General features: G+C 48.6%; 113 protein-coding genes, 1 tRNA gene and 1 other annotated feature (1 of these 115 only partly in view). Of the genes, 85 read left to right on the forward strand and 29 right to left on the reverse strand.

Translation table 11 applies throughout. The annotated features are described in order from the left end of the window. From KNO91_RS00625 to KNO91_RS00635, 3 genes are all read left to right on the forward strand, one after another. Window positions 1-2,313, forward strand: partial view of a 2-oxoglutarate dehydrogenase E1 component gene (locus KNO91_RS00625; protein ID WP_214815592.1) — the 3' portion only. Its footprint begins 540 nt before the window's first position; only the last 2,313 of its 2,853 coding nucleotides appear in the window; its start codon lies off the left edge, out of view; it ends in the stop codon at window positions 2,311-2,313. A gap of 18 nt (window positions 2,314-2,331) precedes the next feature. Next, window positions 2,332-3,606 carry a 2-oxoglutarate dehydrogenase complex dihydrolipoyllysine-residue succinyltransferase gene (gene odhB, locus KNO91_RS00630; protein WP_214815595.1) on the forward strand — a complete coding sequence of 425 codons (1,275 nt, stop codon included), beginning with the start codon at window positions 2,332-2,334 and terminating at the stop codon, window positions 3,604-3,606. Between the two features lie 144 nt (window positions 3,607-3,750). Beyond that, on the forward strand, window positions 3,751-4,428 hold the full coding sequence (locus KNO91_RS00635) for a DUF6241 domain-containing protein (RefSeq protein ID WP_214794447.1): 678 nt from the start codon (window positions 3,751-3,753) through the stop codon (window positions 4,426-4,428). A gap of 49 nt (window positions 4,429-4,477) precedes the next feature. On the opposite strand, the gene KNO91_RS15425 is transcribed toward KNO91_RS00635, so the two are convergent. Further along, entirely contained in the window at window positions 4,478-6,070 is a 1,593-nt protein-coding gene (locus KNO91_RS15425; protein ID WP_214815598.1) for a diguanylate cyclase domain-containing protein, read from the reverse strand. A 121-nt stretch (window positions 6,071-6,191) separates the two neighbouring features. Between KNO91_RS15425 and KNO91_RS00645 the strand changes: the two genes are divergently transcribed. From KNO91_RS00645 to KNO91_RS00660, 4 genes are all read left to right on the forward strand, one after another. Beyond that, complete coding sequence (locus KNO91_RS00645; protein WP_214789579.1) at window positions 6,192-6,848, forward strand: DsbA family protein; 657 nt, start codon at window positions 6,192-6,194, stop codon at window positions 6,846-6,848. Between the two features lies 1 nt (window position 6,849). Then, window positions 6,850-7,263, forward strand: a complete 414-nt coding sequence (locus KNO91_RS00650) for a disulfide oxidoreductase (RefSeq protein ID WP_214794443.1) — start codon at window positions 6,850-6,852, stop codon at window positions 7,261-7,263. Continuing rightward, window positions 7,247-7,855: an SCO family protein gene (locus tag KNO91_RS00655; RefSeq protein WP_371816622.1), complete on the forward strand. Its 609-nt coding sequence runs from the start codon at window positions 7,247-7,249 to the stop codon at window positions 7,853-7,855. The genes KNO91_RS00650 and KNO91_RS00655 overlap by 17 nt, the downstream gene beginning before the upstream one ends. Before the next feature lie 103 nt (window positions 7,856-7,958). Next, window positions 7,959-8,552 carry a Crp/Fnr family transcriptional regulator gene (locus KNO91_RS00660; RefSeq protein ID WP_214815602.1) on the forward strand — a complete coding sequence of 198 codons (594 nt, stop codon included), beginning with the start codon at window positions 7,959-7,961 and terminating at the stop codon, window positions 8,550-8,552. On the opposite strand, the gene KNO91_RS00665 is transcribed toward KNO91_RS00660, so the two are convergent. Continuing rightward, window positions 8,512-9,234 carry a DUF4386 domain-containing protein gene (locus KNO91_RS00665; protein ID WP_214815605.1) on the reverse strand — a complete coding sequence of 241 codons (723 nt, stop codon included), beginning with the start codon at window positions 9,232-9,234 and terminating at the stop codon, window positions 8,512-8,514. The genes KNO91_RS00660 and KNO91_RS00665 overlap by 41 nt on opposite strands. 182 nt (window positions 9,235-9,416) lie before the next feature. Here KNO91_RS00665 and KNO91_RS00670 point away from each other — a divergent pair, with 182 nt between their 5' ends. Further along, window positions 9,417-10,511 carry an MBL fold metallo-hydrolase gene (locus tag KNO91_RS00670; protein ID WP_214789571.1) on the forward strand — a complete coding sequence of 365 codons (1,095 nt, stop codon included), beginning with the start codon at window positions 9,417-9,419 and terminating at the stop codon, window positions 10,509-10,511. Window positions 10,512-10,534: 23 nt separating this feature from the next. On the opposite strand, the gene KNO91_RS00675 is transcribed toward KNO91_RS00670, so the two are convergent. The 3 genes from KNO91_RS00675 to trhA form a co-directional block, all read right to left on the reverse strand. Further along, window positions 10,535-11,752 (reverse strand): MFS transporter, encoded by a 1,218-nt coding sequence (locus tag KNO91_RS00675; RefSeq protein ID WP_214815608.1) that lies wholly within the window; start codon window positions 11,750-11,752, stop codon window positions 10,535-10,537. A 97-nt stretch (window positions 11,753-11,849) separates the two neighbouring features. Then, window positions 11,850-12,545, reverse strand: a complete 696-nt coding sequence (locus tag KNO91_RS00680) for a DsbA family oxidoreductase (RefSeq protein WP_214789567.1) — start codon at window positions 12,543-12,545, stop codon at window positions 11,850-11,852. 87 nt (window positions 12,546-12,632) lie between these two features. Beyond that, a complete protein-coding gene (gene trhA, locus KNO91_RS00685; protein ID WP_214789565.1) occupies window positions 12,633-13,277 on the reverse strand; it encodes a PAQR family membrane homeostasis protein TrhA in 645 nt (214 codons plus the stop codon). 126 nt (window positions 13,278-13,403) lie between these two features. Between trhA and KNO91_RS00690 the strand changes: the two genes are divergently transcribed. After that, entirely contained in the window at window positions 13,404-13,922 is a 519-nt protein-coding gene (locus KNO91_RS00690; RefSeq protein WP_214816068.1) for a DUF1836 domain-containing protein, read from the forward strand. A gap of 43 nt (window positions 13,923-13,965) precedes the next feature. On the opposite strand, the gene KNO91_RS00695 is transcribed toward KNO91_RS00690, so the two are convergent. From KNO91_RS00695 to KNO91_RS00705, 3 genes are all read right to left on the reverse strand, one after another. Continuing rightward, entirely contained in the window at window positions 13,966-14,580 is a 615-nt protein-coding gene (locus KNO91_RS00695) for a PH domain-containing protein (RefSeq protein ID WP_214789561.1), read from the reverse strand. A gap of 12 nt (window positions 14,581-14,592) precedes the next feature. Beyond that, window positions 14,593-15,426, reverse strand: a complete 834-nt coding sequence (locus tag KNO91_RS00700; RefSeq protein WP_214815611.1) for an aldo/keto reductase — start codon at window positions 15,424-15,426, stop codon at window positions 14,593-14,595. Window positions 15,427-15,488: 62 nt separating this feature from the next. Beyond that, window positions 15,489-16,394, reverse strand: coding sequence for an MBL fold metallo-hydrolase (locus KNO91_RS00705; RefSeq protein WP_251126496.1), 906 nt, complete (start codon window positions 16,392-16,394; stop codon window positions 15,489-15,491). A 377-nt stretch (window positions 16,395-16,771) separates the two neighbouring features. On the opposite strand from KNO91_RS00705, the gene abc-f reads away from it, so the two are divergent. The 3 genes from abc-f to KNO91_RS00720 all read left to right on the forward strand — a co-directional run bounded on the left by abc-f (window position 16,772) and on the right by KNO91_RS00720 (window position 20,244). Beyond that, the gene (gene abc-f / locus KNO91_RS00710; RefSeq protein ID WP_251126497.1) at window positions 16,772-18,460 is read left to right on the forward strand and encodes a ribosomal protection-like ABC-F family protein; all 1,689 of its coding nucleotides are present in this window, start codon (window positions 16,772-16,774) and stop codon (window positions 18,458-18,460) included. A gap of 11 nt (window positions 18,461-18,471) precedes the next feature. After that, window positions 18,472-19,230: a hypothetical protein gene (locus KNO91_RS00715; protein WP_214794430.1), complete on the forward strand. Its 759-nt coding sequence runs from the start codon at window positions 18,472-18,474 to the stop codon at window positions 19,228-19,230. Window positions 19,231-19,341: 111 nt separating this feature from the next. Continuing rightward, window positions 19,342-20,244, forward strand: a complete 903-nt coding sequence (locus tag KNO91_RS00720) for a cation diffusion facilitator family transporter (protein ID WP_214815620.1) — start codon at window positions 19,342-19,344, stop codon at window positions 20,242-20,244. A gap of 28 nt (window positions 20,245-20,272) precedes the next feature. Here the strand turns inward: KNO91_RS00720 and KNO91_RS00725 are convergent, their stop codons facing one another. Continuing rightward, complete coding sequence (locus tag KNO91_RS00725; RefSeq protein ID WP_214815623.1) at window positions 20,273-21,115, reverse strand: metallophosphoesterase; 843 nt, start codon at window positions 21,113-21,115, stop codon at window positions 20,273-20,275. Between the two features lie 93 nt (window positions 21,116-21,208). Beyond that, on the reverse strand, window positions 21,209-21,622 hold the full coding sequence (locus tag KNO91_RS00730) for an organic hydroperoxide resistance protein (RefSeq protein WP_074032719.1): 414 nt from the start codon (window positions 21,620-21,622) through the stop codon (window positions 21,209-21,211). Window positions 21,623-21,739: 117 nt separating this feature from the next. Between KNO91_RS00730 and KNO91_RS00735 the strand changes: the two genes are divergently transcribed. Next, entirely contained in the window at window positions 21,740-22,192 is a 453-nt protein-coding gene (locus tag KNO91_RS00735; RefSeq protein WP_214815626.1) for a MarR family winged helix-turn-helix transcriptional regulator, read from the forward strand. A 13-nt stretch (window positions 22,193-22,205) separates the two neighbouring features. Further along, window positions 22,206-23,120, forward strand: a complete 915-nt coding sequence (locus tag KNO91_RS00740; protein ID WP_214815628.1) for a CAP domain-containing protein — start codon at window positions 22,206-22,208, stop codon at window positions 23,118-23,120. Between the two features lie 35 nt (window positions 23,121-23,155). Here KNO91_RS00740 and KNO91_RS00745 read toward each other — a convergent pair whose 3' ends face one another. Continuing rightward, window positions 23,156-23,629 carry a glutathione peroxidase gene (locus tag KNO91_RS00745; RefSeq protein WP_214695149.1) on the reverse strand — a complete coding sequence of 158 codons (474 nt, stop codon included), beginning with the start codon at window positions 23,627-23,629 and terminating at the stop codon, window positions 23,156-23,158. Between the two features lie 161 nt (window positions 23,630-23,790). Here KNO91_RS00745 and KNO91_RS00750 point away from each other — a divergent pair, with 161 nt between their 5' ends. Beyond that, on the forward strand, window positions 23,791-24,309 hold the full coding sequence (locus KNO91_RS00750) for a VanZ family protein (protein WP_214789541.1): 519 nt from the start codon (window positions 23,791-23,793) through the stop codon (window positions 24,307-24,309). Window positions 24,310-24,603: 294 nt separating this feature from the next. Further along, window positions 24,604-25,905, forward strand: coding sequence for a murein hydrolase activator EnvC family protein (locus KNO91_RS00755; RefSeq protein WP_214794417.1), 1,302 nt, complete (start codon window positions 24,604-24,606; stop codon window positions 25,903-25,905). A gap of 34 nt (window positions 25,906-25,939) precedes the next feature. Here the strand turns inward: KNO91_RS00755 and KNO91_RS00760 are convergent, their stop codons facing one another. The 3 genes from KNO91_RS00760 to KNO91_RS00770 form a co-directional block, all read right to left on the reverse strand. Continuing rightward, a complete protein-coding gene (locus KNO91_RS00760) occupies window positions 25,940-26,110 on the reverse strand; it encodes a hypothetical protein (protein WP_214815631.1) in 171 nt (56 codons plus the stop codon). Window positions 26,111-26,153: 43 nt separating this feature from the next. After that, entirely contained in the window at window positions 26,154-26,999 is an 846-nt protein-coding gene (locus KNO91_RS00765; protein WP_214815635.1) for a GNAT family N-acetyltransferase, read from the reverse strand. A gap of 70 nt (window positions 27,000-27,069) precedes the next feature. Beyond that, complete coding sequence (locus KNO91_RS00770) at window positions 27,070-28,278, reverse strand: dicarboxylate/amino acid:cation symporter (protein WP_251126498.1); 1,209 nt, start codon at window positions 28,276-28,278, stop codon at window positions 27,070-27,072. Window positions 28,279-28,495: 217 nt separating this feature from the next. Between KNO91_RS00770 and zapA the strand changes: the two genes are divergently transcribed. The 14 genes from zapA (at window position 28,496) to KNO91_RS00845 (ending at window position 47,224) form a co-directional block, all read left to right on the forward strand. After that, complete coding sequence (gene zapA / locus KNO91_RS00775; protein ID WP_015881047.1) at window positions 28,496-28,717, forward strand: cell division protein ZapA; 222 nt, start codon at window positions 28,496-28,498, stop codon at window positions 28,715-28,717. 8 nt (window positions 28,718-28,725) lie between these two features. After that, window positions 28,726-29,262, forward strand: a complete 537-nt coding sequence (locus tag KNO91_RS00780; RefSeq protein WP_074032727.1) for a CvpA family protein — start codon at window positions 28,726-28,728, stop codon at window positions 29,260-29,262. A 67-nt stretch (window positions 29,263-29,329) separates the two neighbouring features. Further along, entirely contained in the window at window positions 29,330-31,024 is a 1,695-nt protein-coding gene (polX, locus tag KNO91_RS00785) for a DNA polymerase/3'-5' exonuclease PolX (protein WP_214794410.1), read from the forward strand. Window positions 31,025-31,039: 15 nt separating this feature from the next. After that, on the forward strand, window positions 31,040-33,394 hold the full coding sequence (locus tag KNO91_RS00790; RefSeq protein ID WP_214815638.1) for an endonuclease MutS2: 2,355 nt from the start codon (window positions 31,040-31,042) through the stop codon (window positions 33,392-33,394). Between the two features lie 13 nt (window positions 33,395-33,407). Next, window positions 33,408-33,818, forward strand: a complete 411-nt coding sequence (locus KNO91_RS00795) for a DUF350 domain-containing protein (protein ID WP_214789527.1) — start codon at window positions 33,408-33,410, stop codon at window positions 33,816-33,818. Window positions 33,819-34,528: 710 nt separating this feature from the next. Then, entirely contained in the window at window positions 34,529-35,989 is a 1,461-nt protein-coding gene (locus tag KNO91_RS00805) for a type I restriction-modification system subunit M (RefSeq protein WP_214815641.1), read from the forward strand. After that, window positions 35,982-37,133: a restriction endonuclease subunit S gene (locus tag KNO91_RS00810; protein WP_214815644.1), complete on the forward strand. Its 1,152-nt coding sequence runs from the start codon at window positions 35,982-35,984 to the stop codon at window positions 37,131-37,133. Before KNO91_RS00805 ends, KNO91_RS00810 begins: the two co-directional genes overlap by 8 nt. Before the next feature lie 43 nt (window positions 37,134-37,176). Further along, window positions 37,177-40,527, forward strand: a complete 3,351-nt coding sequence (locus KNO91_RS00815) for a DEAD/DEAH box helicase family protein (protein WP_214815647.1) — start codon at window positions 37,177-37,179, stop codon at window positions 40,525-40,527. A gap of 308 nt (window positions 40,528-40,835) precedes the next feature. Further along, window positions 40,836-41,765 (forward strand): hypothetical protein, encoded by a 930-nt coding sequence (locus KNO91_RS00820; protein ID WP_214815650.1) that lies wholly within the window; start codon window positions 40,836-40,838, stop codon window positions 41,763-41,765. 16 nt (window positions 41,766-41,781) lie between these two features. Next, window positions 41,782-42,387, forward strand: coding sequence for a hypothetical protein (locus KNO91_RS00825; protein WP_214815652.1), 606 nt, complete (start codon window positions 41,782-41,784; stop codon window positions 42,385-42,387). A gap of 212 nt (window positions 42,388-42,599) precedes the next feature. Then, window positions 42,600-42,929, forward strand: a complete 330-nt coding sequence (locus tag KNO91_RS00830; RefSeq protein WP_214815655.1) for a nucleoside triphosphate pyrophosphohydrolase — start codon at window positions 42,600-42,602, stop codon at window positions 42,927-42,929. Further along, a complete protein-coding gene (locus KNO91_RS00835; protein ID WP_214815658.1) occupies window positions 42,922-45,279 on the forward strand; it encodes a DEAD/DEAH box helicase family protein in 2,358 nt (785 codons plus the stop codon). The genes KNO91_RS00830 and KNO91_RS00835 overlap by 8 nt, the downstream gene beginning before the upstream one ends. Before the next feature lie 20 nt (window positions 45,280-45,299). Next, window positions 45,300-45,557, forward strand: a complete 258-nt coding sequence (locus tag KNO91_RS00840; RefSeq protein WP_214815661.1) for a hypothetical protein — start codon at window positions 45,300-45,302, stop codon at window positions 45,555-45,557. A 128-nt stretch (window positions 45,558-45,685) separates the two neighbouring features. Next, the gene (locus KNO91_RS00845) at window positions 45,686-47,224 is read left to right on the forward strand and encodes a hypothetical protein (RefSeq protein WP_214747869.1); all 1,539 of its coding nucleotides are present in this window, start codon (window positions 45,686-45,688) and stop codon (window positions 47,222-47,224) included. Window positions 47,225-47,328: 104 nt separating this feature from the next. Here KNO91_RS00845 and KNO91_RS00850 read toward each other — a convergent pair whose 3' ends face one another. The 5 genes from KNO91_RS00850 to KNO91_RS00870 all read right to left on the reverse strand — a co-directional run bounded on the left by KNO91_RS00850 (window position 47,329) and on the right by KNO91_RS00870 (window position 49,947). Then, window positions 47,329-47,688: a DUF1304 domain-containing protein gene (locus KNO91_RS00850; protein ID WP_214815664.1), complete on the reverse strand. Its 360-nt coding sequence runs from the start codon at window positions 47,686-47,688 to the stop codon at window positions 47,329-47,331. 1 nt (window position 47,689) lies between these two features. Further along, a complete protein-coding gene (locus tag KNO91_RS00855) occupies window positions 47,690-47,974 on the reverse strand; it encodes a putative quinol monooxygenase (protein ID WP_026826548.1) in 285 nt (94 codons plus the stop codon). A gap of 27 nt (window positions 47,975-48,001) precedes the next feature. Beyond that, window positions 48,002-48,640: a nitroreductase family protein gene (locus KNO91_RS00860; RefSeq protein WP_214794389.1), complete on the reverse strand. Its 639-nt coding sequence runs from the start codon at window positions 48,638-48,640 to the stop codon at window positions 48,002-48,004. 23 nt (window positions 48,641-48,663) lie between these two features. Beyond that, complete coding sequence (locus KNO91_RS00865; RefSeq protein WP_214737641.1) at window positions 48,664-49,074, reverse strand: MarR family winged helix-turn-helix transcriptional regulator; 411 nt, start codon at window positions 49,072-49,074, stop codon at window positions 48,664-48,666. Between the two features lie 105 nt (window positions 49,075-49,179). Beyond that, window positions 49,180-49,947, reverse strand: coding sequence for a hypothetical protein (locus tag KNO91_RS00870; protein WP_214815667.1), 768 nt, complete (start codon window positions 49,945-49,947; stop codon window positions 49,180-49,182). Window positions 49,948-50,127: 180 nt separating this feature from the next. On the opposite strand from KNO91_RS00870, the gene KNO91_RS00875 reads away from it, so the two are divergent. The 16 genes from KNO91_RS00875 (at window position 50,128) to mnhG (ending at window position 63,841) form a co-directional block, all read left to right on the forward strand. Then, complete coding sequence (locus tag KNO91_RS00875) at window positions 50,128-50,517, forward strand: GntR family transcriptional regulator (RefSeq protein ID WP_074032742.1); 390 nt, start codon at window positions 50,128-50,130, stop codon at window positions 50,515-50,517. Further along, window positions 50,504-51,385 (forward strand): ABC transporter ATP-binding protein, encoded by an 882-nt coding sequence (locus KNO91_RS00880; RefSeq protein WP_214794383.1) that lies wholly within the window; start codon window positions 50,504-50,506, stop codon window positions 51,383-51,385. Before KNO91_RS00875 ends, KNO91_RS00880 begins: the two co-directional genes overlap by 14 nt. Next, a complete protein-coding gene (locus KNO91_RS00885) occupies window positions 51,375-52,499 on the forward strand; it encodes an ABC transporter permease subunit (RefSeq protein ID WP_214794381.1) in 1,125 nt (374 codons plus the stop codon). Before KNO91_RS00880 ends, KNO91_RS00885 begins: the two co-directional genes overlap by 11 nt. Before the next feature lie 12 nt (window positions 52,500-52,511). Continuing rightward, a complete protein-coding gene (locus tag KNO91_RS00890) occupies window positions 52,512-52,976 on the forward strand; it encodes a DUF4825 domain-containing protein (protein ID WP_214815670.1) in 465 nt (154 codons plus the stop codon). A gap of 136 nt (window positions 52,977-53,112) precedes the next feature. Continuing rightward, window positions 53,113-54,786, forward strand: coding sequence for an AMP-binding protein (locus KNO91_RS00895; protein ID WP_214695230.1), 1,674 nt, complete (start codon window positions 53,113-53,115; stop codon window positions 54,784-54,786). A 79-nt stretch (window positions 54,787-54,865) separates the two neighbouring features. Continuing rightward, entirely contained in the window at window positions 54,866-55,444 is a 579-nt protein-coding gene (locus KNO91_RS00900; protein ID WP_214789444.1) for a fatty acid metabolism transcriptional regulator FadR, read from the forward strand. 79 nt (window positions 55,445-55,523) lie between these two features. Next, entirely contained in the window at window positions 55,524-56,297 is a 774-nt protein-coding gene (locus KNO91_RS00905) for an electron transfer flavoprotein subunit beta/FixA family protein (RefSeq protein WP_214789442.1), read from the forward strand. A 14-nt stretch (window positions 56,298-56,311) separates the two neighbouring features. Beyond that, complete coding sequence (locus KNO91_RS00910) at window positions 56,312-57,277, forward strand: electron transfer flavoprotein subunit alpha/FixB family protein (protein ID WP_214695236.1); 966 nt, start codon at window positions 56,312-56,314, stop codon at window positions 57,275-57,277. A 107-nt stretch (window positions 57,278-57,384) separates the two neighbouring features. Then, window positions 57,385-57,699: a thioredoxin gene (gene trxA / locus KNO91_RS00915; RefSeq protein ID WP_015881090.1), complete on the forward strand. Its 315-nt coding sequence runs from the start codon at window positions 57,385-57,387 to the stop codon at window positions 57,697-57,699. Between the two features lie 347 nt (window positions 57,700-58,046). Further along, window positions 58,047-60,488: a Na+/H+ antiporter subunit A gene (locus KNO91_RS00920; protein ID WP_214815673.1), complete on the forward strand. Its 2,442-nt coding sequence runs from the start codon at window positions 58,047-58,049 to the stop codon at window positions 60,486-60,488. After that, the gene (locus tag KNO91_RS00925; protein WP_214789438.1) at window positions 60,460-60,897 is read left to right on the forward strand and encodes a Na(+)/H(+) antiporter subunit B; all 438 of its coding nucleotides are present in this window, start codon (window positions 60,460-60,462) and stop codon (window positions 60,895-60,897) included. Before KNO91_RS00920 ends, KNO91_RS00925 begins: the two co-directional genes overlap by 29 nt. Continuing rightward, window positions 60,897-61,238: a Na(+)/H(+) antiporter subunit C gene (locus KNO91_RS00930; protein ID WP_015881093.1), complete on the forward strand. Its 342-nt coding sequence runs from the start codon at window positions 60,897-60,899 to the stop codon at window positions 61,236-61,238. Before KNO91_RS00925 ends, KNO91_RS00930 begins: the two co-directional genes overlap by 1 nt. Further along, window positions 61,231-62,715: a Na+/H+ antiporter subunit D gene (locus tag KNO91_RS00935; protein WP_214815676.1), complete on the forward strand. Its 1,485-nt coding sequence runs from the start codon at window positions 61,231-61,233 to the stop codon at window positions 62,713-62,715. Before KNO91_RS00930 ends, KNO91_RS00935 begins: the two co-directional genes overlap by 8 nt. 7 nt (window positions 62,716-62,722) lie before the next feature. Continuing rightward, a complete protein-coding gene (locus KNO91_RS00940) occupies window positions 62,723-63,208 on the forward strand; it encodes a Na+/H+ antiporter subunit E (RefSeq protein ID WP_214815678.1) in 486 nt (161 codons plus the stop codon). Next, the gene (locus KNO91_RS00945) at window positions 63,208-63,504 is read left to right on the forward strand and encodes a Na(+)/H(+) antiporter subunit F1 (RefSeq protein ID WP_026826530.1); all 297 of its coding nucleotides are present in this window, start codon (window positions 63,208-63,210) and stop codon (window positions 63,502-63,504) included. Before KNO91_RS00940 ends, KNO91_RS00945 begins: the two co-directional genes overlap by 1 nt. Beyond that, window positions 63,482-63,841 (forward strand): monovalent cation/H(+) antiporter subunit G, encoded by a 360-nt coding sequence (gene mnhG, locus KNO91_RS00950; protein ID WP_214794371.1) that lies wholly within the window; start codon window positions 63,482-63,484, stop codon window positions 63,839-63,841. The genes KNO91_RS00945 and mnhG overlap by 23 nt, the downstream gene beginning before the upstream one ends. A 42-nt stretch (window positions 63,842-63,883) precedes the next feature. Here mnhG and KNO91_RS00955 read toward each other — a convergent pair whose 3' ends face one another. Continuing rightward, a complete protein-coding gene (locus tag KNO91_RS00955; RefSeq protein WP_214794369.1) occupies window positions 63,884-65,197 on the reverse strand; it encodes a dihydrolipoyl dehydrogenase family protein in 1,314 nt (437 codons plus the stop codon). Window positions 65,198-65,267: 70 nt separating this feature from the next. On the opposite strand from KNO91_RS00955, the gene uvrC reads away from it, so the two are divergent. Then, window positions 65,268-67,058 carry an excinuclease ABC subunit UvrC gene (uvrC, locus tag KNO91_RS00960; protein ID WP_214815681.1) on the forward strand — a complete coding sequence of 597 codons (1,791 nt, stop codon included), beginning with the start codon at window positions 65,268-65,270 and terminating at the stop codon, window positions 67,056-67,058. Window positions 67,059-67,261: 203 nt separating this feature from the next. Here uvrC and KNO91_RS00965 read toward each other — a convergent pair whose 3' ends face one another. Continuing rightward, on the reverse strand, window positions 67,262-67,654 hold the full coding sequence (locus KNO91_RS00965) for a YslB family protein (RefSeq protein WP_251126499.1): 393 nt from the start codon (window positions 67,652-67,654) through the stop codon (window positions 67,262-67,264). A 222-nt stretch (window positions 67,655-67,876) separates the two neighbouring features. On the opposite strand from KNO91_RS00965, the gene KNO91_RS00970 reads away from it, so the two are divergent. The 24 genes from KNO91_RS00970 to KNO91_RS01085 all read left to right on the forward strand — a co-directional run bounded on the left by KNO91_RS00970 (window position 67,877) and on the right by KNO91_RS01085 (window position 92,767). Beyond that, complete coding sequence (locus KNO91_RS00970) at window positions 67,877-68,494, forward strand: succinate dehydrogenase cytochrome b558 subunit (RefSeq protein ID WP_015881102.1); 618 nt, start codon at window positions 67,877-67,879, stop codon at window positions 68,492-68,494. A gap of 16 nt (window positions 68,495-68,510) precedes the next feature. Continuing rightward, entirely contained in the window at window positions 68,511-70,268 is a 1,758-nt protein-coding gene (sdhA, locus tag KNO91_RS00975) for a succinate dehydrogenase flavoprotein subunit (protein WP_214789421.1), read from the forward strand. A gap of 8 nt (window positions 70,269-70,276) precedes the next feature. Then, complete coding sequence (gene sdhB / locus KNO91_RS00980; protein ID WP_193343274.1) at window positions 70,277-71,065, forward strand: succinate dehydrogenase iron-sulfur subunit; 789 nt, start codon at window positions 70,277-70,279, stop codon at window positions 71,063-71,065. An 8-nt stretch (window positions 71,066-71,073) separates the two neighbouring features. Then, on the forward strand, window positions 71,074-71,514 hold the full coding sequence (locus KNO91_RS00985; RefSeq protein WP_214789418.1) for an acyl-CoA thioesterase: 441 nt from the start codon (window positions 71,074-71,076) through the stop codon (window positions 71,512-71,514). A 74-nt stretch (window positions 71,515-71,588) separates the two neighbouring features. After that, on the forward strand, window positions 71,589-71,852 hold the full coding sequence (locus KNO91_RS00990) for a phosphocarrier protein HPr (RefSeq protein ID WP_015881106.1): 264 nt from the start codon (window positions 71,589-71,591) through the stop codon (window positions 71,850-71,852). Window positions 71,853-71,965: 113 nt separating this feature from the next. Next, window positions 71,966-72,769, forward strand: coding sequence for a glutamate racemase (gene racE, locus KNO91_RS00995; protein ID WP_214815684.1), 804 nt, complete (start codon window positions 71,966-71,968; stop codon window positions 72,767-72,769). Next, a complete protein-coding gene (gene rph / locus KNO91_RS01000) occupies window positions 72,762-73,511 on the forward strand; it encodes a ribonuclease PH (protein ID WP_214789413.1) in 750 nt (249 codons plus the stop codon). The genes racE and rph overlap by 8 nt, the downstream gene beginning before the upstream one ends. After that, a complete protein-coding gene (locus KNO91_RS01005; RefSeq protein WP_214794363.1) occupies window positions 73,508-74,098 on the forward strand; it encodes an XTP/dITP diphosphatase in 591 nt (196 codons plus the stop codon). The genes rph and KNO91_RS01005 overlap by 4 nt, the downstream gene beginning before the upstream one ends. 5 nt (window positions 74,099-74,103) lie before the next feature. Further along, entirely contained in the window at window positions 74,104-74,616 is a 513-nt protein-coding gene (locus KNO91_RS01010) for a metallophosphoesterase family protein (protein WP_214815687.1), read from the forward strand. 60 nt (window positions 74,617-74,676) lie between these two features. Beyond that, window positions 74,677-74,750, forward strand: a tRNA-Arg gene (locus KNO91_RS01015). Window positions 74,751-74,874: 124 nt separating this feature from the next. Beyond that, the gene (locus KNO91_RS01020) at window positions 74,875-75,786 is read left to right on the forward strand and encodes a hypothetical protein (protein WP_214815690.1); all 912 of its coding nucleotides are present in this window, start codon (window positions 74,875-74,877) and stop codon (window positions 75,784-75,786) included. Between the two features lie 89 nt (window positions 75,787-75,875). Further along, window positions 75,876-77,168, forward strand: coding sequence for a trigger factor (tig, locus tag KNO91_RS01025; RefSeq protein ID WP_214695268.1), 1,293 nt, complete (start codon window positions 75,876-75,878; stop codon window positions 77,166-77,168). 211 nt (window positions 77,169-77,379) lie between these two features. Continuing rightward, entirely contained in the window at window positions 77,380-78,648 is a 1,269-nt protein-coding gene (clpX, locus tag KNO91_RS01030; protein ID WP_015881113.1) for an ATP-dependent protease ATP-binding subunit ClpX, read from the forward strand. A 73-nt stretch (window positions 78,649-78,721) separates the two neighbouring features. After that, the gene (lon, locus tag KNO91_RS01035) at window positions 78,722-81,022 is read left to right on the forward strand and encodes an endopeptidase La (RefSeq protein ID WP_214789405.1); all 2,301 of its coding nucleotides are present in this window, start codon (window positions 78,722-78,724) and stop codon (window positions 81,020-81,022) included. After that, entirely contained in the window at window positions 81,023-81,616 is a 594-nt protein-coding gene (gene yihA, locus KNO91_RS01040) for a ribosome biogenesis GTP-binding protein YihA/YsxC (protein WP_074032795.1), read from the forward strand. 110 nt (window positions 81,617-81,726) lie between these two features. After that, a complete protein-coding gene (locus KNO91_RS01045; RefSeq protein ID WP_214794357.1) occupies window positions 81,727-82,896 on the forward strand; it encodes an AI-2E family transporter in 1,170 nt (389 codons plus the stop codon). A gap of 184 nt (window positions 82,897-83,080) precedes the next feature. Then, window positions 83,081-84,427, forward strand: a complete 1,347-nt coding sequence (gene hemA, locus KNO91_RS01050; RefSeq protein WP_214815693.1) for a glutamyl-tRNA reductase — start codon at window positions 83,081-83,083, stop codon at window positions 84,425-84,427. Window positions 84,428-84,480: 53 nt separating this feature from the next. Beyond that, complete coding sequence (gene hemC / locus KNO91_RS01055) at window positions 84,481-85,398, forward strand: hydroxymethylbilane synthase (protein ID WP_214815696.1); 918 nt, start codon at window positions 84,481-84,483, stop codon at window positions 85,396-85,398. Next, window positions 85,391-86,056, forward strand: a complete 666-nt coding sequence (locus KNO91_RS01060; protein WP_251126500.1) for a uroporphyrinogen-III synthase — start codon at window positions 85,391-85,393, stop codon at window positions 86,054-86,056. The genes hemC and KNO91_RS01060 overlap by 8 nt, the downstream gene beginning before the upstream one ends. After that, window positions 86,053-87,033 carry a porphobilinogen synthase gene (hemB, locus tag KNO91_RS01065; RefSeq protein WP_015881120.1) on the forward strand — a complete coding sequence of 327 codons (981 nt, stop codon included), beginning with the start codon at window positions 86,053-86,055 and terminating at the stop codon, window positions 87,031-87,033. The genes KNO91_RS01060 and hemB overlap by 4 nt, the downstream gene beginning before the upstream one ends. Then, window positions 87,030-88,334: a glutamate-1-semialdehyde 2,1-aminomutase gene (gene hemL / locus KNO91_RS01070; protein ID WP_214815699.1), complete on the forward strand. Its 1,305-nt coding sequence runs from the start codon at window positions 87,030-87,032 to the stop codon at window positions 88,332-88,334. The genes hemB and hemL overlap by 4 nt, the downstream gene beginning before the upstream one ends. A gap of 47 nt (window positions 88,335-88,381) precedes the next feature. Next, window positions 88,382-88,604, forward strand: a binding site (T-box leader). A gap of 57 nt (window positions 88,605-88,661) precedes the next feature. Continuing rightward, window positions 88,662-91,313: a valine--tRNA ligase gene (locus KNO91_RS01075; protein WP_214815702.1), complete on the forward strand. Its 2,652-nt coding sequence runs from the start codon at window positions 88,662-88,664 to the stop codon at window positions 91,311-91,313. A gap of 103 nt (window positions 91,314-91,416) precedes the next feature. Beyond that, window positions 91,417-91,866: a GNAT family N-acetyltransferase gene (locus KNO91_RS01080; RefSeq protein WP_214815705.1), complete on the forward strand. Its 450-nt coding sequence runs from the start codon at window positions 91,417-91,419 to the stop codon at window positions 91,864-91,866. Window positions 91,867-92,011: 145 nt separating this feature from the next. Beyond that, window positions 92,012-92,767: a hypothetical protein gene (locus tag KNO91_RS01085; RefSeq protein ID WP_214815707.1), complete on the forward strand. Its 756-nt coding sequence runs from the start codon at window positions 92,012-92,014 to the stop codon at window positions 92,765-92,767. Window positions 92,768-92,783: 16 nt separating this feature from the next. Here KNO91_RS01085 and KNO91_RS01090 read toward each other — a convergent pair whose 3' ends face one another. The 4 genes from KNO91_RS01090 to KNO91_RS01105 form a co-directional block, all read right to left on the reverse strand. Beyond that, entirely contained in the window at window positions 92,784-92,960 is a 177-nt protein-coding gene (locus KNO91_RS01090; RefSeq protein ID WP_214815710.1) for a hypothetical protein, read from the reverse strand. Beyond that, window positions 92,957-93,151, reverse strand: coding sequence for a hypothetical protein (locus KNO91_RS01095; RefSeq protein ID WP_214815713.1), 195 nt, complete (start codon window positions 93,149-93,151; stop codon window positions 92,957-92,959). The genes KNO91_RS01090 and KNO91_RS01095 overlap by 4 nt, the downstream gene beginning before the upstream one ends. Further along, on the reverse strand, window positions 93,148-93,324 hold the full coding sequence (locus tag KNO91_RS01100; RefSeq protein ID WP_158024788.1) for a hypothetical protein: 177 nt from the start codon (window positions 93,322-93,324) through the stop codon (window positions 93,148-93,150). The genes KNO91_RS01095 and KNO91_RS01100 overlap by 4 nt, the downstream gene beginning before the upstream one ends. An 89-nt stretch (window positions 93,325-93,413) precedes the next feature. Continuing rightward, complete coding sequence (locus KNO91_RS01105) at window positions 93,414-94,850, reverse strand: protein adenylyltransferase SelO (protein WP_214815717.1); 1,437 nt, start codon at window positions 94,848-94,850, stop codon at window positions 93,414-93,416. A gap of 109 nt (window positions 94,851-94,959) precedes the next feature. Here KNO91_RS01105 and KNO91_RS01110 point away from each other — a divergent pair, with 109 nt between their 5' ends. The 3 genes from KNO91_RS01110 to KNO91_RS01120 all read left to right on the forward strand — a co-directional run bounded on the left by KNO91_RS01110 (window position 94,960) and on the right by KNO91_RS01120 (window position 100,656). Further along, window positions 94,960-96,162 (forward strand): bifunctional folylpolyglutamate synthase/dihydrofolate synthase, encoded by a 1,203-nt coding sequence (locus tag KNO91_RS01110; protein WP_214815720.1) that lies wholly within the window; start codon window positions 94,960-94,962, stop codon window positions 96,160-96,162. Window positions 96,163-96,254: 92 nt separating this feature from the next. Further along, complete coding sequence (locus tag KNO91_RS01115) at window positions 96,255-99,989, forward strand: DUF5057 domain-containing protein (RefSeq protein ID WP_251126501.1); 3,735 nt, start codon at window positions 96,255-96,257, stop codon at window positions 99,987-99,989. Window positions 99,990-99,993: 4 nt separating this feature from the next. Continuing rightward, window positions 99,994-100,656, forward strand: a complete 663-nt coding sequence (locus tag KNO91_RS01120; protein ID WP_214815723.1) for a hypothetical protein — start codon at window positions 99,994-99,996, stop codon at window positions 100,654-100,656. Between the two features lie 46 nt (window positions 100,657-100,702). Here KNO91_RS01120 and KNO91_RS01125 read toward each other — a convergent pair whose 3' ends face one another. Genes KNO91_RS01125 through KNO91_RS01135 form a run of 3 tightly spaced genes read right to left on the reverse strand, consistent with a single transcriptional unit; the run spans window position 100,703 to window position 103,336 of the window. Then, window positions 100,703-102,352 carry a hypothetical protein gene (locus KNO91_RS01125; protein WP_214815726.1) on the reverse strand — a complete coding sequence of 550 codons (1,650 nt, stop codon included), beginning with the start codon at window positions 102,350-102,352 and terminating at the stop codon, window positions 100,703-100,705. Between the two features lie 17 nt (window positions 102,353-102,369). Next, on the reverse strand, window positions 102,370-102,933 hold the full coding sequence (locus KNO91_RS01130; RefSeq protein ID WP_214815729.1) for a prepilin-type N-terminal cleavage/methylation domain-containing protein: 564 nt from the start codon (window positions 102,931-102,933) through the stop codon (window positions 102,370-102,372). After that, complete coding sequence (locus KNO91_RS01135; protein WP_214760535.1) at window positions 102,881-103,336, reverse strand: prepilin-type N-terminal cleavage/methylation domain-containing protein; 456 nt, start codon at window positions 103,334-103,336, stop codon at window positions 102,881-102,883. Before KNO91_RS01135 ends, KNO91_RS01130 begins: the two co-directional genes overlap by 53 nt. Window positions 103,337-103,494: 158 nt before the next feature. Between KNO91_RS01135 and KNO91_RS01140 the strand changes: the two genes are divergently transcribed. The 11 genes from KNO91_RS01140 to radC all read left to right on the forward strand — a co-directional run bounded on the left by KNO91_RS01140 (window position 103,495) and on the right by radC (window position 114,030). Further along, a complete protein-coding gene (locus tag KNO91_RS01140; RefSeq protein WP_214815732.1) occupies window positions 103,495-104,706 on the forward strand; it encodes a G5 domain-containing protein in 1,212 nt (403 codons plus the stop codon). Then, entirely contained in the window at window positions 104,703-104,987 is a 285-nt protein-coding gene (locus tag KNO91_RS01145) for a hypothetical protein (RefSeq protein ID WP_214794330.1), read from the forward strand. Before KNO91_RS01140 ends, KNO91_RS01145 begins: the two co-directional genes overlap by 4 nt. A 1-nt stretch (window position 104,988) precedes the next feature. After that, window positions 104,989-106,659 carry a GspE/PulE family protein gene (locus KNO91_RS01150; protein ID WP_214794328.1) on the forward strand — a complete coding sequence of 557 codons (1,671 nt, stop codon included), beginning with the start codon at window positions 104,989-104,991 and terminating at the stop codon, window positions 106,657-106,659. Beyond that, complete coding sequence (locus KNO91_RS01155) at window positions 106,652-107,689, forward strand: type IV pilus twitching motility protein PilT (protein WP_214794326.1); 1,038 nt, start codon at window positions 106,652-106,654, stop codon at window positions 107,687-107,689. Before KNO91_RS01150 ends, KNO91_RS01155 begins: the two co-directional genes overlap by 8 nt. 6 nt (window positions 107,690-107,695) lie before the next feature. Further along, window positions 107,696-108,913, forward strand: coding sequence for a type II secretion system F family protein (locus KNO91_RS01160; RefSeq protein WP_214815735.1), 1,218 nt, complete (start codon window positions 107,696-107,698; stop codon window positions 108,911-108,913). Window positions 108,914-109,055: 142 nt separating this feature from the next. Continuing rightward, entirely contained in the window at window positions 109,056-109,532 is a 477-nt protein-coding gene (locus tag KNO91_RS01165) for a prepilin-type N-terminal cleavage/methylation domain-containing protein (protein ID WP_214815738.1), read from the forward strand. 84 nt (window positions 109,533-109,616) lie between these two features. Then, on the forward strand, window positions 109,617-110,369 hold the full coding sequence (locus KNO91_RS01170; protein WP_214815741.1) for a prepilin peptidase: 753 nt from the start codon (window positions 109,617-109,619) through the stop codon (window positions 110,367-110,369). Window positions 110,370-110,382: 13 nt separating this feature from the next. Continuing rightward, window positions 110,383-111,948: a pilus assembly protein PilM gene (gene pilM, locus KNO91_RS01175; RefSeq protein WP_214815743.1), complete on the forward strand. Its 1,566-nt coding sequence runs from the start codon at window positions 110,383-110,385 to the stop codon at window positions 111,946-111,948. Beyond that, complete coding sequence (locus KNO91_RS01180) at window positions 111,945-112,652, forward strand: hypothetical protein (protein ID WP_214815746.1); 708 nt, start codon at window positions 111,945-111,947, stop codon at window positions 112,650-112,652. Before pilM ends, KNO91_RS01180 begins: the two co-directional genes overlap by 4 nt. Before the next feature lie 140 nt (window positions 112,653-112,792). Continuing rightward, the gene (locus KNO91_RS01185) at window positions 112,793-113,377 is read left to right on the forward strand and encodes a Maf family protein (protein ID WP_214815749.1); all 585 of its coding nucleotides are present in this window, start codon (window positions 112,793-112,795) and stop codon (window positions 113,375-113,377) included. Window positions 113,378-113,400: 23 nt separating this feature from the next. Continuing rightward, window positions 113,401-114,030: a RadC family protein gene (radC, locus tag KNO91_RS01190; protein ID WP_074037954.1), complete on the forward strand. Its 630-nt coding sequence runs from the start codon at window positions 113,401-113,403 to the stop codon at window positions 114,028-114,030. Window positions 114,031-114,272: 242 nt separating this feature from the next. Here radC and KNO91_RS01195 read toward each other — a convergent pair whose 3' ends face one another. Beyond that, window positions 114,273-115,058 carry an oligosaccharide repeat unit polymerase gene (locus KNO91_RS01195; RefSeq protein ID WP_214815752.1) on the reverse strand — a complete coding sequence of 262 codons (786 nt, stop codon included), beginning with the start codon at window positions 115,056-115,058 and terminating at the stop codon, window positions 114,273-114,275. Window positions 115,059-115,343 lie beyond the last annotated feature (285 nt).

Genomic DNA, 115,343 nt, shown 5'->3' on the forward strand with positions numbered 1-115,343 from the left:
GAAAAAATCGAATTGTTCAAACGTCTGGCTGAGACAGAACTGTTTGAATCATTCCTTCATAAGACATACGTCGGACAGAAACGCTTCTCCATCGAAGGATTGGATGCGATGGTGCCGTTACTCGACGCGATGGTCGGCGGACTCATCTCGAGCGGGTCTGAACACATCAACATCGGGATGGCGCACCGGGGACGTCTGAACGTACTCGCTCACGTACTCGGCAAGCCGTACGAGATGATCTTTGCGGAGTTCCAGCACGCACCGAACAAAGAATTGATTCCGTCTGAAGGATCAATTGGGATCAACTTCGGTTGGTCAGGCGACGTGAAATATCACCTCGGTCTTGACCGAAAAGTGCTCGAGCAACAAAAAGAAGTACGTCTCAACTTGGCGAACAACCCGAGTCACCTTGAATTCGTTGGATCTGTCGTCGAAGGGTACACACGTGCTGCACAAGATGACCGTTCTGAGAAAGGATCGGCTGTTCAACACGATGATTTGGCAGCCTCGATCTTGATTCACGGGGATGCGGCCTTCCCAGGACAAGGAATTGTCGCGGAGACGCTCAACATGACGAATTTGACGGGTTACCGTACAGGTGGGACAGTTCATGTCATCGCCAACAACACGATCGGTTTCACGACGGACCCGAACGATTCACGCTCGACACGTTACGCGAGTGATATCGCCAAAGGATATGAAATCCCGGTCTTACACGTGAATGCGGATGACCCAGAAGCATGTGTCGCCGTCGCGAAGCTGATCAGTGAATATCGTGCCAAGTTCCATAAAGACATCTTGGTCGATTTGATTGGGTATCGTCGTTACGGTCATAACGAAATGGACGAACCGATGAACACGAACCCGGTTCTTTATAAAGCGATCAAAGGACATCAGTCTGTCCGTCACGTATATGCCGAGCAACTTGAGGCAGAAGGCGTCATGACAAAAGACGAAAAAGCACAAATCGAACAGAAAATCGAAGAGGCACTTAAAGCAGCGCGTGACCTCGTTCCTTCTGAAGAAGAGGATGCTGACATCGTCTTACCGGACGCGGTCCATAAAGGATTCCCGAAAGTCGATACGAGCGTGAAACTCGAACTCCTCACGCAATTGAATGAAGAGTTATTGGACTGGCCAGAAGGCTTCGGAGTCTTCCATAAGCTTCAAAAAGTACTCGACCGTCGCCGTGACGCCTTCGGTGAAGGTGGGAAAATCGATTGGGGTCATGCGGAAACGCTCGCCTTCGCTTCGATTCTTTCAGACGGTACGCCGGTTCGCTTGAGCGGTCAAGATTCGGAGCGCGGAACGTTCGCCCAACGGAACATCATGTTGAACGATGTCGAGTCAGGGAAGAAGTTCTCGCCACTCCATCAGCTGTCGACGGCGAAAGCTTCGTTCTCTGTCTACAACAGCCCGCTTTCTGAAGGATCGGTACTCGGATTTGAGTACGGCTATAATGTGTTCGCCCAAGACACGCTCGTCTTATGGGAAGCGCAATACGGTGACTTTGCGAACTCTGCGCAGGTCATGTTCGACCAGTTCATCTCGGCAGGTCGCGCGAAATGGGGTCAAAAATCAGGGCTTGTCATGCTCTTGCCACACGGTTATGAAGGACAAGGTCCGGAGCACTCGAGTGCACGGATGGAGCGTTACTTGACGCTTGCCGGGGAGAAAAACTGGACAGTCGCAAACCTTTCGTCTGCGGCACAATACTTCCATATCCTCCGTCGCCAAGCCGAGATGCTCGGCAAAGAAGAGATTCGTCCGATGATCATCATGACACCGAAGAGTCTGCTTCGTCATCCGCTCGCGACGTCACCAATCGAGGCGTTCACGGAAGAGAGTTTCAAACCAATCGTTGAACAGCCAGGTCTCGGTGAACAGGCGGAGAAAGTCGAACGTCTCGTCTTCTGCACAGGGAAGATGGCGATCGACCTCGCGGAAGCGGTCGGCAAGTCAGAAGAGTCACTCGACTTCTTGCACATCATCCGAGTCGAAGAGATTTATCCGTTCCCGGTACGCGAGATTCGTGACGTCATTAGCCGTTATCCGAATGCACGTGAAATCGTCTGGGTACAAGAAGAACCGAAAAACATGGGGGCTTGGACGTACATCGAGCCTCGTCTTGAAGCAGTCACAACGAACCGACTCGACGTTCGTTACATCGGTCGTCGTCGTCGCTCGAGCCCGGCTGAAGGAAATCCGACAGCCCATAAACAAGAACAAGCACGCATCATCCGTGAAGCACTTTCTCGTGACGTCGTCTCGAGCGGTGCAGGCACGAGCACATACCAAAAAGATCGTAAATAAGTTAAGGGGGAACTCATTGTGGTCGAAATTAAAGTACCTGAATTAGCAGAATCCATTACGGAAGGAACGGTCGCGACGTGGCTCAAACAGCCAGGCGACCAAGTTGAAAAAGGGGAAGCCATCGTTGAACTCGAGACGGATAAAGTCAATATCGAAGTCCCAGCTGGCGAAGCGGGTGTGTTAGAAGAACAACTTGCCGGAGAAGGGGATACGGTTCAAGTTGGTGACGTCATCGCACGTCTCGGTTCAGGTTCTGGTGGCGGAACGGCTGTCGCGACGAAGACGAAGACAGAAAACGCGACAGAAACGAAAACAGAAGCGCCGACTGAGAAGAAAACGGAGTCTGTTGAAGAAGGTAAGAAAGTGGAGAAACGTGAAGAGCACGTCGCGAGCCCTGGTAAAGGTCCAATCGCAACACCTGCTGCACGCAAGCTCGCTCGTGAGAAAGGCATCGATCTCTCAGCTGTTCAAACGAATGATCCGATAGGACGCATCAACGTCCATGACGTGTCAAAACATGAAGACAAACCAGCTGTAAAAGAACAAAAACCAGCTGCCGCAGCACCTGCACCACAACCGGCTGCGAGTGGGAAAGAAGAAGAGCGCATCAAGATGACACGTCGTCGTCAAACGATTGCGAACCGTCTCGTAGAAGTACAACAGACGGCAGCGATGCTCACGACGTTCAACGAAATCGATATGTCGGCGGTCATGGCTCTCCGTAAACGTCGCCAAGAGAAGTTCGTGAAAGACAACGATGTCAAACTTGGTTTCATGTCATTCTTCACGAAAGCAGCGGTAGCCGCTCTCAAGCGCATGCCTTACTTGAACGCTGAAATCCAAGGCAATGAAATCGTCTTGAAGAAATATTACGATATCGGGATTGCCGTATCGGCGCCAGACGGTCTCGTCGTGCCGGTCGTCCGTGAAGCGGATCGCAAAAACTTCGGTGAAATCGAGAAAGACATCCTTCACCTTGCGGACAAAGCGCGTAACAACAAGCTTGGTTTGAGCGACCTCACAGGAGGTACGTTCACGATCACAAACGGTGGCGTATTCGGTTCACTCCTTTCGACACCAATCTTGAATGGACCACAAGTCGCGATCCTCGGGATGCACTCAATTCAACTCCGCCCAGTCGCGATCGACGCAGACACGATGGAAAACCGTCCGATGATGTATGTTGCCCTCTCGTATGACCACCGAATCGTAGATGGTCGTGAGGCTGTCACATTCCTGAAGCACATCAAAGACATGATTGAAGATCCGGAACAATTGTTGTTCGAAGCATAAGATGAAAACGAAGTACTCGCTCTTAAATCAGGGGCGGGTACTTTTTTGTATGAGGTCAACCCAAAAAACCTTTTATTGGAATTTTTGTCAGGGCATATATGTTATCCTTGATAGAGCGAATCAAGAAAAGGGTGTGAATCGTAAATGAAATGGAAAAAATGGCTTCCTTGGATAGGACTTGTCTTCGTTGTAGTGATCATGGCTACATATGCGCTCTATCAATATTGGATGGGACCGAATCAAAATGAGCTCGACCGAGACAATTTGACGAAAGAAGAGTATACCCGTGCACTTGAATTGATCGACATCATCAAAGAAGAAGACCCGCTCGGGCGACGTCAAAATGTGACGCGCCGCATCAACCCGCAGGAGACGACGGGCCTTGTCTTTGACGATGCGAAAAAATTGAACAAAGGGAATCTCGTCGATGCGATGCATTTGATGACACACCAAAAGATTTTGGCGACGGAAAAAGCGGGTGCCATCCCGATGACGCACGACAATTTGAAAGAGATACGAGACTATTTGGAGTTGCTACGCGAAAAAAATAAAATCAAAATGGAAGACTACCTTCAACTCGGCCAAATCATCGAACGATGGGAACAAGCCATCTTTGATGAGATTGACAAAGAGCAAGACGTTCTTCTAGAGGAAATGTACGCCGTCATCGGTTTCTCGAGCGGACTCGCGACGCGAGCGGAAGAAGAGTTGTTCATTTTGAATAACTTTGGAGAGGAATACGTGTATACGATGGACTTAGAGCCGATGCCAGAAGAGGAAGAGGAGCAACAAGAAGACAAAACATCTGAAACCGAAGAGTAAATCAAAAAGGAGTTCAAGTTGAACTCCTTTTTGTAATGGGCGCCCACAATCATTGGAACGACTCATGAAATGAAAGGCGCTGCTTCCCTTTCGCTTTTGACCGATACAAGGCATCGTCTGCTTGTTCGATGGCGACGTGGGGAGGTTCAGGGGGCGACCAAATCGATGCACCGATGCTTGCCCCGACCTTTACCGAGGCGAGATCGAGCATCACGGGTTGTGAAATGATATCGATGACTGACGTACCGATTTTATGAATTTCTTCCATCGAACAATCACGTCTCGGGAACATGAGGAAAAATTCGTCGCCGCTCAATCGGACCGGATACACGTCATCGATTTTGAGTGCTCGTAGCCGCTGTGCGATTTCAACTAACAACTCATCCCCGATCGCATGACCGTATGTATCGTTTACCGCCTTGAACCCATCGAGGTCGATATAAAAGAAAACGTATGGCTCTTTTGAAGTGTGCAATTGATTCAACTGTTCACGTAAGGCGACACGGTTTGAAAGACCGGTCAGCGCGTCACGATTCGCTAGTAGCTCGAAATGCACACGTTCCGATTCAGACTCGGTGAGAGAAGTGACGAGCGATTCTAGCGCGAATGCGAGCGACTCGATTTCTTCGATTCCAGATTGGTGTGGGAATTTGTCTACTTTTCCTTGCTCCATGAGCGAAGCCGTTTCAGTAATTCGTTTCAACGGTCTCGTCACGATGGAAGCGAGTAGCCAACCGAGTACGGCCGTCACAAGCGATGCGAATAAGCCGATCCACAAAATTCTCGTCTCTAGCGTCTCGACTGGTGCGAACGCGACCGCTGCCGGTTGACGGACGACGACACGCCAACCGAGTCCGGGGTATTCGTCATAACCTTCCCCGATTGACATGCCCGTCAAATATTCCTGTCCATCTTGCCATTCTTTCACGGAGGCCCCTTCCGTAAACGACACGGGTAGTGGTTTTCCGACCATATCGTCCGGACCGAGGAGCACCACGTTGTCTCGCTCACTGACAACGAACAGGTCCGTATCGTCGACTTGTTCATGGAGCGTCCGATTGAAATGTCCGAGCACCTCTTTTCCCCATGCCCAGCTCAAATGAGTGGCAAGCACTCCTTGAAACGTCCCGTCTTGGAATAGCGGGACACTGATATCGACGAATTGAAGCGCTTCCCCCGTCGGATTCGGCAATAATTCAGCTAAAAGGACCGCCTCGTGGACGTCTCCGATAAATGGTTTTTCTTTTGCTTCAAGAAAGACCGGACGTTCGGCGATGGACGCCTCTTCTAGTATACCGTTCGTGGAAGCGACGACGGTTCCTTCCGCATCGGTGACACCCATCCATGAAAATGCCGGGATGTTCGATTGGACTTGATCGAGCAGTCGTCGTGTCGCGTCTGGGTCTTCTAAATCGAGCCCCTGCAAGAGTTGAACCTCTTGATAGCGTGACCACATATAAAAGTCGAGTTTATCCGCCAATTGATGTGACGTCGTCGAAAGGCGTTCCCCAATTTCTTGTTCGAGCGAGTCAGATGCTCGGTGACTGATGAGGGATGTGAGTGCGATCGTCAGTAAAAAGACGAGCGTGGCAATGCTGAGCGCCAAAATGAGTCCGAGGCGCATCGTAAAAGACTTGATCATGCGAAAAAAACCTCCTAAAGCTTGAATTAAAGAGAATTATGAAAAACGAGTCGATATCATGATAGGAGGAAGAGCTTCCGCTATAATGAAAGACGAGTCAAAATAGATAGAGGTGAAGAGAATGAAAAAGAATCAATTATTGGTCATCTTGACCATCGTCGCTGTGGCATTGATTGCTTTGGTGTTCGTCTTGCTCAATCAAGATGAGACGCCAGTTGCCGACAGAGGCGATCACGTGTCAATCGAGGGACAGCCGACGCTTGGAGACCCGGACGCGAAAGTCTCGGTTGTCGAGTTCGGAGATTATAAATGTCCATCGTGTAAACAGTGGGGTGAAACGATCTACCCGCAACTAAAAGCGGACTATCTCGACAAGGAAGACGTCAGTTTCAGTTATATTAACGTCTTGTTCCACGGACAGGAATCGATTTTAGCTTCACTCGCGTCTGAGTCGGTATACGAGCAAGATCCTGAATCGTTCTGGAAGTTCCATAAAGCGCTCTACGACGCGCAGCCGGCTTCACAACAACACGACAACGCATGGGTGACGGTCGAGAAGTTGAAAGAAATCGCGGGCGAGACGACATCGGTCGACTTGGCAAAACTCGAACAAGACCTCGGTGAAAATTCGACCGTACTTGAGAAAGTGAGCACGGACGACGGTCTTGTAAAAGAGAACGGTGTTCAATTCACACCATCGATCATGATTAACGGTGTGATGCTCGAGGACCCGTTCGATTACGAACAAATTCAGCAGTTGATTGAGCAGGATTTATAAGATGAAGTCATTTTTCGAAAAATATGGACTGTATCTCGCTTGGCTTGTCGCATTGACGGCGACGCTTGGGAGTCTCTATTTCAGTGAGATTCGCGAGTTTGTGCCATGTGAGCTATGCTGGATTCAACGTATCTTTATGTATCCGCTGACGATCCTCTTGGGAATCGCTGTCTTCACGGACGATCGGGCGGTGCGGAAATATGTGTTACCGCTTACTATCATAGGCGGTATTGTTTCACTTTACCATTACTTGGTACAAAAAGTGCCTGGATTTGCAGAAATTCAGCCTTGTGCACAAGGTGTTCCGTGTAGCGGTCAATATATCAACTGGTTCGGATTCATCACGATTCCGTTTCTCGCATTGACGGCTTTCACGCTCATCACGATCCTCATGTGGAATGTCAAAAAGCGATAAGGAGTTGGAACGTGTGAAGAAATGGTGGATTGGTAGTTTGATGACGATGCTCATCGTCCTAGCAGGATGTGGACAAGAGATTGAGGACCCGCTCAACTGGGAAATCGAATCGTTCGAATACATGAACCAAGAAGAAGAAATGGTCAGCCTCGACGATTTAAAAGGGAAAGTGTGGATGGCGGACTTCGTCTTTACAAGCTGTGAGACAGTCTGCCCGCCGATGACGTACAATATGACGAAGCTGAATGAAGCGCTCGAGGAAGAGGGTGTCGAAGACGTGCAGTTCGTCTCGTTCAGTGTCGACCCGACCGTGGACACTCCGGAGAAGATGAAAGCATTCATGAGTGACTATGACCTTGCGAAAGCGGACTGGCAGTTCTTGTCGGGTTACTCGCAAGATGAAATTCAGACATTCGCCCAAGAGAACTTCAAAGCACTCGTCCGAAAGCCTGACGAAGGCACACAAGTCGATCATGGCACGTATTTCTATCTAGTCGATCAGGAAGGGAAAATCATCAAAGCATATCCTGGGTTCCAAAATGTCCCGACTGAAGATATCATCAACGACATTAAGATCTTGCAAAAGTCTTAAACTGAAGGCCTGTTCCACCAAAGCGGTGGGCAGGTCTTTTTGAATGATGAAACCTGGTATACTTGAGGGACTAGATTGGTTTCCCTGAAAAGGAGTGAACGGGATGAAAGACGTCTTGATTCAATACATGAAACGTTTTACGGATTTGAGTGATGACGAGTGTGCACGATTGACGGCCGATGTGCCGATTGCCACATTTCCGAAAGGGACGATTTTATTGCATCAAGGAGACGTCCCGACCAAATGTTATTTCGTACTGAGCGGTTGTATTCGTCAATATAAAGTCGACGAAGACGGGAACGAGCATACCGTCGATTTCATCACGGAAGAACAAAGTATCACCATATTGACGAAACATCATACAGATGGACGGTCCCCTTATTCGTTGACGTGTCTGGAGGAATGCTGTCTCGTCGTTGGAGACCTTGCGACAGAGCAGGAGCAATACGAGATGAATCCCGTCCTTGAGGCGATGACGCGTGACATGATGCAAGAAGACATGGGGACGATGCGAGATGCGTTCGCCTCATTCATGTCATCCACACCAGAGGAACGGTATCAGACCTTGATGGAGAAGAGACCCGATTTAGTCTATCGGGTCCCTCAGTATCAACTGGCGAGCTATCTCGGCATCACACCGGAATCACTCAGTCGGATCAAGAAGCGGGCGACGCGCCACCTTCGGATTGTCGAGTGAGTTCATGCATGGGAAGCGTTCTTCCTTTCACGAGTAACCATACGGCAAAGGCCAACTCCCCGACGAACATCGGGAGCATGAGGATGAGTTCGAGTAGAATCGCCAAGTCATCAAGTGTAGGGAATTGATAAAGGACATGGACGACCGTGTAGCTGAAGCCGGCAACGACGAGCAGGATTCCAATTGTTCTAGGAATGAGTCGGGTCCGTGCCGCCATCCATCCGACTGCGACGAGGTGAAGCCCGAATACAATCAAGCCGAAAGACCAGATGACCTCAAATGACGTGACTGTTTCATATACTTGTCTAGCTGAAGCAGATGTGTCGAGGAGGCGTTCGGCTTCGATGAGACGGATGACGGCGAACGCGAGAATGAGTGTATAGACGAAACGAAGGGTCCCGATGAGTAGAGCGAAGGTGACATGGAGCGGTTTGAAGAAACGGTAAAGCCCGTAGGCGACGATTAAGTCAAGCCCGACAATGATGCCCCAGCCGATGATCCCGAAACGGAACAGCGTCGGATGACTGACTAAGTTCTCATACGTTGTCATCGCTTCATTTTCGATGACGAGGGATTGATAGACGTATCCTTGCGCGAATAAGGCGACGAGTGCCATGAGGACGAGGGCGATTCCGGACCATAACGCGGCACGTCGCTGTGAACGGACAGATGAATGGTTCATGAGAAAAACTCCTTTCAAATGATCTTGTCTCTATCATATAAGGACAATAAAGGGGCCACATTGACTTAAGTCAAGAACACGCCATTTTTTTGAAAAATAAGTGAATCTGCATACTAACCGATATCAGATGGAGAAATGCACGCTATAATCAATGCAACGAACTTGTAGAAAAGAGGATCCAGATGAAAAAGACGATGTTGCTCTCATTAGTCGGAATGGCGGCTGTCACAGGAACGATTCTGACGCAGTACAAACCACTCGGAAGAAAACCGAAATCACTTCAATCCCCGAACCAGGTCAATGGAAAGTTCCGCAATCAATACGAGACGCCGATGAACTTTTCCGCGGAGGACATGGTGTCGATGGCTCGTGACTATCGCGACGTGACGTCGCTGCGTAAGCCGAGCGAACGTCTGCCGATCGTGCCAATCGATTTCGAAGAAAAGACGGGCTCGAGCTTCACGAGAATCTATTGGCTCGGTCATTCGGCACTGATGGTACAAATGGACGGGAAGACGATGCTTGTTGACCCGATGTTTGGACGCAGTCCATCGCCGCTCCCATTCGCCAAAAATGAGCGTTTCAGTGAAGACTTACCGTTCGACCTTGAGGACTTGCCTGAGATCGATGTCGTCTTGTTAACGCATGACCATTACGACCATCTCGACTATGGGACGATCCTTGCAATCAAAGACAAGGTTGCCATGTTCATCGTACCGCTTGGGGTAGGGAGTCATTTGAAACGATGGGGTGTCGGTGCTGAGCGAATCGTGGAGCGAGATTGGAATGAGTCATACACGTTCGGGAATTGGACGTTCGTATGTACGCCGGCACGTCACTTCTCCGGTCGTTCGCTGACGGATCGGAACAGCACGCTATGGGCATCATGGGTCGTCCTCGGTGAGACGGATCGTCTCTTCTTCAGCGGAGACAGCGGCTACGCACCTCACTTCAAGATGATTGGCGAACAGTACGGACCGTTTGATTTCGCCGCGCTCGAATGCGGACAATATGACGTGCGCTGGCCGGACGTCCATATGCAACCGGAAGAGACGGCACAAGCGTTTCGCGATCTACGCGCCGATCAGATGATGCCAATCCATTGGGGTGCGTTCACGCTGTCGTTCCACGATTGGTTCGACCCGGCGGAACAGATGGCGTCCCTCTTACCAAAAGAAGTAGTTCTCACTCCAAAGATTGGGGAGCGCATCACGCTCGACGGTCGGAATGATACGACGACGTGGTGGCGAGAACTCGAAGACGCAAACAAGCGATGACATCGGTCATCGCTTGTTTTTTGTTACGAAGAGATCTTCTCAGAAGCGTCTTCTTCGATATGCAGTTTATGTTTACGCGTATACACAAGGAACGCGGCTGTCATCGCGATCGAACTGATCCCAAACAAGACGACCATCAGCTGAAGTCCGATCAAGTCGAGGAAGAATCCTGTCACGAGTAGGACGACTTGGAAGATGATCCGGTCGAGCATGTTACGGAACGAGAAGAAGCGACCGTGATAATCTTTCGGCATCCGGGTCTGGAAAATCGTGATGGCCGTCGGGAAGAAGCAGCCGACCGAAAAGCCGAAGAGGACGAATGCGGCAATCGACATGAACGGAATATCTGCGAAATACAGCATCAATTGTGCGACACCGATCAAAAACGAGAACGAGAACAAAATCGAGAACGCCGAGAATTTTTCTCCAATCCGTTTGATCATGAAGGCACCTGTCATGAAGGCGAGTCCTTCGGCCGTATAAATCCATCCTTTGATCGCCGTCGAGTCCTGCAACTCACTGATGTTGATGACGAGCAAGTTGAACCCTCCGATAAAGAGGAGCGGGATGAGCGTCATGACGAGTGTCATGAAGATGACCGGGATTGATTTGATGATCGGGAAGACGTCTTTGAATCCGCTCGACGCCTTCGCATCGACTTTCTTCGCTGACGGTGTCTTCGTCTCATCAAGCTTCAAGAACAATGTCGCGACCGCAAGCAACAGATAGGCGACGAGCGAAAGGGCATAGACGTTACGAAGAGAGATGAGCGTCAACAGCACACCGGCGATCGCCGTCCCGATGACGCGTGATAGTGTCGAGACGTTCATATGGACGCCGTTCAAGGCGAGGAGTTCTCGTTCCTTCACGATGAGCGGAATCGCTGCCTGCAGAGCCGGGAAGTAAAAGGCTGCCGATCCTTGTAAAATGATCAAAAAGACGACCATCCACACGACCGAGTTCGTCTCAATCGCGACGAACATGAACAGCACACTAAGCGCTCGGACGATGCTTGAGATGAGCATGATGTTTTTCTTAGAGCCTTGGTCGGTCAAGCGTCCCGCGAGCGGACCGATGGCGACCCCGGCGAGTAAGCCGATGGCGAGAATGACCGCCTTCACAAAGTCAGAGGGGACACGGTCTTGCATGAATTCCAAATTGCCGATGATACCGAGCCATAGACCAAGACCGGCGACGAATTCGCCCGTCAAGATGATCCAGACGTTCCGATTTTTCCACATAGATGTAGTCCTCGATTCTTATATGCTAATCACTATTATCAAGTAGTAAGGTGGAGAATACCACAAAAAAGAAGCCGAATGTCGGCTTCTTCATCAATCAAATATCACAGTTGTCGTCGGTGCACGTCGCACCGTTCGAGAGGACTTGGATCGTCGGATTGTTCTCAGACCAGACTTTTTCGAGCACTTGCGTGAACGCTTCCGTCGGTTGAGCACCGGATACCCCGTATTTGTTATCGAATACGAAGAACGGCACACCCGTGATGCCGAGGTCGCTTGCACGTTTCTCTTCGGCACGAACGTCTTCCGTATATACGTCCGTCGTCAAGACGTCGCGTACCGCGTCACGGTCGAGGCCAACGCTTGTCGCGATGTCAAGGAGGACATCGTGGTTCCCGATGTGTTTGGCATCGACAAAGTAAGCCTGAAGCAACGCTTCTGACAATTCTTTTTCTTTACCGACCGTCTTCGCGTAATGCGTCAAACGATGTGAATCGAGCGTACCTGTGACGACCATGTTTTCAAAATCATAGTCGAGTCCGACTTCGCGGGCTTGGGCGGCGACTTGTGCAGTCGTACCTTTTGCCTGTTCGATCGGCATCTGATATTTTGTCGCGAGTGCCTCATAGATGGTACGTGAATCGTTCGTTGGGGCGTTCGGGTCGAGCTCGAAACTCTTGAATTCGACTTCCACTTGGTCCGCCTGTGGGAACTGTTCGAGCGCCTCTTCTAGACGACGCTTCCCGATATAACAAAACGGGCAGACATAATCTGACCATACTTCAATTTTCATAGTGAATCCCTCCTGTCCCTAGTGTAGAAAATCTTGAATTCAAAGTACAGGAAACGGCTCACAAAAAAAGCCCTCCCGGAGGAGGACTTAAAAGACGTACCAGAACACACAGACGAAGTGGGCGAAGCTTCCGAACAAGATGAACAAGTGGAACACTTCATGGAAGCCCCATCCTCGCCAGTTGACGAATTTCGGCTTGAACCCGTAGATGAGCCCACCAATCGTATACATGACACCCCCGAGGACGAGCCAGAAGATGCCGGCGTTGCCAATCACGTCATGGAGCGGCCCGATAAAGAAGACGGACAGCCAGCCCATGCCGATATAAAGCGCGGTCGATAAGAAACGCGGGGCATGGAACCAGACGAGCTTAAAGATGATCCCGAACAGGGCGAGTGCGTGTACCGTTCCGAAGAGAACCCAACGCGTCGGTCCCTCGAGCGCGAGTAGCGTGAGCGGCGCGTATGTACCCGCAATCAACGCGTAAATCATCGCATGATCGATTCTGCGGAAGAAGGCGATGACGTTCGGCGAGGCGATGATGCTATGGTAAAGACCTGAAGATAAGTAAAGAAAGACGAGGCTGATCCCGAATAGAATCGCAGCCATAATTGCAAGCGGCGAGCCGAGTAGGGATGCTTTGACGACCATCGCAATTAGCGCGATAAACGCAAGTACTGCACCCGCGAGATGCGTCAGCGCGTTAATCGGTTCACGGAAAATCGAATTCATGTAAAACACTCCTTATCACATCATGTAGTATCGATAACTACATGATATACTGAAGAGGAACAAACAGCAAGGTGTACCTTTCGACAAATGAGAGTTTTCTTTATACTTGAAGGTGAGGTGAAACGGATGAAAGCGAAAAATATTACCGAAACGGAAGGGACGCTCCCACGGGACGTATTGCCGACTGTCGATTTATACATGGACCAGGTCATCCAATTATTCGAGCAGCATTATGGGAAGATGAAGCGGGACGAGGATGAGACGATTTTGACGAAGACGATGATCAACAACTATGCCAAGGGCAAGTTGTTTCACCCTGTCAAAAATAAAAAGTATACGAATGAACATCTGATGTTACTCAGTTTGATCTATGAGATGAAAGGTCTCTTGTCGATCAGTGACATCAAGGAGACGCTCCGTCCGCTGAACGAGTCGGACGAGACTTTCTCACTCGAGGACTTTTATGAAGCGTATCAGGCCCAAAAAGTGAAGAATCTTGAAGCGTTTGAAGCCCAGGCGGACACGCTGTTACATGCATCGCTCGAAAAAGAGAGCGGTGTGCAGCGAACGCTCGCCATCGCATCCGCCGTACACATGAGTCACTTGTATCAACGATTGGCCGAGCAGTTAATTGACGATAAATAAAACAACTCCTCCGAGGGCAAATGTCCCACGGAGGAGTTGTTTTTTAGTTATTGATGTACTTCTCGTAAACCGTACCGAAGTCTTTTCGGTTCCACTCATGATAATGACGTTGTAGCCAATCGAACGAGTGCTCGTTCAATTCCTTGAACGTGTTCGGTACGTTCATGTCGCCTTCGCGGAGCCCGCTCAAAATCGACACCGAGTGTGTGAGCGACGTATTCGCATACTCCATCATACGACGACCTTCCCGCTGGATCTCTTCAATGGCAAGGAGTGCCTTATACAAATCTTTCACGTGCTCGATTTGCTTTTTGTTGATGTCAATCGAGTACGCTTTGTCGCCGATTGAGAATTTGACTTCGACATCGAGGTCGACTGTGCCAGCTGTCTCAAACATGACGTGTTTGATTGGATAGTGGGCATACGGATAACGATAGAGGACGCGCTTCGAACTGATGGCGCTCGTTCCATCGAGGTGAATCATCGACAAGTTGGTGAAACAATACTCATCTGATTTTGACTTGATCAAGAAATAAATCTTTTCATTGTCTTCATGAAGGACGTAATCATCCGCATCCGCCTTATCGAAGTCGGACGGATCAATCACCTCACCGATGTCGCTGAAGCCAGTCAAATCAGAAGCCAGTTTTTTGAACATGTCATTCACTCCTCAATAATGGATTTTATGCATCTCTTTCGGGTCGGAACCGGTCCGCTCATCACGGTTGAGCGCATCGATGGCCGCCATCTCTTCATTCGTCAACGTGAAGTCGAATACCTGTATATTCTCTTTGATTCGACTTGGTGTCACTGATTTCGGAATGACCGCGACCCCGTTTTGTAAGTGCCAGCGCAAGATGACTTGAGCCGGTGACTTGCCGTGACGGTTCGCAATCTCGACAATCGTGTCATCTTCGAGCGCTTCGCGTCCTTTCATGAGTGGACTCCACGCCTGAATTTGAATGTCATACCGTTTGCAGAAAGCAATCAATTCCTTTTGAGACAAATACGGATGGATCTCGACCTGGTTCACGGCCGGTACGATTGAGCACGACTGGATAATCTGTTCTAAATGTTCGATTTCGAAGTTTGAGACGCCGATCGCACGGACGCGTCCTTCTTCATATAACTGTTCGAGTGCCTTGTACGTTTCGACGAACTTCCCGAAACGGGGCATCGGCCAGTGGATGAGAAACAAATCGACATATTCGAGACCGAGTCGGTCGAGACTATCCTGAAAGGCTTGGAGCGCCTCGTCGAACCCGTGGAACTCATTCCAAAGCTTCGTCGTCACAAATACGTCCTCCCGAGGAATACCTGCTTCACGAAGTGCTTGCCCGACACTTTCTTCGTTCTGATAAATCGCGGCCGTATCGATCAAGCGATAGTCCGCATCGAGCGCAGCCTTGACCGTATCGACCGTCACTGCGCCGTCTTCGACCTTGTACACACCGAGCCCGAGCATCGGCATGTTGACATCATTATTTAACATCGTCCATTCCATAAGAAATCCCTCCCTCTCGTCTCTAACGTTACCGAAATTTTGGATGAAGGGAAAGTAAAAAACTACAGGCGGATGCTTTCTCCGTGAGACTTGATCACAATTTGATCACGGTCTAATTTTGCGGCCGCGACGAGACGATGATACGGCTCCTCGACGGGCTCGTAAGAGAGGACGAACGTGTCCCAATGCATCGGGAAGAAACGCTTCGCCCCGCTCTCTTTGTACATCATCCAAGCCTGTTCTGGAGTACAGTGTGCTTCTTGGAACGAGTCCGGTTGATACGCACCGATCGGGAAGAAGGCGAGGTCGATCGGTTCGCGGTCGGCGAGACCTTTGAAAGAATCCGTATAAGCCGTGTCTCCCGCAAACAACATCCGGATCCCTTTGTATTTGAGCAAATAACCGTTGTATCCCATGTGTTTGTCCCACGGGAAACGGTTACCCCAATGCTTGACGGGAATGGCCCGGACATCTAGTCCGTTCGCCAAGGTTACTTTGTCATGCGGATGCAGTTCAAGTGTCTGTAGACTCGGGTAACGCCGGAGCAGACGACTCGTTCCCGGGGCGGAGACAACGATCGTCTCGCGTGTGATGAGCCGCTTTAGACTTTTATGGTCAAAATGGTCCATATGGGCGTGGCTCAGCAAGATGACATCGACCGGCCCGACATCCTCGATGGAGAGGGCTGGAGCCGTGTGACGTTTCATGCCAATCGTCAGCGGTCCCAAATGGACACCAATCCGTTTTGAGAAGACAGGGTCCGTCAAAATTTTGAGTCCGTACCAGTGGATGAGAACGGTCGAATGCCCAATCCACGTCGCTTGCACATGCGTCTCATCAATGGTTGTCAGTTCTGGACGTTCCGGCCGTTTAAAGCGCGGGCGGGGGAGACGTCGCTTGAATCGTGTATAAAGAAACGTTCCGACGCTCGCCAAGACGGCACTCGGAACGAGGATGCGTCGACGCATCATGCATCACCTCACTGTTCGAATATAGTGTCATCATAACGCGACGAGGCATGCCTCGCATCCGCCTAAAGGAGTAGAAAAAATGGGAGATTGTGGGGTGCGTGCTTGCGAATCCGCTTTCAATTTGGTAAGGTGGCAGTAACTTAGGAAAGAGAGGTATACCGTACAATGAAAATGACACGTTCACTCCAACGATGAGACGAATCATCACTGTTCGCTTGAACAGTCACGGGTGAAGTGTGTCCACTTCTTCAAATACGGAAAGCTCTCGTTTCCCCTTTTGAACGGATTCCTTCACACCACCGCCGATCGAGCGGATGGTGTTTTTTGTTTCATCGCGTATCGGAAAAATAAGCGAGGTGAAACAAATGTTAGTTATGAAACAAGTTCGGTTTGACTACGACCGGAAACCATTATTTGAAGCAGTCTCTTTTGAGGTCGCAACGAAAGAGCGCGCTGTGTTATTCGGGCTGAACGGGAGCGGGAAGACGACGCTCTTCCGACTCGTGACAGGGGAATTGAAGCCACAAGCCGGGACGATCGAATGTCACGGTGAGGTCGGGCTCGTCCGGCAGACGATTGAATCGGAGGACATGTCACTCCTTGAATGGGTGATGCGGAGCGATCCTGAACGATACGCCCTCTATGAAGATGTCTTTTCTGGTGATGAGGCACGAGTCATGGCCTCGTATGAACAGGCACTGTCGCTCGATGTATACATGTTGGAGCAAGAGGCGACGAATGCGTTGACCCGTCTCGGGTTAGACGGTCAGCTCGACCAAAACATCAACGACTTGAGCGGTGGGGAAAAGACGCGGGCACAACTGTCGACGTTGACGATGAAACAGGTGGACATCGTCCTACTCGACGAACCGACGAACCATCTCGATGTCGAGTCGATCGACTGGCTCACGAAATGGTTGAACCGGTTTGAGGGGACAGTGCTCATCATCTCCCATGATCGTCAACTGATGGACGATGTCGCGACGGTCATCCTCGAATTGTCGGACGGAGAAGTCACAAGATATCCCGGTAATTATACGGCGTATCGACGGCAAAAAGAGGACGAACGCCTTCGTGACGAGCGAGCCCATGCCCGCTACGTGAGCCGAAAGACAGAACTGCTCGATATGATTGCGCAGTACAAAGGGTGGCACCTGAAGGCGAAAGCGACAGCCAGTGTCCGTAGCCCAGGTGCGCAAAAAGGAGCGGCCAATCTCGCCATCAAAATGAAGGCAAGAGAACAGAAGCTCAGACAGCTCGAAGTCAATCGTCCACGAAAGCCAAAAGAAGAGAAGACCATCTCCGTCCGTTTTGCGGCAGATGAGCTCGAAGCGAAGACGTGGCTGACGTGTGAAGATGTGACGTTTGGGTACGGTAAGCCGTTCTACGAGCCGTTCTCCTTCTCAATCGAAAAAGGAGAGCGAATCTCGATCGTCGGACCGAACGGGAGCGGGAAAACAACGTTATTGAACGTGCTGATCGGTGCACGAGCGCCATTTTCGGGTGTCATCAAACGACATCCCCGTCTAAAAATCGGCTATTTCTCGCAAACGCTCGAGCGTCTGCCGGAAACGGGGACGCTACTCGAGGCGTTGCTTGCCCATAGTGACATCGGGGAGACGGAGGCCCGGACGCTACTCGCCCATTTCCTGTTCCGGCGGGATGAAGTGCACCGCCCCATCAACGAGGCGAGTATGGGGGAAAAGTGTCGGATTGCTTTCCTGATTCTTTATTTCTCTGACGCGCATCTGTTGGCACTCGATGAGCCGACGAACTATTTGGATGTGGCGACACGGGAACAGATTGAGACGGCGTTGTCCGTTTACCCAGGCGGATTGCTGCTCATTACGCACGATCGTTACTTTCATCGCTTGACATCGCGGACGATTGAGCTCGGTGAAACGGTTCGGATTCGTGAGAATATGGAGAATGATGAGCCGGTCGATGTCGAACGGATGGTGCAAGCGATGGACGAATTGACAAATCATGACTTGAATTTTTTTGATGAGGCAGGAAATCTCCTACCATTTGACGAAACGAGTGGAATGAATCGAATCGAGTAGGAGTGAAGAACATGAATGGAGGAAGATTGTCGCGCGCGACGACGCGAAAGCGTAAGCGAGTGTTCCGAGTGACGACGGCAGTGGCATTGATACTCGCTTTAGTCGGCATCATCGCGTTCGCGGCTTTGATTGACAAGAAACAAGAATCAGCTTTACCCAAATCAGACGAGATTGCGACCGAGATGGTCGATTCCGAGTCGGAACAACCAACCGATGACGAAACAAAGTCGGCAGATAAGGTCTATATCGGTCAACCATATACGAAAGTATACGCAGATGATCGGGTCACGGTCGTCTATGAGGCCGACCTCGGCGATCGCTTCGAACGTTTGGAGACGGTCAGTGGGTTTGTGAAAGTGCAGTTGAATGAACGGACATCGGGATGGGTCACGGAAGAGAGTGTGACAACGGATGCTTCAGCCTTGTCGGACGATGAAGTGATCGCCGCATGGCAACAAGTCGTCCCGAACGCCTCGGAGACCGTCCTCGACTGGATTGGAAAAGATGTGGCGACCGTTCGCGCTGAGCTTGGTAGCCCGACTGCCGTACAGCGTGACCAAGTGAACGAGTACCATTTCTATGACGGGTTCTTCTTGATGGTACGGGACCAGAAAGTGCGCGCCATCGATTGGGATCGCCAAGCAATCGTGAGCCCTGACGTGAAAGCGACGAGTGAGCAAGCGACAGGCACATGGTTCGAAGGGGAGACCGTTCAGTTGAAACTGTTCCCATATAGCGGCGTAATGCGCGTCCGCCTCGAAAGTAAATGAGACAGAAACGGGAGAGGTGACTCTCTCGTTTTTTTTGATCTATCATTCAAATGAACGTTTGAATGTTTTGGTAAAATGGAATAAGATAAGAAGTAGAAGGAGGCGACAGTTATGGGACATCATCATGATCACGACCATCACCATCATCATTCCACGAATCAGCGTGCCCTGTTCCTCGCGTTTCTGTTGATTGCGACGTTCATGGTCGTCGAGGTCATCGGCGGACTATGGACGAACAGTTTGGCACTCTTATCCGATGCGGGACACATGCTCGGGGATGCAGCGGCCTTAGGACTCAGTTTCCTAGCCGTCCGATTCGGTGCGAAGGCGGCGACGCCGAACCGTACGTTCGGATATCGACGCTTTGAAATTTTAGCGGCATTCATCAACGGGCTGACGTTACTCGTCATCTCGATCTATATCTTGATTGAGGCGTATCAACGCTTGAGTGCCCCACCGGAAATTTTGAGTGGGGGAATGCTTGTGGTCGCGATCATCGGGCTACTCGTGAACATCCTCGCCGCGTGGATTTTAATGCGTGGGGAAAAAGATAACTTGAACGTGAAGAGTGCGTTACTCCACGTGTTCGGAGACTTGCTCGGCTCGGTCGGTGCCATCGCGGCAGCGCTTTTGATCATGTCGTTCGGATGGACGTGGGCGGACCCGGTTGCGAGTGCATTTGTCGCAATCCTTATTTTAATCAGCGGGTATCGCGTGACACGCGATGCGATTCATATCCTGATGGAAGGGTCACCGGATCAAATCGATGTCCGAGCGATGCAAGAAGAGATTGCCAAAGTCGAGGGAGTGAAGGAAGTGCATGACCTTCATGTCTGGTCGATCTCGTCGAGTGAACATGCGGCGACGTGTCATGTATTGATTGATGAAGATACGGACGATCAGGTCGTATTACGACAAGTGACAGAGCGGATTCGGAAATACGGGACGTTCGAGCGTTCGACGGTCCAGGTCGAACGGGAGCGACAATGTTGCGAGGAGCGTATCATTTGGTAAGTAAAACGGACACTCACCCGAGTGTCCGTTATTTGCCGTGTACATCAATCACCACAATCTCTGGTGGATTGAAAATGCGGGGCACGTTGAAGCTATAGTTGAATCCTCGTCCGATGATGTGGGTGAACGTCTCGTGTTCATAGAGGCCGCCCGCATATTTCGGGAAAAACCCTTGGTCTGGGGCGAACAAGCCGTTCAACAAATATGGAATCCTTACTTGTCCACCGTGAGCGTGTCCGGACAAGACGAGGTCGAAAGGTAGGTCGGCATACGTGTCGACTTCTTCGGCACGGTGGGAGAGAAGTAGGTTGAATGTCTCGTTTGGGTCGACGTCTTGCATCGCCGTCGAGACATCGGTTTCCCAACTTCCATAAATATTTTCATTATATGTTCGTAACGGATCTTCTAATCCACCGATGACGAGTTCGATCTCATTGATGGTGATGGGTTCCCATTCGTTCTCGAGAACGGTCACACCATGAGAACGAAATACGTTTTTGGCATCATGACGAATGTAGTCGTCAGAGTGATCGATTTCATGGTTGCCGGTCACGAAATACATCGGCGCAATCCCGGCAAGGCCTTCGACGAGTTCGAAAGCAGGATCAGGGGAGCGATAGCGGTCGAGCAAATCCCCCGGCAAGGCAATCAGGTCCGGTTTTTGAGCGCGGACTCGATCGATTAAGATTGATTGTTTATAGCCGTATGAGGCGCTGTGTAGGTCAGATAGGAGCACGATACGAAGCGATTCATCCGCAGACAGCTTTTCAGACGGGACGTCGTACGTCTGAACGGTCAGTCCGTTATATGTCGCCGTGAACAGCAAGATGCCGAGTGCAACAAAAACAAAAGTCGACTTATGTTTCTTCATCCGTGCTCCCTCCTTTCTTAATTGTGACTCTATCTTACCGCTACCGATGAGGGGAAGCAAAAAAAATCCCGCTCCTACGAGCGGGATGGATGATTATGCTGCTTTTGCTGTCAATTTCACATCGACATTGCCGCGCGTCGCTTTTGAATAAGGGCACACTTGGTGTGCTTCCTCAACGAGGCGTTCTGCTGTCGCTTGGTCGACACCTTTGATTTCGACTTCAAGCTCTACTGAAATGAAGAACCCTTCATCGTTTTGGTTCAATGTGACATGACCTGTGACGCTCGATCCGTCTGTCTTCACACGTTCTTTTCCGATGATGAGGTTGAGGGCACTACCGAAGCAAGCCGCATACCCAGCTGCGAAAAGTTGTTCCGGGTTTGTCGCACCGTCGACGTGTTTCGCGCCTGGCATAGAGACGTCCATGTCGATGACGCCGTCTGTTGATTTCACATGACCTTCGCGGCCACCGATTGCTGTTGCTGATGCTGTGAATAGTGATTTCATGATTCAATTCCTCCATTTCATTTTAAACAATTAAGTTGTGCACAATTTAAATTATAGAGCAGTCAAAAAGTTTCGCAAGTGATATGCTTGGCTAAAGAAGAGTACGGAGGATTACGCATGGAACAAACATTAAAGCTAGAACATCAAATCTGTTTTCAACTGTATACCGCTTCAAAAGAGCTTACCCGTTTATATCGCCCAATATTGACCCCGCTAAACCTGACATATAGTCAATATCTGGTCATGCTCGTCTTATGGGAAGAGGATGGCATCGATTTGCGTCAGCTTGGAACGAGGCTGACACTCGACTCGGGTACGCTGTCCCCACTCGTGAAACGACTGATTCAAATCGGGTATGTCGAAAAGAGTCGTTCGACAGACGATGAACGAAAAGTCGTCGTCCGTTTGACCGATCGTGGCAGCGCGTTGCGTGAGCAGGCGACGGATGTGCCGTTGCAAGTCAGTGGTATGCTAAATATAGACGAAGCGACGTATGTCGCGTATATGGAGATGCTTACCGATATCAAGACGAGACTACACGATTTCGGGGAGCGTCAGCGCGAGCAGTAAGGAAGGAGGAGCCATGTTTCGAAAATTGATCATCCTATTGATAGGGATTGGACTTTATATGGCTTGGCAATATGAGATGCCAAACGTCTCTGCCCCGACGAGCATTCAGGTCGAGTCCGAAGTGGCGACGGAACGTACGACGGATGCACCTAGGTTCACGAGTCAATACGCCGGACATGACTGGTATTTAGTCGAACGTGGTGGGGACCGGGGTCTTGAACTCATTGACGAGGACGGGGCCAAAAAAGGATTTTATCAGTTCGAGACGGGAAGCACATATCGTGGTCTCGTGCTCGATGAGACGACACGTGACCAAGTCGAGGAAATCGGTTTTGATAAGGTGACGTCGTATAACAAAGGATTGAATCGCTACTTGATCCCGGACGACCCATCGTTCTCGGTATTTGCGATCGACGGACAATATGTCACGCTCTTCTTCGACCAACATGACGATGACCGTTTGAAAGGGGTCTTGTCGGTAGACCGCAGAGTGGAAGAGGCGAGTGACGGCTATTACGGTGACCTTTCCGCAGAAGGGACCGTCTTGAACGAACAGTTGATGCGAATCTTAATGAACTGGGACCGTGAGAAATATGACTTGAGCGCGCTCGCCGATTACGAGCCACTCTATCCGGTTGTTCGGGCGCACAGTCAGAACATGGCGGAAAACGACTTCTTCAGTCACACGGACCCGGAAGGACGTGACCCGTTCGACCGGATGGATGAAGCTGGACTCTCATACTCGATGGCCGGAGAGAACTTGGCGATGGGGCAGATGAGCGTGTTCCATGCGCATTGGGGGCTGATGAATTCGAAGGGGCACCGTGAGAACATCATGCAACCTCGATTCAGTCATGCTGCCGTCGGACTCGCCTACAACGATGAGAACAGTCCGTTCTATACGATTAACTTTATTACCCCTAGATAAAAGGATGACTCCACCTCGGAGCCATCCTTTTTGAGTTAAATGAGTTTTTTAACCGCATCCTCAATCTCAGCCGGTGTCGTCTGTGGCGAGAAGCGTTCGACGACGTTCCCGTCACGGTCGACTAAAAACTTCGTGAAGTTCCATTTGATTGCCTTCGAACCGAGCAGTCCAGGTGCCTCTTTTGAGAGGTAAGTGAAGAGCGGATGTGCATCTTTTCCGTTCACATCGACTTTCGCGAACATCGGGAACGACACCCCATAGTTGAGTTGGCAGAACTCTTGGATTTCTTCGTTTGAGCCCGGGTCTTGATGTCCGAACTGGTTGCATGGGAAACCTAAAATCTGAAGCCCTTGCCCCTTATACGAGTTATATAGCGATTCGAGACCTTCGAGCTGTGGCGTGAACCCACACTTACTCGCCGTATTGACGATGAGTAAGACGTCACCCTTATATGTAGCTAACGGTTGTAGCTGTCCTTTCATGTCCAATGCTTCAAAATCATAGATCATGTTCATTCCCCCTTTTTCTTTAGTATACCAAGAGAATAACGGCGTCACGACTTTGAACGCGTCGTGTGCAATCAAATTGTTATGAAATAATGATGTCGCTGTTACATATTTCGTGTTGTACAATCCGTATAATGAAACTCGTTGTAGAAAGGAACGGTGTTATGCGACTTTTAAAAAATGAATTTATATGGATAGCGCTCATTTTGATCGGATTATTCTTCTCGAGTGCGACACCTTACTCAGATCAGTCCATCGTTTCGCCACTCGAGCGATTCAATTGGAGCTGGATCGAGCCGACGTTAGCGAACGTCGAGTTTGACTATGCAGGAAAAGAAGTATCACTCGACGCGTTAGGCACAGTCGGGTTGATCGAGTTCTTGATGCGAAAAGCGGCCCATTTCGTTACATTTTTCGCACTAGGGGCATTGTTCGTCAAGGCGATTTCGAGAACGAACCTTCATGCTAGTCTGAACTTATTGTTTGCTTGGACGCTCGCCAACACGGTCGCCATCTTTGATGAGTATCATCAGAGTTTGACGCCGGAACGGACGCCGTTATTACAAGATGTCCTATTGGATAGTAGCGGGGCGATTGCAGGAGTCGTGCTGATCGGTGGGGTCTTATTACTTCGTTCGAAACGAAAACGAGGGAAACGAGCCGGCTATGTGGCATTAAGGTAGTCAAAAAATGATATAGGTTATTATGTGAAAAGCGCTTTCTTAAAGTGCTTTTTTTATTTTAAAAACTATTTTGTGACAACAAACCAAATAAAATATTGTCTATACCCACGTTTTTTAAGGGATAAAACCTAAATTAGGTCAATGTCATACGAATGAAATATAAGTGTAAAATAACTTTTGGTTTAGATTGCTATAATGAGTCACAGAGCGAATGAAATTTCGCAACTCGTCTTATAGAAAATACTTGAACGACTATAGATAAAAAATACACGGGAATCAGCGGAGGGAAGCACATTGGGTAACTTGAAGAAATTTGCAGCAACCGTCACTCTAGGAGCACTCTTGATCGGCGGAACGTCACCGACTTATGCAGCCTCACTTACAGAGAAGCAGAAGAAAGTACAAGAACAACGACAAAAGAATAGCAGTGAACAGTCGAAAGCAAACTCTTCGATTCAATCACGTGAGCAAGCCATCAGCAAAGAGCAACAAGAGATCAACAAGTTAGATGCTGAACTCCAAGACGTCATCAACGATGTCGCTCAGAAAAAAGCTGAGATCCGTGCAACTGAAGAAAAGATTCAAAAGCTTCAAGAGCAAATCAAAAAATACGAAGCGAAAATGAAAGCACAAGAAGAACTCATGAAAGACCGTATGGCGACGATGCAAAAGAACGGTGGCTCGTCAGTCAACTGGGCTGAGTTCATCTTCGGTTCAAAAGACTTCGGTGATTTGATCACACGTATGATCACAGCTGGTACGATTCAAGAGAACGACCAACAGATCTTCGAAGAGTATGAAGCAACAAAAGAGAAACTTGCGAAAGCGCAAGCTGAATTAAAAGCAGAGCGCGATTCACTCGTGAAGCAAAAAGAAGAACTTGAAAAACGCCAAAAAGAGCTCGATCAAAAAATGAAAGAGCGCGCAGCGAAAATCAAGAAACTCGAAGCTGAAAAAGTGAAATTCGAATCAAAACTCATGAGCCTACAAGAGATGGAAGATACGCTCAAAGCTCAAGAACAAGCGATTCAAGCAGAAATCGAAGCACAACGCCGTGCTGAAGAAGAAGCGCGTCGCGCAGCGGCAGAAGCAGCAGCTGCTAAGAAGCAACAAAGCGCAAGCTCAAGCAACAGTGGTTCTAGCGCATCAACATCAACACCTGTAGCATCTGCACCAGCGAGCGGCGGGATGTTCCAACGTCCAGCAAGCGGTCGCCTCTCACAAGGGTGGGGCGCAGCGAGCGGTGCGAACGGATACTCGTTCCACAACGGTCTTGATATCGCAGGTCCAGTCGGTACACCAATCTATGCAGCACAAACAGGTACGGTCCTCCGTGCAGGTTGGGGTGGCGCATACGGAAACCACGTTATGATCGCACACGTCATCAACGGACAAGTGTGGACGACAGTATACGCGCACATGAGCTCAGTCTCGGTTAAAGCGGGTCAACGCGTATCACAAGGTCAAAATCTTGGTGGCATGGGTAGCACAGGGAACTCGACAGGGTCACACCTTCACTTCGAGATTCACCGTGGTGGTTACTCGTACTCTTCATCGAGCGCGGGAAGCACAGTCAACCCAGCATCATTCTTCTAATCAACACAAAGATAGTGATCGACGAACGCGTCGATCACTTTTTTGTTGTCTGATACACGATAAACGTCAGGAGTGCGGCACCAATCACACTGAGCCACAACGTGTCGATGTTCGGGTCATCGAGGACGCTTTGTCCACCGACGATCAACATATAGAGAAGAAGTGCCACACCGAGTGCACGAAACATAAAACGGAATCTAGCCATGAAAAATCGCCTCCACCTATTAGTATAGGGGAGGCGATTCGTTTCATCTAGCGAGTCGGACCCAGGCAGAATCCATAATCTGTTCGTAACCGACTTCTTGATAGATTTTATTCGACGTCGGGTTCAAGAGGTCTGTATAGAGCACACAGAATGATTTCGTCTCGAGTAACTGGCGGCTGAGGTCTGCGACTAGACTTCGTGCGTAACCTCGCCCACGTGAGTCTGGTGACGTATAGACGAACGAGACGGTGATGCCGTTCTCGGTCGGACGTGCCCGCTTCGCACACGAGACGACCTGTCCGTCGACTTCCCAAAAGGCGGCTTCATTCCTTTCGAGCATCGTCTGGACGGCTTTCGTGACTTTCTCAGGTGGCGAAGAGCGAAGTCCCGACTCGGCTTCAAACGCGCTATACCAGGCTTCGAGTTGGGCTTGGTCAGCGACCGTCGCTTCTCGCATGTGGCCTTTCGCCATCTCGATGTCTTTCACGTCGTCGAGTCGGTAAAGCCCTTGAGACATGAACAGTTCGCTCGACCCGGACGTCACCTCTTGCCACGCCTTCGCGAACCGTTCGGCTTGTTTGCGTTCTGAGACGACCTCGGTGAAGGGGATGTCTGCTTCGAGGAGGTGCGGGATGATGAAGGACGGGAGTTCGTCCGCACGTTCCGAATCCACGACGATATAATGGAGCGGATGTGGTGGTGTCACTTGTAAGATGGCGAGAAGTTCACCTTCCTCCTCGACAGTGAACTGATGAAACGTCTCGTAAACGCCTTGAATCACGTTATTCAATACCCCGATCATCAGGCTGTGCTTTGCCTCTTCCTTCAATAATGTACTCATGACATGTTCCGAGAAGTGATTCGGGTCTTTCCATTCGATCCATTCCATATGTATCTCTCCTTATCAATGTAGACAAAAACGGCCAAACCTGATGGCTTGCCCGTTTTTGATTTCTACTTTATGCGATATCTTCTTGTTTCGACGATGTGTTGTCGAGAAGTTTCGTGTTGTGTTTAAAGTAGTGGATAATTTTTGCGATGGCACCATCACCTGTGACGTTTGTAGCTGTCCCGAAGCTATCTTGCGCCAAGTAGAGTGCGATGACCAAGCTTTGCATCGTCGCGTCGAACCCAAGAATTGAGCCGAACAATCCGAGTGATGCCATAACCGCTCCACCTGGAACACCAGGTGCTGCAATCATCGTCACACCGAGTGCGAGGATGAATGGGAGAACGATCGCGTATGACATCGGCATGCCGTTCAAGTACATGAGTGCGACACCGACCGATGTGAGTGTGATCGTCGAGCCTGACAAGTGGATCGTTGCCGAGAGCGGGATGACGAAGTTGGCGACACCCTCGTCCGTGTTGTTCAACTTCGCTTGGCGAAGTGTGACGGGAATCGTCGCAGCCGATGATTGCGTCCCGATGGCTGTGAAGTAAGCCGGCATCATCGTCTTGAGCAACTTGAACGGATTCTCTTTGTTGAGACCACCTGCGATTGAATATTGAATCATGAGCATCGTCAAATGAAGGACGATGATTGTGACGAAGACGAGCGAGAACACCGAGAGAATCTCAGCGACCTGACCAGCATACGTCATGTTCATGAAAATTCCGGCGATGTGGAATGGGAGTAATGGAATAATGACTTTACTGATTAAGAGCTCGATGATATCGCGGAAATCCATGGCGAGGTCGAGTGACCGCTTGCTTTCGATAGCGGCAATCCCGATCCCGATGACGAACGCTAAAATGAGTGCGGTCATGACACCGAATACCGGTGGAATCTCAAATTCCATGAACCCTTTCAATAAGGCTTCTTCTGGGTTTTCGGCTCCTTCTGTCGAACGTGTCAAAATTTGCGGGAACAAGTTGCTCGTTGCAAAGTATGCGAGCGTTCCTGCGACAACTGTTGAAGCGTAAGCGATAAGTGCTGTGAGTCCGACTAACTTTCCTGCTCCTTTACCAAGTTCCCCGATTCCTGGGATGATGAAAGCAAGAATGATCAGTGGGATGGCGAAGCCTAAGAACTGCCCGAAGACCGTGTTGAACGTCACAAACGTCCGAACGATCCAGTTCTGACTTTCTGGTACGATGCTCCCGAGCAGAATCCCGAAAGCGATCGCGATGATGATGCGACCTAAGAGGCCAATGCGTAATTTCAAATCAATCACCCTTTCTGTTTGTTTGAATAGTTGATATTTTCGCACATTTTACGAAATGTTGCCACCATCTCTTGTAATTTTCCTGAAGAAAGACGTTTGACAACTTCGTAGAAGGGTAATAGAAAATGTTGTACATATCAAGGAAAGGGGCTTCTCCTTTTCCTAATATAAAAACGATGTTATGATTAATTCTGACAGACGTAAAGGAGGGGTGCGCGTGCAGTTACAACGAACAACGATTCACATTGCGGGTCAAGACTATACGATCGTAAGCGAAGAACCCGCTGATCATGTGAGGGAAGTAGGCTTTTTGGTCGACAGTAAGATCCGCGAGATTCGTGAACAATCCCCTCATTTAGATGCTCGTCAGGCAGCGGTCTTGGCTGCGATTCAAATCGCAAGCGACCACGTCAAAACTAAACGAAATATGGGAGAATAAATCAATCCATGGTTACGCTACTTATACTGTTTTTCTTGTTTATTGGAATCGTCAACGGCTTCCGTCGTGGCGCGATTCTACAGCTCGGCCATTGGGTCGCGCTTATCATCAGTTTTCTCGTCGCCAACACATACTATAAAGATTTAGCCGAAGCGTTCAAGCTCTGGATCCCGTATCCGTCTCAGCTTGATGGAACGCTCCCAGGCGGCGTGTTGGACCTCAATTCGCTTTCAGGGATTGAGATGACGTTTTACAACGTCTTTTGGTTCGTCGTGTTGTTCCTCATCACAAAACTCGTCTTGCATCTCATCTTGGCGATGCTCGACTTCTTGACGGACTTGCCGATCTTGCGCCAATTAAAAGGATTGATTGGAGCAGTCCTCGGTTTCTTCGAGGCGTATGTCATTACGTTCTTCATCCTTTGGGTGATTGCATTCGTACCGATGGCAGGCGTTCAAAATGCCGTCGACAATTCGTCGCTTGCGACATTTATCATTCAAGACACGCCATATCTATCGGATTGGTTTTCAAATAAGATGTTGTGACACGACAGGCCGGAATGCAAGCTAGTGCTTGTGTCTCGGTCTTTTCTGTGTGAAGAGGGGGAAGCGTATGAATAAAGTAGAAGCGATGATGTTGCTCGAGAAAATCGCGCAATATATGGAGATCAAAGGGGAGAACCCGTTTAAAATCAATGCGTTCCGCAAGGCCGCGACGGCACTAGAGAATACGGACCTCGAGCTCGAGGACATCGACGACTTGACGTCCATCGCAGGCATCGGGAAGGGGACGGCAGCAGTCCTCGAGGAGTATCGCGATACGGGACGTAGCGAAGTGCTCGAAGCGCTGCAAGAAGAGATTCCATTCGGATTGATGAAGCTCTTGAAGATTCAAGGACTCGGTGGGAAGAAACTCGCCAAACTTCGTGAAGTCGGCGTCGTCGACTTAGAATCTCTCATCCGCGTACTTGAGGACGGGACGGCGGCATCGCTTCCGGGATTCGGAGCGAAAAGTGTCGAGAAGCTACTCGCCGCAGCGAAAAACCTTGAGTCGCGTCCGGAACGACTAGCATATGCGGTCATGCGACCAATCGTCGAGGAAATCAACGATGTGTTGGAGAAGGAAGAGCTCGTCTTACGTCATTCGGTCGGGGGAAGTTTCCGCCGAGCCGAGGAGACGTGTAAAGACCTCGACTTCATCATCGCGACTGAGGAGCCGATCGCGCTTCGGGAGAAACTCCTCGCTTTGCCGTTCATCAATGAAGTGATCGCGGCAGGCGAGACGAAAGTATCGCTCGTTCTCGAGCGTGAGGAGATGGTGTCGGTCGACTTCCGTATGGTCGAGCCTGGCGCATTCGCCGCAACGCTTCACCATTTCACAGGCTCGAAAGACCACAACGTTCGCATGCGCCAACTCGCGAAAGCGAAGGGCGAGTCGATTTCAGAGTATGGGGTCGAGACGGCAGATGGACTGTGGCAACCGGAAACAGAAGAAGAACTGTTCGAACGGTACGGTCTTCCGTTCATCCCACCTGAGCTTCGGGAAGGACATGCCGAGTTCGAGCACGATTTGTCGAAACTCGTCACGCTCGAGGACATCAAGGCCGACGCACACATGCACACAGTCTGGTCGGACGGGAAGTTGACCGTCGACGAGATCGTCGTGGCGATGAAAGGGCGCGGCTATGAGTGGATGGCCATCACCGATCACGGGAAGTATTTGACGTTCGTCAATGGCTTGACGGAGGAGCGACTCGAGGCACAAGGTGAGGAGATTCGCGAAGCCGCAAAAACACATGACATGAACGTGTTACGAGGCGTCGAGATGGACATCCGTCCTGACGGGACGCTCGACTATGAGCCAGAATTTTTGGAGACGCTCGACTATGTCGTCGCCTCAATCCATTCGAAGATGGACCAATCCGTCGACGAAATCATGGCACGTCTCGAGAACGCCTGCCGTTCGCCATACGTCAACGTGATCGCACATCCGACGGGACGACTCATCGGTCGCCGCGACGGCTATCCGATTGACGAGGACAAGTTGATCGCGCTCGCGAAAGAGACGGGGACGGCGCTCGAGTTGAACGCCAACCCGAACCGTCTCGATTTGACGGCATCGACGCTGAAGAAAGCGAAGGCAGCAGGCGTCAAAGTGATGATCAACACCGATACGCACCACCCAGATATGATGGAAGATATGGCGCTCGGTGTGTTACACGCACGGAAAGCCTATCTCGAACCAACGGATATCATTAACTGCTTCTCGTTTGAAGACGCCAAGGCATTCTTCGCGGCGAAGCGATAGAAAGGAACATGCTAGATGGACCACGCGTTACGCGTATTAGAATATGAAAAATTGCGCCAGCAGCTTGCCGGACACGCGGCGAGCTCGCTCGGGAAAGATATGGCGCTCAAGATGCAACCGGACTACTCGTACGACCGAGTGCTCTCGAATTTGAACGTGACGAAAGAGGCGACCGAAGTCGTTCGTCTCCGTGACCGTCTCCCGCTCGGCGGACTAACGGACGTCCGTGCTGAAGTGAAGCGAGCCGCGATTGGCTCGGTCCTCTCGACGAGTGAACTTCTCGCTGTCGCGGCTGTCATGTACGGCGGGCGACAAGTGAAGAACTTCTTTGAGAAGCTTCACGAGGACAATGAAGAGCTTCGGATTCCACGTCTTGATGAGTATGCGGACAAGTTGACGAAGCTCATCGAAGTCGAACAGTCGATTCGTCATGCGATTGACGATCAAGGAACGGTCCAAGATTCGGCGAGCGCACAACTTCGGGGACTTCGGACACAGCTCCGAAGCTTTGAAGGCAGCGTCCGTTCACGAATCGACAACATCCTCCGCAACAACGCGAAGATGCTCTCGGACGCCATCGTCACGATTCGAAACGACCGCTATGTCGTCCCGGTCAAACAAGAGTATCGTCAAGCGTTCGGCGGGATCGTCCATGACCAGTCGGCTTCCGGTCAGACGCTCTTCATCGAGCCGCAGGCCATCGTCTCGATCAACAACGAGATTCAAGAAGTTCGCTTGAAGGAACGCGCCGAGATCGATCGGATTTTGAGTGCGCTCTCAAATGAGGTCGGTGGGGTGCATGATGCGATCATGACGAACCTCGACGTATTGGCCGAACTCGATTTCATCTTTGCGAAAGTCGCCTACGGGCAAGAGATGAAAGCGACCGAGCCGAAGTTGAACGACAATCGAGAAATCAAGTTGAAACAAGCCCGTCACCCGTTCATCCCGAAAGATGAGGTCGTGCCGATCACGGTCGAGCTCGGGGAAGACTATACGTCACTCGTCATCACCGGACCGAACACCGGTGGGAAGACCGTCACGTTAAAGACGATTGGACTCCTTCAGTTGATGGTGCAGTCAGGACTTTACGTACCGGCAGAATTCGGGACGGAACTCTCCGTGTTTGACGCGATCTATGCCGATATCGGGGATGAGCAATCGATCGAGCAGAGTCTCTCGACGTTCAGCTCGCATATGACGAATATCGTCGGCATGCTCGACAAGATCGACTTCATGTCACTCGTCCTCTTCGATGAGCTTGGTGCCGGGACGGACCCGCAAGAAGGGGCCGCCCTCGCCATTGCGATTCTCGATGAGGTGAAACGTCGCGGGGCACGTGTCGCGGCGACGACGCACTATTCGGAACTGAAGGCATACGCCTATAACCGTGAAGGCGTCATGAACGCCTCGATGGAATTTGATATCGAATCGCTCAGCCCGACGTACCGCCTTTTGATCGGCGTGCCGGGTCGCTCGAACGCCTTTGAGATCAGCCGTCGCCTCGGACTGTCCGAGCAAGTCATTGACAAGGCACGGAGCCACGTCGGTAGTGACGCCGAATCGGTCGAGTCGATGATCAACGAACTCGAAGCGGCGAAACAACGCGCCGAACAGCTCGAGCAAGAGCTCATCGTCAAACGTCATGACTTTGAAGAGGAGCAGGCCGAGTTCGAAGCGAAGATGACCGAATTTGAGCGCGAGCGCGACAACTTGTATAGTGCGGCGGAGGCGAAAGCCGAGAAGGCCGTCGAACAGGCAAAGCGTCAGGCGAACGAGGTCATCGACCGCTTGAAGAAACTCCGGGAGCAGGGCATTGTCAAAGAGCATGAGATTATCGCGGCGAAGAAAGAGCTCGAGTCGGCAAAACCGACGCTTCAAGAGAAAAAGATTCAAAAAGTGAAACAAAAAGCCCAGCAGAAACGTACGTTCAGTAAAGGCGAAGAAGTGAAAGTGACGACGTTCAACCAAAAAGGCTACATCGTGAAACAAATCAACGACAACGAGTACAACGTCCAAGTCGGCATCATGAAAGTGAACGTCAAAGCGGACGACCTTCAGAAGATCGGTCCATCAAAAGAGAAGCCGCTTCAGTCGAAAGGAAGCTCGCTCAAGCGTCAGAGTTCGACGAAGTCTGAACTCGACCTTCGCGGCGTCCGAGTCGAAGAGGGGCTCATGCGTCTGGATAAGTATATCGATGAAGCACTCGTGTCGGGCTACGACAACGTCCGCATCATCCACGGTCTAGGTACCGGGGCGATGCGTCAAGCGACACAGGAATTTTTAAAAGGACATCGTCACGTGAAGAGTCAACGCCCAGGTGGAATGGGTGAAGGTGGACACGGTGTCACGGTCGTCGAACTAAAATAAAGGGAGTCGGGGAATGGGCACGTTAACGTTTGCGATTATGCTAGAGTCGTTCGGCCTCTATTCGATGGCAGGGCTGATGATTATTGTCGGTCTCGCCATCTTCGAGGTGACGACGCCATACAGCAACTGGCGCGAGATTCAAAAAGGGAATATCGCCGTCGCCTTGGCGACAGGTGGGAAGATTGTCGGTCTCGCCAACATCTTCCGTGTCGTCGAGAGCTATCATGAGAGCACGATTGACATCTTCGTCGGTGGGGGATTCGGCTTCATGTTGCTTCTCGCGACCTATTGGTTGTTTGAATTTTTGACACCGACGCTGAAGGTGAACGACGAGATTCAAAAAGGAAATATCGCCGTCGGGTTGTTAGCATTCTTGCTGTCGATCGGGGTCTCCCTCGTCGTCGGCGCGGCATTGGTGAGGTGAAGACATGGTATACGAACGATTGGCAAAAATCTTGTTCATCGGGGCCGGGCTGTTTTTAGTGGCAGCGGCACTGTGGTATATCTTTTATTGAAGAAAGTGGAGGATCCGTTCGGATGCTCCTTCTTTTATGAACAATTGCTATCGTTTACAGAGGAGAACCGTTCGAAATCGGGAAAAGAGTAGAAAGAGATTGAAGGAAAGCAATAATAAAGGAGTGAAGACGATGAAACAGTTCGAGATCAAATTCCATATGATCAATGATGAAGTGCTAACGCAAGTTGTCGAAGAGGACAGTCGCTATGCAGCACTTGAACAATCTATCAATCATTTCGTCACGTGACGGATGGCTTCGTCCAGTTCGAGGATGAGTGGATTATTTTTCTCGGCCATGTCGTGTATGTGAAGGCGTTTGAGATGGTGGAATGAAAGAAAAAATTCAAATTTAGTATTACCTATAAAGAGTCATATCATAAGTAAATAAGGTTTTAGACTGCTGATGAATATTCCGCAGTCTTTTTTAACTAACGATATGCATTTTTCAATTACAGTTTCTAGCGATTTAGACAATAATAAAAGTAAGTAAACCATTTTGAAAGAAATATCGCAATTTAAGAATAACATTTGAAAGACTGTAAGAGAGTAAAAATATGTTAATATAGAGTTAGAGAAGACTGCTAAAACGGCACTTTTACTTCTAGGAGGACTATACAATGTTAACAGGCGAATTAAAGAGTAAAATTGATGGTATTTGGACTACTCTTTGGACTGAGGGAAGTACAAATCCACTTACAAATATTGAGCAAGTTACGTATTTATTGTTCATGAAAGGCTTAGATGAAGTTGAGTTGTCTAAAGAAGCGGATGCTGAGTTGCTGGGATTAGAGCATGAAAGTATTTTCCCAAAAGATAAGTCCTATTTACGCTGGCATGTATTCAAGAATCTTGGTGATGCTTCGGATATGTACAACATTATGGTACAGGAGATTTTTCCGTTCATCAAAGGTCTTGGAGGCAAGGAAGATTCTGCATTCTCGGTATACATGAAGGATGCCATTTTCCAAATTAATAAACCTTCTACTTTGCAAAAAGTAGTCGCTGCACTAGATGGGATTCCTATGGAGAATCGCGATACAAAAGGAGATGTATACGAATATCTTCTGTCGAAACTTGCTACCTCAGGAACAAACGGGCAATTCCGTACGCCGCGCCATATTATCAATATGATGGTGGAACTAATGAAACCGACTCCTGAAGATATTATCATCGATCCAGCTATGGGGTCAGCGGGATTTCTTGTTTCCGCAAGTGAATATCTTCGCAAAAATCACGCAGATTTATTTCTGCAAGCAGGGCTTAAAAACCATTATCATAATAATATGTTCTTCGGAAATGACATGGATTCCACGATGTTGCGAATAGGTGCCATGAATATGTTATTACATGGGGTAGACAGTCCTAATATTTTATATAAAGATTCGTTGTCTCAAGACAATATTGAAAAAGATAAGTATACGTTGATTTTAGCAAACCCACCTTTTAAAGGGTCATTAGATTATGAGTCCGTATCAAATGATTTGTTAGCAATCGCGAAAACGAAAAATACTGAACTGCTATTTTTAATATTATTTCTTCGTATTTTAAAACCTGGTGGAAGGGCTGCGGTTATTGTTCCAGATGGGGTCTTATTTAGGGGCACAAAAGCTCATAAAACTATTCGTAAAGAAATAATAGATAATAATAAACTTGAAGCAGTTATTTCAATGCCAAGTGGTGTATTTAAACCGTATGCTGATGTCTCAACTGCTATTTTAATATTTACAAAAACCTCCGGTGGAGGAACAGACAATGTTTGGTTTTATAATATGAAAGCAGATGGTTATTCACTGGATGATAAAAGAAATAAAATTGAAGCAAACGACATTCCTGATCTAATCGAACGTTTCAATAATCGTCATAATGAAGTGGAAAGAGAACGAACAGAAAATTCGTTCTTTGTATCCCTTAAAGAATTGCAAAATCAAAATTATGATTTATCATTTAATAAATATAAACAAATAGTGTATGAAGTAACCAATTATAGAAAACCCATAGAAGTTCTTCAATATATTCAAGAATTAGAAAAAAACATCCAAGCGTCTCTTAAAGAACTGGAGAAGAATTTGAATGAATAAAAAATATAAGTTGAAAGAAATTGCCACCATTATGGCTGGTTCAGCGGCGCCTAAAGAAAAGTATTTTTATGAAGATGAAGGAATACCATTTATAAGAGCAGGCCATTTGAAAGAATTATTAAAGGGTCATATTGATCTATCAGCCCTACCCAAAATCAGGAAAGATGATAATTTAAAATTAAAAAAAGTACCTAAAGGAACTATTTTATTTGCAAAGAGTGGAATGAGCTCTACAAAAAATAACATATATAATTGTACAGGAGATGCATATATTGTTAGCCATTTAGTAGGTGTGATTCCAAATGAAAAAATCATTATGAGTAATTATTTGTTGTATTTCTTAAGATTTTATCAACCTAGTAGATTAATCATGAATGAATCTTATCCAAGTATTAGAATAGAAGATATCCAAAACATTGAGTTGGAAATCCCATCAATTGAAAAACAAGCTAAAATAGTAAAAATTTTTAGTGAATGTGAGAGTTTAATTAATAACCGTCAATTTCAGATTACAGCGCTAGATGAATTAGCTCATGTTTTATTTTTAGAGATGTTTGGAAATCCAAAAAGTAACTCAAGATATCCTAAAAAACCACTAAAATCTTTTGGGAAAATAATTACTGGAAATACACCTCCCAGAAAAGAAAAGGATAACTATGGTACTGAGATTGAATGGATCAAGTCAGATAATATAAACACCCCAAATACTTATTTATCTCTGGCTGATGAATATTTGTCTGCCAAAGGAAAGAAAAAAGGTCGTATTGTACCCCCTAACTCTATTTTAGTAACTTGTATAACTGGTTCAAAAAGTAGTCTGGGAAATGTAGCCTTAACAGACAGAGAAGTTGCATTTAATCAGCAAATAAATGCAGTAATTCCTGAAAATGTGAATCCATATTTTTTATACATGCATTTTTTAATCGATAAATCATCAATTCAAAATGCGGCTACAAATGGAATGAAAGGAATTGTGACTAAGAGTGTATTTCAAGAAATTAGATTTATATCTCCGCCACTAAGTGCACAGAATGAATATGGAGAAAAGTTCTTGGAAATTGAAATACAAAAATCAAAAATAATAGACTCTTTAAAAGAAATGCAATCTCTCTATGATTCTCTCCTTCAAGAATTTTTCCGATAAAAATATTTTTAGGGAGATAAAAACAATAAAGGTGGTAAATGGTATGTCTAACTTCAACGTTATTACATTGAAGAATCAATTCAAAAGCTTTGCGACAGCGTGTATGGAAGCTGAAAATTCCTTAATCGTAAGTCCGGCAACTTGTGCCATTACCACTCGACGTGCTTTAGAATTGGCAGTTAAATGGGTTTATCAGGCGGATAACGCTGTTCGAGTGCCTTACCGTGAAAACTTATCAAGTTTAATTCATGATCGAAACTTCATTGCAATTATTGATGAAGAACTTTTGCCGATGATGAAATACATCGTAAAACTTGGTAATACAGCAGTCCATACGAATGCTGAAATTACAAGGGACGAAGCTGTTTTGGCACTTCACCACCTTTACCAGTTTATATCTTGGATTGATTATTGTTATGCAGATGAATTCACAGCATCTGAGTTTGATGAGTCCCTTTTACATAGTACACCTGAAAAAAGGGAAAGGCCCGAAGAGTTGCAGGATCTATATGAACGATTAAGTGCTAAAGATAAAAGTCTGGAAGAACTACGCAAGCAGAACGAGAGCTTAAGAAAAGGTTTGACCGCTAAGCGAGTCGCCCATACAAAAGTAATCGATTTTAATGTTAATCAGATTAGTGAATTTGAAACTCGTAAAAAATATATTAATTTAGATTTGAAATTAGCTGGATGGAAGTTTGGCCAAGATATCGAAGAAGAATATTACGTACAAGGGATGCCTAACGCTTCTCAGGATGGGTATGTCGATTATGTACTTCGAGGAGACAATGGGAAAATTATTGGACTTGTCGAAGCAAAGAAGACTTCTGTAGATCCCAAAAGAGGCAGTCAACAAGCCCGGCTGTATGCCGATTGCATTGAGCAAGAGCAAGGCATACGTCCTATTGTGTTTTATACCAACGGTTACGAAACGTATATTCTGCACGATATGTACCCGTCGCGTAAAACGTCCGGATTTTATAGCAAGGAAGATCTGCAGCTTCTCATTGACAGGCGCAACCTAAAAAAACCGTTAATTGATATTGAAATTAATGAAGAAGTTTCAAATCGTGCTTATCAAAAAGAAGCCATCTTGGCTGTCTGTGATGCATTTAGCCGAAACCAGCGCAAGGCTCTTTTAGTGATGGCTACAGGTAGCGGAAAGACAAGAACAGCTATTTCACTGGTTGACGTGCTTACAAAGCATAACTGGGTTAAAAATGTTTTATTCCTGGCAGATCGTACTTCATTATTAAAGCAAGCAATGAGGAATTTTAACAAGTTAATGCCAAGCCTTTCTCTATGCAACCTACTTGAAAACAAGGCAAACCCTCAGGAAAGCCGGATGATTTTCTCAACATATGCAACGATGATGAATGCAATTGACGAGACTAAGACAAAAGATGGTGACCGGTTATTTACAGTGGGACATTTTGATTTGATTATCATTGACGAATCACATCGTAGCATTTATCAAAAGTATCGCAGTATTTTTGAATACTTTGATAGCATGCTCCTGGGATTAACGGCAACACCGAAAGATGAAGTTGATAAAAATACATACTCTATCTTTGATTTAGAGAATGGAATTCCAACCTTCGCTTACGAATTGAGAGATGCGGTCAATGAAGGTTACTTAGTGGATTATGTAACTGTTGAAACGAAAACTAAGTTCCTTGAAAAAGGTATTCAATACGATGAACTGAGCGATGAGGAAAAAGCAGAGTTTGAAGACGTCTTCGAAGATGAACCGAATGTACGAGACATTGACAGTGCAGCTTTGAACAATTGGTTGTTTAACGCTCATACTATCGATATGGTTTTGGAAGAATTAATGGATAAAGGTGTCCATGTGGAAGGTGGAGATAAAGTCGGAAAAACGATTCTTTTTGCTAAGAACCATCGTCATGCACTTGCTATTAAGGAGCGGTTCGATATCAAATTTCCTCATCTAGGACCCCACTTTGCTGAGGTTATTGATTATAGTATAAAATATTATCAATCTTTAATTGACGACTTCTCTGTTTCATATAAGCATCCTCGAATTGCCATCTCGGTAGATATGTTAGATACAGGGATTGATGTACCAGAGGTAGTCAACTTGGTGTTCTTTAAAAAAGTGCGCTCAAAAACAAAATTCTGGCAAATGATTGGTCGGGGAACTCGCTTAAGTGAAGATTTATTCGGAATTGGACTTCATAAAGAATATTTTAGAATTTTCGATTGGCTTGCGAATTTTGATTACTTTCGTGCAAATGAACATGGAGAAGAAGCAAAAAAAACAAAATCACTTTCTGAGAAGCTTTTCAATACAAAAGTCGATATTGTAAGAGAACTTCAAGATGTAGAATATCAAGTAAGCCCCTACAAAGAGTTTCGAGAAGGAACACTAGAATCGTTGATTATAGATGTAAAATCGTTAAATGACGAGCTATTTCGTGTCCGTCAGCGTATTCAATACGTACATAAATACCAGAACAAGAAAAAATGGAATGCATTATCTGTAGTTCAGACAAATGAAATAAAAGAACATATTTCTCCGTTAATTCAACCTTATAATGATGACGAATTGGCAAAACGGTTCGACTTACTCATGTTCACGATTGAATTAGCTAAATTGAATCAAAAAAATGCAACTAAGCCAATTCAGCGTGTTATGCGAACAGCTGAAGCTCTCTTAAAACTCGGCACAATTCCACAAGTATTAGAGCAGCGAGAAGTGATCGAACGTGTGCAGCAAGAACAATTCTGGCAAGAAGCTTCTCTATTAGATTTCGAAAAAGTCCGAGAAGCTTTAAGAGAGTTAATAAAGTTTATTGAACGAAGTCAACAAAAAATTTACTATACTGATTTCCAGGATGAAGTAACTGAACAGAATGAAAATGGTTCGATTTTAAATGTAAATAACCTTCAAAGCTATCGCCAAAAGGTTGAGCATTATCTTAAACAACATCAAGATCAATTAGCGGTATACAAATTGCGCCACAACAAACCACTGACAAAACAAGACGCTGAAACTCTCGAAAAATTGCTTTGGGAAGAACTCGGAACAAGGGAACAATATCAGAAGGATTATGGTGATACATCAATCACTCGATTGGTAAGAACCATCGTCGGACTTGACCGAAAAGTAGCCTTAGAAGCTTTTTCTGAGTTTCTTTCCGAGAATCGACTAAATATGAATCAAGCACATTTCGTTCGTCTCATTATTGATTACGTAGTAAAAAATGGAGTGTTAGATAAACAGATTCTTCAAGAAGATCCTTTCAGAACCCTAGGGAGTGTAACAGCTTTATTTAAAGAGAACATCACAGATGCTAAACGTATTTTAAGTATTGTTGATCAGATTAATGAGAATGCAGACATCATTTCACATGACAGTTTATCAAATTAGGATTTAAGGCTGATTATTACTCTTTTAAAAATGAGAAGAAAATGGGAGAAAAAAGCGATTTTTCCGATATTAATTGGATTAATCGCTTTTTTCTCAAGGGTAGAGGAGATGAAGTTTTTTAAGCGATTTATCCTTAACATATATTTCAGTTCAGGTGTATTACTTAATTAAGCTATCCATTATATCTAAAAATTAAAAAAGAATGTAAAGGTTTTTACTTTTTTTTGATATAATGGAATTATTAACTTTTTAATAATATATTATTAAATATTATAATTTCTGAATTAAATTATATCCGGGAGGAAAAAATGAATTATTTTACATTTAAACTAAATTTAGAACCTTTTATTTTGCACATGCATAGTTATGATAATCATAAGGATTATGTAGTGGGGACAATTATACCTAAAGCTCTCAGTAAAATTTTTAATGAATCAACAAACATAACCGAATCGAAAATGAAGTATTTGGATTCGATTGATTTGAGTACGTTAAAAGAATCTCATGAATTTAACTATATGATTGCACAAAATAAAAATATGACAATAATGTATGAAGAGGTAGTTGAAGGTTTCAATAAAGGTAATGGAATTATTTACACACCAGAATATCTGAAACAAAGAAATGTTTTAAATAAAGCTGTCGAGGATGTTATAGCGACTTTTCCTTTTCTAAAGGGTGCTTTTGAATTAAATGATAATATTTATATGGTTGATGCATTTTCAAATATTAAGATGGCGGTCACATACATAAGAAAAGCTAAGAAAATAGAAAGATATGTTAATAACTTTCCTAATAACATTATAAATTCTGAATTTATTTATGATAAGAGTCAGGAATTGATATATATTTCTGCGGAAAATACCACTCAGCAAGAAGCTGAAAATTACATTAGTGTTTTAGAAGACAAAATAAACAATTTTTCCTCAGATTCAAACATTGGGCGAATATCAATAAACCCGGTTTACGAAGAATTTGTTTTAGAGGGGAAATACTCAGAAATTACTGTAGAATTAGTTTATCCTAATGGTCATCCTTCTAGAGATAGATCAAATGCTATAAAAGAAGCAAATGCTGCGAAAGAAAAAAGAACATTTGAGGCATCTAAAGGTGAGAAGATTGAATCTTCTAAATTAGTAAATACTTTTGAAGACGAAGCTCAAAAAGGGTATGTGAAAAGTGTTACTACAAGAGGGAAAAGTATTATTAAAAGTGTAATTAAGAAAGTGAGTTTTTAGACTTGGAGGTGAGGTAGTGTTCAAGGATAAGTCGAAAGAAAAAGATGAGTATCAAAGTGAAGTTGTCATAGAAATTAATCCGTTTTTAATAATATACAAAGTTAGAAAAACATTGCTCAGTAAAAGTTTTATATATGTATGGTTATCATTAGTGGTAGCGATGACTACTTTGTACGTGATTTCGATTAAATCAAATTATATAATTATCGATTCATTTTCAATATCTGATTTCCTTGCTCCAGCTATTACCGGTTTATCTTTTACTCTAGCACTTATTGTAGCTACAACAAGACTATTTTCAAAAGAGCAACTTGTTGATTTTTATGAGTATACAGATAGTGATAATCCTTCAGAGGGATATTTATTTTATAGAACAATTGCTCCCTACATCTGGACTTCAACTGTGTGGTTAGTAGTTTCGATTGGAGCATTGTTTGCAAAAATATTTATTTTCGATATTCCACATACAATTCATATGATTTTAAAGTTATCGTACTCGTCTATTGTATTAATGGGAGTGATGAGTCTATGGTCACTTCTTTGCATCCATATTGCAGACGTTGCTTTAGAAACAGAAAGAGAAATTAATGACTCAAAACAAAGTAAAAGTAAAGATTTGTAACCGTGTTTATTAAAAAACCTTACCTAATGTCCACACTACAAAGTGTAGTATGAATTTTAAAAATAAAATCAGAATAAATAATATTAGATAGATGTAGACATTTAGAGATAGATGTAGACATTTAGTGTTTTTGGTGAGAATAAATAGAACTACTTTATACTTACATTAGTAATATCTGTTCTAGAAAAAATGGAATGAAAGGAGAAGAATCAATGACGAAGTTCAACAAACTAATCCGTGATCGTATCCCTGAAATCATCCATGAAGCAGGACAAATTCCTGTCGTCAAACATCTCAATCAAGCTGAACATTTCGAACAGACTCGCTTAAAACTCTATGAAGAAATCAAAGAGTATGAAGAGACGAACATCGATGAAGAATCACTAGAAGAACTTGCTGACATTCTGGAACTCGTTTATACGCTTGGAAAAATGCATGGTGCGAGTTTCGAAGAGTTGAATCGTATCCGTGAGGAGAAGCGTGAGAAGCGAGGCGGTTTTGATAAGGGTCTCTTTTTGGAAGAGGTCCTTAAACATGAGTGAGTTACGTCTGCATACGAGTCACTTACGAATTCCATTACAACACCAAATCAACGCGGCGACTGAAATTTATATGGTCGTCGCGTTTGCGCAAGTATCTGGTATTAAAGAACTTGCCGCTTCACTTAAGCAAGCAGTCAATCGTGGAGCTCAAACCCGTATTCTGATTGGGGACTACCTCTATTTGACGAACCCGGACGCGCTTGAAATGTTAATGAACATCCAAGGCGTGGAGCTACGGCTCTATCGATCGAAAGGCCAGTCATTTCACCCGAAGGCATATTTGTTCCGAACACAAGATGGAGGGACGTTCTTTGTCGGCTCGTCCAATCTGTCGCATAGCGCTTTAAATCGAGGTGTCGAATGGAACGTCGAGATACCGGCGAGCATCTCGGAGGACGTGTTTGAAAAGGCAGTCGATGCATTTCATGAACTCTTCTATAGTGACTACGCTCAAACCATGAATGCTGTCTCGTTGCAGCCTTATCGTGAAGAGTATTTGGCTCGACAAGATCAGATGAAGGAATCCGGACAAATTGCAGCGCCGGGCCCGGTTTATATCGAGGACGATACAATCACGCCGAACACGGTGCAAGACGCTGCTTTGAAGGCGTTACGTGAGACGATGCACGAAGGCAGACGCAAAGCGATGCTCGTGCTCGCTACCGGACTGGGAAAGACGTACTTGAGCGCCTTCTTCGCCCGCCAGTTCAAACGAGTGCTCTTCATTGCCCACCAAAAAGAAATTCTGCTTCAAGCTGAGGTATCATATAGGAAATTCTCGAGCGAACGGAAGACGGGATTATTGCTGGGCGGTGACTCGAGAGATGAGCAATCGGCAGATATCTTATTCGCATCGATTCAAACGTTGGCGTCGAAACATCGGATGCAGAAGTTCACGCCAGACCAGTTCGATTTGATTGTCGTCGATGAGTTCCATCATTCGGCTGCGCCTTCCTATCGGCGTGTCCTTGACTACTTCGAGCCGAAATTCTTGCTCGGATTAACGGCGACGCCGGATCGATTGGACGGAGGAGACGTCTATGCTCTATGCGATGACAATGTCGCGTATCAGATGCATTTCACCGAAGCGATTGAGGAGTCGTATTTGACACCATTCCATTACGTTGGGATTTATGATGAGATTGATTATTCACAGATCAGACTGATTAACGGTCGTCGCTATGATCAAGACGAACTATTGGCGGAGCAGTTGAAGGAGAGTGTCACTCAAAAAATCTTTGATGCATGGCGGCTACATCACCAGACGCGAGCACTCGGATTCTGTTCATCAGTCACTCAGGCTGAATATTTGGCCGACTATTTCCGCCTGCAAGGTGTTCAAGCGGTCGCGTTACATAGCCAGTCCGAATATGACCGCGCCGATGTGGTGAGTCAATTGAAACAAGGACATCTTGATATCATCTTCGCAGTCAACTTATTCAATGAAGGTGTCGATATCCCGGAAATTGATACGTTATTGTTCTGTCGTCCGACCGAATCGTTGACGGTGTTCACTCAACAGATTGGTCGTGGACTCCGGTTATTGAATGGGAAAACACACTGCACCATCATCGATTTGATTGGGAACTATAAGAACATCGATAAGAAGTTGGCGTTGTTGACGATGAAGAGGAAACCGATTATAAAAGAGATCCCGACAAATGCGACATTGCCTAATCGGTGTACCATCGAATTTGATTTACACGCCATCGATTTGTTGAAGCGGATGGTGACACGGTCTTCAACGCGCCGACAACAGTTGGAGCGGAACTACTTTATGGTGAAAGAAGAGCTTGGAAGACGACCAAGTTATCTAGAATTGATTCAGCGAGGCGAGTACACGATTGACGCTTATCGTTCCGACTGGAAGAAAGACAGTGGCTATTACGGATTTCTTAACCGAATAGGGGAGCTTAATGACGATGAGAACCACCTGTTTGAAGAGTCTAAATCATTATTGTTTGAAGTGGAATACACAGATATGGCGAAAAGCTATAAGATGATTGTGTTGTCAATCATGTTGAACCGGGGAATCGAGAGATGGCTCCAACCGATTTCAGCGAGCGAAGCGGCCCGTCCATTCTATGATTTCATCAATATAGTCCCATATCGTCAGAAAATTGACGGACAGACGAAGGAACTCCAATCGTCGTTCCAGCAACAACGAATCGAAAAAATACTTTTACGGATGCCGTTTGATAGAATAGCTAAAGGGCCGTTTTTCGTTTCAGAGGAAGCATTGCATATTGAGAATAATGAAGCGTTTAAACATCCTTTAGTTTATCAATGGGTCAGTCAAATCGTTGAAATGCGGCTACATCACTACTTCAGTCGGAAAGCATTAAAATGATTTGGGAAGGAGTCTTAATCTTGAAACGCCTATTACTACGCAAAATCCAATTTGCCCTCCAACACCACGGTGGGACGGCATCTTTAAAAGACATTTATGCGTATGTCGAAAAATCATATTATCAACTCGAGCTCGATCGTTATAAAGATTGGAAAGGGCACGTCAATAAACAGATTCGTGCGCATTCTAGCGATTCAGCGAGCTTTACCGGAAAAGAAGATCTCTTTTATTCCACAGGAAATAAAGGCATTTGGGGCCTCAGACAACCCAATAACTAACGAAAGCGGGACCAATTTCACTTGGTTCCGCTTTCAATGTTTACAAAACATCACACCCTATTGTCACACAATGTTCATTCCTGTACACTTCGATATTGTGTGCTAAAAATTATGTTAGGGGTTAGTCAATGGAACTTGTACAGCAATTATCTCAAATGCAACTCATCAACCAATTCTGGTTGCTTATGGCCTTCATCATTCCGATGGTCATTTTATCTCGTATGGTCGTGGCAGGGACGCGCTTCTCGCCAATCCTCGTGATCGTCATCTTTGGTCTTGGTCTCGGGTTCGGTATGGTCGAGCTCGGCATCGCGACACCGGGTCTTCCTGAATTCCCGCTCGTCGACTTCTTGTCACGGACGACGATCATTGCGTTAGTCGTTTCGTTCTTCGTCGGTGGACAGGAACTTCGTAAAATCTTAAGCAAACAAGAGCTCGATATGGAGGACATCGTCGTTCCTGCAAAAGAGGAGATGTTCCTCGGAACAGGACGTACGCAGTTCATCTTCATCCTTCGTTCATTCTTCTTGCTCGTCGGTTTGGAAGGGTTCTTCCGTATGGCAATTGAGCCAGGTACGGCAGAAGGGATTGCGCTTTACTACCCAATCCTTGCACTTCTCGGTCTCGCTGTGTCGTTCTTACTCATCGACCATAAAGCACAGATTCAGGACAAGAAAGTATACATGCAAAAAGGTGTCATCGAGACAGTCCTCTTGCTTGTCATCTTGTTCGTCTCGTTCTTGATTGCGACAGCAGTTCAGCCGATTATCGCACTTCCGCAAATCTTCTTTGCGATGTTGATCTCGTCGGCGCTCGGTGCCATCTTCCACAACTGGACGTATGGACCGACTGTCCGCGCGCTACTCTTCGCAGGGATCCCGGTCGTCTTGGCTGCCAACTTCATGGTTGGTGGTTCACGAATCGGTGATGCGTTTGCGATCGAAGGCATGAACTCGATTCTCGTGTACGGTTTCTTCGGTCAGTTGTTCTGGATGTTCGGTGGAATCGCGCTCATCATGTGGTTCGCTCGTACGGGTCATATCCGTAACCTCGCGCCAGGTATGGCAGGTTCACTTTCACACAGTGGTCTCACTGGTGCGTGTACGGCTGGGGACTTCGGTCAAGTGGCAGCGAAACGTGCGCCAATCATGATCAACATTCCGTTCTTCGGACACATCTTCGTCTTCTCAATCCTCGCAGTCAGTGCCGATAACGGCGCGCTCTGGATTTGGCCAACAGCCATCATTGTCTTGATCGGTCTCGCGCTCACGGCGCTCGCGTTGAAAAACTTACGTGCCGCGAATGGCGAAGATTTCAAAGAAGTCAAAGCCCTTATGCAATTCTCGTTCGGATGGCAGATGATGGCCGTCTTCGGTGGTCTCGTCATCTTGACATTCAGCACGATTGCATTTGATTACACGACGATGGCACAATCGTCAGCAATCTCGCACTTTGGCTTGTTCGCAGCGGTTCAAGGTGGAATGTTCGGGACGGAAGCGTCGCTTCTTATCCCGCTCATCTTCTCGATGCCGTTCCTCGTGCACCCGATCGTCTTCTACATGTTCGGGAAAGCACTCGATAACAATGGCGAAATGCCACGTGTGCCGGTATATGCGATGGCGCTCGTCGGTGTCGTCGGTGTATCTGCAGCAATTTTTGTCTTATAAGACATCCATTCCGCTCTGACTTCGATCAGGGCGGTTTTTTGTTGATGAATTTGAAATGACAAAAAGCGTCCGACCTTTTCTCAGGTCGAACGCTTTTTCTGTCATCAAATCACCATCGAGATCAACGTCAAGATGGCGAGCCCACCTTGTGTCAGGATAATCTTCTTGTCACTCGTGATACTGCCATATAGGGCAACGAGAATGATATACGTCAGCATCATGGTGACAATCTCGACCGGGTTGGGGGATACGTATAGCCCGTATAAGAGCCCGACCCCGATTAACCCGTTATACACTCCTTGATTTTTGAACAAAACCGATACCGAGTCTCTCGTCAGCTCGTCTTTCGACATGCGGAAGATGCGTGACGTCGAGGAAGATGCCGTCGCGATTGCCTCTAAATAGAAAATATAGAAGAACTCGAAGGCGACGAGCGTTCCGAGCACAAGGGTGAGCGTCGACATATTAGTTGACCGCTGCTACTTGTACGACCGGTTTCGCAGACACGTAGTTTGCGACGTTTTGGGCGAAGTTGATGAGGACCGGGTTTTGGTTATGCTGCTCGAGAGCGGCTTGGTCTTCCCAGTTCTCGATCATGACGAAACGGTTCTCGACAGACGTTGATTCGTATAAGTCATATCCGACGCAGCCCGCTTCTTGTTTTGATGAGTCGATCAAGACTTGGATGTCACGCAAGAAGTTCTCGCGTTGTGATGCTTGGATATCGAATGTGGCGTTGACTAAGATCATGGTTGATTCCTCCGATTGTGTGTTGAATTATTTGAACGATGTGACCGTTTGAGCGTCAAGACGTACTGATTCGTAACCTTCTTCTGCCGCTTTCCCGACAGACAAGATCATGACCGGTACGTAGCGATCTTTGTCGAGACCGAATGCTTCTGCGAGTTGGTCTTTCTCGAAACCGCCGATTGGGTTCGTGTCATAGCCGTGTGCACGTGCTGTGAGCATGAATTGCATCGCTGCGAGACTCGCATCGATTTTCACGATGTCGTTCATCTCTTGTTTCGAGAGGTTTTTGTAGTAAGGGATGATCGCGCCGAGCTGTTGGTCACGAACTTCTTGTGGCATTTTGCCTTCTGCGACTGCTTGGTCGTAGATTTGTTCGCCGTACTCGTAGCACTCCATGTCTCCGAAGATAAGGAGCATCGCTGAAGACGAATCGTTTTGGCGTGTGTTGAAACGAATGAGCGGCTTGAGCGTCTCTTTCGCTTCTGGGCTTTCGACGACGACGAAGCGCCATGGCTGCATGTTGACTGATGATGGAGCAGTTGTTGCTTCCTGGATCATCTCGAGCATCTCTTCTTGTGAGATTTTTACGTTCTCGTCATAGACACGGATTGATTTACGACCGAACATAACGTCTTTGAATGTGTTGTTTTCGAATGTAGTTGCCATTGGTGAATTCCTTCTTTCTCTGTTTAGGTGTGACTGTTCAATTTTTGAAGCAGTCCGGATAAGTGTTGAATCTCTTCAGCGGACAAGGCTTGTAAGACGAGGTGGTTGGCCTGTTCGTCTCGTTCGCAGTGCCCGAGGTCTTGCTCTGCTTTCTCTGTCACACGGACGAACATCTCGCGATGGTTCTCCGCGTTCCGCTCTCTGACGACATATCCTTTTTCTTCTAGGATTTTTAAATGTCGAGTGATGGCGGCATTGTCGATTTTCATTTCTTCCTTAATCACGCGTTGCGAACAAACGCCTCGTTCTTTGACGACTTGCAGCATCTCGTAGCGGGTCAGGCTGAATCCTGTCTCCCGTTCGAACGACGATGCGACGTTTTGTTCCGCTAACTTGATTTGGTAAAGTAATCGGCTGATTTCACGTAGGTCCATTGCGTCCCACCTTTCTCAATTGACTTATCAATCGTTGACTTGTCAAACGATACAACGTTTTGGAATACCTGTAAAGTCAAACGCTCAAAAAAAGACGACACCAGATTATTGTGTCGTCTCATCTTCGATGGGGGTGCCATCAAAATGATATTCTGTCATGAACGTCGTCTCGTCGAATCCGTAAAGGCGGTCGTAGCCATTTAAATCTCCAATCGTTCGCACATCGAGGAATGACGGGTCGATGTCAGACGCTTCGCGCGTGAACATCATATACCGTTCCGTGTAATCGTCATTTCCGCCTGGCTTTCCGTCGAACGAGAAATGGATCGAGTAGACGTCAGACTCGATGTCACGGATGACGTCGAGAATCCGTTGTTTCTGTTCGTCCGTATTGTTCCAGTCTTCATGAAACATGATTGAGACGTCGAGATACGTCTCCAGATTCGTCTCATAGATGGACGTCGGGGTAGGACTGACGTTCGCTTGCGCATCATCGGACACCCCAATCGGCACCTCCGCACGGACCGTCTCTTCCTCTTTTAAGATTCCTTGCGACACGAGCCGCTCGTGAATCGTCCGCTCCGCCTCACGTTCCCAATACGTCTCGAGCACATTGTCGTGGATGGAGCCGTCTCCATACGTCTCGAGAAAATAAGTGCCGGCGAACGGTTCTTTCGTCAATGTCACTTCCCCGACATAACCGCCCATCTTCCAATCACGTGACAGTTCGATATCGGGTTGTTCTTGGTACGTTTCCTTTACATAAGCATTATATGATTCCCGAGCTTCTGACTTTTCAATCGTCGTATACACGAAGAAGCCGCTAGCTAAAAGCCCGCCAACAATGCCTGCTACGATTCGTTTTTTTATCATTTCGTCACCTCTTTCCCAATGTACCTTATATGTTGAGGATAAACCTCGGTCCAAAGTCTTATTCAAATCATTTCCATTTCCTTGTAAACTGAAAGTGCCCTCAAGATACTATTGCAATTACGTGTACTAATACATATAATACACTTAAAGAGTGACATTGATTATGAGAGGGTGTGACCCATGTTATACAAAATCGATATGAAGAGTTCAGAACCGCTTTACGAACAAATCGTCAATCAAACGAAGGAGCTCGTCATCCGCGGCATTCTGCGACCGGGAGACAAGGTGATGTCTGTGCGTGAACTCGCCACCGACCTCGTCATCAATCCGAACACGGTCAGTAAGGCGTATCAGGAGTTGGAGCGACTCGGACTCCTCGAGATGCGACGCGGGCGCGGGACGTTCGTCTCCGAAGACTGGGTAGATGATGATGCGTCGAGAGAACCGGTCATCGCATCGATCAAGAAGATTGCGATTGATTGCCATTATGCGAATGTGCCATTAGAAGAAGCCATCGACGTATTGCGGACCGAATATGAGAAAGTAGGGGAAGCCAATGCTGAAAGTTGAGCAACTGAGTAAACAAATCGACCGTCAGACGATTCTCGACGGAATTGACTTTACCGTCGAATCAGGAGAAATCATCGCGCTCGTCGGACGTAACGGTGCCGGCAAGACGACACTCCTCCGGACGATGGTCGGAATCATTCGCCCAGATCAGGGTGACGTGTTATATGGAACGAAAAGTATCTTTAAAGACGCTGGATTGAAGCGGGACGTCATCTTCGTACCGGATTCGGCGGATGCGCTCAAACATTATACGGTAAACGAGGCGACGGACTTGTATGAGTCAATCTACCCGTCGTTCAATCGCTCCGCCTTCCGTGAGACATTGACGCGTTACAACATTGAAAACAAAAAGATTCGCCAACTGTCAAAAGGACAGAAGGCGCTCGTCACGTTATCGCTCGCTTTCGCCGTCCAAGCGAAATATTATCTGCTTGATGAACCGACGGACGGTTTAGACGTCGTCGCCAAGTCAGACGTGTTGAAACTGATGATTGCCCAAGTCGAGAAGCGGAACTGTTCGATTATCGTCTCGAGCCACCAGTTACATGAGCTCGAACGAATCGCCGACCGCATCATTATGATCGAGAGCGGACGTGTCAAAGCGATCATGTCGCTCGAAGAAGCGCGTGCCCTCAGCATCAAATGGCAAGTCGTCTTCAACGACCATGTCCCGGTCGAACTGCTCGAACGGAAAGACATTGAAATCATTAGCGTGACGGGACGTGTCGTGCTGTTCATGGCAAAAGAACGGACGGAAGAACTCGAGGCGTTCATCGATTCATACAATCCGATGCTCATCGAAGAGATCCCGATGTCTCTCGAAGACGTATTCCGTATCCAGTTAGGGGGAGAAGCTCATGCCGTCTAAAGTGTTGTTGAAGAAAGATTGGAAACAAGTGTCGCTGCTTTGGATCTTGCTTGTCTTCTTAGGTATCGTTGCCTTCACGGTGCCGGTGTGGACGGATATGTATGCGTACGAACAACAGATTCTTGAAATTAAACAAAATCCGAGCGATTTCCCAGATATCGTGACAGGTGATGTGAATGAGATGGTGGCGGAGGACTTCTTCGGGGATGGATCTGGATACGGATACCTTGGAGGTCTTAACGGACTCATTCCGTCAGGCGGTGTCATTTTCTTATTTGTCATCTTCGGTGCCCTCATGGCATCCGTATTGATCGGGAATGAACGGAACAGCCAAATGTCCGATTTCACGATGTCGCTACCTTACACGCGTACCCAGCTATACATATCGAAATGGGTGCTCGGTGTGACAGGAATCGTGACGTCGAGCTTGATTGGTGGAACATTGATGTTTCTCATCATTCGCTTCTCCGACTATTACTTCTTGATGGAAGGAAAAGAGTTCAAAGTAATCGCGATGATTCTATTCTTGATGCTCTCTGGAATTTCGTTCTTCTCACTCGCGTTATGGATGGGGTCGTTTGGAGGAGAGTCCATCTCACAAGTCATCTGGACGTTTGTCGCGCTCGTCTTTCCGATGGGGATTTTACTTCTCGTCCAAGGATCACTCTACGCATTTTTCCCAGATCGACTCTTCTCGTTCTTTGACGAGGCGTTTGAAAGTATCCCAATGCGAATCTTGTCACCACTGAACAATATCTTCAACGTCGATATGTATTCAGTGTATACCGATCAATCGGTGTGGAATGACTTTATCACATATGCCCCGATCCTTGCGGTCGCGAATATTGCGCTCACATTCGGTCTTGGCTTGTGGATGTTTAAGGAAGCACCACAAGAGAACAACGGACGCTTCTTCATGTTCTCGAGCTGGTTGTGGCTCATCCATATCGTCATCGTCATTTGTTTCGCGATGTTAGGTGGCGTATTGTTCTCGGTCATCTCGTATCCGCAAAACATGATTTTGTATGTAATCGGATTTATCATTGCTGCCTTCCTGGCGCACCTACTCGCAAAACGCCTGCTCTACCGTTTCAACTTAAAACTCAAATCGTAAGGAGGGATATCCATGAAACGCTTCTGTCTGTTGCTCGTTCTCGTCATCTCACTGGCAGGTTGCACGAATCCGGAACCGGACGCCTTTGAATACAGAGGGTCGAAAGTCGGGGACAATGCCGCCGTCGTCGGGATTGCCGGGAGCTTGCCGCTACATGAATGCTATCAATCGGTCGAGCTGCAGACGAAGAAGCGTCCTTATGGGTTGACCGTCCGTTATGAAGATCCAGGAATGGAACGGGCGGAGCAAGAACGTCTGGCGATTCGGAATGCGGCTGCTTATTTCACGCTCATTCCGAACGCTGAGATCGTCCGCTTCGCTTTTCCGAACCGGACGTACGCCTTCTCTAGACCAGAGATGGAGGCGTGGTTCGGAACGAATTTCTCGAACATTCGTCACGAAAATGAGTTACAACAATTGATGAATCAGAAGCTTGAACAGCTGGATTCGAATAATTCCTATTTTAGGCGGGTATGACAGCGATTGGATGACAAATCCAATCGCTTTTTTTGATATTATCTGAAAATTATCGGGTAAAGGGTAGATGAAAGCGTTTTCTTAGCATTATAATAGAGTTAACTGAATGAGTATTCATTTCCAAGGAGGAACAGCGATGAACAAACCGTGGTTACAAGATTATCCAGAAGGTATGCCCCAGTCGATTGATTACGAGGTAAAGCCGCTCTATGAGGCATTGTCTCGCGCAGCAAAGGATTATCCGAATCGTACAGCCGTCTCCTTTATCGGGAAAGAGTGGACATTTGCGGAGATCGATGACGCCGCCCGTCGCCTCGCCACGATGCTCCAAGCGAAAGGTCTTGAAAAAGGCGACCGTGTCAGCCTCATGCTTCCGAACTGTCCTCAATACGTCATTTCGTTCTATGCCGTGCTCTATGCAGGGGGAACGGTTGTTCAGACGAACCCGCTCTATACGGAACGGGAGCTTGATAACCTCATCACGGATGCGGGCGTCAAAATCGTCATTACCCTTGACTTACTCTATCCGAAAACGCTTCGTGTCAGTGAGAAGACGGAGATTCAGACCGTGATCACGACGAGCATCGCTGACTACTTACCGTTCCCGAAAAACAAGCTGTACCCGATCAAAGTGAAACGTGAAAACAATATCGTCATCGATACGACCGGTTCGACACCGTTTAAAGACTACAAGGACTTTAATCCGGTCACGCCGCTCGACATCGACCCGAAAGAAGATGTCGCGGTTCTTCAATATACAGGGGGGACGACGGGACTTCCGAAAGGCGTCATGTTGACTCACTTCAATTTGACGGCGAATGCGGACCAAATCACGAACTTATTCTATAAATACAATCGCGGGGATGAGAAGCGCGTCTTGTGTGTCGTTCCATTCTTCCACGTCTACGGAATGTCATGCTGTCTGAACTTTGGTGTCACGAATGGTTATGAGCTCGTGCTCGTGCCGCGCTTCGAAGTGACGGATGTCTTGAAGACGATTCAAAAGAAAAAGCCACACTTCTTCCCAGGCGCGCCGACGATGTATGTCGGGATCTTGAACGACCCGAAACTGAAAAAGTATGACTTGTCTTCGATTGAAGCGTGTATCTCGGGTTCGGCGCCACTTCCGATTGAAGTACAAGAAGAATTTGAGAAGATTACCGGCGGTCGCATCGTGGAAGGATATGGACTGTCTGAGACGTCCCCGGTCACACATGCGAACTTCTTGTGGGATAAACGCATTGTTGGCTCAATCGGCGCGCCACTCTCGGATACTTCTGCTAAAATAGTAAAAGCAGACGGAGAGACGGAAGCGGACATCGGGGAAATCGGCGAGATCATGCTGAGCGGTCCGCAGGTCATGAAAGGATATTGGCAGAAACCGGAGGAGACGGCAGCCGTCTTGAAAGATGGTTGGCTCGCGACAGGTGACCTCGGTTACATGGGCGAGGACGGCTTCTTCTATATAGTCGACCGTAAGAAAGACATGATTATCGCAGGTGGGTTCAACGTCTATCCGCGTGAGATCGAAGAAGTGCTCTATGAACATCCGGCCGTCAAGGAAGCGGTATGTATCGGTGTCCCAGACCCGTATCGTGGTGAGACGGTCAAAGCGTTCATCGTTCTTCGGGACGGGTCGAGCGTGACAGAAGAAGAGCTCGACAAGCATTGTCGTGAGAAACTCGCGGCGTATAAAGTGCCGAAGCTGTATGAGTTCCGTGACGAGTTGCCGAAGACGTTCGTCGGTAAGATTTTACGCCGCGTCCTCGTCGACGAAGAGAAGGCGAAACAAGTGAAACAAAGCAGTTGACACCAAGCGTATGCATGATAGAATAATAAATGAATGAACCATCATTCATTTTTCTGCAGCGGTAAGGAGCTTGGTGTTAATGACAAATCATATTTCGAAAAGTGACCGAATCATTGATGCGGCGGTCAAAGTAATTGCCAATCATGGCTATCACGGTGCAAAGGTGACAGCCATCGCCAAAGAGGCGGGTGTCGCGGACGGCACGATCTATTTGTACTTCAAAAACAAGGAGCATCTCTTGATCGAGTTGTTCCAAGCGAAGATGGGGCTGTTCATCGACTACTCGAAACAACAAATCGGGAACGAGACGACAGCCGGGGATCAATTGTATCAGTTGATTGAATCACATTTAAAACAACTGTCGGCCGATTACGACCTTGCCGTCGTGACGCAAATCGAATTGCGACAGTCGAACTTGGTGCTTCGCCAAAAAATCGGAGAAGTACTCAAGCCATACTTGAATTTGATCGATTCCGTCGTCAAACATGGAATCGAGACAGGAGAGTTCGACAAGGATTTAGACTATCGACTCGCCCGTCAAATGATCTTCGGCACAATCGATGAGGTTGTGACGAGCTGGATGGCGAGCGGCTTCAAGTACGACTTGATGTCGACGCTTCCATCTGTACACCATATGTTAAAGAAGGGGCTTACTTAACAGTGAGCCCTATCACTAGCTCAAAAAATGAATGCTGATTCATGAATGATGGGAAGAATTGACTAAAGGGGGATCAACCATGAATATTTTTGTTTTGCTGAAACGTACGTTTGATACTGAGGAAGCGATTCAGCTCGAGAATGGGGAAATTCAAGAAGACGGCGCTGAGTTCATCATCAACCCGTATGACGAATATGCGGTCGAAGAAGCGATTCAAAAACGCGATGCACTCGGGGGAGAGGTCACGGTTGTCACGGTAGGACCAGAAGACGCGGATAAAGAATTGCGTACAGCGCTCGCAATGGGAGCGGACAAAGCCGTTCGTATCTCGATCGAGGACGATGTGGAGGATGCGGACCACGTAACGATTTCAAAAGTGCTCGCCACATATTTGAAAGAACAAGACGCAGACCTTATCTTCGCAGGGAACGTTGCGATCGACGGAGGTAGCGGACAAGTCGCGCCACGTGTCGCAGAACTTCTCGACATGAACTACGTCACGACGATCACAGCTCTTGAAATCGATGGCACGACGGCTACGGTCACACGTGACGTCGAAGGGGACACGGAAGTCATCGAAGTCTCACTCCCGCTCCTCGTGACGGCGCAGCAAGGGTTGAACGAGCCACGTTACCCAAGCTTGCCAGGCATCATGAAAGCGAAGAAGAAACCACTCGAAGAACTCGAACTCATGGACATCGACCTCGATGAAGATGAAATCGAAGCGAAAATCGAGACGATCGAACGATTCTTGCCAGAAGAGAAGAAAGCAGGGCGTATCCTTGAAGGCGACATGTCGACACAAGTGAGCGAGCTCGTACAACTTCTTCGCACGGAAGCGAAAGTCATTTAAGGGGGAGATCATAGATGAAAGCTTTAGTACTCGCAGAAGCGCGTGAAGGCGCGTTACGTAACGTATCATTCGAAGCCATCGCTGCGGCGAAGCAATTGACAGACGATGTGACGGCAGTTGTGATTGGGGATCACGTGCAATCACTCGCGCAAGAACTCGGGGAGTATGGCGCAAGCCGCGTCCTCGTTGTTGAAGACGATCGCCTCAAACACTATACGCCAGACGGCTACGGGCAAGTGCTCCGTCAGTTGATCGAGCAAGAAAGTCCAGACATGATTGTTCTCGGGCACACAGCTCTCGGGAAAGACATCGCACCGAAACTTGCGGCACGTCTTGATGCCGGACTCATCAGTGACGTCGTCTCAATCGAAGGGACTGGCCGTGACGCTGAATTCGTTCGTCCGATCTACTCAGGGAAGGCGTTCGAGAAAGTGAAGTTCAAAGACTCTGTCATGTTCTTCACGATTCGTCCGAACAACATCGACGCACTTGCACGTCAAGCTGGTGCGAGCGTATCGGTTGAAACACCAGCGGTCGAATTGAAAGACCTTGCGATGATCGTCAAAGAAGTCGTTCGGAAGGCGACTGGGAAAGTCGACTTGGCGGAGGCGAAAGTCATCGTCGCAGGTGGACGTGGCGTCAAGAGCGAAGACGGTTTCAAACCACTTGAAGAGTTAGCAGAGCTTCTCGGAGGAGCGGTCGGTGCTTCACGTGGAGCATGTGACGCCGACTATTGCGACTATGCGCTTCAAATCGGACAGACGGGTAAAGTCGTCACACCAGACCTCTATATCGCATGCGGGATTTCTGGAGCGATTCAACACTTGGCAGGGATGAGTAACGCGAAGGTCATCGTCGCCATCAACAAAGACCCAGAAGCGAACATCTTCAGCGTGGCGGATTATGGCATCGTCGGCGATTTGTTCGATGTCGTCCCAATGTTGACAGAAGAGTTCCGCAAGCACCTCGTCAATAGCTAATAAGCAAAACGTTTTGGGGTTGTTACCCTCCGTGGTATACTCTGAACATGAATTGCATGAGAGTTCTGTATCAGGGCTCTCTCATCTTATTGGGGAGGTTTTTACAAATGGCTATTAAACACGCAACGACTCAATCGTTTGAACAAGATGTAAAAGAGGGCGTAGTCCTCGTTGATTTCTGGGCAACTTGGTGTGGACCATGTCGCATGATCGCGCCAGTTCTCGAAGAACTCGATCAAGAAATGGGCGACCAAGTCCAAATCGTGAAACTCGACGTTGACGAAAACCCTGAAGTCGCAGGTGCTTTCCAAATCCAAAGCATCCCGACACTCATGATGTTCAAAGATGGCGAGCCTGTTTCTAAAACAATGGGCTTCCAACCAAAAGAAGCATTGAAAGAGTTTATCGCAACAGCACAATAATTGCGTAGCAGCCGATCTGTATCGGCTGCTTTTTTGTTTTGTCGACCGGAAAAGAAGGAAAAGGACAGGCAAGCAGGGAATAGGTTGAGTTATTCCGCACACCCTCAAGTACGTAAAAATCCGATACATATCGTCTGATTTCAAAAATTTTTTTGAAGAATTTCCGTCGGCTTCCTTCATATTTAAAAGATTCGGAATTTTAACGAGGGGGCGCTCGAGCTGGAAGCTTTTATCATGGAAACAGACTGAAAATTTACGCTATACTCATGAGGAAGACATGATGGAGTCAAGTGACCTTACTTTACGGCTCAATCCATTGTACGACTCTGTTCGAAGGAGGAATTTTCTTGTCGGTGTTACATTTAGCTATTTTGTTGCCGCTCCTCGCGGCACCGTTCATCCCGTTCTTGTTTCGGGGGATGAAACAAATTCATACAGGTTGGTTCGTCCTGATCGTACCGGTCGTGCTCGTCACCTACTTCGCCGGATTTATTCCGATCACGAGTGCAGGGGACGTCGTGACAGAGACGATTGCGTGGATGCCGTCCCTCGGGATCAATTTCACGGCATACGTCGACGGACTCAGTCTATTGTTCGCCCTCCTCATCACGGGGATCGGCGCACTCGTTGTCCTATATTCTATTTACTATTTGAATAAGGACAAAGAGTCACTCGGGCATTTCTACGTGTATCTCTTGATGTTCATGAGTGCGATGCTCGGGGTCGTTCTCTCGGACAACATGATTGTCATGTATATGTTCTGGGAGCTCACATCGATTTCATCATTCCTGTTGATTGGTTACTGGTATGAGAAAGAACGCTCACGCTACGGCGCACAGAAGTCGATGCTTCTCACCGTATTCGGTGGATTGTCGATGCTCGGGGGGATTGTCTTACTCGAGTCGATGATTGGTTCGTACAGTATTCGCGATATGATCGCGAACTCTGACGTTATCGCTGAGAGTCCATTCTTCCTCGTCGCGATGATTCTCATCTTGCTCGGGGCGTTCACGAAGTCGGCGCAGTTCCCGTTCCACATCTGGTTGCCTGACGCGATGGAGGCACCAACTCCGGTCAGTGCGTACCTTCACTCGGCAACGATGGTCAAGGCAGGTCTCTACCTCGTGGCCCGTATGAGCCCGGTATTCCAAGAGTCATCGGTATGGCTATGGACGATTGCCGGAGTCGGGATGTTCACGATGTTCTGGGGCTCATTCAATGCCGTGAAGCAGACCGACCTGAAGGGAATCCTGGCGTTCTCGACAGTCAGTCAGCTCGGATTGATTATGTCACTCCTCGGTCTCGGTGCGGCTGCGCTCCACTATGACGGAATGGATGACAACATCTTTATGGTCGCGACGATTGCAGCGATTTTCCATTTGATTAACCACGCAACGTTCAAAGGCTCGCTCTTCATGATGGCCGGGATTGTCGACCATGAGACGGGCACACGTGACATTCGTAAGCTTGGCGGTCTGATGACTGTCATGCCAATTACGTTCACGATTGCCGTCATCGGTTCGCTCTCGATGGCAGGTCTACCGCCATTTAACGGTTTCTTGAGTAAAGAGATGTTCTTGAAGGCGACGACGAAAGTGTTCTCGGCCGATTTCTTCGCGCTCGATACGATTGGGATCTTACTCCCGGTCATTGCGTTCGTCGGAAGTGTGTTCACGTTCATCTACAGCATCATGCTGTTCACACGGACATTCATGGGCAAGGCGAAGTTCGATCAATTGCCGAAGAAACCGCATGAGGCGCCAATCGGCATGTTGATTTCACCAGCTATCCTCGCGCTTCTCGTTGTCGGTCTCGGGTTCTTCCCGAACGTATTGTCGAACTCGCTAATCAAACCGGCGGTCGAGTCGATCTACCCGACACTCGTCGCACAAGGGCAAGAGGTAGATGTCCACATTTACTTCTGGCACGGTTTGACGCCAGAGCTCTTCATGACAATCGGGGTCGTTCTCCTCGGTTCGCTGTTGTTCTGGCAAATGGGCAAATGGATGGGGATCTACAATCGGATCCCGCATCGTTTGACACTCAACGGGATGTACGATGGTACGCTCGTCTGGTCAAATAAAGCAGCATATCGCTTCAAAGACAATTACATGACTGGATTCATCCGGTCGTATTTAATCTATATTTTCGTCTTCCTCTCAGGCATGATGCTCTTTAGCATCTGGTGGTTCGACATGTACCAATTCTCGTTCGAGAACTTGGCAGAGATCGCACCATATGAATATGTGCTTGGTGCAGTCGTCATGCTCGGTGCGCTCGCGATTCTCTTTATGAAATCGCGTCTACCGTCCATCATTTTACTCGGGGTCGTCGGATATGGCGTGGCATTGTTCTTCGTCTTCTTCGGTGCACCTGACTTGGCACTGACCCAACTCGTCATCGAGACGGTATCGGTCGCCTTGTTCTTGCTCGTGTTCTACCACATGCCGGACATCAGCAAGAAGGAAGTACGCATGCGTTTCAAAGTCGGGAATGCCATCGTGGCCGTTCTCGTCGGGACGACCGTGACGCTACTCAGCTTCATGGCGCTCACGAACAAATCGCTCACCTCGATCTCGGAGTATTACAAAGAGAACGTGTATGAGCTTGCAGCAGGGAAAAACATGGTCAACGTCGTTCTCGTCGATTTCCGTGGATTTGATACCTTGTTTGAAATCGTCGTTCTTGGAATTGCGGCTTTCGGGATCTACACGATGATTAAATTTAGAACAACACGACGTACGAAAGGAGAAGGTGCACATGAAGCAAAACAGCAAACGCGTCAATGACGTCATTTTGCAGACGGCCGCGATTATCATTTTCTTCATCATCGTCATCTTCTCGATCGATTTGTTCTTTGCCGGTCACTATTCACCAGGTGGAGGATTCATCGGTGGATTGATGACATCCGCGGCGCTCGTCTTGTTGCTACTCGCATTTGATTCGAAGACGCTCGCGAACGTTCTCCCGATCGACTACCGTCTCATGACGGCGACGGGATTATTGATCGCACTTTTAACAGGTCTTCACTCGGTATTCTTGGGCCGTCCGTTCTTGACACATGCCTACGGGAAGTTTGATTTACCACTTCTCGGCGAACAGACGCTTCACACGGCGATTGCGTTCGACTTAGGGGTTTATCTCGTAGTCATCGGAATTACGTTGACGATTATACAAACGATTGGAGAGAGTGAATAATGGAAATCTTCGTTAGCATCATCATCGGTGTCCTGACGATGTGTGCCGTCTATCTTGTTCTCTCAAGAAGTTTGTTACGCATCATCATTGGCACAGCCTTGTTCAGTCACGCGGCACACCTTCTCGTCTTGACGACAGCAGGTTTGAAGACAGGGGCAGCCCCTGTCCTCGTCGACGGTGTGACTGAATTCACAGACCCGTTACCGCAAGCGCTCGTCTTGACGGCAATCGTCATCAGTTTCGGGGTGACGGCGTTCTTCCTCGTACTTGCCTACCGCACGTATCAGGAGCTCAGCACGGACAATATGGAAGAAATGAAAGGAACAGAATCGTATGATTAACTTACCGGTCTTTCCAATCGTCATTCCTGCGCTTGCGGCCATCATCATGATGTTCATGCCAAAACGGGTCCAGCTGCAGCGTGGGATGGCTCTTGGAGCTTTAGCCATGACGGCGATCGTGTCACTCTTTCTCGTGCACACGGTCTCCACGGAGGGGATTCAAACCCTCAACCTCGGGAACTGGCAAGCGCCGTTCGGGATCACACTCGTATCGGATATGCTGTCAGCCCTACTTGTGACGACGTCGACTCTCCTCACGCTCTTCATCGTGTGGTTCGCCGTCCACTACTTCTCAGATTCATATGAAGGCAACTACTTGTACATCTCGATGCTCTTCTTGCTCGTCGGGGTGAACGGTGCCTTCACGACAGGTGATATCTTCAACTTGTTCGTTTTCTTCGAGGTCTTCTTGATGTCCTCATACGTATTGATTGTACTCGGTGGACGAGGCGTCCAATTACGAGAGTCCATCAAGTACTTGCTCGTGAACATCATCGCCTCGGCACTCTTCGTCATGTCGGTCGCCTTGCTTTACGGCGTCACAGGTACCCTCAACTTAGCGGACTTGGCAATGAAAATCCCGCTCGTCGACAACCCGGATGTCATCACCGTCATCGGTGTGATGTTCGTCATCGTCTTCGGGATGAAAGGGGCGCTCGTCCCACTTCATTACTGGCTCCCTGGAGCGTATGTGGTCGCACCGACTCCGATTCTCGCGATGTTCGGGGCACTCTTGACGAAAGTAGGGGTCTACTCGATTTTACGAACGTACACGTTGCTCTTTGACGGAAACGGTGAATTTTTACAGACGTTCCTCATGGTGCTCGCTGTCCTCACCATCTTCATCGGGATGACGGGAGCGATCGCCTATAACGACGTGAAGTTGATCATCATCTACAACATCATGATCGCGGTCGGGGTCATTTTGTACGGGATCTCCGTCAACACGCAGACGTCTCTTGAAGGGTCGCTCTACTACTTGATTCACGATATGATCATCAAGGCGGTTCTCTTCATGCTCGTCGGGATGATGATCGGGATCACCAAATCCGGTCAACTACGCGATATGGGTGGACTCATCACCCGCTTCCCGCTGTTCGGATGGACATTCTTCGTCGCAGCGCTCTCGCTCGCAGGGATTCCACCACTCAGTGGATTCTTCGGGAAGTTATTGATCGTCTCAGGTGGGATGGACGAAGGAGAGCTGTTCGGACCACTTCTCGTTCTCTTGTCGAGTCTGTTCGTCCTCTATTCGGTCATGAAGATCTTCTTGAACGGATTCTGGGGAGAAGCGAAGCGCGAGTATGACGGACCGCTCGTACCGTATACGAAACGTCTGATTGTGCCGGTCTTCTTGTTGCTCATCATTGCGGTCGCATACGGATTCGGGGCAGAAGCCATCCATCCGTATATCACGCAGGCGATCGAGCCACTCGTCAATCCAGAAATCTATATCGATGCCGTGATAAAGGAGTGAAATACAGATGGCTTATCAACTATTGATTAACTTTTTCTTGGCGTTCATCTGGATGTTCCTCACGGGATCGTTCACATCGAGCGGATTCTTCGTCGGGTATTTACTCGGATTGCTCATCTTGTTCATGATGCGCCGATTCTTTAAAGCTGGTGGCGGCAGTTTTTACTTCACACGCGTCTGGCGTCTGTTTAAACTGCTCCTCATCTTCATCCGGGAACTGTTCCTCGCGAACTTCGAGGTGTTACGTCTCGTCCTCAGTCCAAAGCTGAAGATTCAACCGGGGATCTTCCGGTATGACACGTCCCTCGACAAAGGATGGCAAGTCAGCTTGCTCTCGATGCTGATCACGCTCACACCGGGGACGCTCGTCGTTCAGGTGTCAAAAGACAATTCCGTGCTTTATATCCACGCACTCAACATGCCGGATAAGGAAGCATTGCGAAAAGACATTTATGATAACTTTGAATCAAGCATTAAGGAGGCGACAGAGTGATGGATTTACTAGACATTCTCATCTACATCTCGCTCGCCATTCTTTTGCTTGCGATGTTGATGATGTTGTATCGCGTCGTCAAAGGACCGACGACGGCTGACCGAGTCATCGCGCTCGACTCCATTGGGATCGCGCTCATCTCGGTCGTCGCGTTGCTATCGATCCTGCTCGATACGACGTTATATTTTGAAGTCATCTTGCTACTCAGTATTTTGGCCTTCATCGGAACGGTGGCGTTCTCGAAATTCTTAGAGAGGGGAGAGATTATCCAACATGACCGCGACAATGATCTTTGATCTCATTACCGGCATCTTCACGATCATCGGCGTCTTCTTCACGGTCGTCGCCGCGATTGGTCTCATCCGTCTCCCAGATATTTATTCGCGAACACATGCAGCCTCGAAGAGTGCGACACTCGGTGTCATGTTCGTCCTCTTTGCGGCCGTCCTTCACGTCTATGTCGATGAACGGGTATTTGACGCAAGACTCTTGCTCGGTCTCTTCTTCGTCCTTTTGACAGCTCCAGTTGGTGGTCACCTCATTTCACGTGCAGCGCACTCAAAAGGGGTCCCGCTTTGGGAGAAGTCGTTACAAGACGCATTGAAAGAAGACAAGGATAAAGGAATCGAATGAAAGAAAGACGGGATTCGCCTCGGTGCGAATCCCGTCTTTTGTTTAGATCAGGTAAGTCAGGTCGGAAGCAGCGGTCGGATAGGCGACTTCTAAGTGCTTCACGTGTTGATGCGACAGTTTGTTCTGTATAATGAAAGAGAACAGATTGATGAGTTCTGGGGCATGGTGTCCAATCAAATGTGCCCCGATGACGTGACCTTCCTCACTCAACAATACTTTCGAATAGGCGGTCGCGTCATTGATCCGTGAATAGGTGAGGAAGTGTGACATGTCCGTCTCTTTCACGTCGAAGTCGATTCCTTCTGCCTCAGCCTCTTCCACGGTGAGACCGACTTTGGCAATCGGTGGGGTCGCATAGACGATTGTCGGCGCCGGGCGTTCGGGGAGTACCCGCGTGTTTCCGTGAAGCATGTTCAACGCAGCGAGGCGTCCTTCCTGACCGGCGAACGGGGTGAGGGCAGGATTTGGACTGTACGCGACATCTCCGGCGGCATAAATAGCGGGGTTACTCGTCTGTAGGTATTCGTTCACATGGATGCCTTGACGGTCTGACTTGACCCCGGCTGCATCGAGATGGAGTCGCTCGACGCTTGGAATTCGTCCGGTAGCGTTAAGGACAACTCCTTCAAGGGTAGAGTCATCTGATAACGTTAAGACGTTCCCATCGATTCGTGTCGGCTCGACGTCGTGTCGGACGCTGATGCCGATGCGCTTCGATTCCTCGACGAGTCGATGGACGACGTTCGGGTCGAATGCTTTTAGTGCCTGTGAACGGATGAGGAGTGTCACGTCACTTCCGAAACGTCGAAAGATATGGGCGAATTCAAAGGCGATATAGCCGGCACCGACGATGTGAATCGATTCCGGTAAGGCGTCGAGGTCGAAAACGTCATCGCTCGTGATGGCCTGATCGCCACCTGGGATATCAAGAGGGCGTGGCGTTTGACCGGTCGCAATCAAAAATTGAGGGGCCGATAGCTCGTGACCTTCGATGACAATGGAATCCTCATCGATAAAGTGAGGTTCTCCCTGATATAAATCAATGTTCATCTCGTTCCAATGTTGTGTTTTTGACGTGGGAATCGAGAAGCGATATTCATCAATCCGCTTTTTAAAGGCCTGCCAATCGAGTGACAGGCTTCCTTCGACGCCGAGCTCGCGCATGCGCTCGGTCCGGGCAAGTAGCTCGGCACCTTCGGCGAGCATTTTTTTCGGGTCACATCCGCGTTGGGGGCACGTTCCTCCGAACGTCCAATTTTCAATGATGGCGATTTCTTTACCGGCGTCACGTAAAATCGTGGCGGCTTGGCTAGCGGCAGACCCGCTACCGACAATGATGACATCGTATCGTTTCATAATATAAAATCCTCCTCTGACGAGATATCACACTCTTTTTCCCGTCTAGGAGGAAGCTAAACTGAGGTGAATGGAATTGAGTCATACCGACCACATTAAACATAAATTAGCGCTGCTCCCGGACGAGCCGGGCTGCTATTTGCATAAAAACGAATATGGAGAGGTCATCTATGTAGGGAAGGCGAAAAATCTGAAGAATCGGGTCCGCTCATATTTTACGGGAGCACACGACATCAAGACGATGCGCCTCGTCGCGGAGATTCGTGACTTCGAGTATATCGTGACAGCGAGTGAACTCGAGGCGTTGCTCCTGGAGATGACACTCATCAAAAAGCACGACCCGAAATACAACATTCGCCTGAAAGATGACAAGACGTATCCGTACATCAAAATCACGAACGAACCGTATCCGCGACTTTTGACGACACGTAAGCTGAAGAAAGACGGCGGACATTATTTCGGACCGTATCCGAACGCTTACGCGGCGAACGAGACGAAACGTCTGCTCGATAAGCTATACCCGCTCCGGAAATGTCAGCCGATGCCGAAGAAACTTTGTCTTTATTATCACATCGGGCAATGTCTAGGACCTTGTGAACTGGCGGTCGATACGGATTCGCAAAAAGAGATCGTCAATGAGATTCGTCGCTTCTTGAATGGGGAGACAGCTGAGACGCTCGCGAAATTGAACGTCGAGATGGGGCGTGCCGCCGAAGACATGCAATTCGAACGGGCGGCTGAACTGCGTGACCAGATTCGAGCAGTCGAATCGATCATGAACAAACAAAATATGATTACGGCCGACCCGACGGCACGTGACGTTTTCGGTTATACACTCGACCGAGGTTGGATGTGCGTCCAAGTCTTTTATATGCGAGGCGGCAAAATGATCGAGCGAGACGTCTCCCTCTTCCCGATGCACGGTGAGCCTTCGGAAGAGCTCGAAAGTTTCATCGTCCAGTTCTACGAACAAAACGTCGTGCCGAAAGAGATCCTCGTACCGGAGACGGTCCGGCTCGACTTGTTGAATGACGCCATCGGCACGAGAGTGATGCAACCGAAACGTGGGGCAAAGAAACAGCTACTCGATTTGGCGGCGAAGAATGCGACAATCGCCTTGAACGAGAAGTTCGAATTGCTCGCCCGGGACGAAGAGCGGACGTTACTCGCGATGCGTGAACTCGGGGAAGCCATCGGGATCCCGCATTTATCACGCGTTGACATCATCGATAACGCGAACATCCAAGGAGCGGACGCTGTATCGGCACTCGTCGTCTTTGAAGACGGGAAGCCGCTCAAAAAGGAATATCGGAAATATAAGATTCGGACCGTCCAAGGACCAGATGATTACGAGACGATGCGCGAAGTCGTGCGTCGCCGGTTCCGCCGCCTGTTGACGGAAGATAAGCGACTACCTGATCTCCTATTGATTGACGGAGGGATTGGTCAATTGAATGCGGCGCTCGACGTCATCCAAAACGAGTTTGGACTCGACTTACCGGTCGGCTCACTCAAAAAGGATGACCGACATCGGACGAGCCAACTCTTGTTTGGAGAACATGGTGCTGTCGTCGAACTCCATCCACGATCAAGTGCGTTTTATTTGTTGCAACGGATGCAAGATGAGGTCCACCGTTTCGCCATCACTTTCCATCGCAGCTTGCGGACGAAGAAAATGACGAAGTCGATTCTAGATGAGATTCCGGGAGTCGGTCCGAAACGTCGTCAACAGCTCATCCGTCATTTCGGGTCGATGAAACAGATTCGTCTGGCCTCGCTCGAACAATTGAAGGAAGCTGGACTACCTGAAAAATTAGCAGAGACCGTCCTGCAATACGTGCACGAGGACACGGATGAATGACATGACATAGGGAATACTTCGTTAGCTGTTAGAGAAAGGACATTTTCCGGGAAATATCGTGTCGGTCGTCCGTAAGGCGACGCGGAGCAATGAAGGGGAAAATGTGGCGTTTGATCGGCACGAACTAGATGAATTCCGTCGGTACATGCGTCAACAACTTCACAGTAAACAAAAATAAGAGTCGATGCATTTGGCATCGACTCTTATTCGTAATCGTCTTTCCGGTCTAGTTGGACGGTGATTTGGACAGTTCTTCGGGCGGGATCGGCATACCCTTCCGCGACGCACTGGAAACGACCTGCAATCTGTTCGGCTAAAAATCCAGCTTCAAGCTGATAGTAACCTGTCGTTTTGGCTTGGGTCGCAGGTGGTGGGGTGAGTTCGTATGTAAATTTACTCCCACGTTCCTTTTTGAGCGTCAACGCTCCCCAACCTGCCTCATCGAAGAATGCAGTCAGTTCATCGTCAGACATCGTCGGGAATTTTCGGGCGACCCGCTTTCCTGACCAATAGATGACTTGGGCGTAATCTTCACCAAGCAAGTCCGTCAACACATAGTCGCGAAGAAGTTCAATCGCGAAAATTGGTTGGCTCATCGTTTCCATTCTATCCCATCACTCCAATCTCTCTATATCATTATAACGACCAATCGGAATTTGGTCATCCTGTATTTTTGAAAAGAATGTGGCACAAATCGGTTAGGTTGTCTTGTCATACAATTTTCACAAGAGTAGAATAGGAGACAGAAAGCTATATCTGCATTTGAAAACGCTTTTATTGACAATACGAGCCAATGCTCGTGAAAAGGGGGAACTAGAATGGCAGCGCATCGTGACTACTTCAGTCGTAAAGTCCATTCGCTACTTGGGGTCATTCCAATCGGTTTGTTTTTGATCGTTCACTTGTCGGTCAACTACTACATCGTCGATGGGGTGGAGTCATTCAACAAAGCAGCAAAATTCATGGAGAACTTACCGTACTTGTACTTCCTTGAAGTGACGATTATCGCATTGCCGATGATCTTCCACGGAGTGTACGGCGTGTACTATGCGTTTCTCGGGTCGATCAACTCGAACCGTTATTCATACGCACGCAACTGGTTGTATCTCTTCCAACGCTTCACAGGAGTCTTCCTCGTGATCTTCATCGCGTGGCACGTTTGGGAAACGCGTCTAGCGAAATTGCGCGGGGTCGAAGTCAATGCGGAGATGATGCAAAACATCGTCGACAATCCGCTCATGTTGATCTTCTACATAGTCGGAATCCTTTCGGCTACGTTCCACTTCGCGAACGGTCTTTGGTCGTTCTCGATCACGTGGGGAATCACACAGTCACCTCGTTCGCAACGTCTCATGAGCTACGTATCAGGTGTCGTGTTCTTGGCACTATCTTTTGTCGGCATCCGTTCGATTTTGACGTTTGCAGGCATCTTGTAATTAGGGGGAATTTTACATGGCAAATCAAAGTTTGATCGTCATCGGTGGCGGTCTAGCTGGACTCATGGCGACCATCAAGTCGGCAGAGATGGGTGTTCCGGTAAAACTATTCTCGCTTGTACCGGTCAAGCGTTCACATTCAGTTTGTGCCCAAGGTGGGATTAACGGGGCTGTCAACACGAAAGGGGAAGGTGATTCTCCTTGGCAACACTTTGATGACACGGTCTACGGAGGCGACTTCCTCGCCAACCAACCACCTGTACAAAAGATGGCGGAAAATGCGCCGAAAATCATCCACATGTTCGACCGGATGGGGGTTATGTTCAACCGTACGCCAGAGGGTCTCTTAGACTTCCGTCGTTTCGGTGGAACGCTTCACCACCGTACGGCATATGCTGGAGCGACAACAGGACAACAACTTCTTTACGCACTTGATGAGCAGGTTCGTCGTTACGAAGCGCAAGGTCTCGTCGAGAAATATGAAGGATGGGAATTCCTTCGTGCCGTCATCGATGAAGAAGGCATCTGCCGCGGTGCGGTCTGCCAGGATTTGCGCTCGATGGAAATTAAAGCGTTCCCATCGGATGCGGTGATCTTAGCGACAGGTGGCCCAGGGGTCATCTTCGGGAAGTCGACAAACTCGGTCATCAACACAGGACAAGCAGCGGCAGCGGTTTACCGCCAAGGTGCGGTCTACGCGAACGGGGAGTTCATCCAAATTCACCCGACTGCGATTCCTGGGGACGACAAACTTCGTCTCATGAGTGAATCGGCTCGTGGTGAAGGTGGACGTGTCTGGACATACAAAGACGGGAAGCCATGGTACTTCCTCGAAGAGAAATATCCAGCTTACGGAAACCTCGTACCGCGTGACATCGCGACACGTGAGATCTTTGATGTATGTGTTAACCAAAAACTCGGCGTCAACGGCGAGAACATGGTCTACCTCGACTTGTCTCATAAAGATTCGAAAGAACTCGACATCAAACTCGGTGGAATCCTTGAAATCTATGAGAAGTTCGTAGGAGACGACCCGCGTAAAGTACCGATGAAAATCTTCCCGGCAGTCCACTACTCGATGGGCGGACTATGGGTCGATTACGATCAAATGACGAACATCCCGGGACTCTTTGCAGCCGGCGAATGTGACTATTCGATGCACGGTGCGAACCGTCTCGGCGCAAACTCACTTCTTTCAGCTGTTCATGGCGGAATGGAAGCGGGGCCAGCGGCGGTCAACTACATGCGTGGTCTCGACCAAGCGACAGAAAGCGTCTCAGAAGCACTCTTCAACTTCAACGAGCGTGAAGAGATTGAACGCTTCAACAACATCCTTGCGATGGACGGGACAGAGAATGCGTATCAAATTCACCGTGAACTCGGTGAACTCATGACGGACAACGTCACGGTCGTTCGCTATAACGACAAGCTCGAAGCGACGGACAAGAAAATCCAAGAATTGCGTGAACGTTTCCATAACATCTCAGCTACGGATACGGCACGTTGGAGCAACCAAGGGGCATCGTTCATCCGACAGCTCGACCACATGCTCGACCTCGCACGCGTCATCACACTTGGCGCACTCAAACGGGACGAGAGTCGTGGTGCCCATTACAAACCGGAATTCCCGGAACGTAATGACGAGCAGTTCATGAAGACGACGATGGCACGTTACAAAAATGGGGAAGTCGATATCTCGTATGAAGACATCGATGTTTCGTTAATCCCGCCACGTAAACGGGATTACTCGAAGAAAGGGGCGAAGACGAAATGACGACGCCAATGCAATCTGAACAAAAAGACATCCGCTTCATCATCGAACGTCAAGATGGACCGGATCAAGCAACGTATACAGAAGAATTCACGGTGCCGTACCGTCCGAACATGAACGTGATCTCGGCACTGATGGAAATCCGCCGTAACCCGGTCAATGCGAACGGGGACAAAACGACACCAATCAACTGGGACATGAACTGTCTCGAGGAAGTGTGTGGTGCCTGCTCGATGATCATCAACGGGAAGCCACGCCAGTCGTGTACAGCGCTCGTCGATAAACTCGAGCAGCCGATCCGCCTCGCACCGATGAAAACGTTCCCGGTCATCCGTGACCTTCAAGTCGACCGTCAACGCATGTTCGACGCGTTGAAAAAAGTGAAGGCATGGGTTCCGATCGATGGAACGTATGACCTCGGTCCAGGACCACGTATGCCAGAGAACAAACGTCAGTGGGCGTACGAACTTTCGAAATGTATGACATGTGGGGTTTGTCTCGAAGCGTGTCCAAACGTGAACGACAAATCAGACTTCATCGGTCCAGCTGCTATCTCGCAAGTCCGTCTCTTCAACTCGCATCCGACAGGTGCCTTCCACGCGGAAGATCGCCTCGAAGCGCTCATGGAAGACGGTGGGATCATGCAGTGCGGAAACGCACAAAACTGTGTCGAAGTTTGTCCGAAAGGCATCCCGCTCACGACGTCTATCGCTTCGATGAACCGTCAAACGACGCTTCACTCGTTCAAACAGTTCTTCGGTAGTGACAAAGGTCGCACCGGTTCTGCGGTCGAGGCGTAAGCGAGCCGATGACCAAGTACTTTCGAGAGCCAGGTTGGGAAACACGTGTCAAAGCAGGGGTCGCGCTCGATGTGAAAGTCCGATTTTCGGAGTGCGACCCGTACGGTCACATGAACAATACGATTCCATTCATCTACTTCGAAGATGCGCGAATCGAATTGTTAGAAGCGACAGGATTCTCCTTAAAGGACGGATTTGTCGTCGTCGCCGATGCGCAATGTGACTATGTTCGACAAGTCATGCCACGTCAACAGCTGACTGTGCATGCCAATATCTTGACGGTCGGAAACACTTCATGTGATATTCATTACGGGGCATATGACGGAGATCAACTCCTATTCGCGGGACGGACAAGCCTCGTTCATTTGACGAAGGAAGGTCGTCCAACGGAATGGACTCCGGAATATAAAAACCGCTTGCAGAATTTTTGCGAATCCGCTATCATTTGATAATGAGTTCACAAACAAAAAATATTCTGCCGGTTCGCCTGTAGAATTGAATTTTGAAGGGAGACCATCATCTCATGGAAAAAACGTTCACAGTCGTTGCTGATTCAGGAATTCACGCTCGTCCAGCTACTCAGTTGGTTAACACAGCTTCTAAGTTCCAATCAGACATCAACCTCGAGTACAATGGTAAAACAGTTAACTTGAAGTCGATCATGGGTGTACTTTCACTCGGTATCGCAAAAGATTCTACAATCAAGATCACTGCTGAAGGTGAAGATGCAGAAGAAGCGATCAACACGCTTTCTGACATGCTCACTAGCGAAGGTCTTGCTCAGTAATTCGGGTAACGGACGAGGCGCCACTGGCGACCTCGTCTTTTTTTGTCATGGGAACGTTTCTTTTTCCGTCCGATGTTTTTTGGTAAGATAGGTGAGAATGGAAGTGATGCAAAATGAAACGAGCGATTGGAGTCCTCGATTCAGGAGTCGGTGGGTTGACGGTAGTCAAAGAATTGATGCGCCAACTCCCTAAGGAAGAAATCATCTATATCGGGGATACGGAACGCTGTCCATATGGGCCGCGTCCGCACGATGAGATTGAAGCTTATACATGGGAACTCATTGAGTTTCTATTGAAGAAAGACGTCAAAATGATTGTCATCGCGTGTAACACGGCGACGGCGGTCGTTTTGAAAGAGGCGCGGAAACGTCTCGACATCCCGGTCATCGGTGTCATTGACCCAGGTGCCCGTGCGGCCGTCAAAGGCACGCGTAACAAACATATCGGAGTCATCGGCACGAAGATGACGATTGAGAGCGGTTCGTATGAAAAGGCGCTTCGCCATGTAGCCGGTGAGGTCGATGTATACTCACTCGCTTGTCCACCTTTTGTCCCGCTCGTAGAGGCAGGGGACGTGTCGGGAGACCGCGTCCACCAGATCGTGGAGGAGACGCTACGGCCGCTACAATCTTCCGAGATGGATACGCTCATTCTCGGTTGCACGCATTATCCGATCCTCGCTCCCGTCATTCAGGACGTGGTCGGGCCGAACGTGCATCTGATTTCGTCAGGTGATGAGACGGCGCTCGAAGTCGCAGCGATCCTTGACTATCAAGAGTTGGAGAACGGATTAGATACTGTCCTATCCCATGCCTTTTATGCGACGGGTGACATTGAACTGTTCGACCGATTGGCGAGCGAATGGCTCGGTCGTCCGGTCCAGGCGGAGAAAGTAGAGGTGACAGGCATTGCGTGATACAAGACGTTTTGATGAACTACGAACGGTAGAAATCGTTCCTCATGTGAACAAACATGCGGAAGGGTCTGTCCTCATTTCGATTGGTGATACGAAAGTGATTTGTACGGCGACTGTCGAAGAGCGCGTCCCGAACTTCCTTCGCGGAAAGAAACAAGGCTGGATCAACGCAGAGTATGCGATGTTGCCACGTGCGACCGGTGACCGGACCGTCCGCGAATCGGTACGTGGGAAACAATCAGGTCGTACGATGGAGATTCAACGTCTCATCGCGCGGTCGCTCCGGTCGGTCGTTGACCTAGAGCGCCTCGGCGAGCGAACAATCTGGATTGACTGTGACGTCATTCAAGCGGACGGTGGTACGCGTACAGCGTCCATCACCGGTGGGTTCTGTGCTCTCGTCCTCGCTGTTGACCGCTTGATTCGTCAAGGGAAGCTCGACGACACCCCAATCAAAGAAGGCGTCGCGGCAATCTCTGTCGGACGGACCGATGAACTTGTCCTAGACTTGGACTACATGGAAGACGCTGCGGCTGAGGTCGATATGAACGTCGTCATGACGGCGAGCGGTCGTTTCGTCGAGGTACAGGGTACAGGAGAAGAGGCGACGTTCACCCTTCAAGAGATGAACGAGATGCTCGCGCTCGCGCAACATGGAATCGAATCATTATTCAAGACGGCAGAAGAGGCGCTCGGTGCTTCTTGGTGGTACGTCGGAGAACGTTCGGAGGAGACATTATGAAGTTGATCATTGCGACACACAATCCTGGAAAAGTGAAAGAACTGGAAGGGATGTTGACACCGCTCGGATTCGAGGTCAAATCGTTGCTCGACTATCCGGATGCACCGGAAACAGATGAGACGGGGACGACATTTGAAGAAAATGCGGCGTTGAAAGCGACGGAAGCGGCTGCCTATTTCGGGCATGCCGTACTCGCGGACGACTCAGGTCTTGAAGTCGATGCACTCGACGGGGCCCCTGGGGTGTATTCGGCCCGCTTCGCCGGTCCTGAGAAGTCGGATGAGGCGAACAATGCGCTTCTTCTTGAAAAGTTGAACGGGCAAACGAACCGCGCGGCGCGTTTCGTCTGTGCGCTCTGTCTGGCGAAACCGACCGGGGAAACGTTGACCGTTCGTGGAACGATTGAAGGGACGATCGGTTACTCACCACGAGGCGAGAACGGTTTCGGGTACGATCCACTCTTTATCGTCCCATCGCTCCACAAGACGGCAGCCGAACTAGAACGTGAAGAGAAAGCGGTCGTCAGTCACCGTGGACAAGCATTACGAAAACTGGAGGCAGAAATCATTCCATTCATGAAAGGATGAAGCTTATGCGTTTTCTAATAGTGAGTGATAGTCATGGTCTGACCGAGGAATTGACAACGATTTTTGAGCGACACGAGACAGAGATTGATGACGCCTATCATTGCGGCGACTCTCAACTCGCTTTAGTCGATGAACATTTATTACCGTATCGGACGGTCCGTGGGAACTGTGATTTTGGGGGAGACCTTCCACTCGAACGGATCGAGACGACAGATGCAGGTACGATTCTCATCGTCCATGGGCACCATCACGACGTCAAATTCGATTTGAATCGGTTGCGATATCGGGCTGAAGAGGTCGGTGCGAACGTCGTCTTGTTCGGCCACTCGCACGTGGCGGGTGCCTTGATCGAAGACGGAGTCGTCTACATCAACCCAGGTTCGATCCGTATGCCACGGGGACGAGCGGACAAAACATATGCGCTTCTTGACCTAGAAAACGGGGAAGCGGCGGTGCGTTTTTATCGCTCAGAAGACGGTTCTCACGTTGAAGATTTAGACATCTCAGGAAAACTATGAGTTTCGAATGGGAAATCGATTGACAGGAAACCATTTTTCTATTATAGTTTTCATGTCAATGTCCCAATAGCTCAGCAGGATAGAGCAACGGCCTTCTAAGCCGTCGGTCGGGGGTTCGAATCCCTCTTGGGACGCTTCCATTAAAATAGAGACGCTCTCTACGGAGAACGTCTCTTTTTTCATTTTCCAGGAAATCGATTGACAAGGAATCGCGTCCTAACGGAAGATGAAAGGGAATGGAAGAGAGGGTGAGGGAAGATGGAGAAGGAAAAGGATCAGGAGTATCCGTTCCCCGGGAATTGGTCGCGTCTGCATAAGATGATTCAAGAGGCGGATGCCTCTGGGGAACGACAGCGGATCGAACCGATTTTATGGGATTGGTATCAGGCGATTCCGGGTGACCCGTTTATTTTCATGGAAATCTTCCAATGTGCGATGGAAAAACCGGACGACCCGGAAACGCTCGAAAAGTTGCAGGAACTCGTCGCCATTCAGATGGCAGAAGCAGAAGAACCAGCTTCGGGCGGATTACAAATCGCACAGTATTACATCATGCGGGACCAACCGTTTGAAGCGGCGCACTGGATCAACCAGTATCTCGAATGGCAAGACAAAAAAGACACGGTCAACACGCAAGCACTCCAGGTGCTCCAAGTGTTGAAGATGACCGAGTTTCCGGCGGCAATCGCCAAATTGAAGCGGACGTTGACGCGCGGCAGTACAGGGGAACAAATCGAAGCGCTGCAACATGTTCACTTCAATATCGATGCGGTGCTCGACAATGTGCTCCATGAGCTACTCGTATCAAACCGACCGAAACTGATCAAACTGATCGTGTTAGAAAAGGCGTTCGTTGAACTATCGGTCATCAAATGGACAGATGGGGATTCGACAAATGAGATGTCGCAAATGGAGGCGACATCGCACATCGAGACGTGGGAGAAAACCGTCCTATCGCTCCAAAAATCGGTAGAGGGCGATGAGATCGGAACGCAACTCTTGATGAATTATATGTATACGCATTATCCGTATGTGCCGGCAGAAAAAGCGGACGTGGAACAGGCACTTGTACAGGCGAAACAAGCGATTTTGCATGACGAGGCAGTCGACGGTTTGGCAGCTTCGATTTTAGAGGCGGATCTGCGCTTCACACAGGCGTTATTAGACTAAATCCTTGTGTGCTTACCGAGGATTTATGCTATAATACGGATTGTTGTACATTTTTGTACGGTATAAACGAATTGTTGGAGGGACTTAGCATGACAGCAAAATGGGAAAAAACATCAGGTAGCCAAGGCGTACTCACGTACGAAGCTCCTGCAGAAGCTTTTGATAAAGCAGTTGACGCCGCATTTAAAACAGTCGTCAAAGACTTGAACGTGCCTGGCTTCCGTAAAGGGAAATTGCCACGCCCAATGTTCAACAAAATGTATGGAGAAGAAGCACTCTATCAAGATGCGCTCGACATTCTCTACCGCGACACAATCCAAGGTGCGGTTGAAGAAGCTGGTTTCGAACCAATCGCGCTCGAAAACATCGATGTAGACGGCACGCTCGAGAAAGGCAAACCAGTCGCTTTCAAAGTGACATTCGTGGTTGAGCCAGAAGCTGAGCTTGGCGAATACAAAGGCCTCGAGTACGAAGCTGTTTCAACTGAAGTAACAGAAGACGAAGTAACAGCAGAACTTGAAGCACTTCAACAGCAAGGCGCAGAACTCGCTGTTAAAGAAGGTGCAATCGAAAACGGCGATACAGCTGTATTTGATTTCGCAGGTTTCGCTGACGGTGAGCAGTTCGAAGGCGGCACAGCTGAGAACTACACACTCGAAATCGGTTCTGGTCAATTCATCCCAGGATTCGAAGAGCAAATGATCGGCATGACTGCTGGTGAAGAAAAAGACGTTGAAGTAACATTCCCTGAAGAGTACCACGCTGAAAACTTAGCGGGTAAACCAGCGACATTCAAAGTCAAACTTCACGAAGTTAAAACAAAACAAGTTCCTGAACTCGACGACGAGTTCGCAAAAGACATCGACGAGTCTGTTTCAACACTCGACGAGTTGAAAGCGAGCATCCGTGAGCGTTTAGAAGCTGGTAAGAAACAAGAAGCTGAAGGTACAATGCGCGACCAACTCGTTGAGCAGGCAACTGCTAACGCGACAATCGATGTACCACAAGTTCTCGTTGACCAAGAAGTAGACCGCATGGTACAAGAGTTCGGTTCACGTGTATCTTCACAAGGAATCGACCTTAACATGTACTTCGAACTCACTGGTACTTCTGAAGAAGCAATGCGTGAAGAGATGAAAGAGCAAGCTGAAGAGCGCGTAAAAGCTCGTCTCGTCTTGAAAGCAATCGCTGACAAAGAAGCAATCGAAGTATCTGACGAAGATGCTGAGAAAGAGCTTGAAGAAATGTCTAAACTTTACAACATCGCACCGGACCAACTCCGTACGATGCTCGCTCCACAAGGCGGTCTTGAGACACTTAAAGGTGACCTCAAATTCCGTAAAGCGATCGACATCCTCGTTGAAAACGGTAAAGCGAAGTAAGTTGATTTTTAGTGGGACGACTGCTTAGCGGTCGTCCTTTTTTCTGTCACAACACTTTGCATGTGTAATTCTTTGAAGTCGCAATATGTTCATGCTACAATTATTTCAACGCAGAGATGTAAAATGTCTTTTCACGGTGCATCGCACCAGAAAATACAAATCGCGATTTATCGCACTTACATCCATTTTCACCACAGAAGGGGTGTATCGAATGTTCAAATTTAACGAGGAAAAGGGGCAACTCAAGTGCTCGTTTTGCGGAAAATCGCAAGAACAAGTTCGTAAGTTAGTCGCCGGACCAGGCGTATACATTTGCGATGAATGTATCGAACTTTGCAATGAAATCGTTGAGGAAGAGCTCGGTGTAGAGGAAGAAGTCGAATTCAAAGACATTCCAAAACCACAAGAGATTCGTAACATCCTAGACGACTACGTCATTGGACAAGACCGCGCGAAACGTGCGCTTTCAGTAGCTGTCTATAACCACTATAAACGCATCAACGCCGGCGGTCGTTCAGATGATGTCGAACTTGCGAAGTCAAACATCGTCATGATCGGACCAACAGGTAGCGGGAAAACACTTCTCGCCCAGACAATGGCTCGCGTCTTGAACGTCCCATTCGCAATCGCGGATGCGACGAGCTTAACAGAAGCGGGTTATGTCGGTGAAGACGTTGAGAATATCTTGCTCAAATTGATCCAATCGGCTGACTACGATGTCGAGAAGGCTGAAAAAGGAATCATCTACATCGATGAGATCGATAAGATTGCTCGTAAGTCTGAAAACCCATCGATTACTCGCGACGTATCCGGTGAAGGGGTTCAGCAGGCACTCCTTAAAATTCTTGAAGGCACGACAGCAAGCGTACCGCCACAAGGTGGACGTAAGCATCCGCATCAAGAATTCATCCAAATCGATACGACAAACATTCTCTTCATCGTCGGCGGCGCATTCGCCGGCATCGAATCGGTCGTCAAACGCCGAATCGGGAAGAAAGTCATCGGTTTCGGAAACGATCAAGAGAACCGTGAGTTGACGCAAGAAGACTTGCTCGCTCGCGCACTACCTGAAGACCTTCAAAAATTCGGTTTGATTCCAGAGTTCATCGGTCGTTTGCCAGTCATGGCGACACTTACGACACTCGATGAGGAGGCGCTCGTTGAAATCTTGACGAAGCCGAAAAATGCACTCGTTCGTCAGTACGAGAAAATGCTCGAGCTTGACGATGTCGAATTGACATTCACAGACGAGGCATTGATCGAAATCGCCAAACTTGCGATCAAACGTAAGACTGGCGCACGTGGTCTCCGCTCGATTATCGAAGAAATGATGCTCGATGTGATGTTCACCGTCCCATCGCGTGACGATATCGAGAAAGTCATCATCACAGATGAAACGATTACGGGTCTTGCCGGTCCGAAATACGTCCTTCGTGATGGTACTGTCGAACAGACAGGGGACAACAAAGAGACAGCATAATTTGTTAACGAAGAAGGCTCAAACACTCGGCACAATCCGAGTTTTGGGCCTTTTTGCACAGGAGGCGTTGTAGATGGAAAAATTACCAATCCTTCCGTTGCGAGGAGTCGTCGTATATCCGCTCATCGGTGTGACAATCGATGTCGGACGCCCGTTATCACTTCGGGCGCTCCTTGCTGCAAAGGAGCATGAGACAGATTTAATTGTCGTGACTCAAAAAGAAACTGGGAACGAGTCGCCAGAACCGGAAGACTTGTACACGATCGGAACACGTGTCCACATCGCGAAGATGAGCGAATTGTCGAACGAGACGATTCGGGTTCGGATCGTCGGGAAAGAGCGCGTCCGCGTCGATTCGGTCGAATCGACGGATGAAGGTTGGTTCGCAAACATCGAACCGGTCGAACTCGTAGAAGGGGAAGAGGTCGAACGCACGGCACTCGTCCGTCTGTTGAAAGAACAGTTCGGAAAACTCGTCGCGAACATCAAAGGGATGTCACCGGACGAACGTCGTCGCTTCGAGATGTACGAGCGACTCGAATCGCTCACGGACTATATCACTTCGAAACTAGATGTCGACGTCGAACTTCGCCAAGCGATGCTCGAAGAAGCGGATGCGGTCAAACGAGGACTTGAACTGCTTGAGATTATCGCCCATGAAGTCGAAGTGATCGAGCTCGAACAAGAGATGCGCGAGCGGACGAAGAAATCGATTGAGCAGTCACAGCGCGAGTACTACTTACGCGAACAGATGAAGACGATTCAGCAAGAGCTTGGTGACCAGACGCAAGAGTCTGAGCCGAACCGCCTTCGTGAGAAGTTAGAGGCGCTCGACTTGCCAGAGACGACTCGGAAAAACGTCATGCGTGAAGCCGAACGATTGAACGTCGTGCCACAAACGTCACCGGAGTATGCGGTCATCCGTAACTATCTCGACTGGGTCGCGTCGCTTCCATGGGGCATTGAGACAGAGGACAAGCTCGATGTGAAACATGCGGCGGACGTCCTCGACGATGACCATTACGGCTTGGAGTCGGTGAAAGACCGAATCCTCGAATATTTGGCCGTCCGTCAGTTGACGAACTCGCTTCGGGGACCAATCCTCTGTCTTGCCGGACCTCCAGGGGTCGGGAAGACTTCGCTCGCCCGTTCCATTGCGTCGGCACTTGAACGTCACTTCGTTCGTGTCTCGCTCGGTGGAGTGCGTGATGAGGCAGAAATTCGTGGTCACCGCCGGACGTATATCGGCGCGATGCCAGGACGTGTCATCCGTGGGTTGAAGCAAGCAGAAAGTAAAAACCCGGTCTTCTTACTCGATGAGATCGACAAGATGGCTTCTGACTTTAGAGGAGACCCGGCGTCGGCGATGCTCGAAGTGCTCGACCCAGAGCAAAACGTCTCGTTCTCGGACCACTACATCGAAGAACCGTTCGACTTGTCGAACGTCCTCTTTATCGCGACAGCGAACGATGTCTCGCAAATCCCAGCACCGCTCCTTGACCGAATGGAACTCATCCAAATCGGTGGATATACGGAGCTTGAGAAAGTCGAGATTGCGAAGCGTCATTTAGTGCCGAAACAGTTAAAAGAGCATGGACTGAAGAAGAGCCAGTTGACGATCAAAGAAGACGCGCTCTACGAAGTCGTGCGCCGCTACACACGTGAGGCGGGTGTCCGGAACTTAGAACGTGTCATCGGTTCGCTCTGCCGAAAAGCAGCGAAACAAATCGCAATCGGTGAGAAGAAACGGGTCACGATTTCGAAAAAAGCCATCATCACGTATCTCGGAAAACCGAAGTATCGCTACGGAAAAGGGGAGACCGAAGACTCGATCGGTGCAGTGACGGGCCTCGCCTACACGGCATTCGGTGGAGACACGCTCACGATTGAAGTGGCGCTCGCCCCAGGGAAAGGCAAACTTCAGTTGACGGGTAAACTTGGTGATGTGATGCAGGAGTCGGCACAGACGGCGTACAGCTATGTCCGTGCGAATGCGGAACGGTTTGGAATTGACCCGACGTTCTATGAGCGACAAGATATCCATATTCACGTTCCGGAAGGGGCCGTCCCGAAAGATGGACCATCGGCCGGAATTACGATTGCGACCGCACTCATTTCCGCGTTGACCGGCAAGAAAGTCCATCGCGATGTCGGAATGACAGGCGAGATTACGCTCCGTGGACGCGTCTTGCCGATTGGTGGATTGAAAGAAAAAGCGCTCGCTGCTCATCGGGCCGGGTTGACGACCATCGTCATTCCGAAAGATAATGAGCGAGACATCGATGACATTCAAGAGACGGTGCGTGAGAAATTGACGTTCGTTCCCGTTACGACACTCGATGAAGTACTAGATGTAGCATTTGGAGGAAATTAAATGAAGATCAACAAAGCAGAATTCGTGACGAGTGCCGTCGCGCCAGACCATTATCCGGTCCATGAGTTGCCGGAAGTGGCACTTGCCGGACGGTCGAACGTCGGGAAATCGTCGTTCATCAATAAGATTTGCCAACGGAAGGCGCTCGCACGGACGTCTTCAAAACCAGGAAAGACTCAGACCCTCAACTTCTTCAACATCAATGATGAAATCATGTTCGTTGACGTTCCAGGATACGGTTATGCGAAAGTATCGAAGACGGAACGTGAGAAGTGGGGCGTCATGATGGAGCAATATTTGACGAGCCAAGAGGCGCTTCGCGGCGTCGTACTACTCGTCGATATCCGTCATGAACCGACGGGTGACGATGTGACGATGTATAACTTCTTGAAGCATTATGACATTCCTGTCATCGTGGTAGCGACGAAGCTCGATAAGATCAAGAAGAGCCAGCGTCAAAAGCACGAGGCAGCAGTGAAACGCAAGCTTCAGTTCGATCCGTCAGATCGTTTCGTCGCCTTCTCAGCCGAGACGGCGGAAGGAAAAGACGACGCATGGAAAGCAATTTATGCACTCATCACTGAGGGCGAATGAAGAATGGGCGAAGGGATTCCTTCGCCTTTTTGTTTTTCTCATCCCGCAAGCGGGTAATTATCGTATAATCATAGTTAGTACATAGTCATAATCGTAAACGAGGTGGAGAAATGCAACGTATGTTTGAAAGTAAATGGTACCGCGCCCTCTTCTGGACGCTGACCATCTTTTTAGTCATTTGGGTCGGAACACAGATTTCATTCGTGTTTGAACCGGTTCAAGTCATTTTGGCACTCGTCACGGTCCCACTCATTGTGGCCGGGCTGTTCTTTTATTTCTTGGTCGGGATTGTCGACTTTTTAGAAAAACGGTTGAAAGGGAAACGTCCCCTTGCCGTCGCGATTACATTGATTGGTCTTGTTCTGATCTTTACGATCGTCTTCAGTATTCTCGGTCCGGTCCTTGCTGAGCAGGTCACGTCGCTCATCAATGCGATGCCGAGTATCGCGAAAGAACTGCAACAACAGGCGTTCGCTGTCCGTGATACATTGATGCAAAATGAGTTCTTGTCACGCTTCATGGCACAAAATGATGAGATGTTCCGAAACTTGACGACGAACATCACGTCGTATTTGGGCGATTTGTTCGGAAACATCGCATCGTCATTCGGTCAAGTCGTCGGATTCGTGACGTCAGCGGTCATCACGATCGTCGTCATCCCGTTCATGCTTTTGTACATGTTGCTCGACGGGAAGCGTCTCCCGGACGCCATCGTCAAATTGCTCCCATCGAGCTATGAGAAAGAGACGCGTCACATCTTGCATGACATGCACGAGACGGTACGCAGCTACGTCAACGCACAGTTGCTCGTCGCGTTCTTCGTCGGGATCACGTCGCTCATCGGTCTTTGGATCGTCGGAGTGGATTACGCCATCTTGCTCGCGCTCTTCATGATGGTGACAAACATCATCCCATATGTCGGACCGTTCTTAGGGGCCGTCCCGGCTGTCATCGTGGCGTTCATTCAAGATCCGATCAAAGTCGTTTGGGTCATCGTCGTCATCATCATCGTTCAGCAGATCGAGTCGAACGTCATCTCACCGCTCATTCAAGGAAAATCGTTGAAAGTCCACCCGCTCACGATTATCATCGTCTTGCTCGTGGCTGGGAACTTGGCTGGGATTATCGGGATGCTCATCGCCGTACCGTTCTATGCGGTCGCCAAAACGGTTGTCCAGAATATCGTTCGCATCTATAAACTAAGGGAACGCAAACAATATTTAGACAAAGAAGAGACGGAAAGCTCCATTATCACGGACCCGAACTCGACAAATTCATAAAGAAGAGGGTAGGAATGGGGTTTCTCCATTTCTACTTCTTTTTGTCACAAAAAGTTCTTATTTTATTTCAGGAAAATCAAACAGAAGATTATAGTTACCAGATAAGAACTGTTATAATGTACGGTAGAGATTGAAAAAAAGAAGAGACAACCGTCGGTGGATTTTAGATGAGGGGAAGAGATACATGCATATTGTCGTCGTTGGACTAAATAACAAGACAGCCCCTGTCGCGATTCGGGAGCAGTTCTCGTTTGGGGAGCAAGAAATCGTGGATGCGATGATTGCACTTCGCGAAGAGAAGAGCATTTTCGAGTCGGTTATTTTGTCTACGTGTAACCGGACGGAGCTGTACGTCGTGACAGATCAACTCCATACTGGACGTTATTACACGAAACGTTTCTTGGCGAACTGGTTCAACTTAGAGATGGAGCAGTTCACACCATACTTGTCGATTCGAGAAGGGGAAGAGGCGATTCGCCACTTGTTCCGTGTCACATCGGGCCTCGACTCGATGATCATCGGGGAAACACAAATTTTAGGTCAAGTGAAGACGAGTTTCTTCCGTGCCCAAGAGCATGGAACGACAGGAACGGTCTTCAACAAATTATTTAAAGAAGCGGTCACACTCGCCAAGCGCGCCCATACGGACACGCAAATTGGGGAAATGTCTGTATCGGTCAGTGCGGCTGCCGTGACGCTCGCACAAGAGATGTACCAACAGCTCGAAGATAAACAAGTCGTCGTTGTCGGAGCCGGAGAGACGGGCGAATTGACAACACTCAACTTGTTCGAGGCAGGAGCCAAGCAAATCGCTGTCTTTAACCGGACGGAGAGCAAGGCGAAGGCCGTTGCGGATAAGTTCAAAGGTCGTGCCCATTCGATTCGTGAAATCGCATGCGGTTTATTAGATGCTGATATTTTAATCAGTTCGACCGGAGCGAAAGACGCCGTCATCGGATATGACGATGTGGCAGCGGCTCAACTATTGCGCCGTGAACGTCCACTCCTTCTCATTGACATCGCTGTGCCGCGAGATATCGATCCAGCGGTCGCGACACTTCCGGGTGTTCACTTATTCGATGTCGATGATTTGAATGGAATCGTCAACAAGAATCTCGAGGCTCGTCTCGTTGAGGCTGAGAAGATTGAGATGAAAATCGATGAAGCGATTCAAGAGTTCCAAACATGGCTCGTCACACTTGGTGTCGTGCCGATCATGAATGAGTTACGTGCGCGTGCCCTTGATATTCAAGAAGACACGATGACGAGTTTAGAGCGTAAGCTCGACCACTTGTCGGCGCGCGACAAGAAAGTCATCGGGAAGCATATGAAGTCGATCATCAACCAAATGCTTCGTGACCCAATCGACTATATTAAGGACGCAGCGGCTCAGCCAGACGCAAACGTTCGGATTGCCCAGTTTGTCGAGACGTTCGGACTCGATGTCGAGTTACCAGAACAGCCGGTAGACGAAGTGGAAGAAACGGATGCTACTTCTGCCAAAGCACCACTTCGCGCATTGATGCGCTAACAAGATTAAAAAGGCGACGTCTGTCGCCTTTTTCTATGAAGGAGAGACTCAACATGCGAAAAATTATCGTCGGCTCACGCCGTTCCCAACTCGCCATGACTCAAACGAAATGGGTCATCGAGCAATTGAAACAAGCCGGAGCACAAAACGAGTTCGAGATTAAAGAAATCGTGACGAAAGGCGACCAAATCGTTGACGTGCAATTGTCAAAAGTCGGTGGGAAAGGTCTATTCGTCAAAGAGATTCAACAACAGATGCTCGACGGGGATATTGACTTCGCCGTACACAGCATGAAAGACGTTCCGGCTGAACTCCCGGAAGAGCTCTATATCAGCTGTATGCCGAAACGTGTCGACGCACGTGACGTCCTCATCTGTGAGAACGGCTACACGTTCGAGACACTTCCGAAAGGTTCGATCGTCGGTACGAGCTCACTCCGTCGCGGGGCACAAATTTTAGCGGCACGTCCTGACCTTGAGATTCAATGGATTCGTGGAAACATCGACACGCGTCTGAAGAAGTTGGACTCAGAGAACTACAACGCCATCTTGCTCGCGAAAGCCGGGCTCGAACGCATGGGTTGGACAGACCGCGTCGACTTCGAAGCGCTTGACCCAGATGTCATGATTCCCGCTGTCGGACAGGGTGTACTCGCCATCGAGAGCCGTAAAGACGATGCGGAAGTGACAGCCGTGCTTCAGTTGTTGCATGATGACGTGACGGCGAAAGCCGCGACGGCGGAACGGACCTTCTTAAAAGCGATCGAAGGAAGCTGTCACGTACCGGTCGGCGGTTATGCGACGGTCGAAGGTGACGAAGTGACGCTCACGGGCCTCATCGCGTCAGTAGACGGGAAAGAAGTGCTTCGTGTGACGAAAACGTCAACGGACGGCGTCGCACTCGGCCAAGACGTCGCAGAAGATTTGCTCGGACGTGGCGGGCGTGAAATCCTCGCCTCGGTCAATGAGTGACGTCTGGTACACGGGAACGAAACGAATGACCGCTTCGCAACGGGCAATGCTCGAGGCGAGCGGTCTTTCCGTTCATCATGTCCCGCTCATTCAGACGAGAGAGACGCACGCACCGCCGCCCGTGGAACGATTCGACTGGCTCGTCGTCACGAGTCAAAACGCGGTACCCGCGCTTCGGAATCTGGCGCGTGACGTCAAAGTCGCTGCTGTCGGAGAGAAGACGAAACGGGCGCTTGAAGCGGAAGGGTTTACCGTCTCGCTCATGCCGGAGACGTATACGGGCGAGGCGCTCTTTCAACAGTTGCGTAACGTCGTGTCGCCTGACGAGACCGTCTTGTTCGCGCGTGGTAATTTGGCGAATACGTCGCACATGACGATGCTCTCTCACGTGGAGGACTGGGTCGTCTACGAGACGATTTCGGTGCCATTGACACCGGCGCAAAAGCAACAACTCGAGACCGTGAAGGCACTGCTCGTCTTGAGCCCGTCGGCCGTCGAGGCGCTCATACCACACTTGTCCCGCTTCAAAGGGACGTGGTATGCCATCGGCGAAGTGACCGAACGTGCCATCCGACAAGTGTCGTCATTACCGGTACGAGTGCCAGAATGTTATACTATGGATGCATTAATACAGTGTGTAGGGGAGGATTTTTCATGAACCAGTTTGACCGTCACCGTCGTCTTCGCTCATCGAAGTCGATGCGTGCCCTCGTACGTGAAAATCATGTTCGGAAAGAAGATTTGATTTACCCGCTCTTCATCATTGAAGGGACAAACATTAAACGTGAAGTCAGCTCGATGCCGGGCGTCTTTAATTATTCGCTTGACCGACTCGAAGAAGAGATCAAAGAAATTGTCGACCTCGGTCTTCAATCTGTCCTCTTGTTCGGTGTACCGGAACATAAAGACCCAGAAGGCAGTGAAGCGTATCATGACCACGGCATCGTCCAAGAAGCAATCCGTAAAGTGAAAGAGTGGGCGCCACAGCTCACGGTCATCGCCGATACGTGCCTTTGTGAATACACATCGACTGGTCACTGTGGCCTTGTGAAGGACGGGGACGTCGATAACGACGCGTCGCTTCCACTTCACGTTCAGACGGCGATCACGCAAGCACAAGCGGGTGCCGATATCATCGCACCGAGCTCGATGATGGACGGATTCGTCGCAGCCATCCGTGAAGGTCTCGACCAAAACGGATTCAGCCATATCCCAATCATGAGCTACGGGGTCAAATATGCGTCTGCTTATTACGGACCGTTCCGTGACGCAGCCCAATCGGCTCCAGGTGAAGGCGACCGTAAAGGTTATCAGATGGATCCTGCGAACCGTCGCGAGGCGTTCCGCGAGTCACAATCGGACGTGGAGCAAGGTGCCGACTTCATGATCGTCAAACCGGCTCTCGCATTCATGGACATCATCCGTGACATGCGCGACTCACTCGATATGCCGATCGTGGCGTATAACGTGAGCGGAGAGTACGCGATGATTAAAGCTGCGTCACTCAATGACTGGGTCGACGAAGAACGCATCGTCATGGAGACGATGGTCGGATTCAAACGTGCCGGTGCCGATCTCATCGTCACGTATTTCGCAAAAGACGTCTGTCGCTATTTGGAAGGAGACTACGCATGACATACAACCAAACGCGCTCACAAGAAGCGTTCGAACAAGCCCGCCCGCTCATGCCAGGCGGTGTCAACAGTCCGGTCCGTGCCTATAAATCGGTCGGCATGACGCCAATTTTCGCAGAACGTGGTGAAGGTTCACGCGTCTACGACATCGACGGCAACGAGTATATCGATTACGTCCTCTCATGGGGACCGCTCATCCTCGGTCACCGTGACCCTGTCGTCACGAAGGCGATTCAAGAACAAGCTGAAAAAGGTTGGACGTTCGGGACGCCGACCGAGCTTGAGACGAAGATGGCAGAACTCGTCATCGACCGCGTCCCATCGATCGAGATGGTTCGCATGGTCAACTCGGGTACGGAAGCGACGATGGCGGCACTTCGCCTCGCACGAGGCTATACAGGGAAGACGAAGATCTTGAAGTTCGAAGGATGTTATCACGGACACGGGGACTCGCTTCTCATCAAAGCAGGATCTGGTGTCGCGACACTTGGTCTCCCAGACTCACCAGGTGTACCGAAAGAGCTCGCGAGCCATACACTCACGGTGCCTTACAATGACTTGGACGCGGTCCGTGTCGCGTTTGAGAAATACGGCGACGATCTCGCCGGCGTTATCGTCGAACCAGCAGCAGGAAACATGGGCTTCGTGCCACCACAACCAGGGTTCCTCGAAGGACTTCGTGAGATCACGGAACAAAACGGTGCGCTCCTTATCTTTGATGAGGTCATGACGGGCTTCCGTGTCGGATATAACTGTGCCCAAGGATACTTCGGTGTCACACCGGACCTCACATGTCTCGGTAAGGTCATCGGCGGCGGACTTCCGGTCGGTGCTTACGGAGGGAAACGCGAAATCATGGAACAGATTGCGCCGCAAGGTCCGATCTATCAAGCAGGGACGCTCTCGGGTAACCCGCTCGCGATGATTGCCGGTTACACGACGCTCTCGCAACTGAAGCCTGAGCATTACGCGGAGTTTGAGCGTAAAGCAGACCGTCTCGCGGAAGGATTCACGCAGGCCGGTGAGACATACAACATCCCGCACGACACGAACCGTGCCGGCTCGATGTTCGGTTTCTTCTTCACGAACGAGAAAGTGACGAACTTCGAGAAAGCGAAATCAGCGAACCTCGAGATGTTCCGTTCGTACTATCAGAAGATGGCTGCGCGCGGCGTATTCTTGCCACCGTCACAGTTCGAAGGATTGTTCCTCTCGACGGCTCATACGGATGAGGATATCGAGAAGACGATCGCAGCGGTCGAAGCGACTTTTAAAGAGCTTCAAGAAGAGTTTTCGCTCTAATCTTGACTGCTGACGTTTCTGTCGCTACAATTATCTAACAGATACGATGAATGGCTTTGATGAGGAGTAGTACGCATCATTCATTCCTTTTAGAGACGCGACCGCTTGGTGAAAGGTTGCGAGGGATGGACGCGGAAGTCGCCTCGGAGCTGACTTTCTGAATGGAGTAGGAAAGTTCGGTCCATCGACCGTTATTCGATTTTGAGTGCGCCACTTTGTTGGCGAACTAAGGTGGTACCGCGGAAGATCACGGCTTCTTTCGTCCTTAGCGTATAGGACGAGAGAAGCCGTTTTTGTGTTCATTAACATATAGAGGAGGCGCCACACATGGCCCATGAGACAAATGAAATTACCATGCCGACGAAGTACGACCCAAGTGCGACGGAGTCAAAATGGTACGACTACTGGTTAGAAAACGATGTATTTAAAGCAGATGAGGACGATTCGAAACAACCGTACACGATCGTCATCCCACCACCGAACGTTACGGGGAAACTTCACCTCGGTCACGCTTGGGACACGACGCTCCAAGATTTATTGACACGCCTCAAGCGCATGCAAGGATATGACGTACTCTGGCTCCCAGGGATGGACCATGCCGGCATCGCGACACAAGCGAAAGTCGAACAAAAGCTCCGTGAAGAAGGCATCATGCGCTACGACCTCGGACGTGAGAAGTTCCTCGAGAAGACGTGGGAGTGGAAAGACGAGTACGCGAAGACGATCCGCGACCAATGGTCAAAACTCGGTCTTGGCCTCGACTACTCACGTGAGCGTTTCACACTCGACGAAGGGCTCTCAAAAGCCGTTCAAGAAGTATTCGTTCGTTTATATGAAAAAGGCTTGATCTACCGCGGCGAATACATCGTCAACTGGGACCCGGCACAAAAGACGGCCGTTTCGGATATCGAGGTTATTTACCAAGAAGTCGAGGGTGCGTTCTATCACATGAAATACCCACTCGCTGACGGCTCAGGTCACATCGAGATCGCTACGACACGTCCAGAGACGATGCTCGGCGATACAGCGGTTGCCGTGAACCCGAAAGACGAGCGTTACGCGCACCTCATCGGCAAGACGATCATGCTTCCGGTCATGAACCGCGAGATTCCGATCGTTGCGGACGACTACGTCGACATGGAGTTCGGTACAGGTTGCGTGAAGATCACGCCAGCACACGACCCGAACGACTTTGAAATCGGGAACCGTCACGAGCTTCCACGCATCCTCGTCATGGACGAAGGCGGGAAGATGAACGAGAACGCTGGCAAGTACGAAGGGCTCGACCGCTTCGAATGCCGGAAGCAACTCGTCAAAGACCTAGAGGCAGACGGCACACTTGTGAAGATTGAGCCGCACACGCACTCGGTCGGTCACTCAGAACGTTCAGGCGCGGTCATCGAGCCATATCTTTCGAAACAATGGTTCGTTGACATGGAGCCACTCTCAAAAGCGGCACTTGAAGCACAAGGAAACGCCGACACGAAAGTCAACTTCGTCCCAGAACGCTTCGAAGGCACATACCTTCGTTGGATGGAGAACATCCGCGACTGGTGTATCAGCCGTCAACTTTGGTGGGGCCACCGTATCCCGGCTTGGTACCATAACGAGACAGGAGAAGTATATGTAGGGAAAGAGGCGCCAGCGGACAGTGAGAACTGGACACAAGACGAAGACGTTCTCGACACATGGTTCTCGTCAGCACTCTGGCCGTTCTCAACGATGGGCTGGCCGGATACGGACGCACCAGACTTCAACCGTTACTTCCCAACGAGCGCACTCGTCACGGGATACGACATCATCTTCTTCTGGGTATCACGTATGATTTTCCAATCACTCGAGTTCACAGGGAAGCAACCGTTCAACGATGTTCTCATCCACGGTCTCATCCGTGACTCGGAAGGACGCAAGATGTCGAAATCTCTCGGTAACGGCGTTGACCCGATGGAAGTCATCGACCAGTACGGAGCGGATTCCCTCCGTTGGTTCCTCCTCACGGGGTCGACACCAGGGAACGACCTTCGTTTCTATTGGGAGAAGATCGAGTCGACATGGAACTTCTCGAACAAGATTTGGAACGCAAGCCGTTTCGCACTCATGAACATGGACGGACTCAAAGTCGAAGACATCGACCTCACGGGCGAGAAGACGCTTGCGGACAAGTGGATCTTGACACGCTTGAACGACACAATTGATCAAGTGACACGCCTCGTCGACAAGTACGAGTTCGGTGAAGCAGGTCGTTACCTGTACAACTTCATCTGGGAAGAGTTCTGTAACTGGTACATCGAGATGGCGAAACTCACGCTCTACGGTGAGGACGAAGCAGCGAAGCACACGACACGTTCGGTCCTCGCACATACGCTCGATTCGATCATGCGTCTCATGCATCCGTTCATGCCGTTCCTCACAGAAGAAATCTGGCAACACTTGCCGCACGAAGGCGATTCAATCGTTCGTGCAAGCTACCCGACGCGTCGTGACGACCTTCACTTCGCAGATTCGGTTCCAGCGTTTGAAGCTGTGATGAACGTCATCCGCTCGGTTCGTAACATCCGTGCCGAAGTGAATGCACCGATGTCAAAACCGATCCAGCTCTTCATCTCGACGAGCGACGATGCGACACAAGGTTACTTGAGCGCGAACGAAATGACAATCGGCAAGTTCACGAACGCGACAGAGCTTGAAATCGGACGTGGTCTCACGGCTCCGGACAAGTCGATGTCAGCGATCATGACGGGTGCTGAGCTCTTCATCCCGCTCGCAGACCTCATCAACTTCGAAGAAGAAATCGCACGTCTTGAAAAAGAAGTGGCGAAGTATGAGAAAGAAGTCGAGCGCGTGCAGAAGAAACTCGGAAACCAAGGCTTCATCGCCAAGGCACCGGCTCACGTCATCGACGAAGAAAAAGCAAAAGAAAAAGATTACCTCGACAAGCGTGACGCGGTCCGCGCCCGTTTGGAAGAGTTGCGTAAGTAATGATGATGAACCCCTTCTTTAGAGATTCTTTCTCTAGAGAAGGGGTTTTGTTTTTGATTCTTGAATAGGTAGACTAGTGAAATAATGGAAAGGGGGAATCATCATGTTCAATCAACAAGAAACGATTGTTCGAATTCGAACTGCTGAACATCGGGATATAGCTGTACTGGCAGAATTAATGGGGGAGTTAGGATATCCGACTACAGAAGAACAGATGGCAACACGTTTTATGAACATCCTAAAAGATTCAAATTATCACACATTTGTAGCCGTGGATGGTCAAGAGATTGTGGGGATGATTGGATGCTTTAGAGGACTGTCATACGAAAAAGATGAGCCCTACTTACGAATCATTGCTCTAGTTGTGAAGTCATTCCGTCGAAAAAACGGGGTTGGAGCTACATTAGTGAATCACGTTCAAGAGTGGGCATATCAACACGATATTAAGAAAATAGCTGTCAATACAGGAAACCGACGAGTGGAATCTCATGAGTTCTACAAAAAGATGGGGTTTGAGGGCACGGGAACAGGTTACTATAAATCCCTTCTATGAAAATGAATAAAGGTCTTTGATGAAGCGTTCTACGCAATCTGGAAGCTATTATAAAGTTCCCTTCGATGGAGATCGATTCTCTGAAGAAGGTTTTTTTGTGTTCTGGTAGAATTTGGAGAGGTAGAGATGGAAAAGGGGATATGAGATGAAGCGAATCGCGTTATTATGTGTTCTTACATTGGGACTAGCGGGGTGTATGACTCTAAAAGAGACGAAGTCTGTGGAGACGATTGATGTGGAAAAAGTAGAGAAAGTAGAAGTGATTGATGAATCGCAATTTCCCGACGTAGCAGTGACAGGGACGATGATTGCCGAAGTACCACCAGGCACAGAACGGGTCTCGGAAGCGGTCTTGTCACAAATCACCCTACAATATGAAGATGGCTCGACAGGACAGTTGTCGAAGGATCACATTTTAACGGAGACGATGGTCGGGGGAATCGGATTAGTTGCGATGACCGTCCCTGACCGTGAAAACCCGTTTGGCGTATTCATTCATGATGGTAAGAAGGGATGGGCGCAACGCGGGATGCAACGCTTCGGGATACCGGAGACGTCCAGTGCGTCTACTCATGGATTAGATCTTCCAGTCAAAGAGATGGAAGTGATCAGCTCTGACTATTCAGGTAACGATTGGCCCGTGACGCTTTGGACGTTATACGATGAAACACGCCTCATCAGTATCATTGCGACGGACGATTTCACTGAAATCGAAGGGGAGGTGTCGGATCAGCCAAAACCATATGTGATGGAGCAATCATATGGGAACGGCTTATATTACTTATCACAAGGTAAATTGATTATCGTAACGGGAAATATCTCGGAAGCGGAGTTGTTGAAGCTGGTCGATTCTTTACCCGAACCTTCATCAGGATCGTTTCCTTTCCGCGAATCGGAATAATGCGAACACCCGAGCGTCAAGTGCGACGTTCGGGTCTTGTTTGTACGAGCCACCAGACGATGACTCCAATCCCCAATAGCATCGGGAGTTGAGTATACAGTGGGGTGGTGAAACCGATTCGAAATAGATGGATGATATACGTGGAATATAGAGCCACACCAATAACCAAAAGAGCGATATAGATGCGTTTCATGCTTCTTCCTCCTCACTCCAAAATGGCAAGCGACCCGTTGTGATGTAGTACGAAGACGTGAAGAGTGCACCGATTGCCAAACCGGTCAAATGTGGCTGAATCGGTTGGCCGACTAAAGTTAAATAAAGACTATAAACTACATAAGATGCTGAAGCGGTGATGAGGATCATGAGCGGAATGAGCCATTTCATTTTGTATCACTCCATTCCGACTCATTCAGATGTTTCATGTACTGGACGAACGACACGCTCAAGAAAAAGACGGGCATCGCCCAAACGATATTGCTTAAGTATGGGGCTTGCCAAAGTTCGAGTGCGAGTAAACAAGCAAACCCTAACGAGACGAGCGAGGTGAGTAAGCGCATGTATGGATACCTCCATTTTGTGATACCTTATCTTACGTTCGAAGATTGGAATATGTTTCAAAAAAACCATCCCGCGAATGCGAAATGGTTCATGTGCCACAAAACGTTTGATACGGATACGTCCGCGGTGGACCTGCCGACACGTACTCAGCCGGTTGGTCGTCGTTATAAGGGTCACGCAAAATCTCGAGTAGCGCCTCGGTCGGGCCGAAGTCGCCTCGTTCTGCTGCTTGGATGGCTTTTTCGACATGATGATTACGTGGAATAACGGACGGGTTATATTGACGCATGATTCGACCTACGTCCTCATTCGGAAGACCTTGCTCGCTCAGGCGTTTCTGCCAAGCGTCGAGCCATGCCTTCCCATCATCTCGAGTAGCGAATGGAAGCGACTCGATTTCACCGAGCGTCAACGCGCGGAACGTATTCGTGTAATCGGCCTCCGTCTCCATCATCAAGCGGAGCAATTCATCCGCGATCGCATCGTCACCGTCTTTTCGGACGTAGAGCCCGATCTTATGTGCAAGACCGGTAAAGTATGCCTCTTTATACAGTTCGGTATAGCGGGTGAGTTGCTTGTTCGCCACATCGACTGCCTCTTCTTTCGTCTCACCAAGAAGCGGCAGCAATGTCTCCGCAAGTCGGGCGAGATTCCAAGACCCGATGTACGGTTGATTTCCGTAGGCATAGCGTCCTTCCCGGTCAATCGAGCTGAAGACGGTCTCCGGGTGATACGTATCCATGAACGCGCAAGGTCCGTAATCGAGACCCTCTCCGCTGATGAACATATTGTCCGTATTCATCACCCCATGAATGAACCCGACGAGTTGCCAGTTGGCGATGAGTCTCGCCTGTCTTTCGACGACGCGTCCGAGGAACTGTTCGTAGCGATCGGGTGCATCGATTAGGTCTGGGTCATGTCGTTTGATCGCATATTCCGTGAGTGCGATGACGTCATCGATGGAACCAGCGCCAGCCGCAAATTGGAACGTTCCGACACGCAGGTGACTCGAGGCGACCCGGGTCAGGATGGCTCCGTGCTTTGGACCTTGTCGCATGATCGCTTCTCCCGTCTGAACGACGGCGAGTGCCCGGTTCGTCGGGATGCCGAGCGCGTGCATCGCCTCGCTGATGATAAACTCTCGTACCATCGGACCGAGTGCGGCCCGACCGTCGCCCCCTCTAGAGTATTCCGTCGGTCCAGAACCTTTCAGCTGGACATCGACACGTTTCCCGTTCGGAGTCACGTGTTCCCCGAGCATGAGGGCACGACCGTCCCCGAGCATCGTCAAATTACCGAATTGATGTCCGGCGTATGCTTGAGAGAACGATGTCTCCGTTTGACGATTGCCGGCAAGTAAATCGGTATCTTGTTTGAGTCTTTGCGCATCAAGCCCGAGTGTAGCGGCTAATGTATCGTTAAACAAGACGAGTGTCGGATTGTCGACCGGATGGATGGGACCACGGTCGTAAAAGATGTCACGTAATTCGAGGTACGTCGCCTCGAAGTTCCAGTCAGTTGTCATGGCGCATGCCTCCTTCTTCGCTTCGAGTATAGCACAGACTGTTTTCCATAACGGCTGTCGTGAATTTTGATAAGATGAAATAGAAGTGTAAACAGTAGGAGAGTGGAAGATGAAGACGAGACAAGATGTATTCGATTGGTTGAGTGGGCAGCTTCGCTTCGGGATCAAGCCAGGTCTTGAGCGGATGAGTTGGATGATTGAGCAGTTAAGGTTAGAAGAACGTCCATCTATTCATGTAGCGGGCACGAACGGAAAAGGGTCGACCGTTGCGTTTTTAAGGGCGATGGCGATGGAGAATGGTTTATCCGTCGGGACGTTCACGTCTCCTTATATTATTCAGTTCGAGGAACGGATCATGTTGAACGGAGAACCGATTCACGAAGATGCGCTTGTCGACGTTGCGCACCGAGTCAAAGCGTGTGCGGACAAGGCGCCCGAGACATTGACGGAATTCGAGCTATTGACGATGATGGCATGGTGCTATTTTGATGACACACGTCCTGATGTGATCATTTGGGAAGTCGGTCTCGGGGGACGACTGGACTCGACGAACGTGTTGGCACATCCGCTCGCGACGGTGGTGACATCGATCGGACATGACCATCAAGGGATTCTTGGCGATACGCTGGAAGAGATTGCGCTTGAAAAATTCGGCATCATGAAACGTGACGTGCCGATGTTCCATAGTATCAGTGAGGAGAATTTGGTCGAGCTGTTGCTACAAAAAGGAGACGACATGGGTGCTTCCATTCATGACGTACGAACGCTTGTGACAGAGATCGAGGACGGTGCTGAGACAGTCGTGACGTATGAGGGAATGCCACATGTCGTACTCGGGTTGACGGGTCATCATCAAGCTTATAACGGGGCATGTGCCGTCGCGGTAGCTCGTCATCTCGGTTGGAAGGAAGAGGCGATTCGGTCGGGTCTTGAGCGGGCGCAACATCCGGGGCGATATGAACTCGTCTCCAAACGACCACGGGTGATTTTGGACGGGGCGCATAATCCGGAAGGCATCGAGGCATTAGTTCTGCAAGCCAAACACGAGACAGACGTGACGGTGCTGACAGCCATTTTAGAAGACAAAGACCGCGATACGATGATTGATGCGCTTCAAAGGATTGGCGACGTATATGAGACGACGTTCGACTTTCCACGTGCGAGAACGAAAGAACGATTAATAGAAGATGGAGCGCGCTTTGTCGAATGGCGAGAGTGGCTCAACGATTGGATGGGAGCACCGACGAGTGAAACGTTGATTGTGACTGGGTCTCTGTATTTCATTAGTGAAGTAAGACGTTTTCTAAGTTAAAACACTTACCTGATGTCAAAGAAATAGATGTATATTTTTTCAAGTGGGTGGGATAATTAGTAGTGAAGACTAAAAATAGGGAGGACTATACATTGCGTAAACTCATGCAATACATAGCGGTTCTCGTATTAATCATATCCATTATTCCACAGAGAGCAGTTGCGGAGACCAATCAACCCATATTAAACGTATTGATTCTACGTGATGCTTTTACTTCTTCGAAAGTACTTACAGTGACTGAATACAATAACGCTGTGAAAACGTATCGTGATTCACTGAATTTAAGTGCTGCGAAAGTGAATGCGCAGTTCATGACAATTAAACAATTTAATGCATCCCGTTTCCCGATGACGGGTGCATTCGATGCGGTCATGATTGGGAGTAGTCTATTAACTGAGAAATATAAAAATGGGACGCTTGTTGTCAACTCGAAAAATCATGACACGACGAATCAATTGAATGATTTGACCGAACTGAAGGCGACGGAGCTTTTCAATACGGTTATCCGTGTTGGTTTGCCCCTTTTTATGCATGAAGATGCTGCAAATGGTGATGCACAGTTGAAGCGTTTGGCATCCTATCAACATGATTATACAAACGTGAAAATCTTTAATCAAAATGATCAACAGAATGTCGATCGTGAGATGGCACAGCAGTTGAATCAACTCACTGTTTCTCGCCCGAGATTCAAATCAACTGAAGTGACGTATAACAATCAGTCCATTAGCAATCAGACGATTCAAATAAAAGATGGCGTCCGTTATCCGATTAACTTCGCCTATACGTTATCGCAACTACCAACTTCTTCAGCATTTGTAGAATTGTATATCGATTACGATCACAATGACCGATTTGATGCGGATGAAAAAGTCATTGAGCAACAGGCGAAAGAATCGGGAACGCTTAATTTCACATTATCGCGTCCGACGTTTAGCGGACCGAAAAACTGGATGCTCGTCGTCAAGGATTCATTGACGGGTCGAGCAGACTACCGTAAGGGGAGTATTCTCTACCTCGATGAAAAAGTGAAAGCGAACATTTTGCAGCTCACAGCTGGGTCTGGTACGAACGGAAGAATTTCAAGCTATTTATCTAACATGTTAGTAGACCCAGCTGGGAATTATGAGTTCAATTTAACGGACGGTACAACGAGTCAGTTTGAGGGTGGGACTTATGACCAGGCATTACTCAAAAACGACTACGATATGCTGATTTTTGGGTTCCAGGATTCGTACAACGTTTATGGAAGTATGAACGCCGCGGCTACTGCCAAAGTCAAACGTTTCAGTGAAACAGGACAAGGCGTCATGTTGACGCACGATACGATTTTCCGTACGAATAGTTCATCCTCACCTACTTCCGAGTGGGAACGTCAATTCGTGAATGCCAACCCTTCACTGAATATCTCAGGGCAAAAAATGTACACGAACATGGGATTTGGTGCTCCTGAAACAACCAATAAGGCAGTCAAGGTACAGGATGGGATTTTTACATCTTATCCGTATCGTCTGGATGATGCAGTAAAAAATATCTCAAATACCCATAACCAATATTTCACACTCGATTTGAACGATCCGGATGTGACGCCTTGGTACAACCTGTATTCAACTGGTGGAAATCGTGTATACGGAGATGCAAGCAACCATTACTACACGTATACAAAAAACAACTTTACCTACTCCGGTGCAGGGCACACGAACAAGTTCTCAGTAGAAGATGAGAAGAAAATCTTCATCAATACGATGTATCGCGCTTTTATCGGAGCGAATCATAAACCTTACAACGTGATCGAGTCCGTCAGTGATTCAAACCGGTTTTATACCTCTGCTGATTTAAAAGCTGGGACTGTTGAAGTGACTGCTGGACAAGACGTTAAATTGATGTGGCGGCCAAGCGATTATGACTTCCAAGATTTGTTTCTCAATTCAACAATCACGTTTAATGGGAAGCAGGTCACATTCGAAAGCTTACGCAACTATGAAGTCAAAGAGTTTACGATTCCGGCAGCGGATGTGGTCGCAGACCGACCGATTGAAGTGAAAATCGAGACGTCCGATCAACGGAATGCGAAGGTAATCGACACGTTCACTATCAACGTCAAGCGTGCGGAGAATGTTTCCGACTTGATTCAAGTGTCTCGTTCGATAAATCCGTCGACCATCAACTTGTATGAAACGGGGACAATTCAATATCAGGTTCAATATCCGGAACGTTTCGACCGATTACCGAATCAGTTGGGAGATAAGTTTATACGAGTTGATTTAACGACCTTCACAGAAAAACTACCAAGCCAACTCGAAGTGGTGGCGATTCGTGATGCAAACGGAAACGAATATCCTGTCACGAACCCGAATGAAATCAAGTTACAGCTGAAACCAGACTTGTACTATGAAAGAAACGGGAACACGAACATTTTCCTCCCGAACGATAGTGGAAATCGAACCGTGAAGTTTGAAGTAGTCGTTCGAGCCATCGAGCCTTCTGCTTCACTCATCCAATTGAAAAAAGCGGATAACCAATTAACGACGTTGATTGAGTATTCGAAGAAGCAAGATCACATTTTAGATAAGCACAATGACTGGGATAAAGAACTGACGGTTCAATCCTCATTCCCAGACTTGCTGATCAATATCGGGGCGCCGTATGCGTACGAAGCGAAAATTCCTGACGTCACCTTACAAATCGGGGCACAGCAGATTGTGAGTCCGACCATCACGGATGCGAAAGGCAACACCTTTACGAACCCGAAGTGGAGTAGCTTGAAGTGGGAAATCATTGATGCGAACGGTGTCGCGAGACTCGTCACCCAAGGAAATAATGCGATTGTGACCGGTTTGAAAACAGGAACTGCGAAACTGCGCTTGACAATCGATCCGGGCGATAAGAAACCCCTTGTCGTAGCAGAGTCGAAAGTCAATGTCATCAGTCCGCCTGAGCAACTCACTATCCCGTCGACAGAGCTATATGTCGGTCAAAAGACTACCGTCACACCAAAAGTTATGCCCGAAACGGCCCAATACAAGTCGGTTCGCTATGTCGTCGAATCTGGGGATAGTGTGAAGTTTGAACAAGTTGGAAATAACTTGAACATCATCGGACTGAAACCGGGTACGACTCAATTTAAGGCGACTGTGGATGTCGGTGACCTCTTCGGTGGATTGAATATCGCTACACCGAGCACCGTCTTTACCATCCAAGTCAAGGCGCCATCCTTGATTCAAACGCCGAGCCAACTCGACCTTTGGGTATGGGATAGTTTAAACGAAGAACAACGCGTGAATGAAGTCGCCTCGATTCTAGTGACCTCAACACCAACCGTATCCATTCCGTTTGAACGAATCGGGTCCATCCAAACCGCTCTGACGGTGACACAAAGTGCGACAGGATATGAATTACGTGCCAACCATGGCTACGGAAATAATGGTGTCGTGACAGACATTCCGATTCAGACGACATTCGATGACAATGCGTTACGAAACATTCGTTCTAACACATCGGTTGTCCGCGTCAACGAATACCCGAACCAATTGATGTCAAAAGATATGACGATCAATATTGGGGAAGGGACGGCACCACGACCACCGCTCCTTGAGTACTGGCCTACGACTTCGACTTGGCGTGACTATCGCATGGAGATTGTATCCGGCGAAGAATATGTTCAAGTGAGTGGATCAGGAAAAGAGTTGATTCCAGTGAAGCCGGGTGTGGCGAAAGTGGAAGTCTACACGACGCTTCCGACTGGAAAACCGTTTGAAACCGTGAAGGACACGTTTTATGTACGTATCATCCAAACGAATGCCTCAGGACAGGATGATGACCGTTATTAAGTGAATGGCAGAAAGTTGGCGAATGATGAATCGCAAGCGAATGATGATTGGCATCACCGGATTGATTCTCCTCATCGGATTGGGATGGTTCCTGTACTGGAGTCAATCTCAAGCCGAGCTCTCGCAGTTATCCGGTGAGAATTTAGTAAAAGAAGTGAGTCAACGCTCTTCGATGACAGAGGAAGAATTGACAGATTTACAGGCAAGAGAGGAATGGGAGGCCGTCCGATTTGTTTTAGAAAATCAAAAAGTTGTCCCGACAGCTGATCAATTCGCCACAGCAGTGACGATTGCACCCCTAGACGTAATTGAAGCATACTTCGAGCAAGGACTTGACCCATTCGAAGAAGTGGAAGGGATGCCCGTCATCGCACCATTGTTCAGTGCGAACGGCAGTCCGGATCAATGGAAGCTGGCGATGCGTTACGTTGAAGACGAACGACTTCTTGGGATTGCGGTCGACTCGTTGAACCTCGATGCGGTCAAAGAACTCCTCGGGCAAGGCTATACGATTCAAGATACCGAATCGGTGTTATTGCAGCCGGTCCGTCATAATCAGGTCGAGTTGACGCAGCTGCTTCTCGACAACGGCGCGCAATGGACGAAGAAAATGGAACAGACGGCCAAAGACTACAACTCGGACCTCATTCTAAAGATGAGGAACTAAAAAAATCGGCTTCTTCTCAACCAGAGAGGAAGCCGATTTTTTGAATTCATTTCAATTGAACGGGGTGACTGACGAAGAATTGCAGCTGATTCGTGATCGGTAATGTTTCGAGTTGATTAAACACGGAATCGTTATACGTCAGTTTTAAGCGAGACTTTTCGGCCTCGTGAGCCGGAACTTGACGATCGAAGTTCTCAGCTGGGCTTACGCCTTCCCCTCCGTTAAACGTCCCGCGGAAGACGTTCACTTCGAGTGGACCTTTACTGTACAGACCTCCGTTGACCTCGAGAATGGATCCGACCGCATACACATAGGTCGGTTCGTTCGAGTCACTATACATGAATGCCTGGAGCGTCGTCGGTGTGTCGTCAAACTCGTTGATTCGGTTCAACAGGATTTTCCCTTTAGATAAGAGAATGAGCGAGTTCCCTTTGTCTGCATCAATCGGAAGAATATTGGCACGGTCGATGAACGTATCGCCGAGCGTGTAGACCGTCGAACTGAAGGAGACGTCTCCTTTAATGGTCAAGTCACCACGTACAATCAGTGGCCGTGCAATCGTCAACTTCTCAAGTGATTCAATGACGACATCCCCCTCGAAAAGAAGAGGGGCATTCGACTCGGTGATGGATTCCGTGACATACATAGCACGATCCGAAATGGCATCTGGTAATGTCACGATGGTCGGGTCAGTGAGTGCGTTATAAGCATCCGCCCGTAAATACGAAGTCGGGCGTTCGATAATCGAGGTCCCATCTTCCGATAAAACCTTTTCGAGTTCGAATACTTGATTGGTCGAGCGAATCAGACCTTCTCCAAAGATTTTTGAGTCGACATTGTTGGTGTAGGCGAGCGGTGTGTCGAGTCGTCGATTTAAAAATTCGATGATCGAGTAGTCGTATTGGAATAGAGAGAAACGACTCGGGGATACCCCGGCGTCCGCCTTTTCGCCAGCTTGTTCCGTACCTACCGTGAAGTAGTTCTCTTGCTGGCAACTCAAGCAATCGCTCAATTCGACTAAATCGATTCGGCCATTCAAGTGAAGGCGACTGGAATCGACATTTTCAATCTGCTTCGCCACACCATCCAATTGGAAGTTCGCTTGACGCATGAAAGCGAGGGGACCACCTGAATAGATATTTCCTTGAATCGTCGGCATACCGTTCACGTCTAACTGTTCGTCAGACCCGAGGACGTAGTATAGGAAGGACGGGAGTGCCGTCAAATACAGGTCTTGTGTATATTCGACCGAAAGCTCAGGCTGTTCCGGATTCACTTGTCGAGACGCCGTGACGTTCACTTGCAAGATGGTGGTGAATGGTGCCGTCTGTACCGCAGTTTCGGTTGCATCTCGCTTCAGTTCGATCGAGTAGCGAACTTCACTATCTGTCGTCAATGCGGTGAATGGTTCATCGTCGACAATGAGAGATTGCACTTTGCTATTAAAAGCTGTTTCGGACTCCATATGAGCTGGGACCTCCATATCGCCATGAAGCGGGAATTGAGTCCGAATCTCATCGGCAATGAGTCGAAGTGCACTTTTCGCATCTTCATTCAATTGTGTGTCTTCCGTTCGGATGACCGTCAGTTTGTTTGTCGCCAAGTTGACTTGCATGGCAGCTAGTGACAGAACAGCTAGAGCTGCCATCGTTACGAGCACAAGCACGAGGACGTAACCGTCTTCACATTTTCGCATCAAGATACCTCCTTTTCTTAAAATGGGATCGAACTTTCGAACGTGGTCACCGAATCTGGGTCATTCGTCTGACTCAAGTCCATCTCGATTTCAATCAATCCTCCAGTCATATATGTCGGGCGTCTTGGGTCAAAGATAGGGTCCTTCAATTCAATGGTCATCCGTTCCACAATGATTTGGGGATTAGACGGAGTGAATGAATCGGGTGACAGCACCAACTCGCTCGGGACGTATCCAGCCTCTCGGTAAATCATTCCGGCATCGGAGATGCCTGGCGTGGACAAACGATAAAATTGGAATGTCCCATCGACTTCCGTCACCGCGTCAAATTCAGTTCGGTTCACGTCAGAGAGGACCGATGCGATCAAATAATCCGCCTCACTCCGAAGTTCACTCGTTTCGTTCGTCATCTGAAAGCCGAGCGTTCCTGTAATGAAGGCCGTGATGATGACCCCGCTTAAAATCGATGCGACGACGACCGTGACGAGTAACTCAACGAGCGTGAAGCCGTCTTCACGTTTTGTTTGATCAGTCAGTTGTCGGTACAGCCGTCTCAGGGAACGGTTCGCGTAATGTCGCATTCGATATGACTCCTTTCAAGGTGACAGGCGTTTGAAGCCGGTCGGTCGTCACCGAGATTTCGACCTCGATTGTGTGCCCGGGTACGGTAGACAACGATTGAATCGCTGCGACGTACGTATCCCCATGAATCCGTGTGTCTTCACAAAAATCGCATGTCGAACTGATCCCGTCCCGATTCAGCAATTGACGTAATTCGAGCGGTTGCTCGATCGTTGCGGCCCTACGGTTCAATGTATGTAAGGTGTTTTGAGCCACTTGGTTGGCAATCGTCTGATTGAGACTGTCGTGGGTCGTCTTCAGACTTTGAGTGAAAATGGTAAGTAGGGAAAATGAGACAATCGAGAGAACGACGATGGAGACGAGTACTTCGACGAGCGTAAAACCTTTTTCGTTATGCGACAAAACGTTGACCTCCTATTCAAAAAAAGTAAAACAATCGGTAAATAACGTATGGAATAATGAATAAATTGTTATTTTTTGTACAATACATATTATACTAAAGTTACACACTGAACGGATACAAAGAATAGTGGACATATAAGACATAGGGGGATTTTTAAATGAAGCGGTATGGGATGCATCTTTTCATTCTGATCGGACTCGTCGCACTCGTGACGTTGCCGACCATCGGACTCGTCAATTACTTAGATGCGTCCGCCGAGTCAAGTACTACATATACAGAAACAACAGTCGCGGGCGTCGATGTTTCGGGAATGACGAAGGAAGAGGCTGACGTTCGTCTCGATAACGCCATCAAAGATTTCAACACGATGCCGTTTTCGGTCAATCTTATGGACGGCACCGCCATTGAGATCGGAAAAGAAGTCGTGACGTTTGACGTACCGAACACGCTCGATTCCATCACGGATGAGGGTGAATACCCACTGTTGACCGCAATCGATGAGTCAAAAGTCGAACCATATCTCGATGGTCAACCTGTAACGATGACGATGATTGCCCCGGCATTGATGGAAGCGGCATCGATGCTTGAGTCAACGGTCGCATTGGAACAAGTCGCGGCAGAGAGTGAAGTCGTTGCTTCATTTACCGTGAGCCCGACTCCGGCGATGCAGTCCACGCTCGATCGAATGAACGGATTCGAGATGGCAGCAGGTGATATCTTTAGCCTCAAATCGTTCGGGGAAGACTTTGAGGCGCTCACGACGCTCGGCTCTTCGTTTTATCGCATGTTCGCTGCCACGCCGTTCGCTATTCTTGAACGTGTGCCGCATGAGACGCTCCCGTCTGGTGTCGAACTCGGATATGACACGAAAGTGGACGCCCGCTCGAACTTTGCGGTCCAAAACCGTGAGGAGTCGTCATACGCCATTCTCGTTTTGAATGAAGGGAATGCGGTGACCGTCCAATTATTAGGTCAACCATTTGAATCGGCTTACGAGGCACGTGTGGAAGAAGTGACTTCGGTTCCTTATCAAAAAGTCGTCCGTTTCTCTTCGTCACTACCATCAGGCAGCTCCTCTGTCACACAATCCGGGCAAAGTGGCCAGTCAGGCAAGTTGTACCGTGTCAAAGTGACCGAAGAAGGAGAAATGATGGAATTGCTCGGATTTGATTTTTATGCACCGACACCGGAAATCGTGACGAAGAGCTCGGTACCACTTCCGCCACCTGAACCGGTCGAACCGATCATTCCAACATTCCCAGATGAAGAGGTGGAAGAAGACCCGATTTTTGACGATGAAGTAGATGACAACTTTGAAGAACCACCCGTATTTGAAGAAGACCCTGCAGATCAGGAGGCAGTCGGATGATTGGTTATATGATTTTACTTGGCTTTTGGGTATTGGCCACATTGACGTTGTTCGCCTTGTCTGTCCCATCGATGAAAAAGCGTGAAACGAAACTGCTCATCAGTTTATGGACGGCACTTCTTTCGGCAGGGATTTACTATATGGTGACGGAGTCATTGACTCAAGCCTGGTGGGCGTGGTTCATACTCGTTGTCATATTGATTGGTGGAGTGACCGCTAGTACTTTCGTCGAAGAGAGGGAAGTCGAGCAAGAGGAGGCTCCTCAAAGGATGGTGAAGTAACGTGAGACGAACGAAACGAAGACTCGGCGAGATGCTCATCGAGGCGGGACTCATTACGACGAGTCAGCTCGATGAGGCGCTCGAACAAAAACGGCCTGGTGAAAAACTGGGGGATACACTTATTCGGTTGAATCACATTACCGAAACGCAATTGATTCAGATGATTCATGAACAACTACATGTACCGATTATCGAGCTGTATGCTCAGGATATCAACGTGACGGTGACGAAGCTCGTACCGAAAGCATTGGCGCAAAAACATGACGTCATGCCGTATCAGTTGATTGGAAACACGCTTCATATTGCGACAGCCGACCCACTCGATTTGATTGCGATCGATGACGTCCGTTTGCAGACTGGGATGAATATCGAGATTGGCATTTCGACACGTGAACAAATTCGAAAGACAATCAGTCGTTATTATGAGATGGATCATTCACTCGTCGAGATTTTAAAAGAAGATGCACCGGAGATGGATCGACAAGAAACGATGAATCGGGACGATGCCCCAATCATTCGCCTCGTGAACCAAATCTTTTTAAGCGCAATCGATCAACGAGCATCAGATATCCATTTCGACCCGCACGAGAAACAACTTCATGTCCGCTTTCGGATTGATGGAGATTTGCGTACGGAAACGATTTATCCGAAGAAAATTCAAAGTGTCATGCTGACGCGCCTTAAAGTGATGAGTAACCTCGACATCACGGAAAGTCGCTTACCGCAAGACGGACGAATCAAATATACGTTACGCAATCGCGCCTATGACTTCCGTGTGTCGACGCTTCCGACGATGTACGGGGAGAAGATTGTAATTCGAGTGCTCGACTCGTCGCAAGGACTTACGGATTTGACGAAACTAGGGTTCGGGGAACGTAACGAGCAAGCATATCGCGAGATGCTCAAACGTCCAAACGGCATTATTCTCATCACCGGTCCGACCGGTTCAGGGAAGTCGTCGACTCTCTATGCCTCACTAGTAGAGTTGAATGACGAGACGAAAAACATCATCACGGTAGAAGATCCGGTCGAGTATCAGCTAGATGGCATCAACCAAGTTCAGGTCAACTCGAAAGTCGGCTTGACGTTTGCATCCGGTCTTCGTTCGATCTTACGACAAGACCCGAACATCGTCATGGTCGGGGAGATTCGAGACACCGAAACAGCCGAGATTGCCATTCGAGCCTCACTTACGGGACACCTCGTCCTATCGACACTACATACAAACTCGGCCATTAGTTCGATCACCCGTCTCGTCGACATGGGAGTTGAACCGTTCCTCGTCGCTGCTTCGACGACCGGACTCGTCGCGCAGCGTCTCGTACGACGCGTCTGTCGTGACTGTGGTCAGGCAGAACCGGTCTCGAAAAGTGAGCAACGTCTCTTCGAGGCAGAAGGCATTCACATTGACCGAATTGTTCGCGGGAAAGGATGCGCCTCGTGCAACTCGACAGGATATCGTGGGCGTCTCGCCATTCATGAAGTGATTCCAATCAACGAAGGGTTACGACGGATGATCATGAACCAGGCGACCGAGTCTGAGATGGTGGAATATGCGAAGTCGCAAGGCGCGACGTTCTTACTGGCTGACGGATTAGAAAAAGTCGCAGCCGGGTTGACGACGACGGAAGAAATATTACGAACGGTCATTACGGAGAGTGCTTATGATTAATCAATCGATTGAAGTCATCTTGACGAATGCGGTCGAGCGACGCGCCTCAGACATTCATTTGACGGCGGGTTCTCCACCGATCATTCGGGTAGATGGGAGTCTGATCACGATGGGCGAGGAGAAAGTGCTGCCTCATCATCTTGAAGGGTTTTTAAAAGAAATTATGACGGATGATATGCGTGAACGTCTCGAACATGAGCGTGATCTCGACTTCTCGTTCGGGGTGCCGCGTGTCTCACGCTTCCGTGTCAACGCCTACTATCAAAGGGGAACGATTGCGATTGCATTCCGTTCGATTTCTGGGGAAATCCCGACATTAAATGAACTCAACTTGCCGACGGTGTTGAAGCGATTGATTGAGAAGCCACATGGTCTCATCCTCGTGACAGGGCCGACCGGTTCTGGGAAATCGACGACACTTGCGGCGATGATTCATGAGATCAATCGGACGCAACGAAAGCGGATCATCACGTTAGAAGATCCGATCGAGTATTTGCATTCACATGATCAAAGCATCGTCGACCAACGCGAAATTGGTTCGGACGTCATGAAGTTCGTGAGCGGTCTAAGAGCCGCTTTACGACAAGATCCGGACGTCATTTTGCTCGGGGAGATGCGTGACTTGGAAACGATTTCGACGGCGATGACAGCAGCCGAGACGGGGCACCTCGTCATGGCGACGCTCCACACGTCGAGTGCGATGTCGACCGTGAGCCGGATCATCGATGCGTTTCCGGCGGAGCAGCAAGACCAAATTCGGACGCAACTTGCGAACGTATTGATTGGCGTCGTCAGTCAACGATTGTTCCCACGGATCGATGTGCCGAAAGGTCGTGTCGCTGCCATGGAGATTATGTTAGGGAACCCGGCTGTCGCCAACTTGATCCGAAATGAAAAAGAGTTCCAGCTTCCGACCGTCATCCAGACGAGTCGACAGCATGGCATGCAGTCGATGGATGCCGCGATCGAACAGCTCGTTCGGCAAGGGATCATCAATCCGAACGCCGTCCCGACAGAAGAGATGAGGTGATGAGTGATGGCGATATTTCAGTATGAAGGCAAGCTCCTGAACGGGAAGCGTAAGAAAGGTCGCATCACGGCCGTCTCGCTTCGGGAGGCGAAAGATAAATTACGACAAGAATCGATTCTCGTGACGGACTTGTCCGAGCTCGAGTCGACCGGACTGAACAAAGAGGTCAACATCCTGCCAGAACGCGTCAAGATTGAACATCTGATCATGTACGTGAGACAGTTTGCGACGCTGATCCGTGCAGGGGTACCCATTGTACGTGCGACTTCGATTCTAAGAGTCCAAACCGAATCGAAAGTATTGAAGAAGACGCTCAGTCAGGTTGAGGACGATTTGAAAGAAGGGATTGCCTACTCTGAGGCGATCAAGAAACATCCGCGCGTCTTTTCGAACTTCTTTAGTTCGATGGCACTCGCCGGGGAGACGAGCGGGAACTTGGAGGAGGCGCTCGACCAAATCGGTCTCCAACTCCAGAAGCAGTATGATGTAAAGCGGAAAGTCATTTCTGCGCTCACGTATCCGTTGGTCGTCTCAATCGTCGCCATCGGCGTGGTCGCGTTCTTGATGGTGAACGTCGTCCCGACGTTCGCAAGCATCTTCGGGCAACTTGGCGGTGAGCTTCCGCTCATCACAAGAATTGTCGTCGCCGTTTCGGACTTTATCGCAGCGTTCTGGTGGCTCTTACTCGCGATTGCGGTGCTAGGGGTGCTTGTGTTCACGTGGATGTTGAAGCGGGACCGAGAACGATTCGTCATTGACCGATTGTTGCTCAAGATGCCGATTTTTGGACCAATCGTGACGAAGTCGCAAATCGCGTTACTCACGCGAAGTTTAGCCGTTTTGTTACAGGCAGCGGTCCCGATTTTGACGGCCATCGAAATCACGGAACGTATCGTGTCGAATCGCGTTATCCGCAAGGGATTGACGGAGGCACGTGAAATGATGGCACAAGGGATCCCGCTCCACGAGCCGCTCATGCGTAACTCGAACTTTCCTCCGCTCATGACACAGATGATTGCGGTCGGGGAAGAGAGTGGGGATTTGGACTCGATGTTGAACGAAGTCGCCGAGTTTTATGAGACCGAAGTTGAGACGACAACGGACCGACTGAAGTCCATCATCGAACCGCTTCTTATCGTTGTTCTCGCGAGTGTCGTCGGGGTGATTGTCATCTCCATCGTGGTCCCGATGTTCCAAATCTATGGCGATATTCAAAATCAATAAAATGAATATGCAAAGTATTGAAAATATACCTTTTCAATACTAAATTTAGAAGGTATAGTAAAATTGTTCTACTTCTAGTTTAGGTCTTTCGTAATGAATCTAGCTTACATGCAGCACAACACACAAAAGGGGAGAATGAATCATGGTAGAGAAGTTGAAAATGATTTGGCAAGATTCCAAACAATTAAAAGATGAGCGTGGACTCACACTCGTCGAGTTGCTCGTCGTCGTCGTTATTTTAGGAATTATCGCAGCCATCGCAGTCGTTGCGATTGGTGGGATTATTGAGAACTCGAAGAAGGATGCAATGGTTGCCGATGCGAAGCAGATGGTAAGTGCAGCGAAGTTGTATACTGCATCGAATCCACTTGATTCTGGTGGAACTGATACGCTAGTTTTTGAATCTAGTACGATTACTGGTTCTGATGGTTCTTCATACGTCTCAGAATTAAAAGATCCATTTGATACAGCAAATACTTACGATGATGCAGTCGTTTATATCACTGAGAGCGGCGGTCAGTATTCATATGAAGTAACTTTAAAAGGTGATAAAGAACTATTAGATGGAACTAATAAAAAAGTAGCAGAGAAAAAACTTGATAAAAAACTTGTGAACTAATATTTTCCGGCTGGCGCTGGGCACTCGCTCAGCCTAGCCGGTTTTCTGTTTTTGGCATATACTGACAAAAAGGAGGATCCTCCCTTGATTGAACTGATTGGATTCTTATATAGCATCGTCCTCGGGGCGGTCATCACGTCGTTCACCAACGTCGTCGGGCTCCGCGTGCCACGCCAACAATCCATCGTGACGCCGGGGTCACATTGTCCGTCTTGCGGTCATGAATTGTCACCGTGGGAACTCATCCCGATTTTCGGCTATCTCGCTCTTCGTGGGAGATGTCGTGGGTGTGGCGAGCGGATCGCGCCGACGTATCCGATCTTTGAGTTACTCGGAGCCATCGGATATGGCTATAGCTATACGCTTTACGGATTTAGCATGACGACGCTCCTCGCGTTCGCCTTCTTATCGACGTTGTTGGCGCTCGCAGTATCTGATTTATCGACGATGCTCGTGCCGAACGTCATCTTGCGTATCACGGCACCGGTATTACTCGTCCTTACCTATGTGGCAGGGGCCACGTGGTGGTCACCGCTTGCTGGGGCATTTCTTGGATTTTCTCTTTTAGCGACCGTCTTTTTCGTCTCGAAAGGGGGACTTGGGGCAGGGGACGTCAAATTGTTTACTATGATTGGTCTTGTGCTCGGTCCTCGTGATGTACTCGTCGCTTTGTTCTTGTCGAGTTTGATTGGAGCGGTTGTCGGAGTGGCCTTGATCGCCTCAAAGAAAATTGGACGAAAACAACCGATTCCGTTCGTGCCATCGATCGCGCTCGGGACGATGTTGACGTTTTGGTTTAGTGAAAGCTTTTTTGATTGGTATTTTGAGTTGATGTAGGGGGAAAACGATCATGAGTCGTGGGATAGAGAAAGGGACGGTCACCTATTTTTCGTTTGATGCACTCAGCATCCACGGTGCCGTCATCAAGCAAGGTGTGTTCAAGCGAAGCGCCTCGGTTCAGTTGGCGAAAGATGCGTATGGAGAAGGAAAAATCCTCGACGAGACCGCGTTCAGTCTCGCCTTCGACGAACTTTGTCGTAAGTTGAAAGTCCGACGTGGCATGACGTGTGCGGTCGCATTGGACGAGACCGAAGTGTTGTCACGGAAAGTCGAGATTCCTTCTACGATTCCGAAAGACGAAATTCGTGGGTACTTGTTCATGGAAATCGGTAGTTCCATCATCTTGCCGTTCGATGATGTGTCGTTCGATTATGAAGTGTTAGGTGAAGACGGGGTCAAGACGGACGTTATGCTTCATGCCGTATCGATTGAGCTGACGAAGTCGCTCCGCTCGTACATGAAAAAACGTGGTCTCGCTTTGAAGAAGATTACGCCACGCTCGGTCGCGGTCGCGAATGGTGTCATGCGTTTATCGGAGATCGATTCACTTCAGTCGACACTGATTTGGCATGTGACCCCGTTCTCGCATCAATTGCTCGTACTTGAAGAGGGGCAGATTCGCTTCATTCGTTCCATCGAGTCGGACCTCCCGTACCAAGTCGGGACGAAAGATGGCGTCGTGACGTATACATACAATGGGACAGATGAGATGAAAGCGAACCAGATGGACGACTGGTTGAACGAACTCGCCCGCTTCCTCGACTTCTACCGTTATTCGCTACGGACTGATGGTCGTGCCATCGACCACTTGTACGTCTCAGGTACGGTACCTGAAGTGGACGACTTGGTCCGCATGATTCAAACTGAATCTCTTGTTCCCGTGACACGGGTCGAACAACCGCTCGCGATTGCGCACGGGACGCCGCTCTCGCATCAGATGCTCCCACTACTCGGGATGGCGACCCTGCAACGTGACCAAGATACGAACTTCATCAACTCGACCGATGTGACGCTCCGCTGGCCGATCGTGACGGGACTCGTCGCATTACTCCTCGGTGGAGGGGCGGCCGGTTATCTGTACTATGAGGTCGGTCAATTGGAAGCGGATCAGGCACGTATCGAAGAAGAACTTCAGCTCGTGGAGATTTATCAAACGGAACAGGTGAACTCGAAGGCGCAACAAGTGCTCGCCCTCGACCAGACCGTGACGGCGTTGACGGATATGGAGAAGGATGCGGTACCGGCACTACGGGCGTTGACGGAACAATTGCCTCCGACGGGATACGTCTTGACGTATAACTACGAGGACGGCTCGATTATGAGCGTGCGGACTCAGTTTGAGACGCTTGAGGATCTGAACGCTTTCCAACGTTCGCTCATGACCGATGAACGCTTCCTTGACGTGAAGCTCCTCGGCGTGACGACCGAGTTGAAGGCGGCAGAAGAGGAAGAGGAGAACTCATTCGAAGAAGATCCACTTCCACGTTATATTGGAGAGTTCACGTTCATGTTCCAAGACGTGGAGGAAGAATTGACTGAAGAAGAGGAAGCAGATGCGGAGGTGGTGAGTCAATGAAACGTTCGACAATTTATGCGTTATTTGCGATTTGCCTCCTCATAGCCATCGTAGCACCGGCTTACTTCGGATATACGTATTTCATCAAACAAGGTGAAGTCGAGGCGCTTGAACGCGACCTCTCGCTTGAACGGACGAAACTTGAACTGTTGCGTCAGGAAGGCAAAGCCGTTGATGTAGCGGACTCACAAACGCTCCAGACACGAGTTCCGACAGCCCCTGCACTCGACACGGTCGTCGAGGCGTTGTCTCAGGCGAGCCTGCTCGCTGGTGTTGATGTGACAAGCATCGCCTTCGCGGACGGTTTGGTGGCTGAGTCGGAAGTACCCGAGACGGTCGAACCGTTCAATCCGGCTGACGTCAGTGAGACGAACGAACCGGCTGAACCGACAGACGTTGCACCGGTCAATGCTTCGACCGTTCGTTCAACCGTGACCCTTCAGGCCGAGACGTACGATGCCCTCGTCTCGTTCTTAGAATCGATCGAGTCGATGAACCGCATCCATGTGTTGCGAACGGTCCAGTTCACAGGACCTGCCGAGACGGGACCGAATACGGTCGAAGAAGTACAGGCGCTTGATTTTACGGTCGAGCTGGATGCTTTCTATCGCCAGGACCTCGATCAGCTCGTTCCAGATCGCTACATCCCAGAACCGGCGTTCGAGCAAAAGGATATCCCGGTCTATGATTACACGACACCATGAATCGACACGTCCCTTCACAAAATGAAGGGGCGTTTTTTCGACCCGAGTGATTGTGTTTATGACGCGTGTTGCCTACAATCAACAGAGAAGTGAGAAACGGCAAGGAAGCCCGTTTCAGAAGAAGAGAAGGAGTCGATACAATGAATACAACACAGAAGCGTGTCATCCTCGCCTCGATGTCACCACGACGCACCGAGTTACTCAGGAAAGCGGGCATCGAGCATGAAGTTATCCCATCGAACGTGACGGAAGGTACGGACGGTAAGGAATCACCGAGTGAGTATGTTGGGCGTCTCGCCCGCGAAAAAGCGTTGGACGTGGCGCGTGATCATCGAGATGCCATTGTGGTCGGTGCAGATACCGTCGTCGTTTTAGACGGTGTCATTTTGGAAAAACCAACTGACCGTGAGGATGCGAAACGGATGCTTGAACGCTTATCCGGCTCGACTCATGAAGTGCTCACCGGTGTGAGCATCATCGGTGCGACCCAAGACTTGTTCGTTACGACGACGCATGTAACGTTCGATGTGATTCCCGAGAGTTGGATGGAAGACTACCTCGATTCAGAAGAGCCGTATGATAAGGCAGGTGCCTATGGCATCCAAGGGTCGGGTGGTCTTTTCGTTGAGAAAATCGAAGGTGATTTTTATAACGTCGTCGGCTTACCGATCCATCCGCTCGTCAAGACGCTCGACCGGCATGGGGTGACGCCTCGCTTCCTGTGAATGCCTTGAAAGTAGGTGAAGGAATGACCATGGTGCTTGACCGTAGTGTAGAGACCGCCATCGCCAGATTGCTTCAAATCGGAGGACGGGGACCCGACCCGATGGAGACGGCGCGCCGCATCTCGGACGTGTATCCAACGCTACGGGCGCTGTCGCAGGCGTCCGTTCATGATTTGTGCAAAATCGAAGGGATGACGAAGAAGAAAGCGGAGCAACTCCTCGCCGCGTTCACAATCGGGATTCGCTACGTCGAAGAACCGAAAGTGAGTATGCCGACGATTCGGTCGCCACAGGATGCGTATGAGTTGTTGCGGGATGAGTTGCGGCTCTTGAATCAGGAGCATTTCGTCTGTCTGTATTTGAATACGAAGAATCAACTGATCGCCCGGAAGACGCTTTTTGTCGGTGGGCTCAATTCGTCGATTGTGCATCCGCGCGACGTATTCCGCGAAGCGCTCAAATTGTCTGCGGCGTGCTTTATCGCCGTGCACAACCATCCGAGCGGGGACGCGACGCCGAGTCGGGAAGACATCGAAGTGTCTGAGCGGTTGGTCGAAGCGGGTAACATCGTCGGCATCGCGTGTCTCGATCACGTCATCATCGGGGAAGACCACTATGTCAGTATGAAGCAGCGGGGATATATGAATGGGTGAGATGATTGGATTACCTGTCTCTTATCTTTGAAAAAAGATCACTCACATCAGAACTGGATTATTTGAATGATTCTGTTGAATTTGTCGTTTTATTAACGGATAATATTGAAACTAAAGTGCAAAGAAACTAGATAAAAACCACCTCAATTGAACTGTTCAAGTAAAGTTAGACAGAAAATCTAACTTCTAAGGGTAGTTCAAAATAGGTGGTTTTTATTTGTATTGCGTTACGATAATAGAGCTCAATAATGTGTCGCTAAAAATTCCTCTAACATTTGATTAACTTCATTCATCAAAATTCCACCTTCGGTAATTTGATTTGTATCAAGAGCTTTGACTCCATTAATCCCTGCATCAGATGCTTGTTGTGTTTTTTCAATGATTTGTATGTAATCAGTTTTTGCTTGCTCACGTGTAGGTGGTGCATCTAACTCATTAGCATTTTCCATCATTCTATCCAGCATTTTATAGATTTCTCCTGAGGCGTATTCAAACTCTTCGCTTTGTCCTGCCATGGGATCACTAGATAACAGTATAAAGAGTTCGCCAATTAATCCTAAACCATTTCCTAATTCGTTAACCTGACTTTGGAGATCGGCATCGAAAAGCATTTCTTCTAGCTCGAGTGCTTCAGCCTTTGCTTGTTCAGCGTCTTCTTTTTTCCTCATTTCTTCTTCAGCTTTACGAGCCGCTTCTTCCTCTTCTGCTTTCTTAGCAGCCGCGTCCGCTTTTTCTTGCTCTTTTTTAGCTGCTTCTTTAGTCGCAACAACGTCTTCAGCAGTTGGCTCTTCCGTTTTATCTTCCGCCTCGACAGTAATAGTTTCGGTTTCTTTAACTGCGGTTGTACCAGACTGATTTGTATCAGACTCACCGAATAGGTTACCGATAATTAGAAAACCAAAGAAAATACTAATGATAATGCGCGCTATTTTGTTAAATTTCTGATATTTCCACATCAAGAACAATCCAACTGGGAAAAACAAAAGCAACATAATTACAGTAAACCATGTCTTTTCATAAAACTTCATTATAATAATGGCCTCCTAAAAATAATCAAAATGTAATATTATTATAGCTTTTATTATCTTGGTAAATTTAATAATTGTGAAACTTTATTTAGGAATCATTCGACAATAATATAAAATTGGTGTCGAAATTTCAAATTATACATATATTTATATATCAATTCACTTCTAAAGAAAAATTTAGGAAGAGATAACTTGGTAGGAGGAAATGAAATACTGATTACGTAAACTTAATCTCGTTTGAAAACATCTCTACATCTCCCTACAACAATCTATCCTTCATTTATT

Source organism: Exiguobacterium sp. s59 (assembly GCF_018617475.1).
GTDB lineage: Bacteria > Bacillota > Bacilli > Exiguobacteriales > Exiguobacteriaceae > Exiguobacterium > Exiguobacterium aestuarii.

Excerpts from the sequence above, each read along its gene's own strand:
- KNO91_RS00655 (WP_371816622.1), top strand. The coding sequence starts at position 7,247 with ATGTCAAAAAGCGATAAGGAGTTGGAACGTGTGAAGAAATGGTGGATT.
- KNO91_RS00925 (WP_214789438.1), top strand. The coding sequence starts at position 60,460 with ATGAAGCAAAACAGCAAACGCGTCAATGACGTCATTTTGCAGACGGCC.
- KNO91_RS01095 (WP_214815713.1), bottom strand. The coding sequence starts at position 93,151 with ATGAAATGGCTCATTCCGCTCATGATCCTCATCACCGCTTCAGCATCT.
- KNO91_RS01180 (WP_214815746.1), top strand. The coding sequence starts at position 111,945 with ATGAAACGTTCGACAATTTATGCGTTATTTGCGATTTGCCTCCTCATA.
- KNO91_RS01085 (WP_214815707.1), top strand. The coding sequence starts at position 92,012 with ATGAAGCGAATCGCGTTATTATGTGTTCTTACATTGGGACTAGCGGGG.
- KNO91_RS00715 (WP_214794430.1), top strand. The coding sequence starts at position 18,472 with ATGAATGGAGGAAGATTGTCGCGCGCGACGACGCGAAAGCGTAAGCGA.
- KNO91_RS01010 (WP_214815687.1), top strand. The coding sequence starts at position 74,104 with ATGCGTTTTCTAATAGTGAGTGATAGTCATGGTCTGACCGAGGAATTG.
- KNO91_RS01005 (WP_214794363.1), top strand. The coding sequence starts at position 73,508 with ATGAAGTTGATCATTGCGACACACAATCCTGGAAAAGTGAAAGAACTG.
- KNO91_RS00700 (WP_214815611.1), bottom strand. The coding sequence starts at position 15,426 with ATGGAATGGACGATGTTAAATAATGATGTCAACATGCCGATGCTCGGG.
- KNO91_RS00635 (WP_214794447.1), top strand. The coding sequence starts at position 3,751 with ATGAAATGGAAAAAATGGCTTCCTTGGATAGGACTTGTCTTCGTTGTA.
- KNO91_RS00895 (WP_214695230.1), top strand. The coding sequence starts at position 53,113 with ATGAACAAACCGTGGTTACAAGATTATCCAGAAGGTATGCCCCAGTCG.
- KNO91_RS00890 (WP_214815670.1), top strand. The coding sequence starts at position 52,512 with ATGAAACGCTTCTGTCTGTTGCTCGTTCTCGTCATCTCACTGGCAGGT.
- KNO91_RS00940 (WP_214815678.1), top strand. The coding sequence starts at position 62,723 with ATGGCTTATCAACTATTGATTAACTTTTTCTTGGCGTTCATCTGGATG.
- trhA (WP_214789565.1), bottom strand. The coding sequence starts at position 13,277 with ATGAATTCGATTTTCCGTGAACCGATTAACGCGCTGACGCATCTCGCG.
- hemL (WP_214815699.1), top strand. The coding sequence starts at position 87,030 with ATGACATACAACCAAACGCGCTCACAAGAAGCGTTCGAACAAGCCCGC.
- KNO91_RS00875 (WP_074032742.1), top strand. The coding sequence starts at position 50,128 with ATGTTATACAAAATCGATATGAAGAGTTCAGAACCGCTTTACGAACAA.
- KNO91_RS00835 (WP_214815658.1), top strand. The coding sequence starts at position 42,922 with ATGAGTGAGTTACGTCTGCATACGAGTCACTTACGAATTCCATTACAA.
- KNO91_RS00860 (WP_214794389.1), bottom strand. The coding sequence starts at position 48,640 with ATGGCAACTACATTCGAAAACAACACATTCAAAGACGTTATGTTCGGT.
- KNO91_RS01125 (WP_214815726.1), bottom strand. The coding sequence starts at position 102,352 with ATGCGAAAATGTGAAGACGGTTACGTCCTCGTGCTTGTGCTCGTAACG.
- KNO91_RS01090 (WP_214815710.1), bottom strand. The coding sequence starts at position 92,960 with ATGAAACGCATCTATATCGCTCTTTTGGTTATTGGTGTGGCTCTATAT.
- KNO91_RS00765 (WP_214815635.1), bottom strand. The coding sequence starts at position 26,999 with ATGGAATGGATCGAATGGAAAGACCCGAATCACTTCTCGGAACATGTC.
- KNO91_RS00810 (WP_214815644.1), top strand. The coding sequence starts at position 35,982 with ATGAATAAAAAATATAAGTTGAAAGAAATTGCCACCATTATGGCTGGT.
- KNO91_RS01130 (WP_214815729.1), bottom strand. The coding sequence starts at position 102,933 with ATGCGACATTACGCGAACCGTTCCCTGAGACGGCTGTACCGACAACTG.
- KNO91_RS00970 (WP_015881102.1), top strand. The coding sequence starts at position 67,877 with ATGGCAGCGCATCGTGACTACTTCAGTCGTAAAGTCCATTCGCTACTT.
- KNO91_RS00790 (WP_214815638.1), top strand. The coding sequence starts at position 31,040 with ATGGACCACGCGTTACGCGTATTAGAATATGAAAAATTGCGCCAGCAG.
- KNO91_RS00945 (WP_026826530.1), top strand. The coding sequence starts at position 63,208 with ATGGATTTACTAGACATTCTCATCTACATCTCGCTCGCCATTCTTTTG.
- KNO91_RS01140 (WP_214815732.1), top strand. The coding sequence starts at position 103,495 with ATGAAGCGGTATGGGATGCATCTTTTCATTCTGATCGGACTCGTCGCA.
- KNO91_RS00720 (WP_214815620.1), top strand. The coding sequence starts at position 19,342 with ATGGGACATCATCATGATCACGACCATCACCATCATCATTCCACGAAT.
- yihA (WP_074032795.1), top strand. The coding sequence starts at position 81,023 with ATGAAGATCAACAAAGCAGAATTCGTGACGAGTGCCGTCGCGCCAGAC.
- sdhA (WP_214789421.1), top strand. The coding sequence starts at position 68,511 with ATGGCAAATCAAAGTTTGATCGTCATCGGTGGCGGTCTAGCTGGACTC.
- KNO91_RS01020 (WP_214815690.1), top strand. The coding sequence starts at position 74,875 with ATGGAGAAGGAAAAGGATCAGGAGTATCCGTTCCCCGGGAATTGGTCG.
- KNO91_RS01195 (WP_214815752.1), bottom strand. The coding sequence starts at position 115,058 with ATGAAGTTTTATGAAAAGACATGGTTTACTGTAATTATGTTGCTTTTG.
- KNO91_RS01155 (WP_214794326.1), top strand. The coding sequence starts at position 106,652 with ATGATTAATCAATCGATTGAAGTCATCTTGACGAATGCGGTCGAGCGA.
- KNO91_RS00965 (WP_251126499.1), bottom strand. The coding sequence starts at position 67,654 with ATGAGCCAACCAATTTTCGCGATTGAACTTCTTCGCGACTATGTGTTG.
- KNO91_RS00855 (WP_026826548.1), bottom strand. The coding sequence starts at position 47,974 with ATGATCTTAGTCAACGCCACATTCGATATCCAAGCATCACAACGCGAG.
- trxA (WP_015881090.1), top strand. The coding sequence starts at position 57,385 with ATGGCTATTAAACACGCAACGACTCAATCGTTTGAACAAGATGTAAAA.
- KNO91_RS00730 (WP_074032719.1), bottom strand. The coding sequence starts at position 21,622 with ATGAAATCACTATTCACAGCATCAGCAACAGCAATCGGTGGCCGCGAA.
- uvrC (WP_214815681.1), top strand. The coding sequence starts at position 65,268 with ATGGAATTGAGTCATACCGACCACATTAAACATAAATTAGCGCTGCTC.
- KNO91_RS00780 (WP_074032727.1), top strand. The coding sequence starts at position 28,726 with ATGGTTACGCTACTTATACTGTTTTTCTTGTTTATTGGAATCGTCAAC.
- abc-f (WP_251126497.1), top strand. The coding sequence starts at position 16,772 with ATGAAACAAGTTCGGTTTGACTACGACCGGAAACCATTATTTGAAGCA.
- KNO91_RS00900 (WP_214789444.1), top strand. The coding sequence starts at position 54,866 with ATGACAAATCATATTTCGAAAAGTGACCGAATCATTGATGCGGCGGTC.
- KNO91_RS00910 (WP_214695236.1), top strand. The coding sequence starts at position 56,312 with ATGAAAGCTTTAGTACTCGCAGAAGCGCGTGAAGGCGCGTTACGTAAC.
- KNO91_RS00870 (WP_214815667.1), bottom strand. The coding sequence starts at position 49,947 with ATGATAAAAAAACGAATCGTAGCAGGCATTGTTGGCGGGCTTTTAGCT.
- KNO91_RS00955 (WP_214794369.1), bottom strand. The coding sequence starts at position 65,197 with ATGAAACGATACGATGTCATCATTGTCGGTAGCGGGTCTGCCGCTAGC.
- lon (WP_214789405.1), top strand. The coding sequence starts at position 78,722 with ATGGAAAAATTACCAATCCTTCCGTTGCGAGGAGTCGTCGTATATCCG.
- radC (WP_074037954.1), top strand. The coding sequence starts at position 113,401 with ATGACCATGGTGCTTGACCGTAGTGTAGAGACCGCCATCGCCAGATTG.
- mnhG (WP_214794371.1), top strand. The coding sequence starts at position 63,482 with ATGACCGCGACAATGATCTTTGATCTCATTACCGGCATCTTCACGATC.
- KNO91_RS01165 (WP_214815738.1), top strand. The coding sequence starts at position 109,056 with ATGGTAGAGAAGTTGAAAATGATTTGGCAAGATTCCAAACAATTAAAA.
- polX (WP_214794410.1), top strand. The coding sequence starts at position 29,330 with ATGAATAAAGTAGAAGCGATGATGTTGCTCGAGAAAATCGCGCAATAT.
- KNO91_RS01045 (WP_214794357.1), top strand. The coding sequence starts at position 81,727 with ATGCAACGTATGTTTGAAAGTAAATGGTACCGCGCCCTCTTCTGGACG.
- KNO91_RS00760 (WP_214815631.1), bottom strand. The coding sequence starts at position 26,110 with ATGGCTAGATTCCGTTTTATGTTTCGTGCACTCGGTGTGGCACTTCTT.
- KNO91_RS00930 (WP_015881093.1), top strand. The coding sequence starts at position 60,897 with ATGGAAATCTTCGTTAGCATCATCATCGGTGTCCTGACGATGTGTGCC.
- KNO91_RS00990 (WP_015881106.1), top strand. The coding sequence starts at position 71,589 with ATGGAAAAAACGTTCACAGTCGTTGCTGATTCAGGAATTCACGCTCGT.
- sdhB (WP_193343274.1), top strand. The coding sequence starts at position 70,277 with ATGCAATCTGAACAAAAAGACATCCGCTTCATCATCGAACGTCAAGAT.
- tig (WP_214695268.1), top strand. The coding sequence starts at position 75,876 with ATGACAGCAAAATGGGAAAAAACATCAGGTAGCCAAGGCGTACTCACG.
- KNO91_RS01160 (WP_214815735.1), top strand. The coding sequence starts at position 107,696 with ATGGCGATATTTCAGTATGAAGGCAAGCTCCTGAACGGGAAGCGTAAG.
- KNO91_RS15425 (WP_214815598.1), bottom strand. The coding sequence starts at position 6,070 with ATGATCAAGTCTTTTACGATGCGCCTCGGACTCATTTTGGCGCTCAGC.
- KNO91_RS00650 (WP_214794443.1), top strand. The coding sequence starts at position 6,850 with ATGAAGTCATTTTTCGAAAAATATGGACTGTATCTCGCTTGGCTTGTC.
- KNO91_RS00850 (WP_214815664.1), bottom strand. The coding sequence starts at position 47,688 with ATGTCGACGCTCACCCTTGTGCTCGGAACGCTCGTCGCCTTCGAGTTC.
- KNO91_RS00695 (WP_214789561.1), bottom strand. The coding sequence starts at position 14,580 with ATGTTCAAAAAACTGGCTTCTGATTTGACTGGCTTCAGCGACATCGGT.
- KNO91_RS00830 (WP_214815655.1), top strand. The coding sequence starts at position 42,600 with ATGACGAAGTTCAACAAACTAATCCGTGATCGTATCCCTGAAATCATC.
- KNO91_RS01105 (WP_214815717.1), bottom strand. The coding sequence starts at position 94,850 with ATGACAACTGACTGGAACTTCGAGGCGACGTACCTCGAATTACGTGAC.
- hemA (WP_214815693.1), top strand. The coding sequence starts at position 83,081 with ATGCATATTGTCGTCGTTGGACTAAATAACAAGACAGCCCCTGTCGCG.
- KNO91_RS01080 (WP_214815705.1), top strand. The coding sequence starts at position 91,417 with ATGTTCAATCAACAAGAAACGATTGTTCGAATTCGAACTGCTGAACAT.
- KNO91_RS00675 (WP_214815608.1), bottom strand. The coding sequence starts at position 11,752 with ATGTGGAAAAATCGGAACGTCTGGATCATCTTGACGGGCGAATTCGTC.
- KNO91_RS00725 (WP_214815623.1), bottom strand. The coding sequence starts at position 21,115 with ATGAAGAAACATAAGTCGACTTTTGTTTTTGTTGCACTCGGCATCTTG.
- KNO91_RS01120 (WP_214815723.1), top strand. The coding sequence starts at position 99,994 with ATGGCAGAAAGTTGGCGAATGATGAATCGCAAGCGAATGATGATTGGC.
- KNO91_RS00845 (WP_214747869.1), top strand. The coding sequence starts at position 45,686 with ATGGAACTTGTACAGCAATTATCTCAAATGCAACTCATCAACCAATTC.
- pilM (WP_214815743.1), top strand. The coding sequence starts at position 110,383 with ATGAGTCGTGGGATAGAGAAAGGGACGGTCACCTATTTTTCGTTTGAT.
- KNO91_RS00805 (WP_214815641.1), top strand. The coding sequence starts at position 34,529 with ATGTTAACAGGCGAATTAAAGAGTAAAATTGATGGTATTTGGACTACT.
- KNO91_RS00865 (WP_214737641.1), bottom strand. The coding sequence starts at position 49,074 with ATGGACCTACGTGAAATCAGCCGATTACTTTACCAAATCAAGTTAGCG.
- KNO91_RS00705 (WP_251126496.1), bottom strand. The coding sequence starts at position 16,394 with ATGCGTCGACGCATCCTCGTTCCGAGTGCCGTCTTGGCGAGCGTCGGA.
- KNO91_RS00985 (WP_214789418.1), top strand. The coding sequence starts at position 71,074 with ATGACCAAGTACTTTCGAGAGCCAGGTTGGGAAACACGTGTCAAAGCA.
- KNO91_RS00905 (WP_214789442.1), top strand. The coding sequence starts at position 55,524 with ATGAATATTTTTGTTTTGCTGAAACGTACGTTTGATACTGAGGAAGCG.
- hemC (WP_214815696.1), top strand. The coding sequence starts at position 84,481 with ATGCGAAAAATTATCGTCGGCTCACGCCGTTCCCAACTCGCCATGACT.
- KNO91_RS01110 (WP_214815720.1), top strand. The coding sequence starts at position 94,960 with ATGAAGACGAGACAAGATGTATTCGATTGGTTGAGTGGGCAGCTTCGC.
- KNO91_RS00735 (WP_214815626.1), top strand. The coding sequence starts at position 21,740 with ATGGAACAAACATTAAAGCTAGAACATCAAATCTGTTTTCAACTGTAT.
- KNO91_RS01100 (WP_158024788.1), bottom strand. The coding sequence starts at position 93,324 with ATGCGCTTACTCACCTCGCTCGTCTCGTTAGGGTTTGCTTGTTTACTC.
- clpX (WP_015881113.1), top strand. The coding sequence starts at position 77,380 with ATGTTCAAATTTAACGAGGAAAAGGGGCAACTCAAGTGCTCGTTTTGC.
- racE (WP_214815684.1), top strand. The coding sequence starts at position 71,966 with ATGAAACGAGCGATTGGAGTCCTCGATTCAGGAGTCGGTGGGTTGACG.
- KNO91_RS00660 (WP_214815602.1), top strand. The coding sequence starts at position 7,959 with ATGAAAGACGTCTTGATTCAATACATGAAACGTTTTACGGATTTGAGT.
- KNO91_RS01060 (WP_251126500.1), top strand. The coding sequence starts at position 85,391 with ATGAGTGACGTCTGGTACACGGGAACGAAACGAATGACCGCTTCGCAA.
- KNO91_RS00795 (WP_214789527.1), top strand. The coding sequence starts at position 33,408 with ATGGGCACGTTAACGTTTGCGATTATGCTAGAGTCGTTCGGCCTCTAT.
- KNO91_RS00815 (WP_214815647.1), top strand. The coding sequence starts at position 37,177 with ATGTCTAACTTCAACGTTATTACATTGAAGAATCAATTCAAAAGCTTT.
- KNO91_RS00935 (WP_214815676.1), top strand. The coding sequence starts at position 61,231 with ATGATTAACTTACCGGTCTTTCCAATCGTCATTCCTGCGCTTGCGGCC.
- KNO91_RS00740 (WP_214815628.1), top strand. The coding sequence starts at position 22,206 with ATGTTTCGAAAATTGATCATCCTATTGATAGGGATTGGACTTTATATG.
- KNO91_RS00745 (WP_214695149.1), bottom strand. The coding sequence starts at position 23,629 with ATGATCTATGATTTTGAAGCATTGGACATGAAAGGACAGCTACAACCG.
- KNO91_RS00645 (WP_214789579.1), top strand. The coding sequence starts at position 6,192 with ATGAAAAAGAATCAATTATTGGTCATCTTGACCATCGTCGCTGTGGCA.
- KNO91_RS01185 (WP_214815749.1), top strand. The coding sequence starts at position 112,793 with ATGAATACAACACAGAAGCGTGTCATCCTCGCCTCGATGTCACCACGA.
- KNO91_RS00665 (WP_214815605.1), bottom strand. The coding sequence starts at position 9,234 with ATGAACCATTCATCTGTCCGTTCACAGCGACGTGCCGCGTTATGGTCC.
- KNO91_RS00880 (WP_214794383.1), top strand. The coding sequence starts at position 50,504 with ATGCTGAAAGTTGAGCAACTGAGTAAACAAATCGACCGTCAGACGATT.
- KNO91_RS00750 (WP_214789541.1), top strand. The coding sequence starts at position 23,791 with ATGCGACTTTTAAAAAATGAATTTATATGGATAGCGCTCATTTTGATC.
- KNO91_RS00690 (WP_214816068.1), top strand. The coding sequence starts at position 13,404 with ATGAAAGCGAAAAATATTACCGAAACGGAAGGGACGCTCCCACGGGAC.
- hemB (WP_015881120.1), top strand. The coding sequence starts at position 86,053 with ATGAACCAGTTTGACCGTCACCGTCGTCTTCGCTCATCGAAGTCGATG.
- KNO91_RS01075 (WP_214815702.1), top strand. The coding sequence starts at position 88,662 with ATGGCCCATGAGACAAATGAAATTACCATGCCGACGAAGTACGACCCA.
- KNO91_RS00680 (WP_214789567.1), bottom strand. The coding sequence starts at position 12,545 with ATGAAAATTGAAGTATGGTCAGATTATGTCTGCCCGTTTTGTTATATC.
- KNO91_RS00885 (WP_214794381.1), top strand. The coding sequence starts at position 51,375 with ATGCCGTCTAAAGTGTTGTTGAAGAAAGATTGGAAACAAGTGTCGCTG.
- KNO91_RS01145 (WP_214794330.1), top strand. The coding sequence starts at position 104,703 with ATGATTGGTTATATGATTTTACTTGGCTTTTGGGTATTGGCCACATTG.
- KNO91_RS00670 (WP_214789571.1), top strand. The coding sequence starts at position 9,417 with ATGAAAAAGACGATGTTGCTCTCATTAGTCGGAATGGCGGCTGTCACA.
- KNO91_RS00820 (WP_214815650.1), top strand. The coding sequence starts at position 40,836 with ATGAATTATTTTACATTTAAACTAAATTTAGAACCTTTTATTTTGCAC.